Here is a 115343-nt window from a genome sequence, read left to right as displayed (position 1 = left end):
TGCCCGGTGATGTAGCCGGGCTTGAGGCTTCTGCAGAGCCTGTACCTGAGCATGTATACCACGTAACGAAGCCAGTCATCCATCCAGCGAGGGAAGAGCTCTTGAAGCTGGCAGAGTATCTTAATGCCGGGAAGAGAATCACATTATTATGCGGAGCGGGCTGTGCAGAGGCACGTCCTGAGCTTATGGAGCTATGTGGACGACTGCAGGCTCCGATGGTTATTGCCTTACGTGGGAAGGAATATCTCGAATACGATAATCCCTATCTCGTAGGTCTGACGGGACTCATCGGCTATTCGTCTGGTTATCATGCCATGATGGACTGTGACGTATTACTCATGCTGGGGACAGATTTTCCTTACCGCCAGTTCTATCCTGAGGATGCAACGATTGTGCAGGTAGATATTGAGCCCGCTCATCTGGGACGCCGCACGAAGCTAGATTATGGATTATGTGGAGACATCAAGGCGACAATTACAGAGCTGCTGCCATACCTTAGGGCGGAGCATAACGGCAAGCATCTTGCTAAATGCGTAGATCGATACGCGAAGGTGCGCCAAGAGCTGGATAATCTAGCAGTTGGCAAGCCAGGCAAGCAGCCGATTCACCCGCAATTCTTGACCAAAGTGGTCAGTGAGGCAGCCGATGATCGGGCCATCTTCACCTGTGATGTAGGGACACCTACCGTATGGGCAGCTCGTTATCTGGAGATGGGACCAGAGCGGCGATTGCTGGGTTCGTTCAATCATGGTACCATGGCCAATGCCTTACCCCAAGCAATTGGTGCCCAGAAGGCAGCTCCAGATCGGCAGGTGATCTCACTGTCCGGTGATGGCGGCCTGACCATGCTCATGGGCGATTTGTTGACACTGCACCAGCATCGTCTGCCAGTCAAGGTCGTCGTGTATAACAACGGGGCACTCGGCTTTGTCGAGCTGGAGATGAAGGCAGCTGGCCTTCTGGAGTCAGGGACGACGCTGGTTAATCCGAATTTTGCAATGGTGGCGCAGGCCATGGGCATCGAGGGTATCCGCGTTGAAGACCCAGCAGATCTTGAGGATGCTATGAAGCGAGCACTCTTGCACGATGGCCCTGCACTGGTCGACGTCGTAGTCAATCGACAGGAGCTGTCCCTCCCGCCCAAAATCAACCTCAAGCAGGCAGAGGGATTTACACTATGGATGATGAAGGCTGTGCTGAACGGAAGAGGAGACGAACTGGTTGAATTAGCCAAGACAAACCTGATACGCTAGTCTATAATTATCCATGGTTGGGTATTTCAACCGCATAGAAGCAGTCCTAATGCATCCTAGGAGGAGAGAACATGAGTCATACTGGAAAAGTAGCAATCATCACAGGAGCGGGAAGCGGTCTGGGACGTGCTACCGCCTTGAAGCTGGCGGAGAAAGGGGCCTTGATCTCTGTAGTTGACCTGGTGGAGCAAGCCGGTCAGGAGACGGTGCAGCAGATTGAAGCCGCAGGCGGCAAAGCGATCTTCGTCAAGGCGGATGTTAGCAAAGCAGATGAAGTGGAGAATTATGTGAAGACAACGGTAGAGGCCTTTGGCCGAGTGGACATGTTCTTCAACAATGCAGGTATTTCTGGTCCTGGGCTCAAGCTGGCGGATCATAGCATTGAGCAGTTCGACCAGATTATTGATATTAACTTGAGAAGTGTATTGTACGGTCTGAAATATGTCATTACGGAAATGCTCAAGACAGGTGGAGGCTCTATTGTCAATACGGCGTCTACAGCAGGTGTCGTGGGTGTGCAATCCGTTGCTCCCTATGCGGCGACCAAGCATGGCGTCATCGGCGCAACGAGAACAGCAGCTATTGAGTATGGTAAAGACAATATTCGGGTTAATGCAATCGCACCGGGGACGATCGAGACGCCGATGGTAGTCCAATTCGGCAAGGATAACCCGGAAGTGTTCCAGGCTACACTAGACAGCATTCCATCGGGAAGACTTGGCAAGCCTGAAGAGATTGCGAATCTGGTTGCATTTCTGCTGGGGGATGAGGCCCCGTACATTAACGGTTCTGTCTACTCCATTGATGGAGGCGTTACGGCGCAGTAAAGGGAATTCCATGAACTCATTGCTGCTCCGGTAAGGTTGAGAGGGACGGAGCCTGAGCGATGATGACATGAATGTGTATAAGATGGCTTTAGAATGAAGATGGTTCAAGAATGTTGTAAGAGAGGCTGCTCGGTTCGAGTGGCCTCTTTTTCAGATCAGAATTTCGTAGTTGAAAACCTGGATAGAAATAGATCACACCAAATGAACTACACCAAAAGTGAAGGATGAGGACCGTGACAGGACCAACAAAAATTGCTTTTACAGATATTACTCAAGACGCCAATGAGCCCCGAACAGGTGGAGTAAGCCTTTTACCTGAGGAAATCTCGTGGCCAGAAAATCCAGATGGTGAGAAACTGACGTTAGCGATGCATTTGCCAGCCCGTTTTTTGAATGATACGTTTGGCTGCACCTATCCTGAAGCAACGGCTATATCTGTGTTTACAACATATAATAGAAACACCTATTTCCTTGATAATATCGTGTATCATGGTGACCCACTAGAGCTGAATATGATCAAAATGGGATTTACGAAGGTGATTGCGCACTCCATAGGACAACCACGTAATGAATCAGAATTTACAGTCCCTGCGCGAGCGATCTCACTCGGGGATAGGATTGAGGATGAAGCAGAAGCCTCATTCACAGGCTCGAAGCTAGGTGGCAGTCCGGGATATTTGCAGAACGAGGGTCTCCAGGTTGAGCAATTCATGTTTTGTATTCAACTCTATGGAGGCGATTACCCCGAAGGTTATAATGATATATTCTACCTGAGTGATTCTGTAGGATATTTGTTGCTTGCACGCGATCCCCACCTCTCGAACGATGGCGGAGACGCTGGTATATTCTTTGTACAGTGCTCCTGATCGGTCATGAAGTGCTTTCATGTGATGTGTTGGCTGTACAACATTTCTAATTCATAGCTTGGCATCATTGAAGTATTCCAGACGCTTCTGGCACCACCATCGAGTGGGGCTAGAGGCGTTTTTTTGCATTAGGACTCTTTGAAGGAAGGAAGCTGCCGTGGGAGGCAGAGGGGTGAAAACTGTAATTAGCAAGAAAAAGCAGACCCAACGCTGTGTTCGCGAATAAATGAGAGGAAGTTGTACATACTCCATTTATATCCAATGGAAGTTGTGTAGGAAAGCGAGGTAGCCTACTTGAATCCCCCTTCATCTAAAGCCGATTCATCTAGAACGAATGAGCCTATCATGATCAGTCCCCATCTTGAAGAGAATTTGGAGCAGATACGTAAGCTGACTGCAGGCAGCCCTGACTTCATTATCCGTCGTTTTACTGTCGGCATGGACGATCCGTGCCCAGCTGCTCTCGTGTATTTGAGTAGTATGGTAAACCTGGATACGGTGAATCAACTAGTGCTGGGCTCCGTCATGGGGTGGTCTGAACGAGTGCGAGATGCAGATATGGATTCTGCCGAGCAGGTCTTTCAGCAATTGCAGGAACATGCCTTAACGATGGGAAATATCCAGATTCATAGAAAGTGGAGCCAGATGATGGCGGGACTGCTATCAGGCGATACGCTGATATTCTTGCAGGGCTGCAATCGAATCATCAGTTGCAATACTCCCGGCGGGACTGAACGGTCCATCAGCGAGCCCACTACTCAATCGAATATCCGAGGACCCAAGGAAGGATTTGTAGAATCTCTGTTCACGAATGTAGCCTTGCTGCGCAGAAGGATCAAGAACTCGGATTTAACTCTGGAGATGTTCGAGGTGGGTAATTACACGGGTACCAATGTAGCTATGATGTACATGAAAAATATTGCAGAAGAAGAGGTTGTTAATGAGGTGCGAAGCCGGATTCACGGTATTCGTACGGATGCTATATTGGACTCAGGCATGATTGAAGAGTTCATTCAGGATAAGACTTTGACCCCGTTTCCGACGGTGTATAATTCAGAACGTCCTGATACAGCAGCAGGTAATCTAATGGAGGGCCGCATCATATTGCTGATAGATGGCTCGCCATTTGTACTCATTGTGCCCATCGTATTTGCTCAGTTTTTTCAATCAGCCTCCGATTATGCGGAGCGCTACGACAGTGCGACACTGCTGCGAATACTGCGCTATATATGCTTCATTATCCTGATCCTGGGGCCATCCTTGTATATTGCGTTCACGACCTATCATTATGAAATGATTCCAACTCCACTGTTAATCAGCATACTGGCCCAGCGGGAGACGGTTCCTTTCCCGGCTATCGTGGAGGCATTTATTCTGGAGTTCACTATGGAGGTGCTGCGTGAAGCTGGCGTTCGTATGCCCAGAGTTGTCGGCCAGACGGTCTCAGTGGTAGGTGCTCTTGTGCTTGGGCAAGCAGCTATCGAGGCCGGGGTGGTTACGGCCCTTTTGACGATTGTAGTCGCCATCACGGGTATTGCCAGCTTTGCCATCCCTGCTTATAACATGGCTACGGCAGGCAGATTATGCCGTTTTGCTTTTATGGTGCTGGCGTCTTTATTCGGTCTATATGGGGTCACACTTGGACTGATCGTCTTGACGGCTCACTTGTGCTCTTTGCAGTCTTTTGGCGTGCCATACATGGCACCGTTTAGCCCATTTAGCCTGAGGAGCAATAAGGATACGGTACTGCGCTTGCCCGCATGGATGATGAAGACTAGGCCTGTTATGTTCAGCGCGAAAAATAACAAGCGGATGCCAGAGGAGAGTGGAGGCAGTAGTCCGGGAGGGGGGGAATGACAGCTCATGGTGTGGAAGAAATGGAGACGAGGACTATCGCTGTTGATGTGCTTGGTGCTCGTTCCACAGCTGTCAGCTTGCTGGGATTCGACAGAATTGAATGAACGAGCGGTTGTGGCTGCAATCGGTATCGACCGCTCGGAGCAGCAGCGATATGAAGTGTCTTTCCAGATCATCGTGGCAGATGAGATTGCCAGCAGCAAGGCGAGGGGCACGTCCCCGGTCATTCAATACCGTGAGACAGGAAATACCATTATGGAAGCTACACGTAAAGCTGCCCGGAAAGTACCTCGGCGGATCTCCCTATCTCATGTAAGAGCAGTCGTGATCAGTGAGGACTTGGCACGCGAAGGAATTGGCAACCTGTTGGATTTTCTGGAGCGAGATACCGAGACACGTCTAACCATGCGAGTCTTGATTGCGCGAAATGGACAGGCTAAGAATGTGCTGTCTACAATGACAGCCATCGGCCGAATTCCGGCCAATGATATTACAGGCAAGCTGGAGAACTCAGAGCGTGTATATGGAGAAACCTACGTGGTGAATATTGATGATGTCATTCGCAGGATGAATGTGGCTGGAAGCGGGCCGGTCATCGCTGGGGTGGAATTAACCGGCAAGCAGGAGAATGCTCCCAAGAAGGATAATGTCGACAAGATTATCCCTGACGTCACGATCTTCATACATGGTGCCAGTATATTCAGACGCGACAAGCTGGTGAGATGGCTCGATGAGAAGGAGGCAATGGGGTTGTCCATTATACGAAATAAGATCAAGAGCCGGGTATCCTCCCTTACGTGTGGTAAGGAGCCGGATGCCATGATTGTGGAGACTGACTTTGCCCAATCGGACTTGAATGTATCCTTCCAGGGCGGAGAACCCGTCTTTACCTTTGTAATTAAGCAGACGGGGATGCTCTCGGAGGTGAACTGCCCCCTGGATCTAACAGGTACAGACGTGATTGAAGCTATACAGCATGAATGGACCAAGGATACACATGACCTGGTAATGTCCGCAGTGAGGGCGTCTCAGCACTCTCACACGGATGTGATTGGATTGGGGGAAGCTCTGGAGCGCAAGAATCCCAAGTATTGGTCGCGTGTATCTAACGATTGGGACAAGAAGTTCGCCGACAGTACGGTACAAGTTAAGGTCATTTCCGTCATCAAGCATACCCAGACGCGATCGAGCCCTTTCTCCGAGCGGTCGGGATAACACCATGGAGGCCAGACTGTGAAAAAAAATGAGCTGGATGCCCTACAAATGTTCTTGCTGATGCTGCACTTCGAATTTGGCACAGCTCTCGTCGTTAATCCCGCACGGAACGCAGGCAGAGATTCGTGGATCGCGATGTTCATAGGTGCTGTAGCAGGAATGATACTGGTGCTGTGTTACAGCAGCCTTCATCGCAGATTTCCTGATTTGAACCTGACAGGATATAGCAAGCAATTGCTTGGCAAGATCATGGGTACGACGGTCGGGGTCCTATATCTGTTGTTTTTCCTGTATGACAGCACTAGAGATTTGCGGGATGGCATCTCTCTGATCCAGATTCGAACGTTGAACTCTACTCCCCTGTTAATCATAGGACTTTTGCTGATTGGTGTAGCTATGTATGTATTGCATTTGGGAGTACATGTACTAGGCCGTATAGCACTTCTTTACGGTGTTGTATCGATGCTCCTAATGCTTACTATGCTGCTATTGCTCTCATTCTCGGGTGTTATTGATGTACACAATCTGCTACCCATTGCATCGAAAGGATGGTTGCCGATTCTTGGCGCGGGTGGCACTAGTGCGTTGATATTTCCTTATGGTGAGATGGTCAGCTTTGCCACGGTGCTACCAGCGATGTCCAAGAAATACAACTCTGTTAGTGTCTCTTTGACAGCTGTTATTATTGGAGGGGCCATGCTGACTGAGGCGACTGCACTCATGGTTGCCAGCCTGGGCAAGGAATTGTTTGTTCAGGCTACCCATCCTTTTGTGACGATGATTAACCGGATTGAAGTGTCTGTTTTTATTGACAGGGTCGATGTGCTAGGTGTTATGGCTGTAATTATAGGCATTTTCTTCAAAGTTACGGTGTTATTCTATGCAGCTCTGCGCGTGGCTGAGGATATATTCGGCATTCCCTACCGGAAGTTGCTCTTTCCATTCGGCATCATCGTACTCCTGTCATCCCTTCTGATTGCTCCCAGTCTGGAAGAGCACCTCCAAGAGAGCGAGTTTATTCTGGTCAATGTCTATCCGTTATTTGTGGTCGCCATCCCTTTTCTATTGCTGGCAGTGGCGTGGATGAAAGGGAGGGAAGAGGAGACGAAGTCCTGAACGTGGCAATCAAGGCTGACGACCTTTAAGCTTGCGTTGCCTCTTGCTGGATTGGGCTACACCAGGCTTTCTGAGCAGATTGAGATAACCACTTATAGCCCCACGAATGGCCTTTCCTAACCGCTTACTTGATAAGGAGATGATGAAGCATAGCAGTATGAATATCCACATGGATATCTCTATTGGACGAAGAGTGAAAATAATGCTGGCCATAATGCCAAGCGGATGTCGTACTCCATAGAGCAAATCCAGCAGGAGATTGGTGCCCAGAGTTAATATTAGAACTAGCATAAACACCCCAAGCTTCTTCATGTCTAACGCATCCCCCATGAGTCTTTTTGTTATGAACATATTATTTCACCGTTACATCAAATTTATAGGTTGAAAAAGACACCTGTATGACTAAAGCATACAGATGCCATCACTTCTTCCTAGATCATTAGAAATCAAAGTTATCCGGGTCGGGGCCAACACGCAAATCCTGATTCAAGCTGCTGATAATTTGCATATCCTGCGGGGACAGTTCAAAATCGAACACATTAGCATTTTCAGCAATGCGATGTGCCTTGATGGACTTCGGAATGGTTACTACGCCATTCTGCAGATCCCAGCGGATAATGATCTGGGCAACCGACTTCCCATGTCTCGTAGCAATCTCCTGAAGCTCCTTGTGCTCAAGCAATTGCCCTTGCATAAGAGGAGACCAAGCCTCTAACTGAATGCCATGCTTCTGACAGTAGGCTCTAAGCTCAAGCTGTGTAAGGCGAGGATGGTATTCCACCTGATTCACCATGGGCTTGATCTCTGCATCCTTCATTAGCTCCTCCAGATGATGAATCTGAAAGTTACTGACACCAATGGCTTTGACGCGTCCTGTTGTGTACAGCGTCTCCAGAGCTCGCCAGGCCTCTTTGAATTTTCCTTCAACAGGCCAGTGTATGAGGTATAGATCCAGGTATTCCAGACCTAACTTACGCAGACTTTCATCATAGGCCTGCAGCGTGGATTCATAGCCTAGCTCGCTATTCCACACCTTGGAGGTGACAAACAGGTCTTCGCGCTTTATGCCTGCCGCCTCTAGGCCTTCACGAATACCAAGACCGACACCTTCTTCATTAGCATAGATCGCAGCCGTATCCACACTGCGATAGCCTTGGGTGATAGCTTCGCGCACAGCGCTTACCAGCTCGGGGCCTTCTTCGACCTTGAATACCCCAAGTCCAAGCCAGGGCATCTTGACCCCGTTCGCCAATACCGTTGTATCCTGTAAATGAGTTGCCATATCTTTTTCCTCCACTCACAATTCATGTATTTATGCCAATATCCCAAGGACCACATCCGTGTTCCAACCAGCCCTTACTCGTTGACCATTGCCATTATGCTGCAAAGGATTCGTTTTGTGAAGAACGTACTTTTTTGTAATATAGGTACTCCAAAGTGCCATAGGTACTTGAAAGTGCTATAGATACTCGGTAGTGCTATAGATACTGGAACGGGAGACAAGAGCTTTCTGGCGATTACTTTGTACCGCTTCGATAGGCACTGGGACTGACGCCGGTTGCTCTTTTGAAGGTACGCGAGAAATAGGGAAGATCCATACCGAGCTGCTCAGCAGTCTCCGAAATGGACAGATCGGTAAACGAAAGTAGTCTTTTTGCCTTATCCATACGCTTTTGCTGGACATAATGCATAGGCGTGACGCCCATTAATCTTTTGAAATAGGGAATGAAGTAATTCGGATGTAGATGAATGATATCCGCCAGGGCGTCAATCTCAATCTGGCGATCCAGATGCTCTTCAATATACTGAAGCACACTTCCAAGCTTGTGGCGTTCCTCATGATAGAGGAAACGATTAAGCTCTGTAGCATACTCGCACTGCTCCATACAGTAGGCAAGAATATGAAGAAGTGCTGCTTTGAGGCGTAATGGAGCGAGATAACCACCTTGATGAAACTGCTCCTCCATATCCAGAAATTGGCTTCGTGTTGCCTCAGGATCGGCTGCATCGACAAGGATCAAGCCGACATCGGCTGGAAAGAGAGGCCATTCCCCGATCTTGGCGTCAAAATGACAAAAATGGCGTGTATAGGGGTGCAAACGAGAGGTAATGGCTGTCTGAACAGAGCCTGCCGGCATGATCATAAGCTGTCTAGGCCTAGGATAATAGGTCTCACCATTCACTATGACAGACCCTTCGCCATCTGCAATGTAATATAGCCGACAGAATGAAGGGACCTCATCGGTATGATTCCAGCCTGCAAATTGGGACTTTGAATGAACTAATGATATAGATACCTTGAGATTCTCCAGCAGATTCTCGCTAAAGGATAGGGATTCAGACATACTGCATCCTCCTGCTTCGTGTCCGTAATAGTTGTCTTTATTATAATCTAATCAATTGGCATGAACACCTTAGTATTGTACAAATATGCCTTAGTTTCAGGTATTCTACTTCCAATGAAAACGTTATATTCTCTATCCATACCATAACCAAGGAGGTTATCCAAGCGGAATGGAGAAGGTACGTTACGGAATTATTGGCATCGGGAATATGGGGAAGTCCCATGCCATTCAGCTGTTGAATCAGATAGAGGGGGCCGAGTTAGCCGCCGTATGTGATATATCCCCAGAGCGCCTGAAGTGGGCTAAGAAAGAGCTGCCAGCAGGGATACATCACTATGAGCAGCCTGAGGCCATGCTCCAGTCGGGTCTGATTGACGCAGTGATTGTCGCTACACCGCATTATGACCATCCCACCCATGCCATTCAGGCGTTCGAGGCAGGCTTGCATGTGCTGATCGAGAAGCCGGCAGGTGTCTACACCAAGGCGGTCAGACAGATGAATGAGAAGGCGGCGGCTTCGGACCGGGTGTTCGGTATTATGTATAATCAGCGAACCAATCCATTGTACCAGAAGCTGAAGGAGCTGATATCGTCAGGTGAGCTGGGAGAAGTCCGCCGTACCAATTGGATTGTCACGAATTGGTACCGCTCTCAAAGCTACTATGATTCAGGTGGCTGGCGAGCGACCTGGGCTGGAGAGGGTGGAGGCGTCTTATTGAATCAGGACCCGCATCAGCTAGACCTGTGGCAGTGGACGACAGGGTTGATGCCGACGAGAGTCCGAGCATTCTGTTATTTTGGCAAATACCACGATATTGAGGTCGAGGATGATGTGACGGCCTATGTGGAATACGCCAATGGAGCTACCGGGCTGTTCGTCACGACTACTGGAGAGGCACCCGGTACGAACCGATTCGAGGTGAACGGTACACGTGGCAAAATCGTCGTGGAGGATGGGAAGCTTACCTTCTGGCGACTGCGCGTCCCCGAGCCTGAATGGAATGCAAGCTACACTGGTGGATTCGGCTCGCCAGAATGCTGGACCTGCGACATTCCTGTTCCTGACGGGCATGGGGAGCAGCATGTGGGCATTCTACGTAATTTTACAAATGCGATCCTGCACGGCGAACAGCTACTGGCCCCCGGTGAGGAGGGTATTCATGGGCTTACCTTGTCCAATGCGATGTATTTGTCTGCTTGGGAGGATGACTGGGTCGACCTTCCACTGGATGAGGATCGGTTCCTGGAGCTGCTGGAGCGCAAAATTGCTGATTCAAAATATGTAAAGAAGAACGCGGGTGATATTGCGCTGGACGTGACGGGAACCCACTAATACGAACTGAAGGAGGAACACATACCATGACACCGGAAAAATTGGCTGTTCAGCTATATACGCTGCGTAATTACACGCAGACAGAGGAGGGACTCAGGGAGACGCTCTCCAAGGTGGCCAAGATAGGATACCGTTCTGTGCAGGTATCTGGTATTGGTCCCATACCACCTCATATGGTTAAGCAATTGGCCGATGAAGTGGGTCTGTCCATATGCGCTACTCATATTCCGTGGGATCGGCTGGAGAACAACCTGGAAGCGGTTGCTGAGCAGCATAAGCTGTGGAATTGCTCGTACGTAGGTCTTGGGGGAATGCCTCAGGCTTTCCGGGGCTCGGCAGAGGGCTATCGAGCTTTCATTGCAAAAGCAGGGTCCATTGCGAATAAGCTCAAGCATGACTACGGTCTGCAATTTGTGTATCACAATCACCATTTTGAATTTGAGCGCTTCGAGGGGAAGGCTGGCCTGCAAATCATACTTGATGAGACGGACCCCGCCTCGTTCGGTCTGGAATTGGACTTGTACTGGATTCAGGCAGGTGGGGGCGACCCGGTGGAATGGATTCGCAAGGCTGCTGGACGGATGCAGGTCGTGCATTTCAAGGATATGACGATCGTAGCCGAGAAGCAGCTATTTGCGGAGATTGGTGAAGGAAACATGAACTATCCTGCGATTATTAAGGCCTGTAATGAAACAGGCATCGAGTGGGTGGTAGTGGAACAGGACGAGTGTCAGCGCGATCCGTTCGAGAGCATTGAGATCAGCTGGCAGTATCTGCTTGGGGAGTGCGAGGAGGAGATAACAGCATGAATACGAACAATGGCATGATGTATGCCCCAGTCTTTGAAGCCAAGCCCGTCGTACAGCCCGGAGAATTTGTATTTGCAGCCATGGCATTGGACCATGGACATATCTATGGAATGTGTAATGGATTGCTTGAAGCAGGCGGAACATTGAAATGGGTGTACGATCCAGACCCGGTCAAGGTGCAGGAATTCATAGCGCGATATCCGGGTGTACAGGCTGCACAATCCGCTGAAGATATATTGGATGATGCCACCGTCCGACTGGTAGCGGCCGCCGCTGTACCTTGTGAGAGAGGGCCACTGGGCATTCAGGTGATGAATGCAGGTAAGGACTATTTTACCGATAAGACGCCATTCACTGAACTGGAGCAATTGGAGGCAGCCAGACAAGTGGTTCAACGAACTGGACGAAAATACATGGTGTATTATAGCGAACGTTTGCACGTGGAAAGCGCTGTATATGCAGGTCAATTAATTCAAGAGGGAGCCATTGGACGTGTCATTCAGGTAATGGGTACAGGACCCCATCGTCTGAGTGCGCCTAATCGACCGGCATGGTTCTTCGAGAAGAGCAAATATGGAGGCATTCTCTGCGATATTGGTAGCCATCAGATCGAGCAATTTTTGTATTATGCAGGCTGCAAGGATGCTAGCGTGGTTCGTAGTCATGTGGGGAATTATGCAAATGCCAGCTACCCGGAATTGGAGGATTTCGGGGACGCCATGCTGGTTGGCGACAATGGAGCAACAAACTATTTTCGGGTGGACTGGTTCACTCCGAGTGGACTCAGCGTATGGGGCGATGGCAGATGTACAATTCTGGGAACGGAAGGATATATCGAGCTTCGAAAATATGTAGATATTGCCCGCTCCGAGAAAGGTGATCATGTCTACTGGGTGGATCAAAAAGGAGAACATTACTTGGACGTGGGAGGTAAGGTGGGTTATCCCTTCTTCGGAGAGCTGATTCTCGATTGCTTGCATCGAACCGAGCGTGCTATGACACAGCACCATGTCTTCAAGGCAGCGGAGCTATGTCTTCAAGCTCAGGCTCAAGCAGTGAATCTCGTATCCGCTGGAGGTCAGGTAGATCATGGTGAAGTGAGGCGATAGCTATGAAGGAGATTGGAGCGGCCATTGTCGGCTGTGGCAATATCAGCACGGTTCATGCACAGGCGTTATCCGAATTGGAAGGCGTTCAACTCCGAGTGGTAGTCGATACTGATCTGGAGCGAGCTCACTCAATAGGAAGGGAGTATGGATGTGAAGCACTGGGTGATATACATCAGTTGATCGAAAGATCAGACATTCAGGTCGTACATCTATGTACGCCGCATCATCTCCACGTTCCAATGGCGCTAATGATGCTGAAGTCGGGTAAGCATGTGCTCACCGAGAAGCCAATGTCGCATACGCTTGCGGAAGGTAGGCTACTGGTTGAAGCCGCTTCAACCAGTGGATTACAGCTCGGCGTATGCTTCCAGAATCGCTATAATGAATCATCCATCCGCATCAAGGAGATGACAAGCTCCGGTGAGCTCGGAAGACTTGTGGGAATGAAGGCCGTCCTGACCTGGTACAGAGAAGAGGCTTATTATACGCAGAGTCCGTGGCGTGGGCAATGGGCAACGGAAGGTGGCGGTGTCCTGATGAACCAGGCCATTCATACCTTGGATCTGCTGCAATGGTTCGGTGGCAAGATCGCTAGCGTTCATGGAAGTGTGACGACGGACGCACTGGGACATTGCATTGAGGTGGAGGATACGGCGCACGCGAGGATACGCTTTGCCAATGGGGCCACAGCCATATTCTACGCTACGAATGGATATATCGAGAATTCACCACTTGAGCTGGAGATCGTCTTCGAGGAGGGGAGACTGATCCAGCGAAGCCATTCGTTATTCCTTCAGAAGGATGGGCAAGAGATGGTGCTCTGCGAACCGCCCGCATACGATGGATTCACAGGGCGATCCTACTGGGGGATCAGTCATGTTCATTTGATTCAGCACTACTATCAGTGCCTGAAGTCTGGCACGCCCTTCCCGATTGATGCCTTGGAAGGACTGAAGGCTGTACAGTTGATCCATGAGATCTATGAATCTTCGATTCATAGAAGAACCTCGTAACGGCAGCTGAATAGAGAAATTCAACCCAGAGTCCAGCAAGATCATCTCGTACTTCTTTCGAAGTTAATACGAAATTCACAATTAATATCATGCTCTGCTGGGTAACGCTAGTAGGGCTTTTCTATTTTGATGGTGCGCTTTGAATAAAAGTGCATCAAGCCGTACAACTTAAGGAAAATATAGTAAAGAGGGCTTTTATGAAATTCAAAAAGCACAAAAAATTCTTTAAGCCAATGAATAATATTCCCAGAGACCATTACCACGATCCTAGTAACACAAACACTGAAGATATGTCTGACTTTCAGCAAAATAGCATAGTCGATTGGATTCAAAAAAAAATAGGTGGAAGTTCAGACGTCGTTTTCCGTACAGTAACCAGCTCAAGTGAAACGTACACTTCTAAAGTGACAATCATCTATATCGAAGGCCTTGTAGATCAACAATTACTGAGCAAGATGTTAGATGTATTGTCGAATACAGAGACTAGCCTTCGTAACGCACTCGACCCGGTAACCTGGCTGAGTACTCATCTTCCTGTAGGAAGTCTCCAGTCTACAGATACAAACAAGCTACTGAAAGCGATCCTTGATGGCCATGCGGCTATTATTGTTGATGATAAGAGCGCAGCCTTTACTGCGGCGATTGCGGGTGGAGCTCGAAGATCGATTGAAGAACCAACGTCACAAACGGTTCTACGCGGCCCCAAGGAGGGATTTACGGAGGACATCTCCACAAACATGGCTCTTCTGCGTAGAATAATTCGAACTCCGGAGCTGCAATTCGATTCTTTAGCAATTGGAGAATATACACAAACGAAAGTGTCTGTAGCATTTATTAAGGGTATTGCTGATCCGAATGTAGTTAAGGAAGTAAAGAAGCGACTGGAATCCATAAATACAGATAGTATCCTGGAGAGCGGATATATTGAAGAATTTATTCAGGACGGAGTATTTACCCCTTTTCCTACGATTATGAATACCGAACGCCCAGACGCTGTAGCTGGTGGTTTATTGGAGGGGCTAGTAGCGATTATAGTTGACGGTACTCCTTTTGTACTTCTTGCTCCGGTAAGTTTTTTCGGATTTTTTATATCAAGTGAGGACTACTATCAGAGATATGATATTGCTACTTTTTTACGCATCATTCGCTTCACCTCTTTCTTTGTTGCCCTCCTGCTACCTTCTGTTTTTATTGCAGTAACTACCTTCCAGCAGGAGATGTTACCCACACCACTGCTTATTAGTCTTGCTGCTCAGCGGGAGAATACCCCTTTGCCCGCAGTAGTGGAGGCTTTACTAATGGAACTGACTTTTGAAGTCATACGAGAAGCAGGTGTGCGTATGCCAAGGGCTATAGGTCCAGCTATATCTATTGTTGGAGCTTTAGTACTGGGACAATCGGCTGTTCAGGCAGGTCTTGTCTCTGCGGCCATGGTCATCGTGGTCTCGTTTACGGCTATATCCAACTTCGTGCTGCCTGCCATCAATATGGCTGCTGCTGTACGTCTGTTGCGTTTTGCACTCATGTTGCTTGCTGGCTCACTAGGTTTATTTGGCATATTAGCAGGGTTAGTACCGATCTTAGTTCACTTGGCATCCCTTCAAACATTTGGTGTTCCGTATCTCCAACCCGCGGCGCCCTTTAAGAGTAGCAATATGAAGGATTTTGTATTTCGTTTTCCTTGGTGGAGCATGCGAACAAGGCCTGCCATGATCGGTGATATCAATCGCATCAGGCAAGGTCCCAAGCAGAAGCCAAATTCTCTTTTGACAAGTGATGAACGGAATGATCACTCAGACAATTAGGAGGGGAATGGGTGCATAAAATCAGTAAACTTTGTGTTTCAGTTATTCTGATATTCATTCTTCCAGGATGTTGGAATCGAACGGAGCTCAATGAGATTGGAATTACGTCGGCTACTGGATTTGATCGGGAAGGGAATGATTGGTTAGCTACATACCAAGTCATCGTGCCTTCTTCCATCACCTCCAATACAGGAGGCGGTTCAGGCTCTTCCCAACCTGCGGTAAATGTATTCTCTGTAAAAGGCAGTACTATTACGGAAGCTGCCAGCTTAAGTAACCTGGATAATCCCCGGAGGTTATATTTTGCACATAACAACGTAGTTATCGTTGGGAAAGAGGCGATGGAGAAAGGAATTGCTCAACTCATCGACAACTATATGCGCAACACGGAGTCGCGTGAAACAGTGTGGCTGCTTCTGACAGATAAGAAAGCTGACAGTATTTTACGCAAGCTGATCCCACCTGAGAAGATACCGGGTTCAAGCCTTGCGCAGATTCTAATTAAAGAGAAAAGAATTGCGTCTATTTTTCCACCTGTAACTGTATTTGACTATGCCTATAAAATGAATTCTGACGCAAAAGCTATCGGTATACCCATGGTTACAATATCTGGTACAGAGTCCGAAAATGAAAAAAAGCTGGAATCACTGGATATCTACAAAGAAGTTACTCCATCACAAAGAGTTCGAATTTCTGAGCTAGCTATCATTCAAAACGACCGCCTCGTCGGATATATGAATCAGAATGAGAGCAGAGGACTCAGCTGGCTCACAAATAAAGTGAATGGAACGGTCTTAACCTTATCTTCCTCAAAGGAGAAACCTAGACAGGACATCTCTCTTACTGTTCTAAACTCCAAGACTAGACTTCAACTGATAAAAAAAGGATACAGCTACATAATGAATGTTCAAGTCAAAACAAAGGCGAATATAAGCGAATCTGGCTCCAAGTTGAATCTATCCCAGGTGACTGTGGTCAAGCAAATAGAGGCTCAGGCAGCAAAGAAAATTGGAGACGAAATTCGTGCGAGTTGGGAAGTGATGCAGCAGCTTGGGACAGACTTGGGCGGATTTGCTGATATTATCCATCGTGAGCATCCCAAGCACTGGAAAGAAATCGAAAATGATTGGGGGAAAGAGTTCAAGAACATGGATCTGAATGTTCAGGTTAATGTGACAATAAAACGACCGGGAATGTTTCAGAACTCATTTCGAAGTCTAGAGTGAAAAAATTCATCATTGAGGGAGAACGGACTTGAGTAAACTGACCCCACAGCTATCCGATCTGGTAATCACATTTGCTCTATTTGAAGTAGGAAGCACTACTTTGTTTTTATTAGGTGGGAGCGCAAAACAGGATGCTTGGCTGGCTATGTTAATTGGCTCTGTTATCGGATTTATCCTATTAATGATATATCTCTGGATACATCATTTGGATCGAGGCAGAGACCTATATGAGCTTTTACAATATTATATGGGGAAAATCCCTGGAAGGATGTTGGGTTTCCTATTCGCAGTGTATTTCCTGTACGAAGCTTCACGCAATTTGCGGGATATGGGAGAAGTAACGGAGCTTACTTTGTTGAACAGGACTCCCATTGCCTTTATTATGTTCATTGCTATCGTGGTTGTAGGGAATACAGCTAGATATGGACCTGAGGTGCTTATGAGAGCGTGCACCATCCTTTTTCCTGTTTTTGTGTTCGGCTACATTTCATTGTTGTTATTGATCGTAACCACAGGTTTGTTACACATCGAGAATATTCGGCCGGTACTCGAAAACGGCATAAAACCAGTTTGGAAAGCTGCTTTCCCGGAAATAGTCTCCTTTCCCTTTGGACAGGTGGTTCTGTTCTTGACCTTTTTCAAGCTCTCTGATTACAACTCGAGGTTTAATAAGTCTCTGTTAAGCTGGTATTGTGTCGTATGCATTATACTGACTATCTTTAATCAGATTCCTATTTTTGTACTTGGAGTCCCGATTGCTGCTAATGCGACAAACCCATTGCTGGAGACCGTGCAGCTCATCCGACTCACTGGGATTTTGGAGAGAATGGATGCTCTGTTTGCCCTAGTTTTTTTCCTAGGACTTGGTGTCAAAATGGCTGCTTTCTATATCGGTGCTGTCACAGGCTTAAGTCGAATTTCCAATGCTAGATATAAAAGTCTCGTAGTTCCCACAGGTCTAGCTATTTACTTATTATCGTTTCTATCGCCTACGTATGCAGAGTATATATGGTTAGGGTTGAACGTATCCGTTACATGGATAGCACCATTCTTTCAAATCCTGGTACCTCTGTTACTTGTGCTAGTTATGCTACTACGCAAGGGGAAAAGGTCACAATCCTCACAAAAAACAGGAGGAGAGCGATATAACCGCATATAAATATGTTAAAGGTTCGACTGAAAACTACGTCAAGAGAATTGGAGGCATTATGAAATTACGTTCTCTTTCCTACCTATGGAAGCTATTGCTATTCTCTGTGGTATTAGGCACTCTTCCAGTCATCGTACTAGGTGCCTTGTCTTATTACAATTCCTCTTTGACTGTACAGAAAAATGTGAACCGAGGAAATGAGCTGCTGTTGCAGCAGACACAGATGGGAGTCGAGCAGATGCTCAGGACCATTGATAACTCAGCAACACAGTTTTTACAGTCCTCGGTCGTGAGCCATGCCTTTAATAAGGAAATTACGAATCAGGATTTTGAAATGGTTCATGAATTATATAAAGGGATCGCCACGATCCAGACTTACGAGCTGGGTATTAAGGAAATCTACCTGGTCAGTCTTAGTAGGGAGTGGATGGTATCAGGCACTGGGATTAATGAATATAGCTCGCCCGGTTTCATGCCACAGATGGAAAGCTTCGCCCGTGAACAGACAGGCTCCTTCTGGATCAGGGATAAGAACAGTACTTCACATACGAGTGAATCCGTCTTTTTTGTGAAGAAATACCCCTTTAATGCGGCTAACCCCAAAGGCATCATCAGTGTTGCGTTATCTCCTGACGCGATCGCAAGAAGATTGTCTCTTCAGGACAACAAATTAGGAAACGCTTTCATTATGGACCATGAATTTAAACTGCTTCATCAGCGTGATGATGGAAGTGTACCAGGACACAGCCTATCCGGTGAGCCTTCTTTACAGCCTCTCAAGGAAGCAACTGCTAGTACAGGGCAGTACGTGACCAAGCAAAAAGGGGAGACCGTAACTATCACCTATCGCAAATCCTCTTATAATGGCTGGATCTACGTTTCCGTAGCTTCGAACGAGCAGGTCAATGAACAGAATCAAATGATTGGCTGGATGACGCTTCTTGTATGCTTTCTCATTTTGCTCATCACGTTAATTCTGGCGTGGATTGGCTCCAGAAGGATGTACAGTCCTATTCGTGCGATTAACACCGCACTTGCCGATGTAGCGGTGACAGCTGATCCGAAGGAGTCTGTGGGTGAGCTGCAGGCTATTGGAGAACGTGTTCATTTCCTGCTTCGCAATCAATCGCGGATTACTAATGAGCTTCAGGGACAGCAGACGCAATTGAAGGAATTTTTCATGCATAAGCTGTTCTCAGGAGAGATCAGCAATGATGATTTTGTGGAAAAACTGAGCTGGTATGGATGGAAGTGTCCGTGGCCGACCATGAGCCTGCTTGCCATTCAGATTGACACCCTTGAGGATACCCGTTATGAAGAAGGGAATCGAGATTTGCTCATGTTCGCTATCAATAATATGGTGGAAGAGCTCGTCCCCGCTGAGCAGAGGCTTCTCCCTGTAGTTCGTACAGATAGCCAAGTAACCTTGATCGGGACAGATCAACAGGGAGAGATGCTAAAGGCACAGCTATTTAAGATGTCCTCTGCAATTCAGGCCGCAATATCTCAGTATTTGAATATTAGTGTAAGTATCGGTATTAGCCGTCCATTCTACATGTTCTCTGCAGCACAGCAGGCTATGTATGAGTCTACAACCGCTTTGAAATTCAGCGCAGGTCTTGGGGAACAGACGATTTTGTTTATTGAAGATGTACAGCCGCAGAAGGGTGATCTGAGTCTTTTTCCGCGAGATAAAGAGCAGTCCTTATTCGATGCAGTCCGGTCTGGGGATTTATCACTAGCTGAGGTGGAGCTGAAGCATTTCATTGAAGCACTTTTCTTGGCACATGCGCCCTTTCAGGATTATCATTTGTCGCTGCTGCGTCTACTGGTGAGCTTTCTAAAATTTGGCCAAGAGCTATCGCTCCCAATGGAACGAATAGGGGAGGATGAAGCCCTACTAGTCCATGAATTGTTCAGGCTTCGCAATACCCGGGAGATGGAACAATGGTTCTGGTCGTTATTCGTGCAGCCTTACACCCTGGAGCTTGAGAGCAGACGAAGTCATCAATTTAAGCAAATTTCGGAGAGCATTATCGACATGATTCATCGGGAGTTCGATACGGAGCTGACGCTGGAGTATTGCTCCTCCCGGATTCATTATCATCCGCACTACGTGAGCCGTGTCTTCCGTCAGGAGACCGGCGTGAATTTTGGCGAGTATCTCACATCTTACCGCATGGAGATGGCGAAAGTCTGGCTCAAGGAGACCGATATGAAGATCGCTGAGATCGCTGAGCGATTGCAATATAACAATTCTGCCAATTTCATTCGCTCATTTCGCAAAATCATGGGAACGACACCCGGTAAATATCGGGAAGGATTGTAGCTCATAGGGTGGCCTGTAGCGATTACCATACCCCATAGGAGAGAGCAACACGAGCATTGTTCCTATGGGGTGTGGCATCCCGTGCTACGAAGGTCGTATTATTCTTGACTAGGTTATACCTGACTATGACAATTTAACGTGTACTCAGAGGATTACATGGCACAAGATATAGAACACATAGGTTATGACTTTCCTGTCTTGGCATATTCGGCATTGATCTCCTCAATGATTTTGCTTCCACCGCCTTGCAGCCACTTATCTACTGCCTGTTGCCACTCCTGCTCACTAGCTGTACCCATAATGAATTTGACGGTCGCATCCTGAATAATCTTATTCAGCTCATTTCCGAGCTCTATAGCCGTGTTCGAGATGAAAGGGGCTGCCGGATTGGGAGTGGCGAAGGTGGCATTGTCCTTGAATAGCTCCGTACTAAGCTGCTCCAGCTCAGTGCCATAGTTCTCGATCTCATTTTGCAAGATCATGAACTGGCTGCTGTCCGTCATCTCAGCCCGCGCCTTGGCATCCGTGCTCTGTACGTATTGTCCACTCTCCAACGTATATTGCATACCCTCAACGCCATACTTCAGCAGATTCTGAATTTCCTTCTCGGATACCTTGTCGAAATAGGAGAGGATATGCTTAAGCTCTTCCTCCGTTTTGACACTGGTTTTTGGGATCATATACATGCCCAGAAAGCCCGCTCCAGCGCGAGTAGCGTCGCCGTTTGGCCCTGCAATCCGGTTAATTAGATCAATCTTGGCTTCCGGTACGACCTTTTTGATGTTTTCCTCAATATTTTTACCGTCAATCATATTGTCGATCCAAAGACCAGCCTTGCCTTTGTACATGACCGTGCGGCCATCCTGCACTAGTGCGAAGTCCTGGTTAATCAGCTTCTCATCATATAGCCTCTTATAGAACTTCAGGGTGTCCATGTATGCCTCCGTCATGTGAGCAGGAATCATCTGACCATCTTTCAGCTCCCATTCATTCGGACCTCCCATGTACACCAGGATATCCTTAAAGCCAGCAATGTTATTGCCTTGCATGCCAACAGCGAGTCCAACTGTATCCTGGCGTCCGTTTTGATCAGGGTCCTGGTTGGCAAACGCTTTCAGAACTTCGTACAGCTCATCGAGGTTCTTGGGTGGCTCTAGCCCAAGATGATCCAACCAGTCCTGACGTATCATTAATCCGAAGCGTGCCAGGTCCCGCTCCCGGTATAGACCGTATATTTTGCCGTCGATGGAAACATTGTTCAATACGACATCCGACATCTTACTAAGATTCGGGTAGCTGCTCAGATACGGGCCGACTTCCCAGAACATTCCCGAACGGGCGGCATTAATGATGAAGGAGGCCTTAGGCTCCAAGGCAACGAATGCTTTTGGAAGCTCACCAGAGGCTACTGTGGCACTTAGTTTATCCGTATAAGACGAGGAGGGGACCCATGACACGGATAGGTCTGTATTGGTCTTCTCCTCAAGCTGCGCAAGAATGGAGCTGCTCTCAGGCATTTGCTCCGCATTATAGGTAGGCAGCATCATGGATAGCGTCAGTCTTCCTTCAGTGCTGCCTGGGCTGGCTCCTTGCGAGGCTTGATTATTACTCCCGACACAGGCGGTCATGATCAGGCTTAGCGAGACGAGCGCAGCTCCTGTGGCGAACCACGTTGTCCAAGGTTGTCTCTTCATTGATGATCCTCCTCTATTAAGAATCGTTATTTATAGGGTTGTCAGCCTTTTACTGATCCGAGCAGTACGCCTTTGGCAAAATGCTTTTGCAAAAATGGATAGACCAGCAAAATTGGTAAGGTAGACACGACGATGACGGCCATTTTCAGTGACTGCTCAGGTGGTGCAACATAATCTGCTTCCATTGCGGTAGAGTCTCCGATTCCACCAGAAGCCAGAATTACGAACTGTCGCAAAAGCACCTGAATCGGCCATTTCGTATTATCGTTGATATACAGGACAGCGTTAAAATAAGTATTCCAGTGGCCTACAGCATAAAACAATGAGAAGGTAGCAATGGCTGGCATGGATAAAGGGATTACAATTCGGAAAAACACACTCAGATCGTTACACCCATCTATCTTAGCAGATTCCTCCAGGCTTTCCGGTAGTTGCTGGAAAAAGTTGCGGATGATAATCAGGTTAAAGGCACTGATCGCTCCTGGAATGAGCAGGGACCAATACGTATTGATCATTCCCAGTTGCTTGACCACGAGGAAGGTTGGAATCATCCCGCCACTAAATAGCATGGTGAATACAATGAGCATCAGGATGGGGCGGCGAAAATCCATGTCCTTGCGGGCTAGCGGATACGCCATCAGGCAGGTGAGAAAGATGTTGATGAGTGTGCCGAATAGCGTAATGTAGATGGTAACGAACAAGCTTTTGACAAGTGTCGGGGTAGAGAAAATGTATTTGTATGCATCCAGTGTAAATTCTGTAGGGAATAAAATGAATCCACGTGTTAACAGCTCCTTCTGCGTAGCAAAAGAACCGGCAATCACGTAAATGAAAGGAAGCACGGTGAGCAGAGCGAATGCACTCAATAATGTGATGTTTAAGTAGTCAAAAATTCGGCTTCCCTTGCTGGGTCTGATCGACATTTCCCGTACACGCTCCTTCCCTAATAGATTCCTTCTTCACCGAATTTCTTGGCTAAATGGTTGGCTACGACGACCAGCACTAGACCAACGAGTGACTTGAACAAGCCAACAGCCGTACTGAAGCTATATTGCCCCTGGCTAATGCCGACGGAATAGACGTAAGTATCAAATACCTCTCCGACATCACGGTTCATTGCATTAAGCATGAGGAAAATCTGTTCAAAGCCTGTATCCAGGAAATGTCCGAGCCGAAGGATCAACAAGATTATGATGGTGCTGCGGATGGCAGGTAGCGTGATATGCCATAGCTGGCGAAGCCGATTTGCTCCATCCATGCGTGCCGCTTCATATAGCTGCGGATCAACTCCAGCAAGGGCAGCAAGGAAAATAATCGTACCCCAACCTGTCTCTTTCCAAATGACTTCAGCGGTCACGATGGTCCGAAACCAGTCATTGCTCGCGAGAAAGTTGATCTTCTCCCAGCCAAAGTACACCAGAAGATCATTCACAATACCACCTTCAGTGGTCAAGAAAATATAAGCAATTCCGACGACAACGACCCAGGACATGAAATGAGGAATATAGACCAGAGTCTGAATGGTTCGTTTGAACAGGTGGTAGCGAAGCTCGTTCAGCATCAGTGCTATAACAATCGGGAGGGGGAAGAAAAACAAAATGTTGAGCATGGCTAGCACTAATGTGTTGCGAAAAAGAACCACAAAATTCGGATCATGAAAGAAACGTTCAAAATGCTTCAAGCCTACAAATGGGCTCTCCCAGAAGCCAAGGAAGGGCTGATAGTCTTTAAATGCAATGAGAACCCCATACATTGGCCAATATTTAAAAATGAGAAAATACAATAGTCCCGGGAGAAGCATCAAATAAAGCCAGCGATTTCTTATCATTCGTCCTAATCTCGTGGGGGCTCTGGAAACAGGGTACCTGAGTGACTGCATATTCGCATTTCTTGGCATGTCATCACATTCCTTTCGCCTTCAGCTTCAATTGGAATTCAATCCATAGCTGTATCTTAGTGGCGGGGGCGAATTGCCGTCGATAGTCCCTGATTGTGGACGTAGCAGATAATTCGTGATTAAGGCGCCAATCATGCGGAGCAGTCATTAGTTGCATTGGTATTCAATGGTTGCTGTTAAGGGTGAAAATGGAGTAACGGAAGGAAGTAGGGCAGAGATATCAGAAAGTGAGCAACTAAATGAAAAAAGAAGCGTCTCCCTAGCTGGAGATGCTTCTTCCTAATAAGTGTATTCATGTGTCTTGCATAGTCTGGTCCAGGAGGAGCCCAGTAATTAAGATGGAATGGACGCTATAAGTCCTTGCTTGACCTTGTCCGATGCAGGCAGCAGCGGCAAGCGCAGTTGATCTGTGGCAATGATCTGTTGTTGGGTAAGCCACCACTTGATTGGAGCCGGTGCTGGCTCTGAGAATACTTGCTGAATGACTGGCTCCAGTAGTCTGAAGCTGTCCCGTGATCCGTTCACATCGCCAGCTACAAAACGCTGATAGATGTCTACATATTTCTGAAGGTTAATGTGTGCGGAAGCAAGCATGCCTCCAGCAGCTCCTTGGCATAGCATAGCATGGAAGTATGCATCTTCACCGCACAGGATAGGCTTTGTCTCATACTGAGTCAATTGCAGGAGGAGATCAAGGCCACCCGAGCTGTCCTTAAGTCCGATTACGCCTTCCAGATCCAGCACTTTCCGCAGAGTATCGAGTGTCATGCGACTCCCCGTACGAGCTGGAATCTCATAGACCAATACAGGCAAGCCAGCACGGGACACGGTGCGAAAATGTTCTACAATACCTTCTTGTGTTGGTCGATTGTAATAAGGAGTAACTACCATGGCTGCATCTGCACCTAGTTCAGCTGCCATTTCAGTCCGATGAACTGTTGAATACGTATCGTTGGTTCCCGTACCAACGACAATGGGAATCGTCTTGTTCATACTTGCGAGCACTTCCTGCGTGATCTGAACCAGCTGCTTCACTTCGTCCCAGGAGACGGTTGGCGACTCGCCTGTCGTGCCGTTTACGACAAGTCCTTGAATGTCATGGCTTGCCAGATGGGTAACGTACTTTCGATATGATTCGCAATCCAGCTTGTGGTCGAGTGAGAACGGTGTGATCACCGGTATGAAAATCCCATGAATCTGTTGTTCATTCATCATGATTAGTAATCCCTTTCCAATATGGTAAATCTAATGTACCATAGGTAATAACATCAGAGTTATCTATAATAAACGATCATTATAATCAATATTTTCGATGGGGTGGCTACATTGGATTTTATTTATCTGCAGACTTTTCGGGAAGTGGCCATACGGGAGAGCTTTACAAGGGCTGCGGAAGTGCTGGGCTACGCGCAATCCAGCGTCACGACGCAGATCCAGAAGCTGGAGAAGGCCTATCAAGTCAAGCTATTCGAGCGCTACAGCAACAACAAGATCCGTCTAACCTCTGCAGGAGAGGAGCTCTTCAAGCTGGCCGGACAAATGCTGGAGCTCTTCGAGCAATCCAAGGAGAAGATGGCCAAGCAGGGCGGTGGCTCGATGACGATCGGCACGATGGACTCCATTGCTTCGTATTTCTTACCTGCATATATGCAGTCTACTCGCAAGGAGTATCCAGAGCTAAATATACGATTAAATACGGATCGCGAGGAGTTGATCCTGCATCAAGTGAGAGAGGGAGAAGCGGACGTAGGACTTATCCTTGCCGATGATTCCAGTGATCCAGCCCTCCATTGGATTACGATTCGGGAGGAACCGCTTGTACTCATTGTTCATCCTAATCATCCGCTGATTCAGCAGGAACGAATTGAGCTCGCTGATCTGGAGGATACGGAGTGGATCTTGCCAGAGCATACCTGCAATTATAGACAGCTGCTGGAGAGATTGCTTCGCACGAACGGGATTTCTTATCGTGTCGGACTTGAGCTTGGGAATCCGGAGGCGATCAAGCGAAGCATCAAGAACGGTGAGGGCATATCGATTTTGCCACAGATGGCAGCCTTGGAAGAGATTGAGCGCGGGGAGCTAACGGTACTTCCTCTTCACCATCCAGAGCTCAAGCTGGAGATTCAGCTTGTACTTCATCCGAAGAAGTGGGTATCCAATGCTCTGCGCTTTTTTATGGATAGCCTTAGAGTGTAGTGATTTGGTGTGAGTTGTCCCGATTTCATCGAACCTATTCTAGCAAGGAGATCAAGGCATGATCATTGTAAAAACGGATCAGGAAATCGAGTTGATGAGGGAGGCAGGACGTATCGTTGCCGAATGTCATGCCTTTCTTGGAGAGTTGGTTAAGCCTGGAGTTACAACGATTGAGATCGACAGATTAGTGGAGGAGAAAATACGTTCAAGGGGGGCTGCTCCTAGCTTTAAAGGGCATCAGGGCTTCCCCGCCTCCATTTGCACGGCCAAGAATGATGTGATCTGCCATGGGTTCCCCGACTCGGTTCCCCTCAAGGATGGGGATGTCATTACTATTGATATCGGTGCCTTCTACCAAGGCTTTCACGGAGACTCAGGATGGACCTATACGGTAGGAACTGTCTCTCCGGATATTGAGCAGCTCATGAAGGTGTGCCATCAAAGCCTACTACTCGGTATTGAGCAAGCATTCGCAGGCAACCGTATCGGGGATATTGGCTATGCTATTGATAGCTATGTCCAGCGATTTGGTTATGGTAATGTGCGCGATTTCACTGGTCATGCCATCGGAAGGGAGCTATGGGAGGAGCCCACAGTGCCACACTACGGCACCAAAGGCAGTGGAGTCCTCCTTGTGAAAGGGATGGTGCTTGCCATTGAGCCCTTGCTAACCTTGGGTGATTGGCGCTCCTACGTGGAGAGGGATGGTTGGACTACCCGTACCATTGACCGTTCGATTTGTGTCCAATATGAGCATACGGTTGCGATTACTGACCACGGGCCACAGATTTTGACGATGTTATAACTTCGCCTCCATACTTACCTAAAGGTTAGTAGCTAGACTAAAAGTGCGTACTTACGGGACATGATTTGAACGGGTATACTCAGGGTGAACACATGGAAGGAGGAACATATTTTGCATACATCGAAAACACTTGTCATTGTGGCTCACCCTAATCTGGACACCTCAGTTATTAATAAACGATGGATGGAGGAATTGGCCAAGTACCCGGAGCAATATACCATACATGATCTGTATAAGGAGTATCCTGACGGTCATCTGGATGTGGAAGAGGAGCAGCGACGGATTGAGGCTCACGGCAATCTTGTGCTTCAATTTCCGATATACTGGTTCAGCAGTCCCCCACTCCTGAAGAAATGGCAGGATGAGGTGCTCACATATGGCTGGGCCTATGGTTCCGAAGGAAATAAGCTCACAGACCGAAAATTGGCCCTCGCTGTAACAGCTGGTATCGAGAAGGATGACTATCATGCGGATGGCAGGTACGGTTATTCGCTTGAACAGATACTATTGCCTTTTCAAATGACAGCTGATTATTGTAAAGCCGATTATAAATCTTTCTTTGCCTTCTATGGCACGGAGAAGGGCACGACATCCAGCGAAGTTGCAGCAAATGCGGAGGAATATATTCGTTTCCTGAACAATCTCTAAATGATAAGGTGCAATGAATATTTGTATTAAGTAAAAGACTCCAATACCATTACAGGATTGGAGTCTTTTACTTAGCGTGCACTCTTTGAATGAAGGTTGTTCAACGAACGATTCTTTTCTCCCCATTCACACATCATGTCCAAGATCGGAATCAGGGATCGTCCGCGCTCAGAAAGAGAGTACTCCACTTTGGGAGGAATTTGTGGATATTCGGTTCGAATAATCAGCCCGTCGGCTTCCAGCTCCTTCAGCATGACGCTCAAGGTCTTAAATGAGATGATGCCAATATTTCGTTTTAGCTCATTGAACCTCATGACGTTATTTTCAACCAGCCAGTATAGTATTGTCATTTTGTACTTGCCGCCGATCAATGATAAAGTGTACCCAAAACCTGTTTCTTCTGCATGGAGTCCTGAAGGAACACAGCTTTCTGACTGCATAGATAGCACCCCTTTCTATTAAGAATTTTTTAGTGCCTGTCTTTTGGGGATTTTAGGCTTAGTTAGTTCAAAGCTATGCCTTACCATATCGTGTATTTCCTGCTCTGGGAGCTCACCATCTAGGATGACGGTATTCCAGTGCTCTTTGTTCATATGATAGCCGGGCTTCACTTCCTTGAATAGACCACGAAGGAAGTCAGCACGACTAGGCTCGCATTTTAGATTGACACATAGATGCCCTTCACGCTGAAATATAAGAGCAAAGGACTTGTTATTCCCACGATGACGTATGACTACCCAATCCTCACCGAACGGAAAATCTTGATAGGAACCCGGGTAGGACAGACAATATTCTATAATGTTATCTCTTGTCATGATTAGTTACCTCCACAGCACAAAAATTCTTGTCTACTTGCTCATATCATATCAGTTGTGCATAGGATTCTGAAACCCAGAGAATATTGATATAATATAGTAGACAGTTTTGAAAGAGAGGAATTGTGGAAATGAAGCATCAATTTGAACAGCTTACACCACATATTATCATCATGCATGCCGAGCATGAAACAGATCGACCTATTCTGGCTGCAATTACAGGCTCGCGTCGGACACTGCTGCTGGACGCTGGCAATTCTCTTGAGCATGCCAATGCTTTCAAGGCTGAGCTAGAGAGAAGAGGAATTCGAGAACCGGATATCCTGGTATTGACTCATTGGCACTGGGATCATAGCTTTGGGATGCATGCATGGGATATCCCAGCGATTGCCCACACTAGAACCAGTGAGATGCTGACACGGCTGGCCGATCTGACTTGGTCGGAGTCCACGCTGGAGACACTGATAGCTGATGGCACGATTAATGACGAAAGTGCGAGTCACATTCGCCTCGAATATGATGACCCAGCCCAGGTCCGAGTGATAGCTCCAGATATACATTTCTCAGAAAGACTGAAGCTGGAGTTGGGCGACGTAACATGCGAGCTAGTTCATGTGGGTGGGGATCATTCCGAAGATTCCTGTTTTCTCCACGTACTGGAGGATAACGTGCTCTTCCTGGGGGATGCACTTGCTCCAGCAATTTATGGTGGGCCACGGCGTTACCGCTCTACAGAGTTTCTAAGACTCCTTGGGCTGGCTTATGCTTATGATGCAAGCTGGTATGTGGAATCTCATGGCAGACCGATGAGTAATTCAGATTTTCGGGCGGATCTGGCCCCATGGGAGCAGCTTGCTCATACCGTCGATCTTATTGGTGGGGATCGGGACAAGCTCTTACAAGAGCTGACAGCTAGTCTGAGATTACAAGAGCTGCCACCAGATTTGATCGAGAGCGTTGATTATTTTATAGCAGGCTTGAATGAACAAAATTAATGATGATGCATCTGACTGTGAAGAACCGCCAATGTGGCGGTTTTTTGTCGTATAGTGCATTATAGACAATGAAATACATATAGAGTACAGGGGGGATGGCAGTGAAGTTCCATGCTGCGGACCATATCAAAATCGTGCCGGGTTTCTGGTCTGGGTTGCGTCAATTCAATATCACACCGCAGGATATTGCTCTTCAAGCAGGACTCCCGCTTACGGTCATTTCAGAGCCTGTCGTAACGACAGCTCAATATTTTGCAATTTGGCGAGCTTATTCAGACCTTATGGGAGATACGGCCCGTGGTATCATCAGCCTAGCTACGGCCTTCGAAGCAGCACATTATCCTCCAGCTGCCCTGGCGACTTATCATGCCCGTGATTATCGGGATGCACTGAACCGCATGGCACAGTACAAGCCATTCTGTCCTCCAGAGAAGCTGCGGATCACTGAGTCGGGTGAGCTTTGTATCATTGAGCTAGGATGGTTAGATCCCCATCATGCAGGTCCATCTATACTCATAGGTATCACCTTCGCCTATCTTCTAGAGCTTGGCCGCAGAGGGACAGGGCGGGCTATAACCGCCTTATCAGTGGAGCTTTCCCAGCCCATGGGGGACAGGGTGACGCTTGAAGCCTATTTTGGCTGCCGGATTCGGACAGGCACTGTTGGGAATCGGTTGATTCTGAAGCGCGAGCATCTAGATCAGCCGTTTATTACGTATAACGAGGAACTGTTGGCGATTCTGACTCCAGCACTGGACCAATCCCTGGATGAGCAGCAGGACAAGCCTTCTATTAGCGAGCAGGTAAAATGGCTCATCAAGCGCAGTCTCTCCGGGGGGCGAACCGACATTCAAACAGTCTCACGAGAGCTTGGCATGAGTGGGCGGACGCTTCAGCGTCGACTTGCAGACGAGAAAGTCAGCTTCAAGCAGCTGGTGGGGGATGCAAGACATGAGCAAGCCAGAGAGCTTCTTGCAGATCCTGCCCTCGATATTAAAGAAGTGGCTTTCCTCGTTGGCTATGCGGATCAGAATTCCTTCTATCGGGCTTTCCGACTGCGGGAGGGAGAGACGCCCTCGAATTGGCGTGTGAAGCAAGAATTTTGGCGGTAGGTACTAGTTACTATAATACGCTGGAGCTGTAATATGTTCACTACCGGATACAAGTAGGTTCTCACACAACGAAGAAGAATCAGCTTGCCGAGAATGTGAAGCAGAAGGATGATTGAACATGGATATGGGGCTGCGCAACAAGACAGCTTTGGTTACGGGATCGACGAAGGGAATTGGGAAAGCTATCGCTATAGAGTTGGCCAGAGAAGGTGTACATGTATTGGTCAACGGACGTGATAACATAGAAGTAGAGAGAACGATTCAGGAGATTCAATCGGAATTTCCGATGACCTCTCCTCTTAACGCTACAGCAGATCTGGTGGATGAAGAACAGAGAAAGAAGTTATTCGAAAAATATCCTCAAGTTGACATTTTGATTAACAATATGGGGATCTATGAAATTATGCAGTATGAGGACATTAGCGATGACGTATGGAACCAATACTTCCAGACGAATGTGCTTGCTGCCAATGGATTATGCAGACACTATTTGCCGAATATGCTGAGTCAAAACGATGGTCGTATTATCTTTATTGCGAGCGAGGAGGCCGTCATGCCATCAGGCCAAATGCCGCAGTATGCTGTGACGAAATCCATGCTGCTCTCCCTGTCGAAGAGCTTGTCCAAATTAACCAAAGGCACTGAGGTAACCGTTAATACGATTATGCCAGGACCTACACTTTCGGAGAATGTACAGGATATTATCGAGGGGATTTATGCCAAGCAGGACATGAGCTTTGCGGAAAAAGAAAAGCAATTCATGAGCACCCAATTGCCCCAATCTGAAATTCAACGATTTATTCGACCTTCCGAGATCGGGAGGCTCGCCACATTCATCTGCAGTCCATACGCTTCGGCCTTCAAAGGTTCCCCAATCCGTATGGATGGGGGAATGGTGCCTACGATATTCTAAGTTATTTTGTACTAATAATGACAGCAGTCCAGGAGCTCTCCTCCTGCAGACTGCTGTTTTCTTTTGTATCAAGTTGAAGCGAACACAAGCTCACAGAAAGATTTAATCCATGGGCCTCTGAATAATCTACGATGACGGAAAGATAATAAACGCTGATTGCACAAATAACAGGAGGAATCACAAACATGCAAATGCAAAATCACCAGAATATTGAAACAGGAAAAATCCCACCACAGCTTAATCATGGTGGACATGAGATGTTTGATGTTCATGAGGTATTGGCGAGTGCTGTCCATGCATTGGACACTTATACTATGCTGAGCCAGCAGGTCAAGGACCCCGAATTGCAGGACATTCTGCAACGCCAGATGCAATTTATGGCTGAGGAGTACAATACCACTTTGGAATGCTTCAAGACAGGTCTGGACCCATCCCAGCCAACCAAAAGCTATAAAATGAAGCAAGGCAATGATTTTGTGTTCGGGATGAAGCCAGGTCAGCCCAAGAAGCCGATACAATCAGCTGCTGAGGTGTCTGATCAGATCATTTCCTTTAGCATGCTGAACGCCGTCAAAGGCGGAGCAGTAATGAAGACCAATGCGGCTTTGGAATCAACCAATCCGGTAGTTCGTCGTGTCCTTGCAGACTCGTTGCCTAACTGTATTGAGATGGCCTATGAGATCTCACTGTATCAGAATAAGCATGGCTACTATCAGGTTCCACAGCTGCCGCAGCAGGATATGCAGCTCATGCAAAATGGCTTTGCTCCTGCTTCACTGCAGCCTCAGACCCCTGGCAACGTTACTCACTAATCAAGGCTATTCCGACAAAGAGCAAGAGATATGGTAAGATCTACTACCGGCATCTCTTGCTTTCTTTTTTATTCTCATTATAAGGACTTAATTAATCGGTAAAGGAAGGAAATGAATGAGTAAAGCGGCTTCGAGCTCCTCGACCAAAGAAGGAACATTAAAATGGTGGCAATTAAGCCTTCTCGGTGTGGCTGGTACGATTGGAACAGGCTATTTTCTTGGCTCCAGTCTGGCGATTTCCATTGGGGGACCCGCTGTGTTGCTGGCTTATGTTTTTGCTGCCATGGGTACATACATCGTTTTTGATGCGCTGGCCCAAATGACATCAGATCATCCGGAGCAAGGGTCTTTTCGCTCCTATGCGAAGAAGGCATTCGGAGGGTGGGCTGGCTTCGCTAGTGGTTGGATCTATTGGTTCTCCGAGCTGCTCATCATGGGAAGTCAGCTGACAGCCTTGTCCATTTTCTCCCGATTCTGGTTCCCGACGGTTCCCTTATGGATCTTTGCGGCAGGCTTCGGTATCGTTGGACTTTGCATCGTTTTTTTTGGTAATAAAGGCTTTGATCGGGTTGAAAATGTATTGGCCGTCATCAAGATTGCTGCGATCTTCATGTTCTTGGCCCTTGCCATGGCACTGTTAGCAGGGTGGATTGGAGGAGCGAAGTACGATCATAAGGTGCCGCTTGATGCTACCTCGATCTTCCCGACAGGAGCGATCGGATTGTGGTCTGCCTTTCTATTTGCTTTTTATGCATATGGTGGCATTGAGGTGCTCGGTATTATTTCTTATCGATTGCAAAAACCAGAGGAGGCCCCAAAAGCAGGGAAGGTTATGTTGATATCTTTGGCAGCAGTATATGTACTTTCGATTGGTCTGGCATTAACGATGGTCCCTTTGAAAGCATTTAATCCCAAGGAGAGTCCGTTCGTATTGGCCCTTAGTAGTGAACAGTTGGCCTTTATTCCACACGTGTTCAATGGTGTGCTCATCGTTGCCGGATTCTCTACCATGACAGCGTCTCTCTATGCAGTTACGTCCATGATGCTCACACTGGCACAGGAGGGAGATGCGCCCCGCCTGTTCTCCCGAACATGGAAAAAGAAATACCCCTTGTACGCGTTATCTCTCATTGGCTGTGGGTTAATTGGGACCATTGTGATGTCTCTCCTGCTGCCTGGGAAAGTGTATGAGTACATTACGACGGCGGCTGGGATCATGCTGCTCTACAATTGGGCATTTATCCTGCTGTCCTCAGGCAAGCTTCTGAAGAAGAAGAGATTCAGAGCGGCCAAGCGCTGGATTGGATTCTTGCTGATTGCCATGGCCGTATCCGGAACATTATTTCATGCACTTAGCCGTCCTGGGTTCTATATGAGTCTGGTGCTTGTTTCCCTAATCGCGGTAAGTGATTGGGTGGTGCAGCGAGTTCGCAAGAAGGGGGATTCGGCACTAAGCTCTGATTCGACACCAAGCTCTCATACCAAACATGGCTTCAATATGGAAAAAGTAAAAGGTTCAGTATCCGGACTCCGCATAACGGGAATCCGGCTGCACAAAAACAGAGTGAAATGAGCAGACATAGCATTTCCTAATTATATTAAGTTTTTATTAAATTTTTGGTGTTCTACAATTCATTGTTGATAAACAAAAAAAATTAGAGTAATCTTATCAGGCTATCAGGTTGCATCATCTTAGATAATGGGAGATAAAATATGAACGTATGCATCTTTCTAAAAGAAATCGAAGTAGAGTTTACAGCATTTATTAACGACAACAACAATTTAGATGGTAAAAAGCGCTTTATTGTCAATAATTTGCTGGCCTCTTACCTCCACACCCACTTTGAACATACTTTTAGGCATATTACATTTCGGCAGTATGGATGGGTGGCCTCAGATAATCTGGTTATTGATTTTTTATACTCTCAAGCCCATCCTGTGTGGAGAAAAGGATCTCTCGTTTATGATGTTGCTAAGATTAACGAGAATGAATCTGGAGCAGTAATTAACCCTTTATTCGGAATAGATAGGGCGAGAGCAGTAATTGACCCTTTCAATATACATCATTTCTTGGATTATGCTCTACAGGAATATGAGTTTAATACATCACAAGCTTATGAAGCTTGTATCGAGACGGATTGTAGTATGAAGCGCGACACCTATATGGTTCAGGATTTGACTCAGTTGGTGTTCTAGCGAATCGGACGATCCCGAGGTGACTAAACGCCAAAATTCATGCGGTCTCCGATGCATTCGGGAACCCACTTCGCTTCGAACTAACCGGAGGCGAGGCCCGTGATTCACTTCGAGCATGGCCTTTTGATACACATGCAATTGGGAATGTAGCAGGTCTTGGACACATGAGGTTGAAGGCAGGCCTAGGTGAAGAATAGGAACTGGATAGCTTTTCCCCCGAAATATACTCCAAAGCCGACGAGTGAAAGACCAGATACGACAGAAATGAATTTGAGAATACCGAAAGTAAGGTATTTGCGGAACAGACTTGCCGCTGTGGCCATGACGACATCCCATAAAAGAATGCCTAGGACGATCGCGACACTGTTCAATAGCACTTGTTGGACTGAGAATTCATTCATGCTCTTGGCCAATATCGAGCCGTAAATACCAAGCCAGAACATGATGGAGAGGGGGTTGAACAAAGACATCAGAAAGCCCTGCAGGAATGACCAGGAGAGTCCTGACTCAGGGCTTCTCGACTGCGAAGCAGTGAGGGCTCCCGCATTTTTCATACTAGCTATCCCCGTATAGATGAGTACAAAGCATCCAAATAACCACAGAAAAACCTTCACAAACGGAAGCTCAAGCAGGTGGATAATTCCTAAAAAAACCAGCAGCATGTGCAGGATATCTGCGCAAATGGCACCCAATCCAACAAACCATGCAGGAAAAAAGCCACCCCGAATCCCCTTGTCCAATTGTGCAGCATTGATCGGCCCAATGGGTGCAGAAAGGGATAAACCCAAAAAAATATGGCCTATAAATGTGGTAATAATATGACTCCCCTCCTCAAATAGCTATAGACAGCATATTCTTGGCAAGGGCTTTATAGGACAAGGCTAGGAAAAGACCGGATTCTCATTCCTTGGCAATGACAGTATGAATTTGAATAGATTACCTTTGTGCTCCAGTATTAGCGTTCCACCATGCAGCTCAATAATATTTCTAGCTATGGACAGTCCTAATCCTGTCCCTGTCTGGATCCCTTCGCTGCTTCGGGAGTAGTCAACTTTATAGAAACGCTCGAAGAGCTTATGTTCTTGCTCCGGCGTGAGCGGATGCCCATTATTCTCAACTTCGATATGAATATGCTGGTCATCCAATTTCAGTGAGATGCGAACGGTACCGGGCTTGATTGAGTATTTCAGGGCGTTCATCAGCAGATTATCAACAGCGCGGGCTATTTTTTCACTATCAATCCAGACGGTAACTGGCACGTGATCCATGTCCTTCACAAGACGAAGCTCGTTCTCCTGGGCGATGGGTTCAAATTCAAACAGTAATTGCTCCAGCAGCTGCCGGACATCGATTTGCTGAAGCTCCAGGTGAGTATCTATGCTGGTCAGCCGGGTGTATTCAAACAGATCATCCAGCAGTTTCTTTAGGTGTGTTGCTTTGCTGTACGTATTTTGCACGAAGCGGTTATATTCATCCTCATTGTGAAAGGAGTTGGTCCTTAACAGCTCTAAATACCCAATAATGCTCGTAAGCGGGGTGCGCAGGTCATGAGAAATGCCTGTAATCATCTCCATCTTGGAGGTCTCCATTTCACGTTCCTTAATGATCTGCTGCTGCAATCGTTCGGCCATCATATTGATATTCCGCGCGACACTCCCGAGCTCATCCTGACGGTTCATAGATACCCGATAATGCAGGTTGCCCTCGGAGATGACGTGAAGGCCATGCTCTAGCTTGCTCAAATCCTTTACGATACGGCGTGTCAACAATAAAAAGATACAAATGACATTTATGATGAAGATAACTGTCATGAGATAAGGGAAGGTGTTAAAAAGCCATTTACTATTCAGCTCATTAAAAGTCTCTAGTAGAAGGTATATCAACAGATTATTTATCATAGTAGCAATAATGATGCTCAGCACCATCCGAATTAAAATATTGACTTGTATACTTCTTATTCGACGTAATTTCGGTAAGAATTTATTCAATGTTATAGCCAACTCCCCAGACGGTTTTATATAGTATAGGCTGCAATGACTATATATCGTCAACTAAACGAATGGACTTAAGTGGTTCCGCGTCTGCGACAGACATATATCGCCCACCCGTTTGGTCGGACATCTTGATTACTCAGTATGCTGCTTGATAATAGGGTTAATTCATTGGGAACAGCTATTAAATATTAGAGTTAAATGTGCACAATTCCAGAGAAAACATGAAGAAGACTTGATTTTATATACAATCAGGTAGATGATCTACATAGGGAAAAGCTAAGAGGTCTATTCCTTCGGCAAGCTAAGGCAGAGAGGGATCGACCAGAAGATTTTGGCGAGCACGACGATTTATCTTCAGCAAAATAATGAATGCGCTTACTATTTGTGTGCTTGAACAGCCTTACACCAGAGGCATTACAAGGATGGGAGAGATTCATATGAAGAAATTCGAATGTAATGAAGCAGAAGTAATGGAACTGATCGATCGGGTAGTTCGGCGAACGATGAACATGGATTTTACCTGGAATTGGTCCTGCGGAGTGGCTTTTTACGGGATCAGCAAAGCTTGGGAGGTAACTCGGAACCAGGAATACATTGATTTTCTCGTTCATTGGGTGGAGGAGTATCTGGAGCTTGGTATACCGACCCTGATGGTCAACTCCTGTGCAATGGGACATACCTTGCTGACCTTGCATGAAGCTACGGGGGATGAAAAATATCTGGAGCTGGCGCTTATGAAAGCGGAGTATCTGCGCAAGGATGCCATACGCTTTGGTGAAGGTGTATTCCAGCACACGGTCTCATCAGATAACGATTTCCCAGAGCAAGCGTGGGCCGATACTTTATTCATGGCAGCCTATTTTCTGCTCCGACTTGGCTTCAAGCTGGACAATAAGGAATACATTGACGATGCACTGAATCAGTTCTATTGGCATGAGGAATATTTACAGGATACGAAGACGAATCTGTTCTACCACGCGTGGGACAATGTGAGACAGGACCATCTGTCTGGTATCTACTGGGGCAGAGCCAATGCATGGGCGGCATACACTATGGCGCAGGCGTACAAGATGCTGAATCCATTCATGCCGATGTGGATGCAAATTGGTGGTGCACTTGGAGACCAGCTGAGTGCATTGGTGCGACTACAGACACCGGATGGGCTGTGGCGGACCGTATTGAATGACGAGTCTTCCTATGAGGAGACCTCTGCTTCGGCAGGTATTGCAGCTGCGATCGTCATTAACGGACATCCACTGCATCAGAATTATATGAGAGCAGCCTATAAGGGTATTCTTGCCAATATTGATGAGGATGGCTCTGTACGTAATGTATCGGCAGGTACTGCCGTCATGTATTCAGCGGATGACTATAAAGTGATCTCCAAAAAGAGAGTGCAGGGCTGGGGACAAGGCCTGACCCTGGCGTATTTGGTATCCATGATTCAGAATAAGGAGCTTGTAAGCAAGATCTAACTAAGCTCTAGAGGTTAGCACGCATGGTTTGCGATAACTAGCAATGTAAGTAGAACAAAAACAGCTGATCCTTTGATTAGCTGTTCTTTGCTTGATCGCCTACCGGCCACAACCTTAAGAATCAGCACGGTTACAAGGAGGAATAACGATGAGAAAGCCTGATGCTTACCTCGAACACTTGTTCAACACCTTAGACAGCTGGCGTGATGAGCAGACCGAGCCATGGGTTCAACAAAGGGAACGAATTCTGAGCAAGCTTCAGATGCTGCTGGGAGCATTCGAGCTTCCTCAGCGCGGAGATATTGGGTTAGACCCTGTTCTGCTGGAACGGGTCGAACTGCCAGAGGTAGTCCGGGAGCGCGTAGAATTCACTACGCTTCATGGATTGCGAATGCCAGCATATGTCATGCTTCCCCAATCGATCAAGCCAGGTGAGCGCCGACCTGGTGTGCTGCTCTGGCATGGTCATGGATATGGAAGCCGCTCCTTAGTGGGACTAGAGAAGGACGGCAGTCCGAAGCTCGATAGTAGTAGCAGTAAGCCGACAGATAATATCGCACTCGAACTGGTCCGTAGAGGCTTAGTCGTGCTGGTTCCTGAGATTGTAGGCTTCGGGGATCGCATGCTGGAGCGAGATGAGAGACAAGACCCCTCGCTCGGGAACTCTTGCTACAATCTTTCAACCGCTCTATTGATGAGTGGAAAGACAACTGCCGGCTTACGCGCCGCCGAAGCATGGCGAGCAGCTGACTATCTGTCCATCAGGCCTGAGGTATCCGCTCATCAGCTTGGTAACATGGGACATTCCGGTGGGGGAATGGTCGCTTCCTTATCTGCTGCCTTGGATTCACGCATGAAGGCATCCGTGTTAGGCATCTACCCGAACACCTATCGTGGCAGTATATTGGCCATGCGCCATTGTCTATGCAATTACATACCAGGTCTCTTGAACCATGCAGAGATGCCGGAGGTTCTGGGGCTTATCGCTCCGCGGCCGCTTTTTATAGAGGCAGGGATACATGATCCAATATTCCCGGTAGAGACAACGAAGACGGCGATTCATTATTTGCGTGCATTGTACGACAGCCTGAATGCCGACTCACACTTTGACTATGATTTATTTGAAGGAAAGCATGAGTATAACGGCCGGATGTCCTATGATTGGCTGGCGAAGACGCTTCATTCGATATAGGTCGATCCAGGCCTGAAAGCATATAAAAGTGCAAATTCTATTTCAATGAAAGCTATTTCTAATGGTGCCCTTCATGCGAAGAAGGGTGTACAGGAGTCTGGTCTGTCTGATTAGAAGGCTCTACGTCGCCTACGGTGAACCGCTTGGTTGGCATCACGGTGGACCCCTGAGAGGAAGCGGTCACCTGGACGAAGTACGTACCGTCTTGTGGCAGGCTGACTTCTGCACGGAACCTTCCGTCTCCTTCATAGCTGGGGAGGACCTCTTCATGATAATAAGAGCTTTCGCCGGCAGGTTCGTCATTCCAAAAATAAAAATGAACCTGCTCCGCATGCTTTACTTCCTGCCCGTCCTGTGTCAGGGTGGCAGTATAGGCTTGGGATATGCCTGACTGGACAGGAGAGGGGATATGAATGTCAATGCCGAGCACATTCTCTTGCTTGTATTTGGCTGCTGTGTCTGGTCTAACAGAACTGCAAGCCGTTAAGAGCAGCAGCAATGCCAGGGTAATCAAGTAGCTGTGTTGTGTTAACCTCATCTCTAAATACCGCCTTGTACTTATATGAATTAGGAGTTGAATATTTGCCTAAGCTTGGCAGAACGGGTGATGACCAATACATCCAGGAGTGCAACCACGATCAGGGACAAGCCCACCAGCGGGAAAAGCAGCCCGTAGATAATCAGCAGTATTACAATGCCTTTAATGCTTCCATAGCTTTGTGCTCTAGGGGCTCCCATGTGTGTCTTGGGCTTACGTCTCCACCATAGCAGAAAGCCTGTAATTACAATTCCAGCGATGCCGATACATACGATTAGCCCGATCCATTGATTAAGCAACCCGTATTCCAATCCCTTATGTAGGGTAATCCCCCATGCCATCCATTTGCCAAGCACCTCATAATGCTCATAGCGATAATCCGCCAAGACAGCCCCCGTATATTGATCGATATGGACGGTAGCCTCATCTCTTGCTTTGGGCGGGAAGACAGATAACGTGAACACGCCCTCAGCGGATTTTGGGAAAATCACCTCATAGGTTGGATAGATCTGTAGCTGGTTAGCTGTATTCACTACGTTGTTAATGGATAGCTGTGTGTACTCCTGACTTGGGTTGGAGAGAGGAACATCCAGATTCTCTGCAGCCCAGGGCACATCTGCGATGTCTTTGGTTTTTAACGTACTGGAAGGTGCGCTGCCAACCCAGATGGAGGGAGGATAGCCGAGTCCGGAATTCGTCACCAATGTCTGTACCTTTGTTCCCCAGAATCCGGACCAGAGCAATCCTGTAATGATCAGGAATACCATGGCTGCTGAGATCCAGAAGGCAGGGACTACATGCAGATCTCTTAACAGATTGCGTTTTGAGGTGTTGATCCGGGGAACAAAGACACCTTTCCATTTCTTCCAGTCTCGTGGTATCCACAGATACAAGCCTGTAATGACGAGAATCAATGCCCAGCAGGCGGCCAGTTCCACAATTCGGTCACCGACGGTTCCAAGCATTAGCTCCCCATGGAACTCCTCAATACGATCCATTAGTCGATGCCGGTCATTCAGCTCGCCAATGATTGTGGAGCTGTACGGGTCTACAAATATCGTGAGCTTCTCATCTCCAAGCCCTAGCTTCACTTCGGCAGAACGGGTCGCGTCTTCTCCAGGACGGTATCTCAGTACGTTATATTCTGGATATGCTGCCTTCACGGTGTCGATCAACTGAGAAGGCTGCAGCTTGTTGCCCTCATCCTTTACAACATAATAATCCTGATACATCCGTTGCTCTATTTGCGGCTTGAATAGATATACCGAGCCGGTTACCGCCAGAATCAGGATGAAGGGAGCAAAAATAATGCCTGCATATAAATGCCATCTCCAGATCGCCTGGTAAATCGTCCCACTGTGTAGCTTCTTTGAGTCGGAACTGCTGTGTCTGTCCATAAGTCTCTCCTGTCTACTTCATATGTACCAGGGTACATTATAACCGACATGACCTATTTGAACATGACCCCATAGGGCTATAGCTATTCACTCCATGATCGATGCATGGACAAAATCGATCATGGAGTGAATAGCTGACACAACCCTTTAGCTACATATCGTTCATCCTATCGCCATCCCCGTCGTAGAACCTCTTGAGAGACTCGGTTCGAAGCTGCCGGTTGTTCTGATAATCGATTTTGTAGATGCAGGAATAAATTACGTTCAGCACATATTCAAAGGCGATCTGCGAAGAAAAGGTACCGATCTTGGCAAGCTTCATCTCATCATTGGGAACCTGTATGCAGAGGGTGCTAAGACGTGCCAACTCGCTATAACGACTCGCTGTTATAGTGATGAATGGAATGCGCTCAAAGGCTAAATGCTGGGCGACCTTAATATAGCTCGATGACTTTCCATGATAGGTTAGGAAAATGGCACAATCATGCGGCGTAAGATTAACGGTGTGGTGAGCCCATTCCGACAGCTCTGTCGCTATAATCACATATTTATTAATTTTGAACATTTTGTTCTGAAAGCTCTTTGCCCGGATTTGCGAGTCTCCTACGGCGTATATGAAGATTCTCTCGGCCTGATCCAGCAGCTGCGCTGTCTGTGTAAGTAATTCATCGTCCATGAAGGTAACAGTTTTGTCGATGGTCTCCTTCATTAATTCAGCAATCTCCCGCGCCACCTGAACGGAGGATTCAGCAACGCCGAAGGGATAGTTAGGATCTACAGGGGACAGACTTTGGCTATCTTGCTGGAACTCCCGGGCAAGCGTAATCATGAACTCCTTAAAGCCCGATAGTCCAAGCTTATGAGTCAGACGATTAATGGCGGAGTGTGAGGTATAGGTTGCCTTGGCAAGCTCTTGAATGTTGAGCTGAAGAATCTGCTCCTTATGGCTCAGAATATAGGTAGCAATGCTTTGCTCATTGGGAGTGAAGCTATGCATTTCAGATAATTGTGTCAGGATCTTCAACAGTCTCGCCTCACTTCATAGTGTACATTTTGCATACATGCATCAAGCTATAATGAACATTTTGTGCAAAAATCAATGGTTTTCAGTAGGAATAATGATCAAATGTACCGTTATATCCGCAAATACTATACCCAGTGCATTCTTTTACTATAATGATGTTAAAGATACGTCAAGGAGGAAAGAATATGCTGACTATCGGATATATTGGTAACGGGAAGAGCACGAACCGCTATCATCTTCCTTTTTCGATGAATAGGGAGCATTTGAAGGTCAAAACAATCTTTGCCCGCACCCTGGAGAAGCAGGAGTGGGAGCGAGTGCCAGGCGTTCAGTACACAGATGATCTAGCTGCATTCATGCAGGATGAGGAGATTCAACTGGTCGTTGTATGTACACACACAGAGTCCCACTACTCCTATGCGAAAATGGCTCTTGATCACGGAAAGCATGTATTGGTCGAGAAGCCATTCATGCTTACGAAATCAGAGGCTGAGGATATCTTCCAATATGCCAAGGAGAAAAATCTCATTATTCAATGCTATCAGAACCGACGATATGATTCGGATTTTCTTACAACCCAGAAAGTCATAGAATCCGGTAAGCTTGGAGATCTGCTGGAGGTGGAGATGCATTATGATTATTATCGTCCAGAGATACCACACGCTGTGAAGCAGTACTCCAAGTACAATAGCTTTTTGTATGGACACGGTGTTCACACGATTGATCAAGCTATCTCGTACTTTGGACAGCCTGAGACGATTCATTATGATGTGCGTCAGTTGCTCGGTCCGGGTAGAATGAACGATTACTTTGATCTTGATCTGCACTATAGTCCGTTCAAGGTGTCGATCAAATCCAGCTTCTTTCGCTTGAAGTCTCGTCCGAGATTTGTCGCTTACGGCACTAAAGGCGTCTTCGTCAAGCAGACCGAGGATCGTCAGGAAGAGCATTTGAAGCTATTCTATCTACCGAAGGGACATGCGGATTTTGGAGTGGATCTGCCTCAGCACTATGGCATTTTAACATATATGGATGATGAAGGTCATTATCATGAGGAGAAAGTCGTATCCGAGCGTGGGGATTATGCACGTGTCTACGATGATATCTATCAGGCGATTATTCATGGACAGGAGAAGGTCATCCGGGATGAAGAGACGATCCTAGTCATGGATATACTTGAAAAAGGAATGGAAGGGTGCGAATAATATGAAACTGGGCATTGTTGGAGCAGGTATGATCGTGGCGGATCTGTTGAGCTTTATCCGTGAGATTCCTGCCATTACCCTGGCTGCAATCAGTTCAAGACCGAGCCATGAGGAGAAGCTGCTGATGTGGCAGCAGACCTATGGTATTGAAACGATTCATCTAGATTATCAGGAGATGCTGGCGAATGAAAGCGTGGATACAATCTATATTGGCCTCCCGAATCATCTTCATTGTGCATACACCAAAGAAGCTTTGCTAAGTGGAAAGCATGTCATATGTGAGAAGCCCTTTACCTCGAATTCACGTGAATTTATGGAGCTCAAGGAGCTTGCTCAGCAAAAAGGACTATTGCTGCTGGAGGCGATCAGCAATCAGTATCTGAAGAATTATGCAGCGATGAGGGAGCATCTCCCCAAGCTTGGTGACATCAAGATCGTGGAATGCAACTATTCCCAGTATTCCTCGCGTTATGATGCCTTCAAGGCAGGAGAAATCCTGCCGGCATTTAATCCCGAGATGTCTGGTGGAGCCCTAATGGATATTAATCTTTATAATATTCATCTCGTGGTAGGCTTCTTCGGTAGTCCGCTTAAAGTCGAGTATCTTGCGAATATGGAGAGAGGAATAGACACCTCCGGTATTCTTCTGCTGGATTATGGTCATTTCAAATGTGTATGCATTGGCTCCAAAGACAGCTCTGCTCCGAACGCGATGAATATTCAAGGCAATCAAGGCTATATTCGCATGGCCAGCACAGCTAATGTGATAGACAGCTTCGAATACGTCGCCAACAAGCAGACGCCGGTTCGAGTCGATGTGAAGGACCATGCCCACAGAATGTATGACGAATTCGTTGAATTCGAACGCATTATTCGGGAAGCGGATCTCGCCAAGGCTCAAGAGATGCTGGAGCATAGCCAGAAGGTAATGCAGGTCGTCGAGCTCGCCAAGTCATCTGCTAATCTTGTGTTTGGTGCAGATCGCTAAGCATCAAAGATTTGTCCTTGAACAGGTGAGGGTCCACATGAGAAGATATTAGGGACAGTTCACCAATTCATCAACTAAGGATGATTCAAGATGACATTTATGGATTCATGGGAGCAACTCATGGCAGAGCAGGCCCTGGAGCGAGATCGACTTCGAGCGAATCACATCATCATACAGGTCGAGGACAAGAAGAAAAGCAAGACGAAGGTGTACCAGAAGGACAAGAAGGTTGAGTATGCGTTGGTTAAGCGTGATATAGAGGATGAGCAGCTCATTGGAAGGTTCGAGCTCTATTTTGCGGATAACGACACGTTGATTAAGCAGGATCGGATGGGGGCTGTTGTAGCATTCGGTGAGCTGATTGACGAGCATGCGGTTGCGAAGGCCTTATTTCCATATGTAGCGGAGCATTATCCCTATATTCTGGAGGAGTCCCCTTTTGCGATTAGCTATAACCCTGTAGCTGAAGCCTGGATAATTGAAGGAACACTTCCTCCTGGCTATATGGGCGGAGTATTCTACATCGCTCTTGCCAAGCATAATGGTCAGATGCTGATGATGTATGGAACCAGGTAAGCTTACAACAAATATGAGCAAGCTCTGTAGTTAGATAAGAACCTACGGAGCTTGCTTTTTTTGCGTTCATGCTCCAACCCCCGCTATGCCTAGCACCAACCGTTTCGCCAGCGAATGAACCGATCCTACAGACTTCCGTGTGTGAAGCGAATTGGCTCATTCTGTGGTCGATTGCATGATTGCAGCCCGAGCCGTAGACCCCTAACATGTGAGCTGAGGAGCTCGCTCGTCAGTCACACCATCATCTGCCAAAGGGGGTCGAAGATCATTATGGCTGAGCTGTCAGATACATCCGTACCGCACCCCGGAGCCACTGTACACTCATCTGTCAAACCAAGCTATCTGCACAATATGAGAAAGCACTGGATGCTCTATGTCATGATCCTGCCCGGTATTTTGTTCTATATTATTTTCAAGTACATTCCACTGGGAGGAAGCATAATCGCATTTCAGAACTTTCAGATTATGAGGGGGATCTGGAGCAGCCCATGGGTGGGGCTGGATAATTTCAAGTTCATTTTTACGTATCAGGATTTCTATCTGGTTCTTCGCAATACGGCGCTTATTGCCCTATATAAGCTGGTACTCGGATTCCCTGCACCGATCCTGCTGGCGCTGCTGTTCAATGAAGTGAGGAAAATGATGGCCAAGCGAGCGCTGCAGAGCATATTCTATCTACCACATTTCCTCTCCTGGGTCGTCGTAGGGGGAATTGTCTTCGAAGTACTCGCATCAGGCGGATTCGTAAACGCTGTTCGCGGCTGGTTCGGCTTCGAGCCGATATTGTATATGCAGCAGGAGCAGTATTTCCGCACAATTGTCGTCTTATCCTCCATATGGAAAGAAGTAGGGTGGGGTACCATCATCTATCTCGCGGCCATTAGTGGCATTGATCCCACACAGTATGAAGCAGCCGTGATGGACGGGGCGAATCGCTGGAAGCAGACCATCTATATCACTTTGCCTGCATTGTTCCCGACCATCCTGATCCTGTTCCTGCTGAATATCGGTAATTTTCTGGAGCTCGGCTTCGATCAGATCTACAATCTGCTTACACCGATGACCTACTCTGTGGGGGATATTATCGAGACGTATGTATATCGCTCGGGTGTCCTGCAAGGGCAGTATAGCGTAACAACGGCAATTGGGCTATTCCAGTCCGTTATAGGCTTCATTCTGCTCTGGATCTTCAATCGTCTGGCCAAAAAAACCGGAGAGGGGCTGTGGTAATGAAGCAGAGTATTGGCGAAAGATGCTTCCAGATCGTCAACTATATCTTTCTGACGGCCGCAGCCCTGACGATGCTCCTGCCCTTGGTTCATCTACTGGCTGTATCGCTCAGCTCTCCAATTGCGGCTGATTCCAAGGAGGTATTCCTGTGGCCGGTCGACTTTACACTAGCCTCCTGGAAGCATATAGCGCAGAGCAGCAGCCTGTGGCAATCCTTCGGCATCACCGTCTTCATTACGGTTGTGGGTACGTTACTTAGCATGCTATTCTCCGTGCTCACGGCATTTCCACTGTCCCGGCGGGAATTCCTTCCGCGTAAGCAGGTGATGCTGGCTATAGTGATTACCATGATCTTCAATGCACCGATGATTCCGTTCTTCCTGACTGTCAGAGAGCTCGGAATGATGAATTCGATATGGGCCTTGATTATACCCGGAGTGATAGGGACCTTCAACATGGTCATTCTAAGAACCTTCTTCATGAGTCTGCCGAAGGAGCTTGATGATACCGCCCGCATCGACGGCTGTCATGATTTCCGAATTCTGTTCCAGATTTATCTGCCACTCTCCAAGCCAGTACTGGCTACGGTCAGCCTGTTCTATGCTGTAGGGTACTGGAATACCTTCCAGCGGGCCGTACTCTTTCTCCGTGATCCCGGCCTGTGGCCACTACAAATGAAGCTCCGCGGCTATCTGACCAGTCCGGAGGAGCTTGCGCAGGTGAACATGTTCTTGGGTGATTACGACTTCAACACCACAACGTTAAAGGCAGCCACGATTCTTTTTGCAAGCGTTCCCATTATTTTGGTGTATCCTTATTTACAGAAGTATTTTGTGAAGGGCTCGCTGCTCGGCTCGCTGAAGGAATAACACAAGCTCAGAGGAGGATGATTGTATGAGTAGACCACTGATTCGAAGATTGCTGCCGTTCATGCTCAGTATCTCCGTACTGCTGGTAGCTGGCTGCGGAGCGGAGAATTCGGATGCCGGAACACAAGAGGGGGCCGACGGAGCCGGGAATTCCGGCGCTGTCAAAGTGAGAGTATTCAAGAGTCACATGGGCATCGGTAGCCTACCGAAGGCAGATAACCCGCACGTGAAGTATGTAGCAGAACAGACCGGGATTCAATATGAGCTGGTCACCACTCCTCCCGGCTCCGAGCCATCGGAGTACTTGAACCTGATGATTGCATCGGATGATCTGCCCGATATATTGCGCCCGATTGGAGGTGTCGAGCAGACGCTGATTCAGCAGGGCGGAGCGCTGCCTCTGGATGAGCTGCTGCCCGAATACGCCCCGCATGTCTGGGAGAGCATTCCCCAGGAAGCGTGGGACATTGTCCGCTCGGCTTCCCCGGATGGCAAGATCTATTATGTTCCCAAAGTGTTCCTGATCCCGGAGCGTGCACCCCTGATTCGCAAGGATTGGCTGGATAAGGTGGGCATGGAGATGCCGAAGACGTCGGATGAGTATGTCGAGCTACTCAAAGCCTTCCGTGATCAGGACCCGAATGGCAACGGCAAGGCTGATGAATTGCCTACAAGCGGGCGGGAATTCGGGCGATGGATGGACCATCTGTTCGCGATGTACGGTGTGGCTATGTGGGAGGGATATCCCGAGTGGGATATCTATGATGGGAAAATCCAGTATGCAGGAACAACCGACAATATGCGAGAGGCCATCAAGTTCATTCGGATGCTGTATGAAGAGAAGCTACTGGACAACGAGACGTTCCTGAACAAGGGCGAAGTCTGGCAGGCCAAAATCAACAACAATCTTGTAGGCAGCTGGTACCATCTTCCGGCCAATGTGCGCGATCGGTACAATGCTATGCTGACGCAGGCCCCGGATGCGTATATTGCGGCAATGCCGCTGCCCTCTGCGCCAGGCTTTGAAGCATTCGTCACTCAGAAGAGCATGGGTGAGCCTGAATGGATGATCCCGGCTGCCAAGCAGGATAATGCTCCGAACGCCCTGAAGCTGCTGGACTTTTTCTACAATCCCGCAAATGATGAATTCACACGCTTCGGGCTGGAAGGAGAGCAGCATATCGTCAAGGACGGAAAGAAGGTCATCCTTCCACCTGCAGATAACAAATCGCTTGTGCTGGGTATGAGAAACCTGACGACAGCTGAAGAGATGGACAGACGGATTGAGGAGACCTATCCCGAGGACCAGCAGCAAATGGTCAAAGACATGTTCGTCGTCAGCACTGCTGATGCCAGACAGATTGCTGGCGATGGTCTTCCGGCTTCCGTATACGAAGGATACCCGGACATCCAGTCCCATAAGCTGTTCCAAGAGGTGCTAACCAAGATAGTGATCGGGGAACTGCCGCTGGAGGCCTACGATGATTACGTGAGCAAATGGAAAGCGTCAGGAGGGGATGTAGTAACTCAGAGGGTGCAGGAATGGTATGAGAAAGTGAAGTAAGAAGTTATTCATATTAGGCTTACACAGGAGTGGCTAGGACTTGCGCAAAGCTGAGCAAACGGCTGAAATGATGGGCTCATTAGCGAATGGGACCACATAGGGAAGCAAATTAGGCAGTAAGGGTGGGTCGTACTGAACATTCTCGCACTGTATAATGACGGTATAATGCACACAAAGGTGGGAGATAACGGTGACCCTTTCCTTTTTGAAGTGGCTGAAATTCAATTTCACCAATACCCAGACCCGGCTGCTGCTGATTCTGACCATTGCCGTCTTTATGATCATCATTGCAGTGGGCATGTCGACGTATTATTCCTCGAAGGCCGTATTACAGCAGGAGCTCAGTGAGCCTCAGCACCAAATGCTGCGTATCAGCATGAATGATATTGATGAGGTGATTCGGGAAAGTGATCAGATTGCGGTGAAAATTGCACTGAACAGCAATGTGTACGAATTTCTAACGAGTGAAGTACAAGGCTCTTATCGTAATATCACAGAGTTACTGCAGTTTTTGGAAGCTGTAGTGAGTAGCACATCTTATATTAAGAGCGCTTACATTTATGATGTAGAACGGGAGAGCATGGTTGCTTTTCCCCAAGGCTATAGCTCCAGCAGGTCCAATTTTCCGGATTCGGAATGGGTGGGAGTAGCTGCTGAGCTTCAAGACCGACCTATGCTGGTCAAGCAGCGTGAAATTGCCGTTACTTCGGGTGAATCTGTGACACAGGTTACGCTCTATCGGAAAATTATGCTGGCAGGTCAGATGAAGGGCCTGATCGCTGTGAACTTCAAGACGGACCAGCTGTTCGGGCATATGCTGCTCTCTTCCATATCCCATCTGGATAGTCATCGCTTCATTCTGGATACCAATGGCCAGCCGCTATATCATATCGGCAGCTATGATGTCGGGGAGGCGGCGGTAGCCCGGATTCTTGCACAGCTGGAGGGCGAACAGCTCGGCGAATTCAAGCATGAAGGTCGAATTCTGCTGGCCTCACAGACTCTGTCACCCTACACGGGCTGGCGTTATCTATCATTGGTCTCACAGGATAGTCTGCTGGCGAATACCCGGAAGATTCGTGATACCGTGCTCGTGGTATCCTTGCTGGCTCTGGCGGCAGGAGCAGGGGCGATTGCCTTCTATAATGCCTCTGCCTTCAGGCCCGTGCGAAGAATGAGGCAGCTACTTAGCGGCTATGACCAGGAGCGAATCAGTCCAGAGCTGATTGATCTGGAGAAAATAACGAGTCAGCTTCTCACGGATCATGCTCAGCAAGCGATCAATCTTCGGCAGACATTGCCGGAGGCATCGGCCAAATTTCTGACAGATATCTACGCAGGCAATATGGCGGGTAGTCGGGAGATCGGCGAGAAATGGGAGCGCTACTTCGGGGACTGGTGTGATCGTCCCTTGGCGATTGCCATGTTATCCATTGATGACTATCAGACCTGGTGCGAGCAATTCAGGAAATCAGACCACTCGCTGCTGAAGTTCGCCATTGGCAATATTGTGGCCGAGCTGCTGTCAGGCCAGTGGCGTGCGCTATCCGCCGATCTGGGACGGGATCGAATGTTGGTCATGCTACAGCCGATGGTTCACAGCAAGGGTGCGGATGCAGCCACAGCTATTGGAGAAGCTCTCTCGATGATACCACGGCTGCTCAAATTCCAGATCTCTGCTGGTGTCAGCCAATACCACGCAGGCTTCATGCAGCTCCAGCAAGCTATGCAGGAAGCAGAGAGCGCGCTTGGATATCGACTGTACCGCGGATATGCAAGCGCCATTTCTTATGAGCCCGTGACCAGTGTGCAAGGCGCTGAACTGACCACCCAGGAGCATGAGAATATGAGTAAGCTTACGGAGGCCATTCAGGCCGGGAGTGTGGAGGAGGCGCTGAAAGTGCTGGACAGAATGATCAGCCGCATGCGGAGCGAGCAATGGTCTCCTGCTTCAGCACTAATCTGTCTTGAGACCATGGCAACCAAGCTGGAACGAATGGGGATGACCCGTGAAGTGGAAGGCTGTGGCATGGATATTTCCAGGCTTCGGACGATGCATTTGGATGCGGCTTGGGTGCTACTCCGTCACCAAATAGAAGTGATAGCCGAGGGCTTCGCCGGCTTGCTGCTGCGTAAGGACTTTATCGTGTGTCAGCAGATGGTTGCTTTCATGAGTGAGCACTTAGAGGACCCGATCGGTATTCAGGAGATTGCCGAGCATGCTGGCATCAGCACGAGTCTCGCAAGTCAGTTGTTCAGGCAGGAAATGAACGATACAATTCATGGATATTTCACCAAGCTGCGGATGGAGCGTGCAGGTGAGCTCTTGCTGCATACAGATTACCGAATTTCCGAGATCGCTTCCATGGTGGGCTACCAGCATGAGAATAGCTTTATTCGGGTGTATCGTAAATACAAGGACATTACGCCGGGCAAATACAGGGAAATGATGCGCAGTCGCAGTGGTGCACTGCCGGAAGCAGGAGGTCCTGCTTGACTTCGGCTCGGCGTGATTAAGGAGGGAAGCCGATTTATGCAGCACAAATCCATCAATCGCAAAATGGTTGTGACGAGGAATCATCCAATTCTGACTCAGATCGAGCCGCGATCACCTCTGTCTGTCGGTAATGGGGAGTTCGCTTTCAGCGCGGATTTCACGGGTCTTCAGAGCTATCCCGAGGGCTATGAAGCTCCGCTTGGCACACAATCCAACTGGGGCTGGCACTGTACGGGTGGCCATCAGGTATTTGGAGATGAAGACATCGAGTATCAGTCCTATGAGACGTATGGGCGCAAGGTGCCTTATCCTATGAAGCCAGCAGGCAAGGACGATGCTTATCATTGGCTGCGGCAGAATCCGCATCGACTTCAGCTTGGACGGTTATCCTTTCGTCTGCTACGGGATGATGGGCAAGTGGCTCAGATCAACGATGTGACTCCTATTCGCCAGGAGTTGGAGCTATGGACCGGGATTCTGCATAGTGAGTTCACTCTGCAGGGAATCAAGGTGATGGTGGAGACAGCCTGTGATCCGAAGAACGACTGTATCGCTATTCGTGTGCAGTCCGACTTAATCCATCAAGGACGTCTGCAAATGTTCCTCGTGTTCCCATCGCCAGACATGATGCACCGAAGCTGGTCCCGATCTGTGTTCCCAGAATGGGACCAGCATCACAGGCACAGAACTGAGCTGTCGACCAGCAGAGACAATTCTGCAGTGATTGCGCGTACGCTGGATGAGGATAGCTACACCGTGCAATGGATCTGGGATGCTGGTCGTCTGGAACAGACCAATCCTCATGAATTCACCTTGCATCCTGAGGCAGCCAAGGACTCTGAGAGCTGGTGCTGCTCCGTGGCCTTTGCCCCGCGTGAGGCAGAAGCGAAGCCGGCTGAGGCTATACTTCATGCAAGTGCGGCCTACTGGCAAGCCTTCTGGATTAATGGAGCAGCCATCGACTTATCGGGGAGTACGGATTCACGAGCTGCTGAGTTGGAGCGCAGGGTGGTGTTGTCCCAGTTCCTGTGTGCCGTGCACAGTGGCGGTTCTATGCCTCCACAAGAGACGGGCTACATGTACAATAGCTGGTTCGGGAAGATGCACCTGGAGATGCACTGGTGGCATGCAGCACATTTTCCGTTATGGGGTCGTGCCGACTTGCTGCGACGCAGTATGGATTGGTATCTGAGTATTCTTCCTAATGCACGTGAGCTGGCTCACTCCCAAGGATATACAGGAGCACGTTGGCCCAAGATGGTCGCGTATGATGGGCGTCAGACCCCTTCACCAGTAGCCCCTGGACTGATCTGGCAGCAGCCTCATCCCATGGCTTTGGCCGAGATGTGTTACCAGGCTCAGCCAGAACGTTCCATGCTGGAGCAATATAGGGAGCTTGTTTTTGAAGCGGCTGATTTCATGGTATCCTACGCGCATTGGGACCAAGAGCGGGAAGCTTATGTGCTCGGTCCACCGCTAATCCCGGCGCAGGAGAATCATGCCATGGATGAGAGTCTCAATCCGCCATATGAGCTGGAATACTGGAAATATGGGCTGGAGATCGCGGTTCGGTGGGCGGAGCGATTAGGGGAACAGGCGAATCCCGTCTGGTCAAGTGTAGCCTCACAAATGGCGAGACCACCACAAGCGAATGGCGTCTATCTGGCACATGAGCACTGCCCGAATACATTTACGGAGAAAAATCATGACCATCCTTCGATGGTTGGGGCGCTTGGACTGCTGCCGGGGACGTTAATTGATACGCAAATTATGAGAAATACACTACTCAAGGTCAAAGCATGCTGGGACTGGGAATCGGCCTGGGGCTGGGATTTTCCAATGTGTGCGATGACCGCAGCCCGGTTGGGTGAGCCAGAACTTGCATTGGACTTTCTGCTGATGGATGCGACGAAGAATACCTACCTGCCTAATGGTCACAACTACCAGCGTCCAGGTTTGTGGGCGTATTTGCCTGGAAATGGTGGGTTACTAACGGCCATCGCTATGATGGCTGCGGGCTGGGCTGGAACCGAAGGGCGCAGCAATCCAGGGTTCCCACAGGATGGAAGCTGGTCTATCGAGTGGGAGGGACTGAGCCCCTTGCTCTGATCTGCATGGAGCGACGTTGCTGCTGCTCACATGTAACCGTGCTGAATCATTCCAATCTATAAGGGAAGTTATCACATAGGGGAGGTTCCAAAATGACCGAGACTATACCCAAGACACAAGGGCAGAAGGGAAGAATGTCCGTTAAAATTGCCGATACCCTGCTCTCCGAGTGTAAGAACGGGAATCATCCGAAGCTTGCTGGCAAGTGGGGTTATGTAGCCGGGATGACACTGATGGCACTCCAACGTGCTGCTGTATGGAACAGGGAGCCGAGATATGCTGAGTTGGTTCAGCGTCATATGGATGATCTGATTGAGAGTGACGGGACCATCCGCACCTATCGGCTGGAGGATTACAATCTGGATATGATTAATGAGGGTAAAAATCTTTTCGCTGAGTGGCAGCTTACTGGCGAAGAGAAGTACCGCATAGCAATCCAGCATCTCGTTACCCAGCTCAAGGGGCAGCCGCGAACGCGTGAAGGTGGGTTCTGGCACAAAAAAATTTACCCGTTCCAAATGTGGCTGGACGGAGTATATATGTCTTCACCGTTTCTTGCGGAATATGCAAGTGTCTTTGGGCATGAGGATAGCTTCAATGAAGTGGCACGGCAGATTCTGCTCATTGAGCAGAAGACTCGCAATCCAAGGACTGGCTTGCTTCATCACGCCTGGGATGAGAGCAGAGAACAGCGCTGGTGCGATACGCACACTGGGCAATCCTTTCATGTCTGGGGCCGGGCCATGGGCTGGTATGCGATGGCTGTGGTCGATGCACTGGAGCATTTCCCCGTTGATCATCCACAGCGTGGGCAGATCATGGGGATTTTCGAACGGATGTCCTACGCCATCGCTCACGCCCAGGATCAGGACAGTGGGCTGTGGTACCAGGTTATGGACCAGAACGGCAGGGAGGGCAACTATCTGGAGGCATCTGCATCATGTATGCTGACCTATGCACTGGCTAAGGGGCTACGACTGTATTATCTGGCTGAGCTAGATCCCAATGTCGTTGAACGAGCATACGCAGGTATTCTGAGGCACCTCGTTACGGAGGATGACAAAGGAGTGCACCTACATCGTATTTGTCATGGTGCTGGACTTGGAGGCAGGAAGTACCGCGACGGCTCTTATGCCTATTATATTAGCGAAGAGATTGTTAGTGACGCCCAGATGGGTGTGGCTCCGTTCCTGCTGGCTAGCATCGAGATGGAGAAGCTCGGAGCAGAGGGAGCATGAGATTCGAGCACAAGCAGATCCAACGGAGCAAACGGGCTGAACAGGTTGAGCACAGAGGACAGCTTCAAAATGCTGTGCAAACGGAGGCGAACAGGGGAAATCAGGAGCATAGCATCAGACCAGACAAAAATCGGCTACGATTGAGATATCCCGCTTCCTGGTGGAAGGGAATGTGGCGGGAGGCTCTACCTTCTGGCAACGGCATCCTTGGTGCTTCCGTGCAGGGCGGAATACAGGAGGAGACGGTGCTGCTGCAGCACAGCGATCTGTGGCACTGGGGCCGTAAGGAGAAGCTTCCTGACGTAAGCCATACTTTGCCTGAGACCCGCAAGCTGATGGACGAGGGGCGATATCAAGAGGCGAGCTGGCATCTAACCCAAGTCTTGCAGGAGAAGGGCTATGCTTCCAAGCTGGCCTCGCGCTGTCCACTTGCGCTATTAAGCGTATCCATGTCCTGTGAGAATGCCTTTCGTCAATACCGCCGTGAGCTGGATATGGATACGGGCGAGGTTCAGGTTCGCTGGCAGGATGGGAAGCGTTGCTACTCAAGAACGCTGTTTGTCTCAAGGGCAGATGATTGTGTTGTCTATAAGCTGGATCACTGGGCCTTGGAGAAGAAGGATAATGTCCGGACCGTAGAAAAGGAGGAGCAACTGCAAGCTCAAGGTCAACCTGCAGTACAACCTACAGTGCAAGCTGCAGGGCAAGCTGCAGGGCAAGCATGGCTTAAGGGATCTATAGGACTAGGCTTTCCCCCGGGGGATCGTGCAAGGGACGACGAGGAATTTGAGACACTAAAGGCATCTGTGACTGTGCGTGAGGATGGGGATTATCTGCTGTACAGTGCCCGTAACGACAATGGACAGGATTTTGGGGCCGTCTTGCGTCTGATTCGGATTGAAGCGGACGGCATTGAAGCAAGTAACATGGACTATACTACTGAGAATAGCTTAGAGCAGGCCCAGAGTAAGCTGGAACAGATCCGACGAGCTGATGGGCTTGAGCCACACCTTCAGGGACGACTACATTTTCGGACGAGTGGCAAGCTGCTCGTTCTGATTAAAATGTTCGTCACAGGTGAGCGTGAGCGCGAATGGTTGCGACTAAAGCAGGAACTGGGTGCACTCGATACTGATTATGCTACACTGCTGAGTCGGCATACGGAGCTGCATCAGGCACTCTTCCACTCAGCCAAGCTCGAGCTGGATGATGTAGCCGATGATGAACGCTGCAATGAAGAAATGCTGCTTGAAGCATACGAAGGCGAGGCACCTGCGGGCCTTGTCCGCAAGCAATGGGCCTATGGTCGGTACCTGTTCATTAGTGGCGTATCCGAGCATGGGAGCCTGCCCTTCGGACTATATGGCTTGTGGGGTGGAGATTATCGACTGATCTGGGGTCATCACATGGCCAATGAGAACGTGCAAATGATGTATTGGCACACACATGTTGGGGGACTCACTCGGCTGAATCAGTCCTTATTTCGTTATTACAATGGACTGTTGGAGGACTTTCGGGACAATGCCCGCAAGCTCTATGGCTGTAAAGGAATTTATGTACCGGCTGGAACAACGCCGGGGCAGGGTGCTCCGAATCAGATTGTCCCAGTCATCATGAACTGGACAGGGGCAGCTGGCTGGTTGGCCAGACATTACTATGAGCATTTTCAATATACCCGAGATATGGATTTCCTGCTGGAGCAGGCGTTGCCTTTTATGAAGGAGGCTCTGCTGTTCTATGAGGATTTTCTAGTGCTGGATGCGGGAGGGCAATATGTCATTTACCCGTCTGTCTCTCCCGAGAATACCCCCGACAACTTTATGCCCAAGGATGGGAAGCCACTAGCACATCCTATGCCTACGGCGATCAATGCCACAATGGACGTAGCCATAATTAAGGAGCTACTGCAGAATGTCATCGAAGCCTGCCGCATTGTGTGCGTCGATCTGGGTGAGATTCCGAAGTGGGAGGCCATGCTGGAGCGCTTACCACCTTACACGCTGAACGAGGAGGGGGCCGTAAAGGAATGGCTTCATCCGGATTTTGATGATCGACAGCATCATCGCCATTTATCGCATCTGTATCCAGTGTTTCCGGGTCAGGAGATCTGCCGCGAGGAGCAGCCCGAGCTCTTCCAGGCCTTTGAAGCAGCGGTACATCAGCGTCAGCTAGGCGCCCAGAGTGGCTGGTCACTTGCTCATATGTCATCAATCTATGCCCGACTCGGTGACGGAGAGAAGGCACTGGAGTGTCTGGATGTCCTTGCCCGTTCCTGTCTACTGTCTAACGGCTACACCTTGCATAACGATTGGCGTAATATGGGTGTGTGCATGTCTATGCCCGCTGCTCCAGTGCAATTGGATGCTAATCTAGGCTGGGTTAATGCGGTACAGGAAATGCTGCTCTATGCGTCATCGCGATGGATCAAGCTGCTGCCCGCACTTCCAGAACGTTGGTGTCGGGGCACCATAACGGACTGGCGCATACCCGGAGGAAGTCTATCTATCACTTGGGATCGAAGTTCTGGTTGGCTCCAAGGCGAATTGATCGCCATACGCCAGATTACCACCAAGCTCCAACTGCCGGACTGGGGTAGTGCATGCATACTGTACTGTAGAAAGGCTGGCAGTCAGGAGGCTTTTGTATATGATTGCTTGGAGACTGAATGGGGCCATACTCGCACAATAAACCTTGAATCTGGGGATACACTGGTCTTCGAGCCCGATCCATCCTTACAGTAGGCAGATGTCACTAAAGTGATGACCCAGCCTACAGCTTCCTGTACCATGGCTGTCAGCAAATGGTGAAATGAGGTGGAACACTCTAGAATAGAATAAAAGTCTTATATGATTGAACAAAATGAAAGCATCTCCCAGTAAGCACCGGAACAGTGATGGTTTATTCCGATGAGTGTGGGAGATGCTTTTTTGAGCTAACTAGTATGGCAGTTGTGAGAGGATTTTAGCCATTATGAAAGTTATTGAGGTTGATTTTTCACTCCCCACTCGCAGAGGTTCTCTAGTATTGGCAGTAGCGTCATCGCTTTATCTGTGAGACTGTACTCTACCTTAGGTGGAACTTGGGGATATTCCTTACGATTCACCAGTCCATCTGCCTCAAGTTCTTTCAATTGGGCACTAAGTGTTCGGTAAGTGATGGCTCCTATTTGCCGCTTCAGGTCATTGAAGCGAACAGTCTCGTTCTCGGCCAGCAGATACATAATAACCATTTTCCACTTACCGCCAATAATTGATATTGTATAACCAAAAGGTGTATCCTCAATATTCTTAACCTTGCCTATATATTCAGCCATACTCATAGGTACACGTCCTTTCGATCAACCCTCAAAAAAATGATAAGCATTTTTTCCACTAGCCTTTGCTCGATACAAGGCAGTATCTGCATGCTCTAGCAGCACAGGTAAGCTGGTGTAATTGCTGGTGTCATACCCTACAATTCCAATGCTGGCAGATAGCTGAAATTGCTCCGTATACGTATCCCAGGAGGATAGCTGTTCAAGAACGGATTCTGCTAAAGCAGTAATGTCCTGAACGTCTGCCAAATGATTCACATGCAAGATGAATTCATCTCCGCCAAGCCGAACTGCAAAGGCATCCCACTTGGTGATTAGCTTCTCTAGTCTCAGAGCCGTTTCCTTCAGCACCAAATCCCCGATATGGTGACCATGTACGTCATTAATTGCTTTGAATCCATCCAAATCCAGGTAGAAGATTAAGCCCTGAGTAGGTTCATGCTCCTCAAAGTACTTAAAAAGGAATTGGCGGTTGTAGATCCCCGTCAATGCGTCACTGTAGGCAAGCTTCTCCAAATCCAGATAATAAGAGAATAGCTTCGCAATTTTCTGGAACAAGAGAATACTTGCACTGTCAAATACCGTAGCTACCGAGTTCACAGCGCATAACGTCCCGAATATGTCTCCATTCCTCAGCAGAATAGGCACCCCTAAATAAGCGTTAACATTAGCCGCCTGGATGGCAGGCATTAACTCATTCAGGCAAGATTCCTTACTAATATCTTCAAAAAACAAGGGTTTGTCACACGTAAAATCAATTCTGTTGCATAATGTCCCGTGCAGTTCTATTTTCATCCCTTCGTGGATACCAATCTCTAGGTCATTATCCAGAATCTTAAGGATTACCTGCTTCTCTTCTCCAATCGAAGTGATATATAGAAATTTATCTCTAAGAATCTGATTAGCCATGTTCAATATATCCTGGGCTACTTCCTGAAATTGAGTATAAAAAGGGAATTCCTGCATGGGTGTGTTCATAGCTGCTTCTCTCCTTATCGAGTGTTATCAAGCATGGTTTCAGGACTTCATGAGGTGAAATGGATATTAGCAATAGTCTGAAGCCCAACAGCTTAGGTGTACATGATCCTGCCAAACGTGATCGACAGCACAGAAGTCATCCACCTTCGCGTGTGAAAATAATGTTCAATAATGGGTGTATATCAAAATATTACATACTCCGAATGACAGGGAACATCCATTCACGCATCTATTTATTAATTTAATTATTATGGAAAGGGTGTTAGACAGGTGAATAAGCTCATCTCTGGAATGCTTGGATTAGGAGCATTTGCTCTATTATCCTTAACCGGATGCTCCACCACTGGAAATGAAAATGTATCAAAATTGGCGGCACTGCCAAAAGCCGATAGTCATCATTTCTCATATGCGAATCAAAAGGAATGGCAGATCGTATCTGGTAATCTTCAATCTCCCATAGATATTCTCACTCAGAATGTGGTTCCATATCAAGGCGCAGGAATCCAGTGCAATTATGAGAATATAGGTCGTTCCGTCGTCAATAATGGACATAGCATCCAGGTAGAATTGCAGGGCAGCGCTGAAATTGATGATCGAACGTATGAGCTGAAGCAGGTTCATTTTCACGCGCAAAGTGAGCATACGATCAACGGTCAGCATTTTCCTGTAGAAGGACATTTTGTTCACACAGCACAGGACGGCAGTACGGCGGTCATAGGTGTGATGCTCATTGAAGGGAAAATGAACCATAGCTTCCAACAGATTCTCGATGCCGCAAAAGAAACAGCAGAGGGAGCCACCGACCTCACAGTGAAGCAGCTGGATCTGAGCCTGCTATTGCCAAGTAAGTTAAGCTATTATCATTATCTGGGTTCACTGACCACGCCTCCGCTAACCGAGCATGTTGAGTGGTATGTCCTGACCGATCCGGTCGAGATCTCACAGGAGCAAATCCATGAATTCAGTCAATACTACAGTGATAATAATCGCGATACACAAAGCTTGCAGGGACGTAATGTTTTCATATATGAATAGGGATGCACTTGTTCATTCAACGAACTAATACGATTTCAATAACGAACTGATGGTTTTGTAACGCATGGTCCTGATCTGCCTCAGCTCATCCATATTATCCTCAAAGCTCAGTCCAGTTCCAGCCAAGCCTTGACCAAAATCCCTCTTGTACCACAGGGGTGCGTCAGGGTACAAGGCGATAATGTGAAGCTGATTCCATGTTGGGTAATCGTCATGGTGCTGCCAGATTTCCACCGTCTCTAGTGCGTGGAAGCTACTGCACCAATGGCGGTTGCTTATGATATAGTTCATCGCTGGCCCATTCCTGTGCTCCATGATGTGCCGAAATTCATCCAGCTTATCCTCCAGTACATCCACATGCTCCACAACCTGCATGGGCTTGAACCAACGCTTGACGGATGGATGAAAGTTGGGAAAATGACTCCCAGGCGTACTGACAAGCAGCTCTTGCCGAACGAGAATAGCATCTGGAAAGGGCTGAAGATGCTTCAGTTCATTCATCAGGCTAGCAGCTGATTCGCGCCGGTCCAGCTGAATCAGATGCAAGCTATTCCATGAGGGGAAGTCACCGTGTTTTTCTGCTGTGAGCCTATGTGTGTAGATGCTGTAATCCTGCAGCATCTTTTTTTCATTATGAAGTCTATAGAACGGAATAGCTTGTGCTCGTAGATAGTCTGAATAAGCTCTAGTATCTGGCTTGAGAATATGGAAGCTGAGAGCAATATAATAGGCGTTGTTGAGTGCTTTCATATTGAAATCTCCTTGATCATTTAAGTAGCGTCTCCCTCCCATTTTACTCCTTAAGCTCAGAGAACTGAACACAAGAAATATGTTGTGTCAGTAGTTCCATATTTTCGAATTTGACTTTCCAGTCTCACAACTCTATTATCTTATAGTATAAGATTTATTACCTTATAGCATGAGATATTAGTAGAGAAGGTGTTGATTGATCCATGGATTATAGAGCAGCTGCAGTGGAATTATTTGAATGCATCGTCCAATCACGAAAACCACCACTGGAAGAAGGAGGACATTTTTCTCGTGGCGAGATGGGGATTCTGATTGCCCTTAGCCAGCAGGATGGCGTTACTTCAGGCTATCTGAGCGAATTTTTGTCCGTCAGTACAGGCCGTATAGCTACGGCGCTGAAGAGCCTTGAAAAAAAAGAAATGATTGTAAGGCGCACGGATGCCAGTGACAAACGCAAGGTCATTGTGTTCATTACAGATACAGGCAAGCAATTCATGCTTGATAAATACAATGAAGGAGTTGCGTGGACCGAGAATGTCCTTCGGAAGCTGGATGAACAGGATGCCAAGGAATTTATTCGACTCATCAAGCTTATTGTCGCCAAAGGCTAGTTAGACCCGTGCACATTGCAGCATTCAGCTGTACTTCATAAGACATTACAGATTACTAGATCAAAGGAGAGCAACCGAATGCTGAAGATATTCAAACACCTTAAGAAACACGAATGGCTGCTTGTGCTGTGCAGCTTGGTCTTCATCGTTGTACAGGTCTGGCTGGACCTCAAGCTGCCAGATTACATGGCCGAGATTACAACGAAGCTGCAGACCGCGGGGACCCCGATATCCGAGCTACTCATTCCCGGAAGCTATATGCTGTTCTGTGCTGTGGGTAGTATGATTGCCTCGATCATCGTAGGCTATTTCGCGGCCAGAGTAGCGGCAGGATTGGCTATGCGCCTGCGTGCAATGGTCTTCGACAAGACCTTATCCTTCTCCATGGAAGAGATGAACAATTTCTCGACGGCAAGCCTGATTACTCGCTCGACGAACGATATTACCCAGATTCAGACGGTCGTTGCTTTGGGCCTTCAGGTAATCATCAAGGCTCCGATTCTCGCTGTATGGGCCATTGTGAAGATTGCAGATAAAAACTGGCAATGGACCGCTTCTACAGGAGCGGCTGTAGCTGTCCTGATTGTTATGCTGAGTGTCATTGTTATATTTGCGCTCCCAAGCTTTCAGAGAATCCAGCGCCTGACTGATAATCTGAACAGGGTCACCCGCGAGCATCTGACCGGACTGCGGGTGGTACGTGCTTATAATGCAGATCAGTATCAGGAAGACAAGTTCCAGCAGGCCAATGTCGAATTAACGAATACCAATCTCTTTGCCAGCCGATTAATGGCTATGATCAGCCCGGGTATGACCTTTATCATGTCCGGTCTGAGTGTCTCTATATACTGGATCGGTGCTTTTTTGATAAATGCTGCGGCTGTGCCTGATCGTATTACACTGTTCTCCAATATGGTTGTGTTCTCATCCTATGCCATGCAGGTCGTCATGGCTTTTATGATGGTGAGCATGATCTTCATCCTGATGCCTCGCGCGTCCATATCTGCCAAGCGGATCATGGAGGTGCTCGATACAGAGTCCAGCATTGTGAACGGACAGGAGACCTCAGGAGCACCGGATGTTACCGGTCAAGTGGAATTTCGCAATGTTAGCTTCAAATATCCAAATGCGGAGGAGCCTGTCTTGCGTAATATTAGCTTTACGGCAAGACGTGGTGAGACGGTTGCCTTTATCGGTGCAACGGGAAGTGGTAAGACGAGTGTCATCAATCTGATTCCCCGCTTTTATGATGTCTCTGAAGGAGAAGTGCTCGTCGATGGTGTGAACGTCAAGAACTACGATCAGCAGGCGCTACATGATAAGATCGGATATGTTCCGCAAAAAGCCGTACTATTCAGTGGTACCGTGGCATCCAACGTATCGTATGGAGTTAACGGCAAAGCTGGAGACTCCGAGGAGCTCGTGAAAGCAGCTGTTGCTATTGCTCAAGGCACGGAATTCGTGGAGAAAATGGAGGACAGCTACGAGGGCAAAATATCGCAAGGTGGAGCCAATGTGTCTGGCGGACAAAAACAGCGCCTGTCCATTGCACGCGCGATCTATCGCCAGCCGGAAATATATATCTTTGATGATTCCTTCTCGGCACTGGATTACAAGACGGACCGTATTCTGCGCTCCGCACTCAAGAAACAAACGAGCCGGGCGACGACGCTTATTGTGGCACAGCGCATAGGTACGATCAAGGATGCTGATCGCATCATTGTATTGGAGCAGGGAGAGGTTGTAGGGAGCGGCACTCACGAAGAGCTGATGTCAAGCTGCAGCACTTATCAGGAGATTGCGTATTCGCAGCTTTCGAAGGAGGAACTCATACATGGATAAGAACGAACATGCCGTCGACAGCCAGCCTACGAAAATGAAGCAGAATGGCTCCACAGGAAAAGCGCCTGCGATGGGGAACGGAAACGGAGCTAAAGTAAATAATTTCAAAAAAGCCATCGGTCAGCTCATAGCCTACAGCAGAGCCTATGTTCCTATGATTATACTTGCTATGGTCCTGGCTCTAGTCGGCTCAGCCTTTAATGTCATTGGTCCGGATAAGCTTAGCGATGTCACGAACCTCATACAAGAAGGGATAGCTACCCGTGTTGACATCGATGCTGTTCAGCAAATTATGCTTGTCTTGGTTATGTTGTATGGACTTGCTCTGATATTTAACTATGTGCAAGGCTTCATTACCGCTACCATCGCGCAACGGATTAGCAAGAAAATGCGAGAAGAGCTGTCCCAAAAAATCAATCGCATTCCCTTGAAGTATTTCGATGGAACGAGCCATGGTAATGTACTAAGCCGCGTAACGAACGATGTCGATACGATCGGCCAGACGCTGAATAACAGTCTGGGTACGCTGGTCAGCGCGCTCGCAACCTTCGTGGGTGCGCTCGTAATGATGTTGTACACGAACTGGATTATGACTGTGACTGGCATTTTAGCGACATTGCTCGGCTTTGCTCTGATGAGCCTGATTATGAAGCATTCACAGAAATACTTTGTAGCACAGCAGGCAGAGTTGGGTCAGATTAATGGTCACATCGAGGAGACGTATACTGGCCACAATGTAGTCAAGGTATACAATGGAGAGCCAGCTGCGAAGGAAGCTTTTCACGACATTAACAGTCGTTTATATACGAATGCATGGAAGTCCCAATTCATGTCCGGGCTCATGATGCCTGTCATGATGTTCATTGGTAACTTTGGCTATGTCGCTGTCTGTGTCGTGGGAGCTGTGCTGGTTAATCAGCAAGTAATCACGCTAGGGACTATTGTAGCCTTCATGGTATATATTCGTCTTTTCACTCAGCCTTTGTCACAGCTAGCACAAGCAGCTACCAACCTGCAATCAGCTGCTGCTGCGAGTGAACGCGTCTTTGAATTCCTTGGAGAAGAAGAGCTGGCTGATGAGCGTGACAAGACATTGAGACTGGATACCGCCAAAGGAGACGTCGAATTCAAGCATGTGCGTTTTGGCTATAACGCAGACCGAATGATTATCAAGGACTTCTCCATGAAGGCTGAGGCTGGTCAAAAAATTGCCATCGTCGGCCCGACAGGCGCCGGCAAGACGACCCTTGTGAACTTACTCATGCGTTTCTATGAGCTGAATGGTGGGGAGATCTACATTGACGGAACACCAATCAGCCAATTAACACGCGACAATATCCATCAATTATTCTGCATGGTGCTGCAGGATACGTGGCTATTTGAAGGGACTATTCGAGATAACATTATCTTTTCCAAAGTGAACGTCAGCAATGAACAGGTCGAAGCCGCTTCTAGAGCAGTAGGGCTGCATAGCTTCATTAAGACTTTACCACGAGGCTATGATACGGTACTGGATGATAAAGCCACGCTGTCAGCTGGACAGAAGCAGCTGATTACCATCGCCAGAGCCATGATCGAGGATGCACCGATGCTTATTCTGGATGAAGCAACTAGCTCAGTCGATACGCGCACTGAATTGTTGATTCAACAAGCGATGGACCAACTCACTGTAGGCAAGACTTCCTTTGTCATTGCTCACCGGCTGTCTACGATCAAGAATGCCGATGTGATTCTCGTCATGAAGGACGGGGACATCATTGAAATGGGGAACCATGTGGAGCTGCTGGCGAAGGGCGGATTTTATGCCGATCTGTACAATAGCCAATTTGAGCAAGCATCCTGAAGTTATATAAGCTAACCTTTAAATAAAAACATTAGTAGCTCGACGCGTAAACCCCCTAGAACTTTTTCAGTTCACTAGGGGGTTCATATTACCAATCGATTCTCTTACCATCTCTGAAGAATTCTCCATGAGGGCCTTCAGGTCCAATCGTCGCTAGGCACAGAATAGACTCTGCTGCTTGCTCCTACTCCTGTATAAGACATTTCACTCATCGCACCATATTCTGAGGAGACATTAATAATTCTTCCATATCCTTGTTTTTCCATGAGTGGAATAAAGGTACGGATCGTATGGTAAACGCCAAAGAAATTGGTTGCCATAGTTGTCTCGAGAATAGAAATGTCCATAGCGACTAACCTTTCATTCTGATCCAAATACACGCCAGCATTATTAATCAACACATCTAATCTTCCAAAATTCTTATTTATTGTGATCTCTGCTTGCTGGATGCTGTCTTGGTGAACTTTGACCAATTCATATCCAATTCCTCGATTACCACCAGTTACCAGCGCTATTTGTTTATCTTGAGACATGTTCAGCTCCATTTCTTGTTTTTCAGCGTAATGGTATCTAAAGATTCTAAGAGAAACATACCTTATGCTGAGTGTAGTTTTGTAGGACCATACATATAATTTCTGAGTAAAATGGCTACAAAATTTAGTATCAATGATAGAATTCCGACCAATACGACGTATTGTGTACCCATTACTGATATAAATACCCCGCCTAAAGCCGCCCCTAGAGTTGTTCCTAAGTTAGCAGCTGTCAAAAATAGTCCATTAGCGAAATCAGGAGATTCAGGAGCCGCAGAGATAATCCAATACTGAGCAATGTTACCTCCTATTCCTCCCAATATACCCCAAAGGGTTGTGATGATGGCCACAGGTATAGTGAATTGCCCTGTGAAGAATAATAGGATGTAAACTGCTCCTAATGCGAATGGAAAAGTCACTACAGATTTAATTGCATTATTAGTAAGTAATCTTCCTGCGAGCATACTTCCTATGATATTAGCTCCACCGTAGATAAATAATGTTAAGCTAATTGAATTCGGAGACATGTTTGTTACAGTTTTCAGATAATCAGCAAGATAACTATATACCCCAAATATAGCTGAGTTTAATAAAATGACAGCCCCAATAGAAAGCCAAGTAATTGATTTTTTTAAGACCGATAATTGAGCTCCATAAGGTTGTTTTTCCTTAACTGGCATAGAAGGTACAAATAGTAGTGTAGCAATGAATGCTATAGCATTCACAACAGCAAAAAATACCATCGCCATTTGTAAAGACACTGCACTAGCAATATAGCTGGAGACAGGTACACCGATAACCATACCAGCAGACACTCCAATGAATACTTTAGCAACAGCTTTTGGAGCTTCTGCTTTACTTACGGAGGCAGCGGCAACTGTAAATGCCAAAGAACAATAAATAGGATGAAAAAAAGCTGGAATGATCCTAGCAAGTAGTAGGATGGTAAAGTTAGAAGTAAAAATGGATACGACATTCCCTAGAACGAAAACACCTAGTACCAGCAACATTACCTTCTTTCGATTCATCCCAGAGAACAATAACGGTAGGGTTGGGCCGGATACTGCAACGACAAGGGCAAAAAAACTCACCAGCCATCCTGCTTTTGATACACTTACATGAAAATGTTCAGAAATGGAAGGTAATATTCCAATGACACCCATTTCCGTATTTAAGATACCGAATACTCCTATCGTTAATATGAAGACTAGTAATTGATTTCGTTTAGCCACAAAAAACAGTTCCTTTCTTTAACATGTTGCCCCCAAAAAATCTATGGGGGCAACTTATTTTAAATGTTCATCCCATGAAAGGAATACTATTAGGAAGCAGCGCCCTCTACAGCCAATACATTTATTCTTCCTTCAGATTTTCTTTGAAGAAGGACTCAAGCTTGTCAAAAGGGATTAAATCCACCCGGTCGTATAGATCCACATGACCTGCACCTGGGACAATATAAAGCTCTTTTTGCCCACCGGCCAGTCTGTAGGCTTCTTCGCTGAACTCTCTGGAGTGAGCGTTATCACCCGTGATGAACAGCATTGGACTAGAGATTGTCTCTAAGCCTACTAATGGGTAGAAATTCATAAATTTCACGTTACTTGTAAGCGTCGGATGCGTGGTTAGTAATGGTGATTGACCTTCCGTAGTGAAATCTCCTCTTGGCGTGCGATAGAAGTCATAGAACTCACGCTGAATATCAGGAGTGCTTTCATTCAGCTCATGTACAGTGCCACCAGTGTATTTAGTCTCACCACCTGTGAACTCCACATAGCGTTGTTCGGCAGCCTCTTCGAGAATTTGTATTCTTTGTTCAAGCGTAACCGATTTATTAAGCCCGTCGCGGTTAGCAGCACCCATGTCGTACATACTGACTGTAGCAATAGCTTTTAGGCGTGGGTCAATCTTGGCTGCGCTAAGGGCAAAGCTACCACTACCACATATTCCAATTACACCGATCTGGTCTCTATCAACAAATGACCGGGTACCCAAGAAATCTACCGCAGCACTGAAATCCTCTGTATAAATATCTGGCGCAACAGCGTTACGAGGCTCACCTTCACTTTCTCCCCAGAAAGATAAATCCAATGACAAAGTAACGAATCCCCGTTCTGCTATCTTTTGGGCATACAGATTTGAACTTTGCTCCTTTACTGCACCCATAGGATGCCCGACAATAATCGCGGGATGTGTAGTGTTTTGATTCATAACTTTAGGAATGAACAGATTCCCTGTAACCTTCATTTTGTATTGATTTTCAAACGTAACCTTCTGCATGATTACCCTGTCACTTTTGTAAAAGTTGTCTGCTCCATTAGACATATCCGGTGTGGGTGCAGCGCCAGCAGCAATCGTGGATGCAACATGGGTTGTAGATAAAAACAAGCCTAGTGCGACTACTGTAAGTACACGCGTAATATTAGATTTGTTATTCATTTTCAAATTGATCTCCTTTCAAATGTGGAATAATGACAAGGAATTTGAACTGTGATGGATTAAAGTAGCATTCCTTTGTTTTGTATTGTAGCTTGGAATCGGTGTACATCCAATTAGTTATATCTCATATCATCATATGCTTGATAGGCATATCATGAATGTATATACTAAATGCCATAAGGAGGAGTGGAAATGGAAATTAGAGTATTGCGTTATTTTCTTACGGTTGCAAGAGAAGGGAGCATGACTGCTGCCTCTGCTATTTTGCATGTAACTCAGCCAACCTTGTCAAAACAGCTGAAAGAGCTTGAGCTGGAATTGGGAAAAAAACTATTTACTCGGAGTAGCCATCGGATCATTCTTACAGCAGAAGGGATTATACTGCGAAAGAGAGCAGAAGAAATCGTAGAAATGGTCGATAAATTAGAGGCAGAATTTAGCTCCATGGAAGAAACAATAGGAGGTGATGTGTATATAGGTGGTGGCGAAACAGACGCTATCAGACAGATTTCAGGCGTGGTCAAGGATCTACAGTTACATTATCCCAATATCCGGTTTCACCTCTACAGTGGAAACGAAGACGATGTGACAGAACGGCTTGACAAAGGGTTGCTTGACTTTGGTATTTTAATTCAACCAGCTGATTTATCCAAATATAATTATATCGATATCCCGGTCAAGGATGTTTGGGGCGTTGTTATGAGGAAGGACAGTCCTCTTGCCTCCAAAGATACCATTCAAGCAGTGGATTTATTACATGTCCCGGTGATCTGTTCACGACAAGTGATGAAACAGACATTTTCTAAAAATGATTTTGCGGATTGGTTTGGTGAAGATTATGAAAAGTTAAATATTGTGACTACATACAATCTTGCATATAATGCTGCCATTATGGTTGATGAAGGCATAGGTTATGCAATAGTCCTTGATAAAATAGTGAATACCTCTAGTGATAGTAACCTTTGTTTTAGACCACTAGAGCCAAGACTTGAATCTGGTTTAAATATTGTCTGGAAAAGACATCAAGTTTTTTCCGCTGCTGCTGACTTGTTTTTAAAAGAAATTCAAGCGAAATTCTCAAATGTTTTATAGATATATAGGCTTTTCAGCACTCGCACCTACATATTTTAGAAGGAGTGGACTTGAATGCAGACAGATATAGATCTGGTGCTATTTGCTGGACAAAGTAATATGGCAGGGCGGGGCTCTCGTAAGGAGGCTCCAGCAGTGGAGGAGGGAGGCGGTTATGAGTTTCGGGCCATTAGTGATCCTACCGTACTGCATCCCATTGTCGAGCCGTTTGGCGTGAATGAGAACAAGCCGGGTGGAATCAACGAGGAGGGGATGAAGACAGGCTCATTGGTCAGTGCGCTGGTTAAGGCTTATCATGAGCGGACAGGGCGAATCATAGTTGGTGTGTCCGCTTCCAAGGGGGGAACGGAGATCAGCGAGTGGCAAAAGGATGGCATATTATTACCCGACGCCATTGAGCGCTTCAGGACAGCCGAAGCCTGGTTAACCGACAATGGCTACAGCATTGGAAATCGCTGGATGATCTGGTGCCAGGGAGAGACAGATGGGGATCGGCACACAAGCAAGGCGGATTATAAAGCAAGGCTGGCCTCACTGCTCAGTGAGATGCAGGCCATTGGAATCGAGCATACTTTCCTGATCCGAATCGGGAATCACCGTGATGATCACATGCGATATACGAGCATCATTCAAGCACAGACAGAGTTCTGTGAGAAAGCATCAGAGATTACACTAATTGCTACTGCATTCGATCAAATGGCAAGCGAAGGACTCATGCACGATGAGTTTCATTACACTCAGACCGGTTATAACAAATGCGGTACACAGGCAGGGATCAATCTGGCTGACTGGCAAATGAAATGAAGGCAGTCGATCCTGATGATCAACTGCCCCCGAACATCAAGACACAGGCTGCTCCGAAAGCTGCTCAGCAAGGCTCATCTCAGCACACATGAGAATGAAGGCGCCTGCTCCATGCAGATCATTCTCGCTCGTAGGCCGGGCAATATAGTGAGCGTAGTCGCCAATCCCTGTACCGATGCAGATATGACCGATCACGACATGACCCTGGTCATCGAAGTTAAGGGTATTAATCACGCCTTGGTAGCCTTTCCAGGCATACTTCAGGTACTCGGCATCCAGATAGCCCAGACGAACTGCTTTGGCGATAGCATGAACGAACAGGGCTGTACAGGAGCTTTCGAGCCAATTATCCGGTCTGTCTCCCTTGTCGATGACCTGATACCATAGACCTGAATCAGCATCCTGATATCGTGTCAGGCTAATAAGTAGATCCTGCAGAATGGCTGTAAGCTTGGCTTTATCCTTGTGATCCTCAGGCAGATGCTCGAACATTTCAAGCAAGGCAACAGGATACCATCCGATCGCGCGTCCCCAGAACTCCGGAGCGAGACCTGTCACGGGATCAGCCCATTTGGCGGCCTTGGTCTCATCCCAGCCGTGATACAGCAAGCCCGTATTCGGATCTTTGGTATGCTCAGCCATCAGAAGGGCTTGGTAGGTCATGAGATCAAAATATTCACTAGCCCCGAAGGTTTCACCGAATTGGACAGCGATCGGTCCAGCCATATATAGACCATCCAGCCACATTTGATTTGGATAATGCTCCTTGTGCCAGAAGCCTCCAGACGGATTGGTTTTCCACGATTTCAATAGAGGGACAAGCTCGAACAGGGCTTTCTTGTAGCGCTCATCACCGGTCTGCTCATACAGGTTAAACAGCAATACACCCGGCTGTATATCATCCAATTCGGTAGACTTATACAGCTTGATGCTGCCATCTTCCTGCACCTGACTATCTACCCAGCGTTTGATATAGGTGTAGTACTCATCCTTGCCGTTGATCTTCCAGCATTTTTCCATGCCAGATAAAAAAACGCCTTGATGATAATGGAACCGATCTGGCGGAAGTAATTCCGGCTCAAATTTGGCCATGAGTGCCTCACAGGCCTTCTCGGCCCATTGGATCGGGGTAAAGGTTGATTGTACATTTGTGGTCTGGTTGGATTCGGATGTGTTCACCGCATTCATTCCTCCTAATTATGTTCTGCTCCTAACGTAGCACAATAATATGTACAGTTTATGCGATAATAAGCAATTTCTTCTTATATCTTGCAGTAATGAAGCTGTGGAGTACAATAAAAAGGGAGAGGAGGACGCAACATGAACGAGTTATATTATGACAATGCGGAGGGGACCTTCTCCGTATCCTACCGGAAGATGATGAGCCATCATATGCCAGCCAATCATTTTCACAGTACATACGAGATCTTCTTTTTATTATCAGGCAAGCGGGAATTCTTCATTAAGGATCGCACATGGGTCATCCATGAAGGGGATATCGTCATTATCCCTCCGAACACATTGCACCGGACCACCAACGCGGCCATCATGCCCAATCATGAGCGGCTTGTCGTAAACATACATGAACGCCTCATCCGAGTGATGGATGATCCTCAAGCTGTGCTGCAGCCTTTGTTTGAGCGGGAATACATCATTGTGAAAAGTCCTCCACACCTACGCACATCTATGGAAGCGCTGGCATTTGGAGTAGCACAAGAAATCCATGATCAAAACCCCGGCTTTGAGATGTACGCACAGACGCTGGCTCTGCAGCTCCTGATTATGTGCTGCCGTAATAGCAATCAGGTCAGCATGGAGCCAGTCGAATCGTCGAGCCCTATGCTGGAGCGAATGTCCGAAGTCGTCCGCTATATCAACGAGCATTACATGCAGCGAATGTCATTGGATTCACTGTCGGATACCTTTTTTATCAGTCCATATTATCTGAGCCGCTTTTTTAAGGAAGCAACCGGCTTCACGTTCGTGGAATACTTGAATAGCGTTCGGGTAAAGGAAGCCAAGAAGCTGCTGGAGCAGACCACGCTAAAGGTTAATCTGATCGCCAAGAAGGTAGGCTTCGGCAGCGTGACTCATTTCGGAAGAGTATTCAGGCTGGTGACGGGTCATCCTCCGTTATATTTTCGCAAGAGAAGGTAGTGTTCAAGGACTCGTCACTCATAACACTCATAGATGTTTGCCAGCAAAAACATTGTTATACCCATTACGGTCTGTCTATGTGAAAGATCCCAATCTCATTGTAATGGGCAAGCTTATAGTCGATCGTAGCAAGACTGCGATGAAGCAGGTCCATCTGCTTCAAGATATGCTCTCTATGCTGCTCAAGCAGCTCACGCCTTTGCTCACTGGTGGAGGAACCCTGCATGCAGAGCATCATGAATGCTTTGATATCATCCAGGGACATGCCGCTGTCTCTGAGACAACACACTAATTCCAGCCAGGAAATATCGGTCTCCGAATATTTCCGCGTACCGTATTCCGTCTTCTTCAGCATAGGCATTAGACCCATCTTGTCATAATAGCGCAAGGTAGATGGCGGCAATTGAGTACGTTCGGCAACTTCCTTGATGGATAGATCCACAGCAATCTTCCTCCCACAAATTCAATAATTGGACTTGACTTAAACCCAAGTTTAACTATTATTCTAGGTTTGTTCAATAGAGCGCTTCCAATTGTGGATGGCAGATATATCATCAAATGAAGGAGTGAGTGTGTTGAAGTACAGAAGACTGGGCAGAAGCGGGTTAAAAGTAAGCGAAATCGGGCTGGGCAGTTGGCTCACCTATGGATCGGCTACCTCAGAGCAAGCCGCACGGGCCTGTATTGAGAAAGCCTATGAGTTGGGTATCAACCTGTTCGATACGTCCAATTCCTATCCTGGGGCAGAGGAGGTCGTCGGCCACGCCTTAAGAGCGTATCCCAGAAGTCGTTATGTACTGGCTACCAAGGTATTCTTCCCTCAAGGTGAGGGGCCGAATGAGCGGGGCCTATCGCGTAAGCACATTACGGAGCAATGCGAAGCCAGCTTGAAGCGATTAGGGACCGATTATATTGACTTGTATCAGTGCCACCGATTTGACAACGATACGCCTATGGATGAGACACTGCGAGCGCTTGATGACCTGCAGACACAAGGGAAAATATTGTACGCCGGGGTTAGCGAATGGACAGCAGAGCAAATCGCCGAGGCATCAGGCATCAGCACCCGACTGAATATGCGTCCGCTAATCTCCAATCAGCCGATTTACAACATGTTCGAACGATACATTGAGAAGGACAGCATCATTGAGCAATGTGAGAAGGATGGGCTGGGGCTGATTGTATTCTCGCCACTTGCTCAGGGAATTCTTACGGGTAAGTATACACCCGGGGGACAGATTCCTGCAGGCAGCAGGGCCGCGAATAATCAGACAAATGGGGTCATTAACAGCTATTTGCGAGAAGATGTGCTTGAGTGCACCGTTGCGCTTTCACAATTGGCGGCTGAGGTCGGCTGCTCGCTCTCACAATTTGCCTTGGCATGGGTACTGCGCCAGTCTGTTGTAAGCTCAGCCATTATTGGCTCCAGTCGCCCTGAGCAGATTGAAGAGAACATTAAAGCGATCGAGTTGGAACTGACTGCTGATATCCTGGCAAAGACAGAGAACATTTTATCCAGCATCAGCCATTTCGCACCCATGAGATAATATAGACGTTGTCTGAGCTCAACCGATTACCGTTTTGCAGGATGACGTCAGATTACTACAGAGAATCTATCGAGAATCCCGTTTTTGCCTCTAACGAGAGCAGAACGGGATTTTTTATCATGAATTGAATAGAGTCAATATTGTTGTAAGTGCAACAATAATTATGATAATATAACAGAGGGCTATACGGTGTAATGTAACGTTCATTATCCTTGAATTTATGCCGTCCAAGTGATTACCAGTCTGCTAGTAGCTTTACTTCATTGAAATGATTTACAGAGCGACTCGGTTCACATTGATCTAGCCCATTTATCTGGTATAAATCTGATCACAAAACTATAGTATAGAGGAGCTTGAGCTCAAGATGAGTATTGAATTGAAGAAGTGCAGCATAGAGGACGTAGAGCTACTGCGACAAATAAGCATCGAGACCTTCCGTGAGACATTCGAGGAACAGAATTCGCCAGAGCAGATGAGAGCCTATCTGGACAGTGCATTCAGCACCAGGCAACTGGAACAGGAATTGTCCAATCCCTGTTCGGAATTCTTTGTTATCTATACGAATGAAGAGCCTGCTGGTTATCTGAAATTAAACATAGATGATGCTCAATCCAAACAAATGGATGAAGACTCACTTGAGATCGAACGAATCTATTTGAGATCCCAGTATCAGAAGCAGGGGCTTGGGCAGCATTTATTCAACAAGGCTATTGAAGCAGCCACTTCCCACAACAAGTCTAAGATTTGGCTGGGTGTGTGGGAGAAGAATCTGAACGCCATTGAATTCTATAAGCGAATGGGCTTTGTCCAGACCGGAGTCCACAGCTTCTATTTGGGCGAAGAGGAGCAAGTCGATTGGACTATGACCAACAACACCATTGTTCCTAGACCCAGCCTGTAAATTCAAGGATCGAGGCTTTGGCGGACTGAAGCTCGGAATGCGCAGCTTTTTTACGCCAGGCCTTGGGTGATTCGCCTAATAGCTTATAGAAGCAGCGATTGAAGCTGGATATGGATCGGAAGCCTACCTGCTCCGAGATCGAGAGGATAGACCGCTCTGTGCTCTTGAGGAGCTTACAGGCTTCTTCAATGCGTGTACTGTTGACAAAATCAAGAGGGGACGCGCCCATAATTTCAGAAAATTTCCGTCTAAAATGAGTAGTGCTCAAATGGCACAGGCCCGCCAATGTCTCGATACTAATGGGGGTCATATAATAATTCGAAATATACTCCAGCACAGGCGACAGAACCATTGCCCCCTTGGAATGCTGAAAGTCCGGGTCCGAGTCTGCTTCATTCCCCTGCTTATTCCCCTGAGAATATAATCTGATTAGCTCGGTATAGAGAGCCAGCAATAGACCATAGGCTGTCTGCTCATAATGAATACTTTTCTCCTCCAATACCTCCACCGCCGAAGTAACCAAAGTATAGATTAACGGGTAACGATCCTTACTTAAAATCAAGCTGTCGTGCCTTACATTGGGTAGGGCAGGAACAGAAGCAGAGGAGGCGCTGTCAAATACAGACTTGAACAGCTCCTCTGGTGAGAAGAATAGATATGACCAACGGCTGGCCTCATGAGGTGAGCTATAGGTTGTATGGGGCAAGTACCGTGGCATACAGGTTACGTCACCTGCCTTGAAGGACACAGAGGTATCCCCGATATCCATAAATCCACTATCTGAATGACATACCCCGATCTCCAGATGATTGTGAAAGTGAAGGTGCTCGCTTTTGCGATCAGATATTCTCCAGCGTTCACCGCTTAGAAGTAATACCGGAAAATCAATTGGCATGCTGTAGTGACGATATTCAATAACGGTTTTTGTTCTTCCCATTACGATTTCTCCTTACTTGCCAAGTATGCTTTAGATTATATAGCAGAGAGCAGATAGCATTCAAATATATATAGATCATAAATGATTGAAAATGCGCAGTTTTTAGACAAATCTGCTTAGATTCGCTTATTTTAACGAGTTACACTTATACAAGAAAGCGCTTTATAATGATGCTGTGAGGAGAGATCAGGTATGGGACTAAGTATCGAATATGATAAGGGACACATTCTGAAGGTCATTGATCAGGTTGTCGATAAGACATTGTCTATGGATCTGACGTGGGACTGGCCTTGTGGAGTCGCCTATTACGGGGTAGCGAGAGCCTATCAAATCACTGGCAATGAGTCATATCTGGAGCGATTGAAGCAATTCGCGGATGAATATATTGAGAACGGTCTGCCAGATTGGACGGTAAATACCTGTGCGATGGGACATATGCTCCTGACGCTATACGAGGAGACTGGCGAGCAGATCTATTGGGATATCGTAATGCAGAAGATTAATTACATCCAGAACGATGCCTTGCGTTTTGCAGATCGGGTGTTACAGCATACTGTGTCTGCGAACAATGATTTTCCAGAGCAGGCATGGGCGGACACCCTGTTCATGGCAGCGTTTTTCTTGCTACGCGTAGGAAGCAAGCTGGGTGACAAGGACATGATTGAGGATGCGTTAAATCAATATTATTGGCATATCAAATACCTTCAGAACCCCACAACGGGCCTCTGGTACCATGGGTACAATCATGTCAACCGGGACCATATGTCGGGTATGTACTGGGGAAGAGCTAATGCATGGGGAGCGTATACCATGTCCCAGGTCAAGAAGCTGCTGAAGGATTGGTACCTGTATCCGCAATGTATGGATGTGGAATGTGCGCTTCGGGATCAATTGGCGGCGCTCAAGACCCTTCAGACGGAGAATGGCCTCTGGCGGACTGTACTGGACGATGAGGAGGCTTATGAAGAGACCTCGGCTTCCAGTGGTATTGCAGCTGCCATGATCAATAACGGGAATCCGCTGCATGCCAAATACGTGCAGAAGGCACTTCAAGGCATATTGGGACAGATTAGTGAGGATGGACGTGTCCTGGGTGTCTCCGGTGGTACGGCCGTGATGAATAATAGAGAAGGCTACCGCAGTATCTCCAAGGATTGGATTCAGGGCTGGGGTCAAGGACTGGCACTGGCATTTCTGTGCGATATGATTCAGGCGAAAGGGGAGAAGTAGGATGACAGCGACACGCAAAGGTGGCTTTACCCTGCCGGGTGAATCTGGATACGAAGCATTGACGCTCCAGCTTGCTGAGAAATGGGGTGCAGACGTCATTCGTGATAGTGACGGTACGCAGCTATCGGATGAGATTATTAATGCTGGCTACGATATTTATTCCACCATCTGCATCATTCGTGATCATAATGAGTGGGCTGCTCGCAATCGCGATAAGCTCCAGCAGAGCTTTCTGATTACCCAGCCTAAGATTGCCGTACAGAACTATCTGTCCATCTATCTTATGGAGGATTTCTTTGCCGAGCAATTCCAGGTCAACGACACCGATGACGCACTCAAATACTGGCAGGTGTATGACCGTACGACCAATACAGAGGTGGCGGGCGAGCTGTGGCATTATGACAGGGAGAGCGGTAATGTGGTCATATCGGGCATCACACCGTGGCACAAGTATACCGTCAGCTTCCTGGCATACCGTATCTGGGAAGAAATCTCGATGTACAACCATACAACGAACAATTGGCAAAAAGAGCATCTGATGCAGATTGATCCGATGTATGAGCAGACTCAGACCTACCTGCTGGATTGGATGGAGAACTGGTGCCAGTCTCACAAGGAGACCAATGTAGTCCGGTTCACCTCCATGTTCTATAATTTTGTATGGATCTGGGGAAGTGACGAGAGAAACCGACATCTATTCACGGACTGGGGCTCTTATGATTTTACCGTAAGTGTCCGTGCACTTCAGCTCTTCGAGGACAAATATGGCTATAGCATGACAGCTGAGGACTTTGTAAATGGTGGACATTATCGTGTCAGTCACATTCCTGCGGGCCAACGCAAGCTGGATTGGATGGCCTTTATTAATGATTTTGTCATTGATTTTGGTAAGCAACTGATCGATATCGTCCATAAGCATGGCAAGCTCGCATATGTCTTTTATGATGATAGCTGGGTAGGAGTCGAGCCGTATAACGAGCGCTTTGAGGAATTCGGGTTCGACGGACTGATTAAATGCGTATTCTCGGGCTATGAAGCAAGACTGTGCTCTGGGGTGAAAGTAGACACGCACGAAATCCGGCTGCACCCCTATTTGTTCCCAGTGGGCCTGGGTGGAGCACCGACCTTTGCCGAGGGCGGGAACCCGACACTGGATGCCAAGCAATACTGGATCAACATCCGGCGCGCATTGCTGAGAGAGCCGATAGATCGGATTGGACTCGGCGGTTATCTGCATCTGGTTGAACCGTATCCGGATTTCTGCGATTACATTGAGAAGATTGCTGATGAATTCAGAGAAATCAAGCAGCTTCATGAGTACGGCAAGCCTTATCAAATCCAGACGAAAGTTGCCGTTCTCCATAGCTGGGGGAATCTGAGAGCGTGGACGTTGTCCGGCCACTTCCATGAGACTTATATGCACGATCTGATCCATGTTAATGAAGCACTGGCTGGATTACCAGTAGAAGTGCGCTTCATCCACTTTGATGATATCCGTGCAGGTGTCCTTTCGGAGGTCGACGTCATCATTAATGCTGGCTTTGCAGGCTCGGCCTGGAGCGGAGGACAGCACTGGCAAGATTCGCAAATCGTTGAGCTACTGACACAGTGGGTGCATGAGGGCGGTACATTTATCGGCATTCATCAGCCTTCTGCCGTGGAGGGATTCGATAGCTTTTTCCGAATGGCGCATGTACTGGGCGTGGATGAAGACAGAGGTTCACGGGTTAGTCATGGAAAATGGGCTTACGAGACCGTAAATCCTGCAGGCTTGATCCCGGAAGGGGCTTACGTTACTCCAAAAGGCAATGTTCATTTGACCAATGGAGACGCCCAAGTGGTGCTGGAGCAAGACGGACAGATTGCGCTATCAGTTCATAGCTTCGGAAAAGGGAAGGGGATCTACCTGTCTTCCTTCGAGTTCAGCTTCGTTAATACAAGATTGCTGTTCAATCTTATTCGCTACGCAAGTAATGAGGATCAGGACAATCTCTATATTCCCGATAATGTAAATACGGAATGTGCATATTATCCGGATAGCGGAATGCTCGTAGTCATTAATAATAGCGATCAGCCGCAAGAGACCTCCATTCCTACAGAGAATGGAACGGTAAGCTATAGCATTGAGCCGTTCGATACGATTATTAAGGAAATTCGGGGCGTATAACTCGCGCTGATACTCTACTTAGATGTTACTTCAAAGAAATATGCACCTCTAGAATCTTATGATTTAAGTAAATCCTACTACAAAACCAAAGGGCGTCCTAAACAGCCATTTCATGGCTTTTGGGACACCCCCTTTATAATCAACAAAAATGACAGGCTACCCTTCATTATTCCTTTAGAGCTCCAATCAGTACGCCCTGCACAAAGTACTTTTGCAAAAATGGATATAGTACCAGGATTGGAAGTGTAGACACGATGATTGTGGCATATTTAATGGTAACCCCAATATCAAGGCGATCACTTGTTGCTGCTCCAGTCATCATATTATCTGTGCTATTGGAAATAAGAATCTCCCGGAGTACCAGCTGCAGAGGGAATAGTTCCCGATCACGCAAATAAATCAATGCATTGAAGTACGAATTCCAGTGTCCGACAGCGTACCACAGAATCATGACAGCAACGACAGGCATAGAAAGTGGAAGAATGATTCGAATTAAAATGGTCCAGTCATTTGCACCGTCGATGCGTGCGGATTCTTCCAAGCTAACCGGAATACCTTGAAAAGCGGTCCGCATAATAATCAGGTTAAAAGAGTTGATTGCCCCAGGCAAGAGAAGGGCCCATGGCGTATTTAACAACCCGAGATTGTTGATCAGCAGGAAAGAGGGAATAAGCCCCCCATGAAATACCATGGTGATCACGATAATGAGCATGATGGGGTTGCTGAAATAAACGTTGCGGCGGGAGAGAGCATAGGCACCGAGCGTCGTCATGATCAAGTTAATGGCTGTACCTGCTATTACGTATACAAGCGTATTCCGGTAGCCAGTTGTCACCATGGGATTTTCCAGAACTGCTTTGTAGGCTTCCAGACTAAAACCTTGTGGGTAGAACAGCATACCACGAAACCGGGCCATTTCGATCGGATCGCTTAAAGATGCGAACAGAATATAAATAAATGGATACAGCGTAACGAAACAAAGCGTCAACATAAACCCGATATTAAGCCATGAGAATAAGGTTTCTCCCCGAGAACGTTTATACACCATTTCCTCTCCTCCTTTACCACAATCTATGTTCACTTACTCGTTTGCTAATTGTATTGGCGAGTGTTAGCAAAATAAAGCTGACAATCGAATTGAACAAGCCAACGGCTGCGGAATACCCGAAATCCGCTCCTAGAATACCCTTTCTGTATACATAAGTTGAAATAACATCAGCTGTCTCATAGGTCAACGGATTGTACAACAGTATTATTTTTTCGCTTCCTACGGAAAGCATTGCTCCAATGTTGAGGATTAGCAGGATGACAATAGTCGGCATAATGCCTGGAATCGTTACATTCAAAGTCTGCTTCCAGCGTCCAGCACCATCGATACGAGCGGCATCATAGAGAGCAGGATCAATGTTGGACATAGCGGCAAGATAGATGATGGAGCCCCAACCAATTCCTTGCCAGACACCCGATGATATATACATGGAACGAAACCAGCCTGCTTCCTGCAGGAAAGCAATAGGTTCAATTCCGAACATAACCAGAATATTATTGATCAGACCATCGCGCGCAGTGAAGTCAACAATCATTCCGGCTACGACGACGATGGAAATAAAATGCGGAAGGTAACTAATGGTTTGTACGACCCGCTTGAAGATGATGAGACGAAGCTCATTTAGCAGTAACGCCAGGATAATCGGGGCCGGGAAGGCAAACAACAACTCGTAAAAGCTAATCAGCAGGGTGTTTTGCATAAGCCGCCAAAAGTAAGGGCTTTCAAAAAAGTTTTGAAAGTGGGTAAATCCGACCCAGGGACTTTGCCACACACCATCTGCTATGCCATAATCCTTAAAAGCAATAAGCAGACCATACATTGGTGCGTAATGAAAAATCATATAGTACGTAATAACGGGAACAAGCATCAGATAAATATAGCGATTCCTGATTAAGTCCCTTTGTATAGACTTCCATTTGCTCTCCGCAGGTATTCCTGTTGAGGCATTTAATAGATTTTTGTTTAATTTAGGCACGAAATTCCCCTCCCTGATGTCTGGAATGTGGAAAGCTAAGGGCTCAATGAATATATAATCAGGAAGACTTATCTGTTGTTATACCGCTCTAAAGCCGCTTGTTGAATCTGAATCGCTTCTTCGATGCCAAGCCCCTTTAGTGTTTTCACGTAATGATCAAAGTTCTCCAGAGGCTCTATTCCCATAATGAATTTCAGTAACATTTCGTCTTTAAAAGTATTGATGTCATTCATGATCGAAGCATACCGGCTGCTATCTCCTACAGCAACAGTTACAGGTGGCATTTTATGAACTTGAGTAGGGGAGGACCACAGCGTCATGGCTTCTTGTTGCTCTGGCTTGGTTGTATATTGCTTCGTGTGCCGTATATCCTGTACAAAAGGGCCGGAGGTAGCGCCCATAATATGCTTTCTAAAGGCTTGGGAAATAGGTAGACCATCTGGATTTTTCAAAATCACATCCGTATACTTGGGCTCACCATCAACCAAAGTGTACGTTTCTCCTTCTTTTCCAAAGTTCATGAGGAGCTTTCCTTCTTCACTGTACAGGTAATCCAGAAGCTTTACAGTTTCTACTACATTCTCGTTACTTCCGGTGATCGCTGCGAAGATCCCTGTCACGGGATTGTCACTATAGCCGAATAATGGCTTTTCACCTGGATTCAAAGTCGGATAGGGGGTCCCGACAATTTTGAAATCTGGCTGACTTTTAGCCATTAGGTCCATATATTTTCCGATGCCACCGTTCAGAAACAGAACCGTTGAACCGACCTGATTACCGGTGATTTTGGCATCGCTCATTTTGCTATCTGTTATTGCGAAGTCTTTGTCGAGTAGTCCCTCGTTATACCATTGATTCATTGTGGCCAGATATTCCTTGAAGCCTGGTTCAATTGGACCATACTTGACTATATTGTTCTCTTGGTAGAAATCATTAGGTGTGCCGAAGGCACCCGCAAAAGCTAATTCACCTGCTGGAATTAGTATCGGAATCTCATCTGCTTCACCATTGCCATTAGGGTCCTGTTCTTTAAACGCTTTCAAAACAGTGTGCCATTCATCAATTGTTGTGGGTACGGATAAGTCTAATTTATCCAGCCAGTCCTGTCGTATGGCAGGTCCGAGGAACACCTGTTGAGTGACGTCCTCGCGAATGAACGGGAAGCCTATAATATCACCAGCATCCGTAGAGGCCATTTTTCTCCATTCAGGATTTGCATCGAACAGCGCTTTTAAGTTGGGGGCATGTTCCAAATAATCATTTAAGGAGGTAATTTTCTTATCCCTGATGGCTTTCTCAGCACCACCAGGGTAAGCATTCCATGCAAATTCAACCACATCAGGGAGTTGATTCGATGCAACCAGCAGGTTGAACTGTTCTCTAAGCTGCCCTTGAGCTGGATGCTGGAACTCAATTTCTACACCCGTCTTCTCCTGCACTTGCTTCCAGGCAGTCACCTCTCCATAGCTTTTCATAATACCTGCTGCATCTGGAAATAGCTCCACCCAATACGTTAGTTTTGTTAATGGCTGGGTCGTATCTGGTGATGTGGATTCCGCTTCTCTTCCATTACAGGCGCCCAGCGTAGTTGCAGTGAATAGTCCCAGTGCAATTAAGGCAATAGTCGACTTCATTAGCTTTCTTTTCTGCATGAATGAATCGCCCTCCTTGATATTATTTCAGTACGAAGCCCCAGTCGTAGGGATTGCTGATGTCAGTGTAAATCCCCTTAACCACACGATAGGCAAGCTTTGGCTTACGATATTCGTTCAGCAGCCCCTTGTTATTGAAGGACCGTGCGCGATCCCTGAAGTGGGGTTGATGACTTTGCAGCTGGGCTCTGGTATCAGCAAACTGCCAGACGTAAGTGCCACTAATCTTCGAATCGCTTCGAAAGAGTCGTAGAGACCTGCTGAGCAAATCCGCCTGATAATCCTCGCTAAATAAACGTGGTTCCCAGCCGGAGTCACTGAATACGCCAGCTCCACCAAATTCGGTCATGAGCACCGGGGTGTCTTCTGCTCCATACTCCTTACAGCGCTGATGAAAGACATCCAGCATCTCCTCGAATTTGACATGTCCAAAATACCAGCCGTCATAATAATTAATACCAATAACGTCGAATAGGCCGAGGCAAATATCTGTCATAGGGTGCATGGTGGCATAAGATACAAGTCTGGACTGATCCTTGGCCCGAACGAGTTCAGTCATCTGGATGGACAAATCATAGGCTTGCTTCGAGCGCGTATCGATTTCATTATGGACCGACCAGAACAAGATCGAGGGATGGTGCAGATCTCGCTCAATCATCTCATCCATCATGGTAAGGGCCCGTTCCACGAAGAGCGGATCACCCGTGTCTTCTGCCGGGAAAGCCGCGCCCCATATCGGAATCTCACTCCAGAAGATGAAGCCACGTTCATCGAGCAGATCCAGCCAATATTCACTCTGCGGATAATGGGAACCGCGTACAGTATTACATCCCATCTGCTGAATAATATCGAGTTCCTTGGTCATTAATTTGTTAGGGAAAGCAAAGCCCCATTCCGGATGTTCCTCATGACGGTTAACTCCCTGAAGATACAGCTCCTTGCCATTCAACCAAATCTTCTTGTTCCGGGTCTCCACGGTACGGAAGCCTATCCGGTCTGACTTGTCATCTTGACCGACTACAGATCTGACCATATAGAGAGCAGGGTCATCGGGATTCCATCGCTGTAGTCCTGACCAGACTTGTTCTACATTCACGTCCCTAATGCCCATAGCTGGGAGATGAACATTCTCAACGTGGACTAACTCTTCGTTACGATAGAGAGATACGGGTACGTCGAGTGCCGTGTCCGACATGGAGCGGAGTTGGAGTGTGACCTGAACAGTAGCACTGGAATCCCCAGTCATATCATAGGTGATGCGCATGTCCTCAATGGAGATATCCGGCAAGATCTGAATCTCTACGGGGCGGATAATTCCACCGTAATGGAACCAGTCTACAATGTGGTATGGAATCGTATTACGTGTCAGAGTATTGTCTGTACGCACGACAAGCTCGTGAACCCCCGCAGTGACATCAGGTAGCGTAAAGTCAAACGGCGTAAACCCACCATAATGGTATCCTAGATGCACCCCGTCTAAGTACACATCGGCATGCCCAAGCACGGCATGGAACAAGAGACGCAGATGGCTGCTGTCCTCGATGGTAATCCTGGTGCGGTACCATGCCACCCCTTCGTAGTCGAACTTGTCTAGCTCGTTATTCCAGCAAGCTGGTACGGGCATTCGATCGTGATTAGCAGGGAAGTCAGTGTACCAGCCCTCAGATAATCCGATATCGTCCTTGTCAAAAACGAAATCCCATAAACCTTCTAGTAATTGAGATTTCCGAAGTCGATGCTGTTGAAACGTTCGAATCACATCCATCATCTCCTACATTTTGTCTAAGATTTTCCTTTGATTTCGCTCTTTATGTTCGGAGTGTAGCACCGGTGATATGGAAGGAACAATAGCAAAAACAATCTAATTCATTTATCATAAATGATACAAGTGACTCATAAGGGGGAAGAAGCGTGGAATATGCATTGGGAAGTATGGTAGTGCATTTGCATTGGGTTCTCGCCAAACCAGCGCTTCCAGGCTGGGAGGATATTCGACAGACCGTGTCTGGACATACGTTTTATTACATCTATAGCGGTAAGGGAGTATTCCGATGTGAGGAGAAGGATGTAGAAGTAGAGGGTGGGACGCTGGTATACCTTTGGCCCGGATTGCGTCTATACATGAAGTCCTCCGAGATGCACCCGCTACGTATGACGATGCTATTCTTCGATTGTGCCTTGCAAAGGAAAAATGAATACGGATGGGATACTCCAGAGCCTATAGAACGACTGAAGCTACCATTTCTCTTACCCTTACAGAGTGAGCGCACAGGCAAAATGGGGGATCTTTTTCTAGAAGCGGAGCGAGAATGGGTGCCTGGGGATTTTGTGCGCGAGGCGCGGGTGAAATCGGTGTGGTATCGCTTGTTAGAGGAGGTACACGAGGCAGCAGAAGCAGGGGGGAGACAAAGCGATGAAAAAGGCATCATAGCCTCTCTTCGCAGGTTCAAAGAAAAACTGGATACGGGATTTGCAAAGGAGTTTCGCATCACCGAAATGGCGGAGCTAACCGGATTTTCTCCTGTTTATTTACGTAGAGCTTTTGCTGCACAATACGGATGCAGTCCCAAGGAGTATCTGGATAAACTTCGCAACGAGCATGCCATCCGCAGACTCCGTTTTACAGGTGATACCATTTCGGATATTGCCAGGGCTTGTGGCTACTCTGATATCTACCAATTCAGCAGGGCGTTTAAGAAACGTAACGGTATATCTCCTACGGCTTACCGAACAATGCAAGGAGACTAAAGGGAATTTCAGATCAGAAAAATGTTCCAATTGGGGCCTTGCAGCACTGGGCAATATTGTGTGGAGATACTCAAAATTAGATGTACTGCTAGACTATACAGATGTGTTACATTAAGAGTACTATTTTTAAACTATTCGGGACAGTTCCAGCACGACAAATGGATTCCATCATGATATGTACAGATCAGTAGGAGGATCAGACTTGGCACAGACTATCGCTACACGAGCAACGCAATGGATGACATCACATGCCTGGTTCTGGTGCGGAAATAGGTATGAATTTCACGATGAAATTGTGACAGGATGATGGTTATGAACGAGCTATTCATGGATTTTTCAACTATCCTGTTGCCGACTTATTTTTTTCTATATATGGCTATTACCTTGATTCACCGGAACACAAAAAGTCTACTCAACCGGATTGCCGCTTTTCTCATGCTGGCATTTCTTTTTTATTTCATCGGAGAATATGTAAAAACTTCCTTACTTCCGCACTATCAAATGCAGATCGTATTATACGGGAATTCCCCCATGCTGCTGTTTGTGATTTGCTTCCTCGTTCACCTTTGTGTGCTAATGGGAGAACCGATCACATCCTCACTGAAACGGTGGCTGCCCCTCATATATGCAGCACCTTTTACTTTATGGGCGGTATTTCTGGCGACGAAGGACCATCACGTGCTGTATGATGCATCTGTAACGGATGGACGCAGTCCTCTGGACCCGTTGTTTTTGTTGTTAACCCTCATTTTTGTTGCAGGGTACATTCTGCTATCTGTCGTTATCTTGGCGGTTAGCTGCTATCGGACACAAGAGATCCGACTCAAAAAAATTCTCGGCTCGTTGTTGCTTAGCCTGTTCGGCCTCTTTGCCTGGTTTATCGTAGTAACAGCACTTTTGCAATCCAAACTGTTAACATCCCGCAACGCTATGATACTCTATTTCATTGGTTATTTACTCTGGGCTGTTGCGCTTCGCCATTTTATTGGTAAGCATAACATTATGCCAGATTACCGCAAACTATTTCATATTCTATTCAAATCCGCGCCTACGGCTATTTTGCTGCTGGATGGAAAGGGAGCAGTAAGGGAGATGAACCCGCGGGCCAAGCAGTGGTTCGAGGGTATAGCCGAGGAGGAGATTCCAAGACATTTTGATAGCAAAGACGGGCTGAGCCTTGCTGAATTGCTGCGCTCATTTCAACAGGAGAGGGAGGACTCTCCTCAGTGGGAGGTGCGAATACACAATCCGAACCAGAGAGATCTCGATCTGATTATGGGGCTTGATGTGCTTCAGGAAGCCAATGAGGAGCTGTTCGTGATGCACCTGACCGATGTCACCTCCTTGAAGGATACGGAACGCAGATTATTAGAATCAGAGGGAAGATACAAGCATTTTGCTCATCATGATTCCTTGACAGAACTGTATAATCGTGCGGCTATTCAGGAGCAGTTGCAGGCGAAGCTGGCCGAAGGTGGGCCATTTGCAGTGGTACTGGTTGACCTGGATCACTTCAAGCCTATTAACGATACGTATGGCCATCTTGTGGGAGACCTTTATTTAGAGCATATTGCCAGTATGTTCAAAGCACATGCTCAACCAGAGGATCTGATTGGACGATTCGGAGGGGACGAGTTTGTAATCGCCTTCTCGTGCTCTGATGATAGTAATATTCGCCAGATGGTCGATCATCGGCTCTCCCCACTGTATAATAATCAGTTCCTATACGAAGGAACAAGAATTCCAATCTCGTTCTCGGCTGGAGTCAGTGTATACCCCAAGGATGGGCAGGATATTAACACATTGTTGAAGAAGGCCGATGAAGCTATGTACCGTGTAAAACGCTCTGGACAAAATAGAAGCTCATACTTCATGACACATGAATCATCAGTCTAAGCTATACATGAAATGAATTAAAACGTGTACACCCATAATCTTCAGCGATTATAGTCTAAAAGTCCGATTATTCCAGAGATGGCGCACACTTTGAAAATAGCCATAATAGTAAACAAAAAGCGCTCAAGGAATGTCTTACAACACTTGAGCGCTTTTTGCATATCTAATTAGTTCGGAATGAGTTGGTTGATTTGATTCAACAGCTCGTTAATCTGATTGATCGTCTCGGGAATTCCGGTAGCTTCAAAAGCCGCTTTTCCTTCCTCCAGATTGGTAATAGCTTTATCGAGACCTTGCTGTAGCGTATCATTGTAGCCAATAATTGACTGATGCAGTTCTGCTGCATATTCCGGAACCTGCAGATCGGCATATTGGACCGTCTGTTCCTTGAGGGCTACAAGCTTGTCTTTCAATTCCTCTCTAGCCTGCGGATCTGTAGCAGCATCCGTAGCCCATGTCTCCATGCCCTGTGCAAATTCAGTCAAGCTCTGCATATAAGTAGCTGTATCCGCGGCAAAATTGACGCCTGTACCTACCTTTTCCACCAATCCACAGCCAGGTACAACCAATAAGACCAATAACAGCAGACTTAATCCGTATTTCTTCATCATGCTCACTCCCCTAGGAAATATCTTCTGTACAGTTTTACTGTAATTCATACGGTCAAGCTCGCGCTTGGTTGCGTGAAAGTCATGAGTTGTCATAGCTATCCAGTCTATGGAGACAGTAGCTCAAGGTCTTTTACTTAAGGGATTGTTCGATACACAGCCTTCGTTCATCGAAGCTATGATGCCGTGGCATATGTGCGCCATGTCTTCCGGGATGGGCTGTCCGCCAGCCAGAATCCACTGGTTAATGACACTATAGATCGCGCCGCTCCAAAAATAAAATTTGTACAATTCGGCTACGTCTTCTTCCTGAATTGTACGTATAAGAAGATGTTGGACTTGATGGCGGACGGATTCCCCAAAATTCGCTTTCAAAAGAATATGCAGATCATCGTAATGCTCCTGCAGGGTAGTAAATAGGGAGAACCAATAATCGTATGTATTTGTAAGCGGAAATTGTAGCTGCATAGCCAGGATTACTTTACTGGCAATATCATCAATCATGCTTCGCAATATATCTTCTTTGGAGGAATAATTACGATAATAAGCTGTGCGGGAGACACCGGCCTTCTTCACAATATCCGTGATTGTGATGACTTTAATATGTGAATCTTTCATTAACAGGATTAGCGCGGATTCTATGCACATCCTCGTGATTTTATTGGATTCCGCATTTGATAAACGGAGCACTTCCAAACGTTGTAGCTCCGTCCTGGATAGTTGTGACATGACATATCTCCTTTATCTGTTTAGTCCGTGGCCTGAATGATTGACCAGGCAAAATATTCGATGTTACATTTGTAACGTCAATACATAAGTATTGTAGGCTCAAGTACATGAAGTGTCAATCGTTAGATAGCAGAAGGGGAGAGATACAGTTGAAAGCATTAGTGTTAGAAGAACAGGGTAATTTCGAAAGTCTTACTATTGTCCATGATCGGCCGAAGCCAGAACCCAATAATGATGAGATTCGTGTGAAAGTAGTGGCTGCAGGCTTGAATCCATCAGACTATCAGACTGCTTCTTACAGAGGACTTGCAGGCAATGTCAAACGAGTCCTCGGCCTCGATATAGCTGGAATCGTGGATTCCGTTGGTGCCGATGTTACGAATTTTGATGTAGGTGACCGCGTGTACTATCTTCGCAGTATTACGAATGAGCATGGGGGCTTTGCGGAATATGCTGTTACTAAAGCTCATACTGCAAGCAATCTACCAGGCAACATTCCTTTTGGATGGGCTGCCGTAGCTCCAGGTGCAGGCTTTACTGCGTATCAAGCTATTGTCCAAAAACTGCGGCCCCAAGCCGGTAAGTCCATCCTGATTCATGGAGGAGCGGGAGGAGTAGGAGGTTATGCCATACAACTTGCTAAGCTTAATGGTCTGACTGTTTACACAACTTGCCAAGCACGTGACATTCCTTATGTACGAAGTCTGGGAGCAGATCAAGCCATCGATTACTTGAGCCAGGATGTACATGCTGAGATTAGAAATCTAACACAGGATCAAGGTGTTGATTATGTGATGAGCACGATTAATTCAGATACGGCAACAAAAGATATTGATGTACTGCGCTTTGGAGGGGAAATCGTCGTCACGGCTGGCTTTCCTGATTTCAGTCGATTCCGATTCTATGAAAAGGGCTTGTCGCTGCATGAAATTGCACTTGGTGCAGCACATACCGTTAACGATCATGCCATGCAGTCAACACTTGCTAATATTGGAGATGCATTCGCAACATTGCTCTCTGAGCAACAGATACAACCACCAGCCATTACTTCCATTACTATGGAGGACATACCCAAGTATCTGAAAAAAATGCAAAATAGTGAGATCCAGGGTAAGGTCGTTGCGATGATTTAGCACGAATTATTAGTATGTTGCAATAGCCCCCAGCACGATACGGAGGCTGATCGCACAGGTGCATTTGAATGATTTACTTATTAAATCACTATGTATAACTATATGAGGCATGCATCCAGAGTTCTAAGCACTGATGATGATTTTTTGGCGTTGTATTGTCACCATGCATGACGCATGTAGTGAGGGATTTTTACGCTTTTATGAAATCCAATAAAAAATAAATATGCAAAATTATAGAAAAGTTTTATAAATCAGCAAGTATTTGTTTAGACATGTCGAGGAATATGAAATACATTGAATCTATAAATCACGAGGGGGAAGTTACATAATGAAATCTTTGTTTAAGACTTGTTTAATGGTATTTGCATTTTTCTTAATTTCCACACAAATGACATTTGCTGCAGATGTAGATGGAATGCAGGGAATTAGCCCACCAGAAGGAACAACAGTTACTGCTACAAAAACACTTAGTCCATATATAGCAGAAAATATATTGGATAAGGATTTGAAGACAAGGTGGTCTGCAAACTCATTTCAAGAGGGTCTTGAGCTTAATTTCCCACATGCAGTAGAAATAGATTTTGTTCAAATAGCTAATCAGAATAAGTACAACGTTTTCTACAAAATTTCTGGTCTACAGAATGACAATTGGAGTGTGATTAGCCCTAAAATTAGTCCTAATTTTACTATTGATGTTTCAAGAGGTGTTAAGATCTCTGATCCTATTGAAGTTACAAAAGGAAGCTACGATGCAATAAGAATTGAAGTGCTAGAAGGTAAGGATTGGGTAAATATCTCAGAGATCACTATGGGAACCGGCATCTTAACATCTCCTGAAGAACCGGGTACAGAGCAGCCCGGAACCGGAGAACCAACGAATCCGGGTGAACCTACCAATCCTGGAGAACCAGGTACAGAACAGCCAGGAACTGAAGAACCAGGCACGGAGCAACCCGGAACCGAACAGCCAGGAACTGAGCAACCATCCGGCAACCGTGCTATCATGGTAGTCACGATGACGACAGGGCTGGAGAAGGAATTTGATTTGAGCATGAATGAAGTCAATAACTTCATTTCCTGGTACGAAGCAAAGCAGGCCGGATCAGGCAAAGCTTCCTATGCCATCGATAAGCATGATAATAACAAAGGACCGTTCAGCAGCCGTAAGGATTACATTCTGTATGATCGTGTGCTGACCTTTGAGGTAAGTGAGTACTAATTCAAGTCATTCTAAGGCTTCATCGGCTAATGCTGATGGAGCCCTTTTCATATCGCATTACTGTTCACGGGGCTTGTGATTTCATACAATCAACGTGTGCTGGTCTAGTCACATTCAAGTTAATTAACAATTTTCTTGATTGTGTCGATAATTCAACACATCGCCAGGTTTTATTCATTGAATACATACCTTGAAGGCTTATAATAATGAACAAGAGTTGTTTAAACGACTCAAGTGAATATAGAGGTGACCACAATGGAGATCACGGAAGCAGCCAAGAGATATCACGAAAAAATGTTTCCATGGTATGAATCCAAGCTCATGGAGACAGATCCTGAATTTATAGCATTCTTCGATAATTTTGCATTTGATGAAGTCGTTAATCAGGATGACCTGGATGATCGTACCCGTATGATGGCTATTCTATCCGTATTACTTGGATGTCAGGGCATTGACGAGTTCAGAGCCATGCTGCCTGCAGCACTCAACTGTGGCGTAACTCCGATAGAGGTCAAGGAGATCGTATACCAATCAGTAGCCTACCTAGGCATCGGCAGAGTATTTCCTTTTCTACACACGGTAAATGAGGTGTTGACTCAAAGGGGGATTTCGCTGCCATTAGCAGGCCAATCCACGACTACCCGTGAGAACCGCTTGGAAGCAGGGATTCAAGCCCAAGTCGATATTTTCGGCGAACATATGCGTGAGTTCTGGAGATCCGGCCCGGCCGAGACCAAGCACATTAATCATTGGCTCGCAGCCAATTGCTTCGGAGATTACTACACCAGGAATGGACTGGATTATAAAGAAAGGGAGATGATCACCTTCTGCTATCTGATGGCACAATGTGGATGTGAGCCCCAGTTGATTAGCCATGCTGCCGCCAATATGAGGAATGGCAATGATAAGTCTTTTCTGATCAAGATTGTGTCACAATGCTTGCCTTTCATTGGATATCCGAGAAGTCTAAATGCGATCCGATGTGTGAATGAGGCAGTAGCACAAGCAGAATAAACAGATAAGCAGGACTAGTAGCTACGCTAACTATCAACCACCTTCCCGTGTCTGCTTATATCATTAATAGTGTAGATATTAATATCTGAGGAGGAATGAACATGGCACGACATGAAGAAGTGAAGAATGGTGTTATTTTTCCGATCGGCGAGAAGAACGATGCGTTTGCGCAATTTTTCGTAGGTCAAAGCTATCTCAAAGGATTAGTGGCTGATCCCAAAGTGAATGTCGGTGTTGGCAATGTAACCTTCGAACCGGGATGTCGGAATAACTGGCACATACATCGCGGTGGATTTCAGATTCTGCTGGTCACTGGTGGTGAAGGCTGGTATCAGGAGGAAGGACAGCCTGCTCAGCGTCTCATTGCCGGTGATGTCATCGTTACTCATGATGGTGTCAAGCATTGGCATGGTGCGGCCAAGGATAGCTGGTTCGAGCACATTGCAATTACCGCAGGTACGCCAGAATGGCTGGAGCCTGTATCAGACGATGCCTATGAGCATGCCACAACATAGACTGGTATAAGAATGCGATAGCAGCACAATAACAAAGTCAGCGGGAGCCTTGGACTAGAAAATAGAGTTTCAAGCTTCCGCTGTTTTACTAATTAGACTAATATCTACGAGTGGGAGAGATCCTCAATTGCCTGAATAGCTAGCTTCAACGCTGTAAGTCTTCTTTCTAAAAGAGTTCTTTGTGGACTACGAGCCTTAGATTTAGCATAGCTACTTTCAACAGATGAGGTTAATCCAGTAAGAACTCTGTGAGCTTCTACTAAATCTTTATCGGTGTAATGATGAGGTTTTTGATTCCAGACGTGTTCTAGACTAGCCAAGCCGATCTGAACAGCATGGAGTCGTTTCTGTACTAGGGTTGTATTTGCGCCGCTTTGTGTCATCTGAGACAAGGCATTCTCTAGCTTGTTGATTGTCGATTGCAGCGATTTTGTTGATTCCAATTTATCCGCATTAGTGATATCCTCCATGGATGTACCGTCCTTTCTTAGTTTCTGCTAACAACCTGTAAAGGCATTCACTGCTTATGACGGCGATATTCCTTAGGGGTGGTCTGATGCTGCTTCTTGAAGGACTGGATGTAATGATTCACATGATTGAAGCCAACTCGCTCGGCGATCTCGGTAATTGTGTATTCAGTCGTATTTAAGAGCTCGCAGCTTCTTTTAATCCGGTACTTAATCAGGTAGGCATATGGAGTCATGTGAATGCTTTTTTTGAAGCTGCGCGTGCACTCCGAAATACTCAAATGCGCGACATCAGCAATTTCCTTCAACGTTATAGGATGTGTGTAGTTCTTATGAATGAAGGTTAGCATGAGCTGCAGCCTTTCCTGTTGTAATCGGTTGTGTCTGGAGGACTCCTCAGTATCCAAGGTTATATTGGATATTAGAATTAGCCAGAGCTGCACAGTTTTTATAGAAACTTCATATTGCCATCCCCAGACTGCCTTCGTCTCAAATCCCTTCTTCATATCCCAAAGAATCTGCAGAAATTCGCTTTGCCAATTCGCATCACCTCGGATGTCCAGACACAACAGGGAGGAGTTCGTTACGGGAAGTACATAGCTTTTCTCCATCGCACTATCCGAATAGAAAGCGAGCAGCTTCTCGGGAAAATTAAAGCTTACATACTGGCCGTCAGAAGTAAGCTGAGTAACGATGTGAAGGATACTTTTATTAATGAAAATTGCTTGTCCTGCTTCTAGATCATAATTAACTCCGTTGATTTGAATCGTTAATTTTCCTCTGGTCACTAATGTAATCTGCAATTCCTCGTGCCAGTGCAGGTCGTTGAATCCTCTACCTGGAGGGATCGATTCATGCAACGTATGCGTGTACATAATGTATGGGAACGTCTCATCAGGATACTGAATGGTTTCGTGTAATGGCTTTTTCAAAGTACCGCTCCTTAGTTGACGATATTTCAATATTAATTAGAGATATAATTGCACAATCCAGGCGATGATGGTGATATTATTATATCCAGCTTCGGCTTATCTGTGCACAGGTAATTGTCAATCTTTTGGAGGAAGTATGTCAAAAATCATGAAATCTAGCTTTTCGTCTCATCCGTATATGTTATTGTTTATCAGTATTCTATCTGTCTCGATCTCTTCTATTATGATAAAATTTTCAGATACGCCTACTTCTGTGGCTGGGATGTATAGATTGTTCATATCTGTCATCATTATGCTCGCTTTTGTGCCTTGGAGGTCGCTTCGCTCCTTGGAGATGAACAAGAGGGACTGGGGCCTGGTTGCTCTGGCTGGGCTATTTTTGGGGCTACACTTTTTATTCTGGATGGAATCCCTGGTTCACACCTCGGTTGCCAGCTCCATGGTCATTTTAGCGTTGCAGCCATTGTTTGTTATGATTGGTTCATACTTTCTGTTCAAGGAGCAAGTGAGCCGGCTGACGATTCTTTGCCTGATTGTTGCTCTTCTTGGCTCCATCGTGATCGCATGGGGGGACATCGGGGTGTCAGCAGAAGCATTATGGGGAGACGCCTTATCGTTAATAGGTACACTGTTCGTCTCTATGTATCTGCTAGTTGGGCAGAAAGTAAGTCACAAGATCCACGCCAATATATACAGCATTATTGTATTCTTAATTGGCGGCACCGTCATGCTCATCTACAACCTGATTCATGATTACTCACTCATTGCATACAGTGCGCCAGATTGGACTTATTTCTTACTGCTTGCTGTGATTCCAACGATTTTCGGACAGTACCTTTTCAATCTATTGCTACACTCTATCGGGGCGACTACAGTCTCGGTAGGCATTATTGGTGAACCTGTTCTCGCCATTATTCTGGCCTTTTTGTTATTAGGGGAGCATATTTCCTGGTTGCAGCTGGCAGGTGGCTTGATGACCTTATTTGGGATGGGCTTGTATTTCTGGTCCAAATCGCTCAATTATAAGCTACAGAACAACCACTGAGGTTGTGCAATATAATCCAGCTGAATAGGAGAAGGAACAATGGCCACAATAGATGATTTCCTAAAGCTTGATCTTCGTGTCGGGACGATTACGCAAGCAGAATTTTTTGCAGAAGCCAAAATACCTGCGATCAAGCTGCAAATTGATTTTGGAGCGGAGATAGGGGTTAAGGCATCCAGCGCGCAAATTACCCAACGCTATAAGGCTGAGGAGCTGATTGGAAAGCAGGTGGTATGCGTGGTTAACTTCCCGCCCCGACGCATAGCAGGCTTCAAATCTGAGGTATTGGTGCTAGGCGGAGTACCGGAAAAAGGGGATGTTGTGCTGCTGCAACCAGATATGCCTTTAGCGAATGGCACAATCATTGGCTAGCGTACTTAGATATGTAGATACAAGTACATTGTTACTAGTACAGTCATACAAGTAATGAAGATCCGAGGGAGCAGTTGCCAAATGCAGCTGCTCTTTTTCTCGTTACTCAGCAGGAGGCCTATTAGCACGCTTTAGCATGCATTAGGAGATTAGAGCAATAGCCCCATAGAGTGATTTCATCAGTTTTCACCAACTTGTCAGAAAGAAATGGTCCTTTCTTGAACATTTAGGTACGAAGTTGTGTCATGAATTGAATTACTGAAAATTGCAGATAAAATAATTTTAAATATTTCATTTTGTCTTGCTGCTAGTACCTTTGCCGATTACATACTCAAATGTATCTGGTCGAGGTGCTAGCTTTACTTGTGAAAAAAATATCTTTCCAAGACAGACAAGTATTCTATGAAAATTAAAGAGAGTTAAAGGAGGTAGTACATATGGCTGTGGATACAGTGTTATGGAGTCAGCTGAGTACAGGGATGACTCTGGCGTTTCATGCTATTTTTGCCACACTTGGTGTCGGGATTCCGCTGATGATCTCCATCGCAGAATTCATTGGCATTCGTAAGAAGGACCACCATTATACGCTGATGGCCAAAAGATGGTCACGCGGATTTGTCATTTCGGTGGCTGTGGGCGTTGTGACAGGAACAGCGATCTCGCTACAGCTCGCACTAATTTGGCCCAATTTTATGAAGCTGGCGGGGAATGTCATTGCACTTCCGTTATTTTTAGAGGTGTTCGCGTTCTTCTTTGAAGCGATCTTCCTTGGAATCTATCTGTATACGTGGGACCGATTCAAAAATCCCTATATTCATTGGCTGCTAACGATTCCGATCGTCATAGGAGCGGGCATGTCTGCTGTTTTTATCACGACAGTGAACGGCTTCATGAACCAGCCCGCAGGCTTTGCGATGGAAGCTGGACAATTTACGGCAGTAGATCCGATCCAAGCGATGCTGAATACAGCAACGTTCTCTAAGGTGTTCCACGTACTCAGCTCGGCCTATTTAACAGGAGCTGCTTTACTAGCTGGCATTGCGGCCTTTACGATGCTGCGAAAGGGAGGATCTCCCTACCATAAGAAAGCCTTGAACCTCATGATGGCCGTGGTTCTGCTGTTCGGTATGCTGAACACTTTGGCTGGGGACCTGTCCGCCAAGTTTTTAGCAGAGCACCAGCCAGAGAAGCTTGCAGCAGCCGAGTGGCATTTTGAGACGGAGAGTGGGGCAGATTTGATTTTACTAGGCTGGCTGAATGCAGAGCGTGAAATATTAGGGGCCATCCACCTGCCGAAGGTACTGAGCTTTCTAGCCTTTGGAGACTTTAATGCCGAGGTGACGGGTCTGGAGGAATTCCCGGTAGAGGAATGGCCGCCGCTGCTCGTACATTATCTGTTTGATCTTATGGCTGGAATCGGGTTCGCGTTATTGGCTATTTCGCTCCTGTACTTCCTATTTGTGATCTGGAAAAAGCGCAATGCATTGAACAAATGGCTGCTTCGCTTGATTGCGCTGGGAGCACCGCTCGCATTTCTAGGTGTGGAGCTGGGCTGGTTCTATGCAGAACTGGGACGTCAGCCATGGATAATTCGCGGATATATGCGTGTGGATGAAGCAGCTACTTCATCACCGAGTGTGAGCGTGCTGTTCTTCCTCTTCCTGCTTCTGTATATTCTGCTGGGTGCAATGTGTGTTGTTGTACTTCGGCGTTTGTTCAGAAATAACCCGGCCGAAGCGGAGATCGAAAAATGGGCGTTAACGAAGCACAAGGAATCTGAGGGGAAGGGTGAATCCATATGATGAGCTACGAATTAATAGGTATCACGGTACTATGGCTATTCTTGTACGGCTATCTAATTGTAGCTTCCATTGATTTTGGAGCAGGCTTCTTCGCCTTTTATGCTCGATTAACGAGGCAGGATCATCTGATCAATCGCCTCATCTCCCGTTATCTATCCCCTGTATGGGAGATTACCAATGTATTTTTTGTCTTCTTCTATATTGGCATCGTCGGCTTCTTTCCTGATACAGCCTATTATTATGGCTCTGCGCTGCTGGTGCCGGGCAGTATTGCGGTTATTTTGCTTGCCATCCGGGGTTCGTTTTACGCCTTTGAGAACTACGGCTCGAAGAAGAATATGGTCTATCTGTTTTTATACGGGGCATCGGGCCTGCTGATCCCGGCTTCGCTGTCCGTAGCGCTAACACTGTCGGAAGGGGGCTTTATCGTCAAGCAAGGCGAGGCGGTAGCTCTGGATTATTGGGCTCTGCTTACCAGTCCACTATCATGGAGCATCGTTGGCTTGGCAATCGTCTCGGTGCTCTTTATCAGCGCATCATTCCTGGCCTTTTACGCTTCCCGTGCTGAGGATCGTGCTGCTCTGCAGTTGATCCGGACCTATGCACTCTTTTGGAGTACACCAACGATTGTAGTAGCTCTAACGGCTTTTATTTATATCGGTCAGCACAATGAGCGCCATTTCCAGAACATGATGGATCTGTGGTGGCTGCTCGCACTTTCAGTCGCTTTCTTCATGATCGCTATGTGGCTCTTGTACAATGGACGCCGCTATGGATTAGCTTTTATATGTGTCATGCTGCAATTTTTCTGTGCCTTTTTTGCATACGGGATTGGGCAATATCCTTACATTCTCGATCCGTACATTACCATTCAGAGCGGTGCAACCTCACCTGCAATGGGTATTGCACTTGTTATTGTGTTTATTGGCGGGCTATGCCTCCTCATTCCATCTCTCATTCTGGTATTCAGACTATTCTTGTTTGATGCGGATTATGTGAAAGGAAGGAAATAAGCGGACTTATTCGTAGCCACAGCTATAGGGTCGCTTCATTACAAATATCTGTGAAAAGGAGGAGGGCTTGGGTGAACAGGAAAGCCGGTCTCTTGTCCCAGGAGCTATCGAAGCAAAGGAATCGTCTCATTGTTCTTGCGATCATTTCCCTCACGCTTGGCATAGCGATTATTGCTCAATCGGCGTTACTTGCCGAAGCAGTCCAGAAGATTTTTGTGGAAGGTGCTTCATTATCCTCCGTTATGATCTTACTTGCTATATTACTGGCTGTTATGACGTTGCGTGTGCTGTTGTCACACGGCAACGGCAAAGTAGGGATATATATGGCTGGTCATGCGAAGACAAATATGCGGGCAAAGGTGCTGCAGCGTCTCACGCATGCTTCCATGACTTCAACGCTTCGTGGTCAGACAGGGGGAAGGGTCAGCCTTGCACTTGATGCAGTGGATGAGGGGGATAGTTATTTCAGCCAGTACATGCCGCGTATGCTGGAGGCTGCCATCATTCCGATTCTGATTTTGGTGGTTGTCTTTACGCAGCATGCGAACTCCGGGTTCATTATGCTGTTTACGGCTCCTTTTATACCGCTGTTCATGATTCTGGTGGGGTTGAAGACGAGAAGTAAATCAGAGGAAAAGTTCGCGCAGCTGGCCGAATTCTCCGGCACATTCCTGGATTCCCTTCAAGGGCTGGTAACGTTGAAATTATACGGTTGCGCTCATCGTCAGACGGCGGAGATTGAGCGCAGTAGCCTGAATTATCGTGACGCGACAATGGGTATCTTGCGAATCGCATTTACGAACACGTTCATGCTCGAATCCATTGTCATGCTAAGTATAGGTATTGTCGCTCTGGAGCTTGCCATACAGCTGCTCGTGTTCAAAGCGCTTAACTTCCACACAGCCTTCTTCATCCTGCTGCTGGTTCCCGAATTTTACAGCCTGCTGAAGAATACAGGAACTGCTTTTCACAGTGGGCGGACCAGCATGGGGGCGATTCGTAAAGTAGAGGAGCTGCTAGTGGAGACAAGCGGTGAGCATACGGCTGTAGAGGCAGTAGGCCCTCAGGAGGAAACAGGCTGCAGGGCAGAGGGGATCAACTACGCAGAGCATCCGACACAGGCTAATAAGCAGATTAGAAAGTTAGATGAAACGCAGCTGTCCACGGCACCCTCCATCGAATTGGACCATGTTCAATTTGACTATGGTACGGGTTCATTCCAGCTTGTAACAGGCTCCGTGTCGTTGGCTCCAGGAGAGCATACTGCTATTGTTGGAAAAAGTGGCTCAGGCAAAACGACTTTGCTTCATCTCATTGCAGGATTGCTGAGGCCGACAGCAGGGGGGATTCGGGTCAATGGAAGTCCCTTGCAGCAATACGACGAGTCAGATTGGTATAAGGGTATAAGCTACATCACCCAGCATCCGTACATTTTCGCCGGCACGCTGGCTGATAATATTGCGATCGGTGCTGGTCCGAACGTGTCCAGGGACGAGATCGAGGCGGCGGCTATAGCGGCTGGACTTGCTTCTGTTGTTGACAATTTGCAGCAAGGATACGATACCCATGTCGGTGAAGGGGGCAGAGGGCTGTCAGGTGGTGAGAAGCAACGGCTGGCCTTGGCCCGGGCTTTTTTGAAGCGGCCTAGTATCATCTTGTTTGATGAACCTACAGTAGGACTAGACTTGTACACGGAACGTATCTTGCAGCAGTCTATGGCTACATTGTCTCAATCAGCGACGACCATTACAGTTGCGCATCGACTATACACCATTCAACATGCGGATCAGATTCTGTTCATGGATAATGGCATGATCGTGGATTCCGGTCGTCATGAGGAGCTTTTGGAGCGACTGTCTCCATATGCCGAGCTGGTGAGTGCACAACAAGGAGGGGATGGACATGAATGATCTAGCTATGTTAGCCAAAGCAATGGTTCAGGAGCGCAAGGATATCCTTTTGTCCATCCTGGGTGGATTTGTAGCAGGTATCGCAGGTGTGGCGCTGTTCTCGGCAAGCGGTTATTTAATTTCCCAGACGGTGTTCGCACCGCCGCTCTATACGTTGATTGTACTGACATCGGTAATCAAATTGCTCGGCTTGCTTCGGGCTGCGACCCGTTACGGTGAACGCCTCTATTCCCACCGTGCGACCTTTTCCATACTTAGCCGCTTGCGTACATCTTTTTTTGCGAGGCTGATTCCACTAACTCCCCGTCTATTGAATACACAACGGAGCGGAGATCTGCTTGCTCGAATTGTGGGGGATGTGGAAAGCTTGCAGCATTATTTTCTGCGTGTGGCATACCCGCCCATCATTGTAATCATGGTCTTTTTGTCCACTGTCCTCTTTACATCAGCATTTTCGTTCTGGATTGCCGGATTGTTCGTACTTGGTATGCTGGCTACTGCCGTGGTCGTTCCAGGCATTGTCTTGCTGGGGCAGAGAAGCATACAGCAGCGTGTTCGCCAGCAACGTGCCGCATTATCCACTGAGGTGACCGAGATGCTATATGGATTCCGTGATCTGAAGGTATACGGTCAGCTTACAGAGCGTGAGCATAAGCTCCAGCATGCAGCCGCTACACTAGGTACGAAGCAGGAACGAGCAGCGGGTCATTTGCTGGTGGGACAGTCCATGCACGCTTTGGTTACGTTTCTTGTCTCATGGGGAGTGCTCGCACTTGGCGCTTATCTCATTCAGGAGGGAGAGCTGGCTGGCGTATTTCTTGCCATGCTTGTCATGACTTCTCTCACGGTATTTGAAGAAGCAGCCGCAATGGCTACCTTGCCTGTCTACAAGCAGGATAGCGAGCATGCAGCCAGAAGACTGACAGACACGGTTCAGACCGCACAATTGCAGATATCCCAGCCAAGCGGTACCCTTTCTGCTCATCAAGCAGTCTCTATCGAACTATCACGTGTTACATTCCAGCATGAGGGAGAGTGGCGACCAGCACTAAGAGATGTATCCTTTCGTATCACACCAGGCTCGAAGACAGCGATCGTTGGGCCAAGTGGGTCAGGAAAATCCACCATTATGGAGCTTCTGCTCAAGCTTCACATGCCCACAGACGGCGAGATTCAGTTGAATAACACAGCATTGCAGGATTTGGATGAGGCGAGCCTATGGCAGGGGTCTAATGTTGTTCTGCAGAAGAGCCATTTTTTCCGGGGAACGATTCGGGATAACCTATTGCTGGATGATGGAGAGCATACGGATGAAGAATTAATGGATACGCTAAATAAAGTTCAATTGCCGAATACATCGCTAACGGATCTAGTGTATGAGAAAGGAGAGAATCTATCGGATGGTGAGATGCAGCGACTGGCTTTGGCACGTGCACTGCTGCGCAAAGGAAGGCTATGGCTTCTGGACGAGCCTACGTCCTCGCTAGATTATGTAACCGAGGCACGAGTGTTGAAGCATCTGTATGAGAAGGCTGCGGATGACACGATAATTCTGATCTGTCACCGACTGATTGGACTGGAGGACATGGATCAGATTATTGTGCTGGACCAGGGAAGGGTAATAGAATCCGGTTCGTATGCAGAGCTGATGCACAGACAAGGATATTTCTATGAAATGAAGCAAATTGAGAGGGATATCATTGGTGAAGCTGGAGGGAGAGATTGAACATTTCACCGAGAAACCTCATCCAGTCACAATGGGTGGCAAATTCAATGTGAGGCATGTACCTACAAGGCTACTAATCCTCAAGGCTCAAGGCTCAAAAAGAACCTGAATCGTTACGATTCAGGTTCTTTGATATTGCATATAAACGAGCATAATGTTATGATCAATCCACGTATATTAAATGTCACATGGTCAAAGTTAACGCATCTTATATTTTTAATTTACCATGCCGCTGGATGGTTGTCAAATGTTTTTTTCTCACATTAAGGGTTAGGAGAGATTTGAATGGATGCTATGGTTCTTGGATTCAAGGAAATGGACACAGCACAGCTATCGCTCGTCGGGGGAAAAGGGCTGCACTTGGGTGAATTGTCAAAAATCCAAGGAATACAAGTGCCAGAAGGCTTTTGCGTTACAACGCTGGGCTATACATTGGCGATCGAGCGCAACCCAACACTTCAGGCATTACTGGAGCAATTGGCGCTGCTAACGGTTGCGGATCAAGAGCGCATTAGCGACATCAGCCGGAAGATCCGTCATACCATCATAGAAGCAGAAATTCCTTCTGATGTCGTAAAGGCTGTTGCCCACCAGCTCTCCCAGCTTGGAGATCAACACGCTTATGCAGTGCGATCTAGCGCGACGGCTGAGGATTTGCCGCATGCTTCTTTTGCTGGCCAACATGACACGTATTTGAATGTTATCGGAAAAGAGGCTATTTTGGAGCATATCAGCAAATGCTGGGCTTCTCTATTTACGGATCGTGCTGTGATCTACCGTATGCAAAATGGATTTGACCATGGCCAAGTGTATTTATCCGTGGTTGTGCAGAGAATGGTTCTCCCGCAGGCTTCAGGTATTATGTTCACAGCAGATCCGATGACCTCGAACCGCAAGCTGCTATCCATTGATGCGAGCTTCGGGCTTGGGGAAGCCTTGGTCTCTGGATTCGTATCTGCCGACGGCTATAAGGTACAGGATGAGAGGATCGTCGATAAGCGGATCGCGAGGAAGAAGCTCGCCATCTATGCACGGCCAGAAGGCGGGACAGAGACCCGTGAGCTCGATCCTGTACAGCAGCAGGCCCAGACACTTACGGAGGAAGAGATTGTGCAGCTAGCACGCATAGGCAGACAGATCGAAGCTTATTTTGGCAGCCCGCAGGATATCGAATGGTGCCTAGCAGATAACAGCTTTTACATTGTGCAGAGCCGGCCAATCACTACGTTATATCCGATCCCTGAAGTGGATGATCAAGATAAGCACGTATACGTGTCGGTTGGACATCAGCAAATGATGACCGATGCCATGACACCATTGGGATTGTCTTTCTATCTGTTAATTACTCCTGCACCTATGCGCACAGCGGGTGGGCGGTTATTTGTTGACATTGCGTCTAGACTGAATACGTCGGCCGGTCGAGAGGCTCTATTAAGTGCTCTTGGTTCCGATCCGCTTATAAAAGGGGCACTTACGACCCTCATAGAGCGAGATTTTATACCTTTGGTACCCGATGATCCTACTGTACTGACGAATCAAGTAGCTGATTCAAACCAATCCATACCTAGCGAAAAACATACAGAGGTGCATGCACCCTTTGAGAACAATCCATCAATCGTTACGGAGCTGATTCAGCGTAGTCAAGCATCAATTGAAGAGCTACAGCAACGCATTCAGGGGAAATCGGGAGTGGACGTATGTGATTTCATTCTGGAGGATATCCAGCAATTAAAGAAGATCTTGTTTGACCCTCAAAGTACAGCAGTATTCATGGCAGCCATCCATGCTACATCATGGATCAATGAGAAGATGAACGAGTGGTTAGGTGAAAAAAATGCTGCAGATCTGCTCTCGCAATCTGTACCCAACAACATTACTTCGGAAATGGGTCTGGCACTATTGGATGTCGCGGATGTGATTCGCCCTTATCCAGAAGTGATTGAATTTTTGCAGCATACAAAAGAAGATAATTTTCTGGATGAGCTGATTAAGCTTGACGGGGGAAGGGAAAGCCAGAGCGCGATCTATGATTATCTCAGCAAATATGGAATGCGATGTGCCGGTGAAATCGATATTACGAGAACTCGCTGGAGTGAGAAGCCACTTACACTTGTTCCCTTGATTTTGAGCAACATCAAGAATTTCGAGCCTAATGCTGGCAAGCGAAGGTTTGAGCAAGGACGTCAGGAAGCTTTGGAAAAAGAACAAGAGCTACTCGAGCGATTGCTGCAATTACCGGGTGGTGAACAGAAAGCCAAAGAAACCAAACGGATGATCAACCTCATTCGGAATTTTATTGGCTACCGGGAATATCCCAAATACGGCATCGTAAGTCGCTACTTCGTGTATAAGCAGGCCTTACTGAAGGAGGCTGAACGACTCGTTCAAGCTGATGTGATCCATGAAGCAGCAGATATCTATTATCTTAGCTTTGATGAGCTTCATGAAGTCGTGCGCACCCATGAACTCGACTATCAGCTCATCAATCAGCGTAAAGGCGACTATGCATTATACGAAAAGCTGACCCCGCCTCGTGTGCTCACATCCGATGGCGAGATCGTTGTAGGGGAGTATGAGCGAGCGCATCTCCCGGCCAATGCCATAGCAGGACTAGCCGTCTCCTCCGGAGTGATCGAAGGTCGCGCACGCGTGATCCTGCACATGGAGGATGCTGAGCTGGAGGATGGTGATATATTAGTTACCTCCTTTACGGACCCGGGGTGGACGCCCCTATTTGTATCCATAAAAGGTCTGGTCACCGAGGTGGGTGGGCTGATGACCCATGGTGCGGTGATTGCACGAGAATATGGTCTTCCAGCCGTCGTGGGCGTGGAGAATGCTACCAAGCTAATCAAGGACGGCCAGCAAATTCGCGTGCATGGAACAGAGGGGTATATCGAGATTATGTAGCTCTATTCTTAATAATTTGCAGAAAATATGCAGGCTCCAATCTTCTCTCCTCTTCTGAAATCAGCCGCAATTTATATAAAAACCCTTATTTAAAAAGCTGACGAGAACAACGATATAAAAACAGAAATCGCGATGATTAACACATGAACAGGAGGGATGCAGTGGAGAAAAATAGGCTGCGCGGATAAAAATTTTGAAGAGTAATATGAGGAGAGAATGATGCCAAAAGTATCACGTTTATGGATAATCTGCTTCAGCTTTGTGGCACTTTTTATGATTGTCCCTGTTATGGCTTCGGCCGCTTCAAGCACATATTACGTTTCACCAGCAGGGAGCGACAGCAATCCTGGAACCTACAGTGAGCCCTTCAAGAGCATAATGCAAGCACAGTCAGCGGCTTCCTCAGGCGATCGGGTATATATTCGAGGTGGCGTATATGATGATTTTGACATTGCAAGAACCGATTCCAACTATAATTACGTACATGACATGACGAAGAGCGGAATTACTTATGAAGCATATCCTGGGGAACGGCCTGTCTTGGATTTCAAGTATGTTCCGACTAATTTGCGTGTGGCAGCGTTCCATGTCGGAGACCGGGTCACTGGCATTACCTTTAAAGGCTTCGATGTTATCGGCATCAAGGTAGGTGATCAGGCACAGTCGGAAGCTTTTCGGATTCGTGGACAGGCCGACTTCGAGAATATGGCTGCTCATGATAATGAAGCCATTGGTTTTTATTATACCGGGAATGGTACAGGAACGGTTCTGAACTCCGATGCCTACAACAATATAGGGCCGACACAAGTATCGGCTGGGAATACAGATGGCTTTGGGGCACATGGTGGGGATGTTACGTTTATTAATGCCCGTGCATGGAATAACAGTGACGATGGCTTTGACAGTATCAGCTCGAAGGGCACCGTCATTTATGACCATTGCTGGTCCTTTGACCACCGCGGTAATCAGAATGGAATAGGAGATAAAAATGGCTTTAAGGTGGGTGGCTATGCCTACAGAACGGACGGACTACCAGATCCGTTGCCTGTGCATACCGTTAGATACTCTTTAGCTGTAAATAATGGCGCTAACGGTTTTTACGCCAATCACCAGCCGGGGCAATCAGCTACCTGGACTAATAATACAGCCTATAATAATTCCCGAGCCAACTTTGATATGCTGGAACGAGTAAGTCCAACGGACACGACCAATATTCCTGGCTATCGAGAGGTGCTGCACCATAACCTAGCTTTCATGGGACGGGCAATTATGAATGACAACAACGCACCAGAGAATGTAACTAACAATTCCTGGACCATAGATGGTGGTCTCAACATCACTGCAGAAGATTTTATAAGCCTGGATACTGCACAATTATCTGCACCTAGAAAAGCGGATGGCAGCTTACCAGATGTTACGTTCATGATGCCCACGGCTTCAAGTGAACTTAGCCAATATCATTTGGGTTACCTAGCCGATCAATAGGCCCATGAAAGCAGTTCATTAAATAGATGTATGAACAAGTTCATTGCTCAGAACATACCGCTGATCCTCTTGAGAAGATCAGCGGTTTTTTTTATCTTCTACGCACTATATACCCATCACCAAGGCTGACTTGTTGGCCCAATGGTGAACTCATTAATATTCGTGTCCTCTGGCTGATCAATTGCGAACGCAACAACATTGGCCACTCGATCCGATGAGATACCATATCGTTCGTACAGTGCAGTCATGCCTGCTGACACTTCCTTATTTGAGATTGTATCCAGCAATTCCGTATGGATCGCAGCAGGATAGATGGTTGCTGTACGGATGTTGGTGCCTTCCTGGGCAGACTCCATACGCAAGACTTCCATCAAATCACGAACAGCCCACTTGGTTGCGCCATACACCGCACCACCAGGATAGGCCTTGAGACCAGCTACGGATGAAGTAGTGATGATGTGTCCAGACTTTTGCGATGTAAATGTAGGTAGTACGGCAGCAATGCCATTCAGCACACCTTTAATATTGACGTCAATCATGCTATTCCAATCGTCTGTTTTCAAGTCAGAGAGGGGAGAGTTCGGCATCAGCCCAGCGTTCAGGAAGATGACATCAACACCGCCAAAAGTGTCCTTAGCCAGCTGAACCAGCTGCTGATTATCCTCTGGATTCACAACATCGGTGACGCGATACACCGCTTGTCCACCGTTTGACTGGATTTCTTTCACTAATTGCACCAAGCGATCCTCGCGTCTTGCACCAAGTACAAGCTTTGCACCTTTCTCAGCCAGCAGCTTTGCAGTTGCTTCTCCGATTCCAGAACTAGCGCCCGTGATAATGACTACTTTATTCTCAATGGCCATATGTTTTTTCATCCTTTCAGTTGATATTTAAGAATTAAGCTACTATTGATGTTTTATAGACATCTGTCTATAATTTATAATCTATGTAGTAACAACGCAAGACATAGCACTCGCTAATTCCAGCCATTCTGATGTATAAACAACATATTCACTTAAATTGTCGACCATTTCAAAGAAAGCATGGGGTGTAACATGGTAAAAGTAGACAGAAGAATTATTAGAACGCAAGAAGCAATCAAAAAAGCATTTCTCGAATTGATGTCAGAAAAGAGCTTTGATCACATCACCATTCAGGATATTTCCGACAGGGCTAATGTTAATCGTGCAACCGTGTATCTTCATTACCTCGATAAATTTGATCTGCTTGATAAGATCATAGAGGAACACATCCATAACATGGCTAATCTGTGTGAATTGGAAGCTGAATTGGACTGGATTGAGTCAACCGTACACTGCATGGAGTACCTTGCGAATAATTACTTATTCTTCTCGACGATGCTTGCAAGCGGTGGAGCGCAGTATTTTCGAAGTCGGTTTGTTCAATATAATATCGAAGAATTCAGAAAAGACGTGGATGTCACCAAAGGTAAAAACCTCGGACAAAGCGAGGAAGTCGTTGTTGAATTTGTTGCGAATGCTTACGTAGGTGTCGTGGAATGGTGGCTCAAGAATGGAATGCCTCATTCACCTCAGGAAATGGCAGAGAAGGTAGGAAGCCTGCTAGAAAGGAATCTCTAGCCATGAAGGGAGTACTGATTGAAATGAGTAAAGAGGGCCGCACCAAATAATGGGTGTGCCCTTTGTCCCGAAGAATTCACTCATGCTGACTGCATATCCTAGCAGGCTTTTTTCGATAAGCTCTTGGTGATTGGCCAAGTACACTTGTGAACTGGCGAGTAAAATAATTGCTGTCATTAAACCCACTCTTAAAGGCTATGTCTGAGGTCGGGAGAGAAGTGGTCTCCAGTAATCTACGTGCATGCTCCAAGCGCAGCTGCTGGAGATAGGCGAAGGGTGTTGTGTGATAGTACGACTGAAAAAGTCGATTTAAGTGTCTCACGGATACATTCGATTGGGCAGCAATTTCCTCACGGGATAAAGGCATCGTATAATGATCCTCCATATAGGAGATTGCCTTTGCCAAATGTAGGAGGCTGCCACGGGTTCCTTGTTGCTCCTGATCCTCATATAGCCTTGACAATTGGATAGCAAGCTCCATGAACCGTGAACGTAAAATGGATTTATAGCCATCCAGTTGCTGGTCGTATTCCTCAATCATAAAATCAAGAGTCGAGGATATGTAATCGAAGCTTGAGATTGGCAAGCTCATTTTACTCAAGGAATGGTCTATATTGCGATAATACGGCTCTATAACGAAAAGGGCCTGGTACCCCCTTATGGTTCTTAATTCAGGACCTGCCAGCTCCAGTAGATCAGGCTTATACATGATGTTACAGATTCGAAATTCATATGGATTTTTGTATCCGTGGGAGGTAGCTCCGTTAATCACAAAAATGTCGCCCTTCTTGATGAACATTTCTTCCGTATTGACGATGTGCGTGGCATGGCCATGTAAAACAATAACGAGCTCGGAAAAATCAACATGCTGGTGAACAAACATGTCTTCCTCATGCTCCCCGTACTGGATATAGAAGTTGAAATCCTCGTCTGCTGTGAACCAATTCAGATGAATATCTCTCATGGGAATATCCTTTCACAATGAAGTTGGTGATGAAAGGCTGTCCTTATCATGCTATTTTATGACTCTACAATCAAGGCTGAAGGAGCAAATGATTAACTATAATGGGATTGATATCATAACAACGTGTGAAGGAGAACTTGTCTATGAATTATCGTAATCCCGTCATCCGTGGTTTTCATCCTGATCCCAGCATTTGCAGAGTTGGCCATGACTACTATCTCGTGACCAGTTCGTTTGAGTACTTCCCAGGCGTCCCGTTATTTCATAGCACTGATCTGGTGAACTGGCAGCAGATTGGTCATGTACTAACGCGAACGGAACAATTGAATCTTAGTAACGCCGGCAGTTCAGGCGGCATCTATGCGCCAACCATTCGTTACCATAATGGGACGTTCTACATGACTACCACCAATGTGTCGGACTGTGGTAACTTCTATGTACACACTGAGAACCCTTTTGGGAAGTGGTCAGACCCTATTCTCGTAGACCAGCCAGGCATTGATCCGGATCTGTTTTTTGACGAGGATGGACAGGTTTACTTTACTACCTCTCATGATGCTATGGGTCAGGGCGCATACCAAAGCCGAATCGACATAAGAACAGGAGAACGGCTATCAGACATAACACGCATATGGAAGGGTACGGGCGGTCAATATCCTGAGGCCCCACATCTCTATCGCATTGGACATTGGTACTATTTGATGATCTCAGAAGGCGGAACAGAGTACGGTCATATGGTAACAATCGCTAGAAGCAAGAGACCAGATGGTCCGTTTGAAAGCTGTCCCTACAACCCGATTCTATCGCATCGGAGCCTTCTCAAGCCCATTCACGCCACAGGTCATGCCGATCTGGTTCAGACTCCCGAGGGTAGCTGGTGGGCCGTATTTCTGGGAATAAGGCCGAATGGTTATCCTCCGCGCCATCATCTTGGTCGTGAGACCTTCCTCGCACCTGTCCGTTGGACGGATGATGGTTGGCCACTGATCGGTAACAACGGAACGATAGATGACATCATGTCTACTGAGGATCTCACGCTGGTAGCACCAATTACTGCTCCCGTGAGGGATGACTTCAATAACGAGAGCCTTGCTGCTAACTGGACATTCCTCCGTTCACCGCAGTCTGAGAATTGGTCACTCAGCGCGAAGAGAGGCTGTCTTACCTTATATGGTTCTCCAGTTACATTGAATGAAGCGGACTCACCAGCATTCGTAGGTAGAAGACAGCAGGATTTTCATTGCCGAGCCTCGACGCACTTATCCTTTAAGCCACAGCAGGACGGTGAGGAGGCGGGCATTAGCGTGTATATGAACGAACGTTTTCATTATGACATGGCCCTAGTTCGATTGGCTGGCGACAGCAAACTGATCTTTCGTAGACGACTGGGTACCTTGTGGAAGGTGGAAAGTGAGATTCCGTGGTCATCTGATCACATCCTTCTAGTCATTCAAGCAGATAAAACACACTATCAATTTGGATTTTCCGAGAGCGAAGAGAAGGAACCGTTCTGGTTCGGAAAAGGCGAATGCGGGTTACTTGCCACGGAAGTAGCAGGTGGCTTCACAGGAGTCTTCATAGCTATGTATGCAACTGGTAATGGAGCACGATCTATTACACCAGCTCATTTTGATTGGTTCGACTATGAGTCCTTCGACGATGCCTCCGCACCTTGAATGCGATTACAATGGAAGTAGCAGTGCCTGAGCTCCGATGAACCGTTGTAGGCACTATGTCTTTGCTAGAAGAGAATGAGTCATGTACTGTCTCGGTGACATTCCAGTGAAGCTCTTGAATACTCTTCCAAAATAAGTCAGGTTGGAGAATCCGACCTGGCTGGCCACATCCTGCACGGAGTAGCGCTGAAGCTGGAGGAGTCGGCAGGCTTCGTAGACTCGCAGCATGTGAATATACTTAATCAGCGTTGTACCCGTTGTCTTCTTGAACAGTGAACAGAAGTAATTGGGCGTAACACAGCACATCCGAGCAGCTTGCTCTATTGTAATGGGTTCGTGGAAATGATTGCTTAGATGCGCGAGCAACGGATGGATTCCGGTATCCAAGCGGATGTGCTGGTTGCGCTTTCGTTGCTTGGTCTGTTGAAATGCCAAGCCGAGTAGACTTAGTAGCTCACCTTTGAACCGCAATTCGTAGCCTGGACTCTGTTCATGATGTAGCATAATCAGACGCTCAAGTGATTCACGAACCATGTCGGACATGGGCAAGTCCCTATCATAGAACAATGGCAGTGAGACCTCTCCACCTAGTAGCGGTTGGATATATTGCACCTCCGTATAATCTTGTACCCCTTTCAGCAGAACCTCATTATACACAATGGCATATAGTTCACTTCCGTGTTCCATCGGATGAGCGGAATGCATTTGTCTACGGTTGACCCAGGCAGCTTCTCCTGCATGCAATTGTCTAGAGTCGGAACCAATCTGTACCTGAAAGCTCCCCTTCGTAATATAAATCCATTCCAAATGATCATGCCAATGAGGCGGTATCAGATAACGGTCGGGAAAATGAATATGAAACACATTAACCGGAAAGGTGAATTCCGGTATTTCCGTGTGTTCTTGTCTCCAGGAATATAGATTCTCGTCATGCATATCCATGAACATGCTCATCTCCATTACAAACGTAATATCGTATGAATAATACGTAGTTTTCGTAGATTCTGTTCTGGCTTTGTCCGCTATAATGGGGCTGTAATCCAATTATATGCTGAGATGGAGGTCTACTGCTATGTTTCGCTCGGAAAATGGAAGACTGATACGAGAATATGATCATGAGCGGGTATGGATCGAGGCATGGGGGGAGAATGCTGTTCGTGTTCGTGCCTCTTACAACGACATTCAGAATGATGAGTGGGCGCTGCTGCCAGCTACTTCAACCCACGCGCAGGTGATGATTGAAGAGGACAGGGCAACGATAGTGAACGGTAAAATCAAAGCTGAGATTAGCAAGCAAGGACAAATCTCCTTTTATAACCAGGATGGAAAGCTGCTACTTCATGAAACGGAAGATACCTATCAATTGAAATACGGTGGCCGAGAGCTCAAGCCTTACCCGGGTAGCAGTGATTATTCCGTCAAGCTACGATTGGAGTCCGATCCATCCGAGAAGCTGTTCGGGATGGGACAATATCAGCATTCCTTTCTTAATTTGAAGGGCTGCTCACTGGAATTGACTCACCGCAACAGTCAGATCAGCGTGCCCTTTGTGCTATCAAGCGCTGGCTACGGTTTTCTGTGGCACAACCCAGCCATTGGACAAGTCCATTTTAGTCTGAACGTCACGGAGTGGAGCGCCCCCTCCACCAAGCAGCTCGATTACTGGATCACAGCGGGTGATTCTCCTGCAGAGATTGAAGAAAGCTATGCTACCGTTACAGGAAAGGTACCGATGATGCCGGACTATGGTCTTGGCTTCTGGCAGTGCAAGCTTCGCTACCGTACCCAGGAGGAGCTACTTACAGTAGCAAGAGAATATAAGCGTAGACAATTGCCGATTGATGTGATTGTTATTGACTTCTTTCACTGGACCAATCAAGGGGACTGGAGGTTTGATCCAATCTATTGGCCAGACCCTGAAGGGATGGTCAAGGAGCTGAGAGAGCTAGGCATCGAGCTGATGATCTCAGTATGGCCTACGGTGCAGACGGAGAGCGAGAACTATCGGGAGATGCTGGAAAAGGGATACCTGCTACGCTCCGATCGCGGCGTGCGCACCCAGTTTCAATTTCTCGGTCAAAATGCTATTTTTGACGCCACGAATCCTGAAGCGCGTAGGTTCCTATGGAGGATAATTAAGAAGAATTATTACGACAAAGGCATTCGAGTGTTCTGGCTAGATGAGGCGGAGCCGGAGCTAAGCGTCTATGATCATGATATTTACCGCTATCATCTGGGCTCCAGTAAGCAGATCGGCAATATATATCCAGTAAAGTATAGCCAAACGTTCTACGAAGGAATGGAGGCGGAAGGTCAAGCCAATATTGTCAATCTGGTGCGCTGTGCCTGGGCGGGAAGTCAACGCTACGGTGCACTTGTCTGGTCCGGGGATATACACTCCAGCTTCAAGGTGTTGGAGATCCAAGTGAAGGCGGGCTTGAACATGGCAATTGCCGGGATTCCTTGGTGGACAACGGACATCGGCGGTTTTCATGGGGGAGATCCGGAGAACCCGTCGTTCCGGGAATGTATGGTGCGCTGGTTTCAGTATGGTGCGTTGTGTCCTGTCTTTCGTCTTCATGGTGACCGACAGCCATTTATTCCACCCACTGGTACAGCAGGGGGCGGCATCTGTGGTAGTGGCTCGGATAATGAGGTATGGAGCTATGGGGATGAGGCATATGAGATTTTCCGGGAGTTCATGTATTTGCGAGAGCGCCTGAAGCCTTATATTGCTGGATTGATGCGGGAGGCCCACGAGAAGGGCACTCCACCCATGCGCCCGCTGTTCTATGATTTTGATAACGATCCGGCGGCTTGGGAGGTGGAGGATCAGTATACGTTCGGTCCGGATTTACTGGTTGCTCCTGTATTGCGCGAGGGTCGGCGAAGCCGCCAAGTCTATCTGCCTGCAGGAATCTCGTGGAAGAATGCCTATAGCGGTGACACGCTGGAAGGGGGCTGTACCATCGAGGTAGCAGCGCCACTGGAGCATATTCCATTGTTCTTGAGGAACGGAGCCGAGCTTCCTATCGTAGTCGATAAATAATGGTTGTGGGTAATAACATAGCATTGAAACATTAGCACGTACTGAACCGTTAATGTAGTGTGCTGTGTTATATCCATAGTCACAGGAGAAGATACGAAAGGAGCGATCAGATTGAATAACAAGCATTCCTTGGGAATACTCATGCTGATGTTCGTCATGATCTTCATGCTAACCGCCTGTACGGGAAGTGCGGTTCCTACCGACACTGAGGATACTACAGATACTGCGGATACTACCGACACTTCAGGATCTGGAGCACCGAATACTGAAGGTACTGAACCTCCTTCATCCGAGCAGGAGGTTCAAGAAGCAGCAACTCGTCCAGCTACCCAAAGCTTTGAACTGATGACAACGGAGGGAAATCAAGCTCTGGAGGCGGTACTGCAAGAGGAGGAAGGGTTCTCCTTGTATGTCTTCGAGAAATTCACATTTGATTCAGCTGCGGGCCGCTTATCCTTGAGCAGTAATCCGGATTATTATGTAGACATTGAACTGCTGCCTGCAGATTATGATGTTGCTCAGCTTGAAGCCGCAGGAAGGGATGAGCTAAGCCAGGCTGGTGAGGTGTCCGATTATAGTGGCGAGTTGGTGGAGCACCCCCTAGGCTACGCAGAGCTGTATCTGCAAGCTTCTGGTGAGAAGGGGATAAGCGATTACATGGTATGGACATCAGAGGGAGGGGATGCTTTCCTGTTCCGCCTTCATAATCCGAAGGGAGAGGAGGCCTCCGATTTTGCCGGGCCTGTGCTGATCTCTCTCTCAACCGTACAGGGAGATATGTAGCCAAGAAGCAGGTTATGTTGATAATCATACAAAATCAAGATAATATGGGGGCAGGTGAATTAGCATTTGGTGAGTTGAAGCAAAGCAGGAGGGGTCATGGAATTAAGAGTGCTTCGATATTTTTTGACAGTAGCGCGCGTGGAGAACATTACCCATGCAGCAACGATCTTGCATGTGACACAGCCTACGTTAAGCAGACAGTTGGCTGATCTGGAAAAAGACTTAGGAACTCAATTGTTTATACGCGGCAAAAGCAAAATTACACTAACGGAGTCAGGGTTGCTTTTGCGTCAGCGGGCAGAGGAGATTCTTACCCTTGCAGATAAAACAGAGAAAGAGTTCAAGGATCAGAACAACCTGGTTGGAGGAACCATTTCGATTGGGAGTGTTGAGTCATTAACATCCAATGTGATTCTACAATCGCTAAAAGACTTCAATGCAGAATATCCTCAGGTTAGCTATCACATTTATAGCGGGACTGGTGATGACATCAAGGAAAGGATCGATAAGGGCTTACTTGACGTTGGAATCTTGCTGGAACCGATTCATATCGAAAAATATGATTTTATCAGGCTACCGCAAAAAGAGCGATGGGGCATTCTTACAAGAACTTCGTCGCCACTTGCAAGTAAAGACTATGTGACTGCAAAAGATCTGACAGGAGTACCCTTGCTCATTTCCAGTCGAGTAGTTGTACAAAATGAGATTGCCAGTTGGTTCGCCGACGAGTATTCACAGCTTCACTTTGTAGCTACCTATAACCTAATATCCAATGTGGTCAACCTAGTGGAGCAGGGATTAGGAACCGCAATCTGTATTGAGGGGGCTGTGGCGATGAAGCATTCTGACAGTCTTTGCTTTATCCCATTTTATCCAGATCTTCAATTTCCAACGGTGATTGTCTGGAAGAAGCATAAAATATTCAGTCCATCTGCAGTGCGTTTTTTGCAACATATTAAACATGCCTTTCAGGCATGATAAATCATTAAATATAGGTATTGGCTATAGCTATTTATCTGATGATATTTTAAAGGTGCAGTGAATGTTACCTTTTTATATCACTCACAGATAAGTAGCTTTTTTATTTTGGGAGGAGTTAATTAAGGAGGTGGAAATGCTTATAAGCAGAATTTTATAAGCGCTTCCGTATACGTTCATAGTAGTAATAGAGACACTTAGAGGGGGCACCTTGGTATGAGCAAAAAGTATGAGAACTTAGCTAAAGATATTGTAGAGCGTGTTGGTGGTCATGAAAATGTATCTACACTAACCCACTGTATGACTCGACTTAGATTTGCATTGAACGATGTTAATAAAGCGAAGCGTGAGTCGATTAAGTCTTTAGATGGTGTCATTGATGCCATAGAAAGTGGCGGACAGTTTCAGGTCGTTATTGGAACACATGTTGAAGACGTTTACAACGAGGTCGTCAAGCATTTGGAACCTAAGGGGGCTTCAAATAGCGAAGCAGGTAATGGGAGAAAAGCAAGTATTGTAGGCAAATTTATTGATTTCGTATCTGGAACCTTTAGTCCAATTGTTCCTGCCATTGCTGGTGCCGGGATGATTAAAGCACTTTTAGCTCTGTTGATTTTGCTTAAATGGATCTCACGAGACTCACAGACCTTTTATGTCATTAATTTTATGTCAGACGCCATA

The 115343-nt window shown here is 47.0% G+C and carries 100 protein-coding genes (2 of these 100 cut by a window edge); 66 read left to right on the top strand and 34 right to left on the bottom strand.

The window, feature by feature from the left end; all coding sequences use genetic code 11:
- The 6 genes from poxB to D328_RS0108550 all read left to right on the top strand — a co-directional run.
- Positions 1 to 1253, top strand: partial view of a ubiquinone-dependent pyruvate dehydrogenase gene (gene poxB / locus D328_RS0108575; RefSeq protein ID WP_018884578.1) — the 3' portion only. It extends 475 nt beyond the left edge of the window; 1253 of the gene's 1728 nt are visible here — the last part of the coding sequence; its start codon lies off the left edge, out of view; its stop codon occupies positions 1251 to 1253.
- Between the two features lie 71 nt (positions 1254 to 1324).
- On the top strand, positions 1325 to 2080 hold the full coding sequence (locus tag D328_RS0108570) for an SDR family NAD(P)-dependent oxidoreductase (RefSeq protein WP_018884577.1): 756 nt from the start codon (positions 1325 to 1327) through the stop codon (positions 2078 to 2080).
- 233 nt (positions 2081 to 2313) lie between these two features.
- Positions 2314 to 2946: a hypothetical protein gene (locus D328_RS0108565; RefSeq protein WP_018884576.1), complete on the top strand. Its 633-nt coding sequence runs from the start codon at positions 2314 to 2316 to the stop codon at positions 2944 to 2946.
- A gap of 345 nt (positions 2947 to 3291) precedes the next feature.
- On the top strand, positions 3292 to 4803 hold the full coding sequence (locus tag D328_RS28635) for a spore germination protein (protein ID WP_018884575.1): 1512 nt from the start codon (positions 3292 to 3294) through the stop codon (positions 4801 to 4803).
- 6 nt (positions 4804 to 4809) lie between these two features.
- A complete protein-coding gene (locus D328_RS0108555; protein ID WP_233426168.1) occupies positions 4810 to 6018 on the top strand; it encodes a Ger(x)C family spore germination protein in 1209 nt (402 codons plus the stop codon).
- Positions 6019 to 6036: 18 nt separating this feature from the next.
- On the top strand, positions 6037 to 7134 hold the full coding sequence (locus tag D328_RS0108550) for a GerAB/ArcD/ProY family transporter (protein ID WP_018884572.1): 1098 nt from the start codon (positions 6037 to 6039) through the stop codon (positions 7132 to 7134).
- A gap of 9 nt (positions 7135 to 7143) precedes the next feature.
- Here the strand turns inward: D328_RS0108550 and D328_RS0108545 are convergent, their stop codons facing one another.
- The 3 genes from D328_RS0108545 to D328_RS0108535 form a co-directional block, all read right to left on the bottom strand.
- A complete protein-coding gene (locus D328_RS0108545) occupies positions 7144 to 7446 on the bottom strand; it encodes a hypothetical protein (protein WP_018884571.1) in 303 nt (100 codons plus the stop codon).
- 127 nt (positions 7447 to 7573) lie between these two features.
- Positions 7574 to 8416 (bottom strand): aldo/keto reductase, encoded by an 843-nt coding sequence (locus D328_RS0108540; RefSeq protein WP_018884570.1) that lies wholly within the window; start codon positions 8414 to 8416, stop codon positions 7574 to 7576.
- Between the two features lie 235 nt (positions 8417 to 8651).
- The gene (locus D328_RS0108535; RefSeq protein WP_018884569.1) at positions 8652 to 9479 is read right to left on the bottom strand and encodes a helix-turn-helix transcriptional regulator; all 828 of its coding nucleotides are present in this window, start codon (positions 9477 to 9479) and stop codon (positions 8652 to 8654) included.
- A 169-nt stretch (positions 9480 to 9648) separates the two neighbouring features.
- On the opposite strand from D328_RS0108535, the gene D328_RS0108530 reads away from it, so the two are divergent.
- The 8 genes from D328_RS0108530 to D328_RS0108495 all read left to right on the top strand — a co-directional run bounded on the left by D328_RS0108530 (position 9649) and on the right by D328_RS0108495 (position 20253).
- A complete protein-coding gene (locus D328_RS0108530) occupies positions 9649 to 10812 on the top strand; it encodes a Gfo/Idh/MocA family protein (protein ID WP_018884568.1) in 1164 nt (387 codons plus the stop codon).
- A gap of 26 nt (positions 10813 to 10838) precedes the next feature.
- On the top strand, positions 10839 to 11621 hold the full coding sequence (locus D328_RS0108525; RefSeq protein ID WP_018884567.1) for a sugar phosphate isomerase/epimerase family protein: 783 nt from the start codon (positions 10839 to 10841) through the stop codon (positions 11619 to 11621).
- Positions 11618 to 12730: a Gfo/Idh/MocA family protein gene (locus tag D328_RS0108520; protein ID WP_018884566.1), complete on the top strand. Its 1113-nt coding sequence runs from the start codon at positions 11618 to 11620 to the stop codon at positions 12728 to 12730. Before D328_RS0108525 ends, D328_RS0108520 begins: the two co-directional genes overlap by 4 nt.
- A 2-nt stretch (positions 12731 to 12732) precedes the next feature.
- Positions 12733 to 13743, top strand: coding sequence for a Gfo/Idh/MocA family protein (locus D328_RS0108515; protein WP_018884565.1), 1011 nt, complete (start codon positions 12733 to 12735; stop codon positions 13741 to 13743).
- A 197-nt stretch (positions 13744 to 13940) separates the two neighbouring features.
- Positions 13941 to 15548, top strand: coding sequence for a spore germination protein (locus D328_RS0108510; RefSeq protein ID WP_018884564.1), 1608 nt, complete (start codon positions 13941 to 13943; stop codon positions 15546 to 15548).
- 11 nt (positions 15549 to 15559) lie between these two features.
- Positions 15560 to 16774: a Ger(x)C family spore germination protein gene (locus D328_RS0108505; RefSeq protein ID WP_018884563.1), complete on the top strand. Its 1215-nt coding sequence runs from the start codon at positions 15560 to 15562 to the stop codon at positions 16772 to 16774.
- Between the two features lie 28 nt (positions 16775 to 16802).
- On the top strand, positions 16803 to 17933 hold the full coding sequence (locus D328_RS0108500) for a GerAB/ArcD/ProY family transporter (RefSeq protein ID WP_018884562.1): 1131 nt from the start codon (positions 16803 to 16805) through the stop codon (positions 17931 to 17933).
- A 49-nt stretch (positions 17934 to 17982) separates the two neighbouring features.
- Positions 17983 to 20253 carry a helix-turn-helix domain-containing protein gene (locus D328_RS0108495; RefSeq protein ID WP_018884561.1) on the top strand — a complete coding sequence of 757 codons (2271 nt, stop codon included), beginning with the start codon at positions 17983 to 17985 and terminating at the stop codon, positions 20251 to 20253.
- A 182-nt stretch (positions 20254 to 20435) separates the two neighbouring features.
- Here D328_RS0108495 and D328_RS0108490 read toward each other — a convergent pair whose 3' ends face one another.
- The 4 genes from D328_RS0108490 to dapA all read right to left on the bottom strand — a co-directional run bounded on the left by D328_RS0108490 (position 20436) and on the right by dapA (position 25059).
- Positions 20436 to 21947 (bottom strand): extracellular solute-binding protein, encoded by a 1512-nt coding sequence (locus D328_RS0108490; protein ID WP_018884560.1) that lies wholly within the window; start codon positions 21945 to 21947, stop codon positions 20436 to 20438.
- 41 nt (positions 21948 to 21988) lie between these two features.
- Positions 21989 to 22870, bottom strand: a complete 882-nt coding sequence (locus tag D328_RS0108485; protein ID WP_018884559.1) for a carbohydrate ABC transporter permease — start codon at positions 22868 to 22870, stop codon at positions 21989 to 21991.
- Between the two features lie 20 nt (positions 22871 to 22890).
- The gene (locus D328_RS0108480) at positions 22891 to 23775 is read right to left on the bottom strand and encodes an ABC transporter permease (protein ID WP_018884558.1); all 885 of its coding nucleotides are present in this window, start codon (positions 23773 to 23775) and stop codon (positions 22891 to 22893) included.
- Between the two features lie 402 nt (positions 23776 to 24177).
- Positions 24178 to 25059 carry a 4-hydroxy-tetrahydrodipicolinate synthase gene (gene dapA, locus D328_RS0108475; RefSeq protein WP_018884557.1) on the bottom strand — a complete coding sequence of 294 codons (882 nt, stop codon included), beginning with the start codon at positions 25057 to 25059 and terminating at the stop codon, positions 24178 to 24180.
- 111 nt (positions 25060 to 25170) lie between these two features.
- Here dapA and D328_RS0108470 point away from each other — a divergent pair, with 111 nt between their 5' ends.
- The 3 genes from D328_RS0108470 to D328_RS0108460 all read left to right on the top strand — a co-directional run bounded on the left by D328_RS0108470 (position 25171) and on the right by D328_RS0108460 (position 27496).
- Complete coding sequence (locus D328_RS0108470; RefSeq protein ID WP_018884556.1) at positions 25171 to 26043, top strand: LysR family transcriptional regulator; 873 nt, start codon at positions 25171 to 25173, stop codon at positions 26041 to 26043.
- A 58-nt stretch (positions 26044 to 26101) separates the two neighbouring features.
- Positions 26102 to 26848, top strand: coding sequence for a type I methionyl aminopeptidase (map, locus tag D328_RS0108465; RefSeq protein WP_018884555.1), 747 nt, complete (start codon positions 26102 to 26104; stop codon positions 26846 to 26848).
- A 111-nt stretch (positions 26849 to 26959) separates the two neighbouring features.
- Positions 26960 to 27496, top strand: coding sequence for an NAD(P)H-dependent oxidoreductase (locus D328_RS0108460; RefSeq protein ID WP_018884554.1), 537 nt, complete (start codon positions 26960 to 26962; stop codon positions 27494 to 27496).
- Between the two features lie 71 nt (positions 27497 to 27567).
- Here the strand turns inward: D328_RS0108460 and D328_RS0108455 are convergent, their stop codons facing one another.
- Together D328_RS0108455 and D328_RS0108450 are read right to left on the bottom strand one after the other, a co-directional pair.
- Positions 27568 to 27936: a winged helix-turn-helix transcriptional regulator gene (locus D328_RS0108455; RefSeq protein WP_018884553.1), complete on the bottom strand. Its 369-nt coding sequence runs from the start codon at positions 27934 to 27936 to the stop codon at positions 27568 to 27570.
- A gap of 18 nt (positions 27937 to 27954) precedes the next feature.
- Positions 27955 to 28311, bottom strand: coding sequence for an MmcQ/YjbR family DNA-binding protein (locus D328_RS0108450; RefSeq protein ID WP_018884552.1), 357 nt, complete (start codon positions 28309 to 28311; stop codon positions 27955 to 27957).
- Between the two features lie 131 nt (positions 28312 to 28442).
- Between D328_RS0108450 and D328_RS0108445 the strand changes: the two genes are divergently transcribed.
- The 6 genes from D328_RS0108445 (at position 28443) to D328_RS0108420 (ending at position 34339) form a co-directional block, all read left to right on the top strand.
- A complete protein-coding gene (locus tag D328_RS0108445) occupies positions 28443 to 29306 on the top strand; it encodes an MBL fold metallo-hydrolase (protein ID WP_018884551.1) in 864 nt (287 codons plus the stop codon).
- A 101-nt stretch (positions 29307 to 29407) separates the two neighbouring features.
- On the top strand, positions 29408 to 30418 hold the full coding sequence (locus D328_RS0108440; protein WP_018884550.1) for a helix-turn-helix transcriptional regulator: 1011 nt from the start codon (positions 29408 to 29410) through the stop codon (positions 30416 to 30418).
- Between the two features lie 118 nt (positions 30419 to 30536).
- The gene (locus tag D328_RS0108435; RefSeq protein ID WP_018884549.1) at positions 30537 to 31331 is read left to right on the top strand and encodes an SDR family NAD(P)-dependent oxidoreductase; all 795 of its coding nucleotides are present in this window, start codon (positions 30537 to 30539) and stop codon (positions 31329 to 31331) included.
- 185 nt (positions 31332 to 31516) lie between these two features.
- Positions 31517 to 32143, top strand: coding sequence for a spore coat protein (locus D328_RS0108430; protein ID WP_018884548.1), 627 nt, complete (start codon positions 31517 to 31519; stop codon positions 32141 to 32143).
- A 115-nt stretch (positions 32144 to 32258) separates the two neighbouring features.
- Positions 32259 to 33716 (top strand): amino acid permease, encoded by a 1458-nt coding sequence (locus tag D328_RS0108425; RefSeq protein ID WP_018884547.1) that lies wholly within the window; start codon positions 32259 to 32261, stop codon positions 33714 to 33716.
- A 140-nt stretch (positions 33717 to 33856) separates the two neighbouring features.
- A complete protein-coding gene (locus D328_RS0108420) occupies positions 33857 to 34339 on the top strand; it encodes a hypothetical protein (protein ID WP_018884546.1) in 483 nt (160 codons plus the stop codon).
- 182 nt (positions 34340 to 34521) lie between these two features.
- Here D328_RS0108420 and D328_RS0108415 read toward each other — a convergent pair whose 3' ends face one another.
- Positions 34522 to 35127, bottom strand: coding sequence for a LysE family transporter (locus D328_RS0108415; protein ID WP_018884545.1), 606 nt, complete (start codon positions 35125 to 35127; stop codon positions 34522 to 34524).
- Positions 35128 to 35220: 93 nt separating this feature from the next.
- Positions 35221 to 36327, bottom strand: a complete 1107-nt coding sequence (locus D328_RS0108410; RefSeq protein ID WP_026281072.1) for a sensor histidine kinase — start codon at positions 36325 to 36327, stop codon at positions 35221 to 35223.
- A gap of 443 nt (positions 36328 to 36770) precedes the next feature.
- Here D328_RS0108410 and D328_RS0108405 point away from each other — a divergent pair, with 443 nt between their 5' ends.
- Both D328_RS0108405 and D328_RS0108400 read left to right on the top strand, forming a co-directional pair.
- Entirely contained in the window at positions 36771 to 37808 is a 1038-nt protein-coding gene (locus tag D328_RS0108405) for a glycoside hydrolase family 88 protein (protein WP_018884543.1), read from the top strand.
- Between the two features lie 148 nt (positions 37809 to 37956).
- Positions 37957 to 39000: a dienelactone hydrolase family protein gene (locus tag D328_RS0108400; RefSeq protein ID WP_018884542.1), complete on the top strand. Its 1044-nt coding sequence runs from the start codon at positions 37957 to 37959 to the stop codon at positions 38998 to 39000.
- A gap of 58 nt (positions 39001 to 39058) precedes the next feature.
- On the opposite strand, the gene D328_RS30205 is transcribed toward D328_RS0108400, so the two are convergent.
- The 3 genes from D328_RS30205 to D328_RS0108385 all read right to left on the bottom strand — a co-directional run bounded on the left by D328_RS30205 (position 39059) and on the right by D328_RS0108385 (position 41959).
- On the bottom strand, positions 39059 to 39538 hold the full coding sequence (locus D328_RS30205; protein ID WP_018884541.1) for a FixH family protein: 480 nt from the start codon (positions 39536 to 39538) through the stop codon (positions 39059 to 39061).
- Positions 39539 to 39567: 29 nt separating this feature from the next.
- Entirely contained in the window at positions 39568 to 40935 is a 1368-nt protein-coding gene (locus D328_RS0108390; RefSeq protein WP_018884540.1) for a PepSY-associated TM helix domain-containing protein, read from the bottom strand.
- A gap of 151 nt (positions 40936 to 41086) precedes the next feature.
- Positions 41087 to 41959, bottom strand: a complete 873-nt coding sequence (locus D328_RS0108385) for a MurR/RpiR family transcriptional regulator (RefSeq protein WP_018884539.1) — start codon at positions 41957 to 41959, stop codon at positions 41087 to 41089.
- A gap of 185 nt (positions 41960 to 42144) precedes the next feature.
- Between D328_RS0108385 and D328_RS0108380 the strand changes: the two genes are divergently transcribed.
- The 10 genes from D328_RS0108380 (at position 42145) to D328_RS28620 (ending at position 56976) form a co-directional block, all read left to right on the top strand.
- Positions 42145 to 43164: a Gfo/Idh/MocA family oxidoreductase gene (locus D328_RS0108380; protein WP_018884538.1), complete on the top strand. Its 1020-nt coding sequence runs from the start codon at positions 42145 to 42147 to the stop codon at positions 43162 to 43164.
- Between the two features lies 1 nt (position 43165).
- Positions 43166 to 44152, top strand: coding sequence for a Gfo/Idh/MocA family protein (locus tag D328_RS0108375; protein ID WP_018884537.1), 987 nt, complete (start codon positions 43166 to 43168; stop codon positions 44150 to 44152).
- Positions 44153 to 44242: 90 nt separating this feature from the next.
- A complete protein-coding gene (locus D328_RS0108370) occupies positions 44243 to 44728 on the top strand; it encodes an NTF2 fold immunity protein (protein WP_018884536.1) in 486 nt (161 codons plus the stop codon).
- A 270-nt stretch (positions 44729 to 44998) separates the two neighbouring features.
- A complete protein-coding gene (locus D328_RS0108365; protein ID WP_018884535.1) occupies positions 44999 to 45958 on the top strand; it encodes an ABC transporter permease in 960 nt (319 codons plus the stop codon).
- Positions 45958 to 46827 (top strand): carbohydrate ABC transporter permease, encoded by an 870-nt coding sequence (locus D328_RS0108360; RefSeq protein WP_018884534.1) that lies wholly within the window; start codon positions 45958 to 45960, stop codon positions 46825 to 46827. Before D328_RS0108365 ends, D328_RS0108360 begins: the two co-directional genes overlap by 1 nt.
- A gap of 25 nt (positions 46828 to 46852) precedes the next feature.
- Positions 46853 to 48391, top strand: coding sequence for an extracellular solute-binding protein (locus tag D328_RS0108355; protein ID WP_018884533.1), 1539 nt, complete (start codon positions 46853 to 46855; stop codon positions 48389 to 48391).
- Positions 48392 to 48581: 190 nt separating this feature from the next.
- Complete coding sequence (locus D328_RS0108350) at positions 48582 to 50888, top strand: AraC family transcriptional regulator (RefSeq protein ID WP_018884532.1); 2307 nt, start codon at positions 48582 to 48584, stop codon at positions 50886 to 50888.
- Between the two features lie 36 nt (positions 50889 to 50924).
- Positions 50925 to 52997, top strand: a complete 2073-nt coding sequence (locus tag D328_RS0108345; RefSeq protein WP_018884531.1) for a hypothetical protein — start codon at positions 50925 to 50927, stop codon at positions 52995 to 52997.
- Positions 52998 to 53089: 92 nt separating this feature from the next.
- A complete protein-coding gene (locus D328_RS0108340; protein WP_018884530.1) occupies positions 53090 to 54235 on the top strand; it encodes a glycoside hydrolase family 88/105 protein in 1146 nt (381 codons plus the stop codon).
- Positions 54232 to 56976 (top strand): glycosyl hydrolase family 95 catalytic domain-containing protein, encoded by a 2745-nt coding sequence (locus tag D328_RS28620; protein WP_018884529.1) that lies wholly within the window; start codon positions 54232 to 54234, stop codon positions 56974 to 56976. Before D328_RS0108340 ends, D328_RS28620 begins: the two co-directional genes overlap by 4 nt.
- 236 nt (positions 56977 to 57212) lie before the next feature.
- On the opposite strand, the gene D328_RS0108330 is transcribed toward D328_RS28620, so the two are convergent.
- Positions 57213 to 57554, bottom strand: coding sequence for a winged helix-turn-helix transcriptional regulator (locus D328_RS0108330; RefSeq protein ID WP_018884528.1), 342 nt, complete (start codon positions 57552 to 57554; stop codon positions 57213 to 57215).
- Between the two features lie 18 nt (positions 57555 to 57572).
- Positions 57573 to 58526, bottom strand: coding sequence for a sensor domain-containing diguanylate cyclase (locus tag D328_RS0108325; protein WP_018884527.1), 954 nt, complete (start codon positions 58524 to 58526; stop codon positions 57573 to 57575).
- A gap of 270 nt (positions 58527 to 58796) precedes the next feature.
- On the opposite strand from D328_RS0108325, the gene D328_RS0108320 reads away from it, so the two are divergent.
- Positions 58797 to 59561, top strand: a complete 765-nt coding sequence (locus tag D328_RS0108320) for a carbonic anhydrase family protein (protein WP_018884526.1) — start codon at positions 58797 to 58799, stop codon at positions 59559 to 59561.
- Positions 59562 to 59585: 24 nt separating this feature from the next.
- Here the strand turns inward: D328_RS0108320 and D328_RS0108315 are convergent, their stop codons facing one another.
- Complete coding sequence (locus D328_RS0108315) at positions 59586 to 60311, bottom strand: hypothetical protein (RefSeq protein WP_018884525.1); 726 nt, start codon at positions 60309 to 60311, stop codon at positions 59586 to 59588.
- A gap of 203 nt (positions 60312 to 60514) precedes the next feature.
- On the opposite strand from D328_RS0108315, the gene D328_RS0108310 reads away from it, so the two are divergent.
- The 3 genes from D328_RS0108310 to D328_RS0108300 all read left to right on the top strand — a co-directional run bounded on the left by D328_RS0108310 (position 60515) and on the right by D328_RS0108300 (position 64607).
- Positions 60515 to 60922, top strand: coding sequence for a MarR family winged helix-turn-helix transcriptional regulator (locus D328_RS0108310; protein WP_018884524.1), 408 nt, complete (start codon positions 60515 to 60517; stop codon positions 60920 to 60922).
- A gap of 78 nt (positions 60923 to 61000) precedes the next feature.
- Positions 61001 to 62764, top strand: a complete 1764-nt coding sequence (locus tag D328_RS0108305) for an ABC transporter ATP-binding protein (protein ID WP_018884523.1) — start codon at positions 61001 to 61003, stop codon at positions 62762 to 62764.
- The gene (locus D328_RS0108300; RefSeq protein ID WP_018884522.1) at positions 62757 to 64607 is read left to right on the top strand and encodes an ABC transporter ATP-binding protein; all 1851 of its coding nucleotides are present in this window, start codon (positions 62757 to 62759) and stop codon (positions 64605 to 64607) included. The genes D328_RS0108305 and D328_RS0108300 overlap by 8 nt, the downstream gene beginning before the upstream one ends.
- A 137-nt stretch (positions 64608 to 64744) precedes the next feature.
- On the opposite strand, the gene D328_RS30010 is transcribed toward D328_RS0108300, so the two are convergent.
- The 3 genes from D328_RS30010 to D328_RS0108285 form a co-directional block, all read right to left on the bottom strand.
- Complete coding sequence (locus D328_RS30010; RefSeq protein ID WP_324608927.1) at positions 64745 to 65140, bottom strand: SDR family NAD(P)-dependent oxidoreductase; 396 nt, start codon at positions 65138 to 65140, stop codon at positions 64745 to 64747.
- 62 nt (positions 65141 to 65202) lie between these two features.
- Entirely contained in the window at positions 65203 to 66372 is a 1170-nt protein-coding gene (locus D328_RS0108290) for an MFS transporter (protein WP_018884520.1), read from the bottom strand.
- A 121-nt stretch (positions 66373 to 66493) separates the two neighbouring features.
- Positions 66494 to 67576 (bottom strand): alpha/beta hydrolase, encoded by a 1083-nt coding sequence (locus tag D328_RS0108285; protein ID WP_018884519.1) that lies wholly within the window; start codon positions 67574 to 67576, stop codon positions 66494 to 66496.
- Between the two features lie 192 nt (positions 67577 to 67768).
- Here D328_RS0108285 and D328_RS0108280 point away from each other — a divergent pair, with 192 nt between their 5' ends.
- Together D328_RS0108280 and D328_RS28610 are read left to right on the top strand one after the other, a co-directional pair.
- Complete coding sequence (locus D328_RS0108280) at positions 67769 to 68668, top strand: LysR family transcriptional regulator (protein ID WP_018884518.1); 900 nt, start codon at positions 67769 to 67771, stop codon at positions 68666 to 68668.
- Between the two features lie 54 nt (positions 68669 to 68722).
- The gene (locus D328_RS28610; RefSeq protein ID WP_018884517.1) at positions 68723 to 69472 is read left to right on the top strand and encodes a sialate O-acetylesterase; all 750 of its coding nucleotides are present in this window, start codon (positions 68723 to 68725) and stop codon (positions 69470 to 69472) included.
- A 36-nt stretch (positions 69473 to 69508) separates the two neighbouring features.
- Here the strand turns inward: D328_RS28610 and D328_RS0108270 are convergent, their stop codons facing one another.
- Positions 69509 to 70660: a glycoside hydrolase family 88/105 protein gene (locus D328_RS0108270; RefSeq protein WP_018884516.1), complete on the bottom strand. Its 1152-nt coding sequence runs from the start codon at positions 70658 to 70660 to the stop codon at positions 69509 to 69511.
- Between the two features lie 132 nt (positions 70661 to 70792).
- Here D328_RS0108270 and D328_RS0108265 point away from each other — a divergent pair, with 132 nt between their 5' ends.
- Entirely contained in the window at positions 70793 to 71629 is an 837-nt protein-coding gene (locus D328_RS0108265) for an AraC family transcriptional regulator (protein WP_018884515.1), read from the top strand.
- A 64-nt stretch (positions 71630 to 71693) separates the two neighbouring features.
- Here D328_RS0108265 and D328_RS0108260 read toward each other — a convergent pair whose 3' ends face one another.
- Positions 71694 to 72071 carry a MerR family transcriptional regulator gene (locus D328_RS0108260; protein WP_018884514.1) on the bottom strand — a complete coding sequence of 126 codons (378 nt, stop codon included), beginning with the start codon at positions 72069 to 72071 and terminating at the stop codon, positions 71694 to 71696.
- A gap of 133 nt (positions 72072 to 72204) precedes the next feature.
- On the opposite strand from D328_RS0108260, the gene D328_RS0108255 reads away from it, so the two are divergent.
- Positions 72205 to 73176 carry an aldo/keto reductase family protein gene (locus D328_RS0108255; protein ID WP_018884513.1) on the top strand — a complete coding sequence of 324 codons (972 nt, stop codon included), beginning with the start codon at positions 72205 to 72207 and terminating at the stop codon, positions 73174 to 73176.
- Between the two features lie 364 nt (positions 73177 to 73540).
- Positions 73541 to 74077: a GNAT family N-acetyltransferase gene (locus D328_RS0108250; protein WP_018884512.1), complete on the top strand. Its 537-nt coding sequence runs from the start codon at positions 73541 to 73543 to the stop codon at positions 74075 to 74077.
- On the opposite strand, the gene D328_RS0108245 is transcribed toward D328_RS0108250, so the two are convergent.
- Complete coding sequence (locus tag D328_RS0108245; RefSeq protein WP_018884511.1) at positions 74061 to 75014, bottom strand: AraC family transcriptional regulator; 954 nt, start codon at positions 75012 to 75014, stop codon at positions 74061 to 74063. The genes D328_RS0108250 and D328_RS0108245 overlap by 17 nt on opposite strands.
- 192 nt (positions 75015 to 75206) lie before the next feature.
- Between D328_RS0108245 and D328_RS0108240 the strand changes: the two genes are divergently transcribed.
- Complete coding sequence (locus tag D328_RS0108240) at positions 75207 to 76244, top strand: glycoside hydrolase family 88/105 protein (protein ID WP_018884510.1); 1038 nt, start codon at positions 75207 to 75209, stop codon at positions 76242 to 76244.
- Between the two features lies 1 nt (position 76245).
- On the top strand, positions 76246 to 78411 hold the full coding sequence (gene gnpA / locus D328_RS0108235; protein ID WP_018884509.1) for a 1,3-beta-galactosyl-N-acetylhexosamine phosphorylase: 2166 nt from the start codon (positions 76246 to 76248) through the stop codon (positions 78409 to 78411).
- A gap of 166 nt (positions 78412 to 78577) precedes the next feature.
- Here the strand turns inward: gnpA and D328_RS0108230 are convergent, their stop codons facing one another.
- From D328_RS0108230 to D328_RS0108215, 4 genes are all read right to left on the bottom strand, one after another.
- Positions 78578 to 79459, bottom strand: coding sequence for a carbohydrate ABC transporter permease (locus D328_RS0108230; protein ID WP_018884508.1), 882 nt, complete (start codon positions 79457 to 79459; stop codon positions 78578 to 78580).
- A gap of 13 nt (positions 79460 to 79472) precedes the next feature.
- Positions 79473 to 80435, bottom strand: a complete 963-nt coding sequence (locus tag D328_RS0108225) for an ABC transporter permease (RefSeq protein WP_018884507.1) — start codon at positions 80433 to 80435, stop codon at positions 79473 to 79475.
- 68 nt (positions 80436 to 80503) lie between these two features.
- Complete coding sequence (locus D328_RS0108220) at positions 80504 to 82087, bottom strand: extracellular solute-binding protein (protein ID WP_018884506.1); 1584 nt, start codon at positions 82085 to 82087, stop codon at positions 80504 to 80506.
- A 22-nt stretch (positions 82088 to 82109) separates the two neighbouring features.
- Entirely contained in the window at positions 82110 to 83852 is a 1743-nt protein-coding gene (locus D328_RS0108215; protein WP_233426177.1) for a glycoside hydrolase family 2 protein, read from the bottom strand.
- Positions 83853 to 83998: 146 nt separating this feature from the next.
- Between D328_RS0108215 and D328_RS30640 the strand changes: the two genes are divergently transcribed.
- Both D328_RS30640 and D328_RS0108205 read left to right on the top strand, forming a co-directional pair.
- Positions 83999 to 84835 (top strand): AraC family transcriptional regulator, encoded by an 837-nt coding sequence (locus tag D328_RS30640; RefSeq protein ID WP_018884504.1) that lies wholly within the window; start codon positions 83999 to 84001, stop codon positions 84833 to 84835.
- A 312-nt stretch (positions 84836 to 85147) separates the two neighbouring features.
- Positions 85148 to 86731, top strand: coding sequence for a GGDEF domain-containing protein (locus D328_RS0108205; protein WP_018884503.1), 1584 nt, complete (start codon positions 85148 to 85150; stop codon positions 86729 to 86731).
- Between the two features lie 167 nt (positions 86732 to 86898).
- Here D328_RS0108205 and D328_RS0108200 read toward each other — a convergent pair whose 3' ends face one another.
- Complete coding sequence (locus tag D328_RS0108200) at positions 86899 to 87342, bottom strand: DUF6376 family protein (RefSeq protein WP_018884502.1); 444 nt, start codon at positions 87340 to 87342, stop codon at positions 86899 to 86901.
- A 120-nt stretch (positions 87343 to 87462) separates the two neighbouring features.
- On the bottom strand, positions 87463 to 88068 hold the full coding sequence (locus D328_RS0108195) for a TetR/AcrR family transcriptional regulator (protein WP_018884501.1): 606 nt from the start codon (positions 88066 to 88068) through the stop codon (positions 87463 to 87465).
- Positions 88069 to 88217: 149 nt separating this feature from the next.
- On the opposite strand from D328_RS0108195, the gene D328_RS0108190 reads away from it, so the two are divergent.
- The 4 genes from D328_RS0108190 to D328_RS0108175 all read left to right on the top strand — a co-directional run bounded on the left by D328_RS0108190 (position 88218) and on the right by D328_RS0108175 (position 91949).
- Positions 88218 to 89201, top strand: a complete 984-nt coding sequence (locus D328_RS0108190) for a zinc-binding dehydrogenase (RefSeq protein ID WP_018884500.1) — start codon at positions 88218 to 88220, stop codon at positions 89199 to 89201.
- Between the two features lie 328 nt (positions 89202 to 89529).
- Positions 89530 to 90420, top strand: coding sequence for a discoidin domain-containing protein (locus tag D328_RS31500; protein WP_018884499.1), 891 nt, complete (start codon positions 89530 to 89532; stop codon positions 90418 to 90420).
- A gap of 255 nt (positions 90421 to 90675) precedes the next feature.
- On the top strand, positions 90676 to 91434 hold the full coding sequence (locus D328_RS0108180; RefSeq protein WP_018884498.1) for a carboxymuconolactone decarboxylase family protein: 759 nt from the start codon (positions 90676 to 90678) through the stop codon (positions 91432 to 91434).
- 101 nt (positions 91435 to 91535) lie between these two features.
- Positions 91536 to 91949: a cupin domain-containing protein gene (locus D328_RS0108175; protein ID WP_018884497.1), complete on the top strand. Its 414-nt coding sequence runs from the start codon at positions 91536 to 91538 to the stop codon at positions 91947 to 91949.
- Between the two features lie 104 nt (positions 91950 to 92053).
- On the opposite strand, the gene D328_RS0108170 is transcribed toward D328_RS0108175, so the two are convergent.
- Both D328_RS0108170 and D328_RS0108165 read right to left on the bottom strand, forming a co-directional pair.
- Positions 92054 to 92419 (bottom strand): hypothetical protein, encoded by a 366-nt coding sequence (locus tag D328_RS0108170; protein WP_018884496.1) that lies wholly within the window; start codon positions 92417 to 92419, stop codon positions 92054 to 92056.
- 47 nt (positions 92420 to 92466) lie between these two features.
- Positions 92467 to 93348, bottom strand: a complete 882-nt coding sequence (locus D328_RS0108165) for an AraC family transcriptional regulator (protein ID WP_018884495.1) — start codon at positions 93346 to 93348, stop codon at positions 92467 to 92469.
- A 136-nt stretch (positions 93349 to 93484) separates the two neighbouring features.
- On the opposite strand from D328_RS0108165, the gene D328_RS0108160 reads away from it, so the two are divergent.
- From D328_RS0108160 to D328_RS0108125, 8 genes are all read left to right on the top strand, one after another.
- Positions 93485 to 94393 (top strand): DMT family transporter, encoded by a 909-nt coding sequence (locus D328_RS0108160; protein ID WP_033412481.1) that lies wholly within the window; start codon positions 93485 to 93487, stop codon positions 94391 to 94393.
- Positions 94394 to 94432: 39 nt separating this feature from the next.
- Positions 94433 to 94765 (top strand): chaperone CsaA, encoded by a 333-nt coding sequence (gene csaA, locus D328_RS0108155; protein ID WP_018884492.1) that lies wholly within the window; start codon positions 94433 to 94435, stop codon positions 94763 to 94765.
- A gap of 437 nt (positions 94766 to 95202) precedes the next feature.
- Positions 95203 to 96567: a cytochrome ubiquinol oxidase subunit I gene (locus D328_RS0108150; protein ID WP_018884491.1), complete on the top strand. Its 1365-nt coding sequence runs from the start codon at positions 95203 to 95205 to the stop codon at positions 96565 to 96567.
- Positions 96564 to 97580 (top strand): cytochrome d ubiquinol oxidase subunit II, encoded by a 1017-nt coding sequence (locus D328_RS0108145; RefSeq protein ID WP_018884490.1) that lies wholly within the window; start codon positions 96564 to 96566, stop codon positions 97578 to 97580. Before D328_RS0108150 ends, D328_RS0108145 begins: the two co-directional genes overlap by 4 nt.
- Before the next feature lie 71 nt (positions 97581 to 97651).
- Positions 97652 to 99490, top strand: coding sequence for a thiol reductant ABC exporter subunit CydD (cydD, locus tag D328_RS0108140; protein ID WP_018884489.1), 1839 nt, complete (start codon positions 97652 to 97654; stop codon positions 99488 to 99490).
- The gene (gene cydC / locus D328_RS0108135) at positions 99483 to 101216 is read left to right on the top strand and encodes a thiol reductant ABC exporter subunit CydC (RefSeq protein WP_018884488.1); all 1734 of its coding nucleotides are present in this window, start codon (positions 99483 to 99485) and stop codon (positions 101214 to 101216) included. The genes cydD and cydC overlap by 8 nt, the downstream gene beginning before the upstream one ends.
- A 285-nt stretch (positions 101217 to 101501) precedes the next feature.
- Positions 101502 to 104126, top strand: a complete 2625-nt coding sequence (gene ppsA, locus D328_RS0108130) for a phosphoenolpyruvate synthase (RefSeq protein WP_018884487.1) — start codon at positions 101502 to 101504, stop codon at positions 104124 to 104126.
- A gap of 219 nt (positions 104127 to 104345) precedes the next feature.
- Positions 104346 to 105611 (top strand): right-handed parallel beta-helix repeat-containing protein, encoded by a 1266-nt coding sequence (locus D328_RS0108125; protein WP_018884486.1) that lies wholly within the window; start codon positions 104346 to 104348, stop codon positions 105609 to 105611.
- A gap of 116 nt (positions 105612 to 105727) precedes the next feature.
- Here the strand turns inward: D328_RS0108125 and D328_RS0108120 are convergent, their stop codons facing one another.
- Entirely contained in the window at positions 105728 to 106474 is a 747-nt protein-coding gene (locus D328_RS0108120) for an SDR family oxidoreductase (protein WP_018884485.1), read from the bottom strand.
- A 192-nt stretch (positions 106475 to 106666) separates the two neighbouring features.
- On the opposite strand from D328_RS0108120, the gene D328_RS0108115 reads away from it, so the two are divergent.
- Entirely contained in the window at positions 106667 to 107212 is a 546-nt protein-coding gene (locus D328_RS0108115) for a TetR-like C-terminal domain-containing protein (RefSeq protein ID WP_018884484.1), read from the top strand.
- Positions 107213 to 107288: 76 nt separating this feature from the next.
- Here the strand turns inward: D328_RS0108115 and D328_RS0108110 are convergent, their stop codons facing one another.
- Positions 107289 to 108176 (bottom strand): helix-turn-helix domain-containing protein, encoded by an 888-nt coding sequence (locus D328_RS0108110; protein ID WP_018884483.1) that lies wholly within the window; start codon positions 108174 to 108176, stop codon positions 107289 to 107291.
- Between the two features lie 143 nt (positions 108177 to 108319).
- On the opposite strand from D328_RS0108110, the gene D328_RS0108105 reads away from it, so the two are divergent.
- Positions 108320 to 109852, top strand: a complete 1533-nt coding sequence (locus tag D328_RS0108105) for a glycoside hydrolase family 43 protein (protein WP_018884482.1) — start codon at positions 108320 to 108322, stop codon at positions 109850 to 109852.
- A gap of 54 nt (positions 109853 to 109906) precedes the next feature.
- Here D328_RS0108105 and D328_RS0108100 read toward each other — a convergent pair whose 3' ends face one another.
- A complete protein-coding gene (locus D328_RS0108100; RefSeq protein ID WP_169445790.1) occupies positions 109907 to 110794 on the bottom strand; it encodes a helix-turn-helix transcriptional regulator in 888 nt (295 codons plus the stop codon).
- A 130-nt stretch (positions 110795 to 110924) separates the two neighbouring features.
- Here D328_RS0108100 and D328_RS0108095 point away from each other — a divergent pair, with 130 nt between their 5' ends.
- The 4 genes from D328_RS0108095 to D328_RS0108080 all read left to right on the top strand — a co-directional run.
- Positions 110925 to 112901 (top strand): glycoside hydrolase family 31 protein, encoded by a 1977-nt coding sequence (locus tag D328_RS0108095; protein ID WP_018884480.1) that lies wholly within the window; start codon positions 110925 to 110927, stop codon positions 112899 to 112901.
- Between the two features lie 111 nt (positions 112902 to 113012).
- Positions 113013 to 113684, top strand: coding sequence for a hypothetical protein (locus tag D328_RS0108090; RefSeq protein WP_018884479.1), 672 nt, complete (start codon positions 113013 to 113015; stop codon positions 113682 to 113684).
- A 96-nt stretch (positions 113685 to 113780) separates the two neighbouring features.
- The gene (locus tag D328_RS0108085; protein ID WP_018884478.1) at positions 113781 to 114662 is read left to right on the top strand and encodes a LysR family transcriptional regulator; all 882 of its coding nucleotides are present in this window, start codon (positions 113781 to 113783) and stop codon (positions 114660 to 114662) included.
- A 216-nt stretch (positions 114663 to 114878) separates the two neighbouring features.
- A protein-coding gene (locus D328_RS0108080; RefSeq protein WP_018884477.1) for a beta-glucoside-specific PTS transporter subunit IIABC crosses the window boundary here: on the top strand, positions 114879 to 115343 show its 5' end (the start). It continues 1413 nt past the right edge of the window; 465 of the gene's 1878 nt are visible here — the first part of the coding sequence; the start codon lies at positions 114879 to 114881; the stop codon falls past the right edge of the window.

Origin of the sequence: Paenibacillus massiliensis 2301065 = DSM 16942 (assembly GCF_000377505.1) — a bacterium.
GTDB classification, from domain to species: Bacteria; Bacillota; Bacilli; order Paenibacillales; family Paenibacillaceae; genus Paenibacillus; species Paenibacillus massiliensis.
The sequence above is the reverse complement of the archived record's forward strand: the minus strand, read 5'-3'. Positions and strand labels throughout refer to the sequence as shown.

Excerpts from the sequence above, each read along its gene's own strand:
- D328_RS0108570 (WP_018884577.1), top strand. The coding sequence starts at position 1,325 with ATGAGTCATACTGGAAAAGTAGCAATCATCACAGGAGCGGGAAGCGGT.
- D328_RS28635 (WP_018884575.1), top strand. The coding sequence starts at position 3,292 with ATGATCAGTCCCCATCTTGAAGAGAATTTGGAGCAGATACGTAAGCTG.
- D328_RS0108555 (WP_233426168.1), top strand. The coding sequence starts at position 4,810 with ATGGTGTGGAAGAAATGGAGACGAGGACTATCGCTGTTGATGTGCTTG.
- D328_RS0108545 (WP_018884571.1), bottom strand. The coding sequence starts at position 7,446 with ATGAAGAAGCTTGGGGTGTTTATGCTAGTTCTAATATTAACTCTGGGC.
- D328_RS0108540 (WP_018884570.1), bottom strand. The coding sequence starts at position 8,416 with ATGGCAACTCATTTACAGGATACAACGGTATTGGCGAACGGGGTCAAG.
- D328_RS0108535 (WP_018884569.1), bottom strand. The coding sequence starts at position 9,479 with ATGTCTGAATCCCTATCCTTTAGCGAGAATCTGCTGGAGAATCTCAAG.
- D328_RS0108530 (WP_018884568.1), top strand. The coding sequence starts at position 9,649 with ATGGAGAAGGTACGTTACGGAATTATTGGCATCGGGAATATGGGGAAG.
- D328_RS0108525 (WP_018884567.1), top strand. The coding sequence starts at position 10,839 with ATGACACCGGAAAAATTGGCTGTTCAGCTATATACGCTGCGTAATTAC.
- D328_RS0108520 (WP_018884566.1), top strand. The coding sequence starts at position 11,618 with ATGAATACGAACAATGGCATGATGTATGCCCCAGTCTTTGAAGCCAAG.
- D328_RS0108515 (WP_018884565.1), top strand. The coding sequence starts at position 12,733 with ATGAAGGAGATTGGAGCGGCCATTGTCGGCTGTGGCAATATCAGCACG.
- D328_RS0108510 (WP_018884564.1), top strand. The coding sequence starts at position 13,941 with ATGAAATTCAAAAAGCACAAAAAATTCTTTAAGCCAATGAATAATATT.
- D328_RS0108495 (WP_018884561.1), top strand. The coding sequence starts at position 17,983 with ATGAAATTACGTTCTCTTTCCTACCTATGGAAGCTATTGCTATTCTCT.
- D328_RS0108490 (WP_018884560.1), bottom strand. The coding sequence starts at position 21,947 with ATGAAGAGACAACCTTGGACAACGTGGTTCGCCACAGGAGCTGCGCTC.
- D328_RS0108485 (WP_018884559.1), bottom strand. The coding sequence starts at position 22,870 with ATGTCGATCAGACCCAGCAAGGGAAGCCGAATTTTTGACTACTTAAAC.
- D328_RS0108480 (WP_018884558.1), bottom strand. The coding sequence starts at position 23,775 with ATGATAAGAAATCGCTGGCTTTATTTGATGCTTCTCCCGGGACTATTG.
- dapA (WP_018884557.1), bottom strand. The coding sequence starts at position 25,059 with ATGATGAATGAACAACAGATTCATGGGATTTTCATACCGGTGATCACA.
- map (WP_018884555.1), top strand. The coding sequence starts at position 26,102 with ATGATCATTGTAAAAACGGATCAGGAAATCGAGTTGATGAGGGAGGCA.
- D328_RS0108455 (WP_018884553.1), bottom strand. The coding sequence starts at position 27,936 with ATGCAGTCAGAAAGCTGTGTTCCTTCAGGACTCCATGCAGAAGAAACA.
- D328_RS0108450 (WP_018884552.1), bottom strand. The coding sequence starts at position 28,311 with ATGACAAGAGATAACATTATAGAATATTGTCTGTCCTACCCGGGTTCC.
- D328_RS0108445 (WP_018884551.1), top strand. The coding sequence starts at position 28,443 with ATGAAGCATCAATTTGAACAGCTTACACCACATATTATCATCATGCAT.
- D328_RS0108435 (WP_018884549.1), top strand. The coding sequence starts at position 30,537 with ATGGATATGGGGCTGCGCAACAAGACAGCTTTGGTTACGGGATCGACG.
- D328_RS0108430 (WP_018884548.1), top strand. The coding sequence starts at position 31,517 with ATGCAAATGCAAAATCACCAGAATATTGAAACAGGAAAAATCCCACCA.
- D328_RS0108425 (WP_018884547.1), top strand. The coding sequence starts at position 32,259 with ATGAGTAAAGCGGCTTCGAGCTCCTCGACCAAAGAAGGAACATTAAAA.
- D328_RS0108420 (WP_018884546.1), top strand. The coding sequence starts at position 33,857 with ATGAACGTATGCATCTTTCTAAAAGAAATCGAAGTAGAGTTTACAGCA.
- D328_RS0108405 (WP_018884543.1), top strand. The coding sequence starts at position 36,771 with ATGAAGAAATTCGAATGTAATGAAGCAGAAGTAATGGAACTGATCGAT.
- D328_RS0108400 (WP_018884542.1), top strand. The coding sequence starts at position 37,957 with ATGAGAAAGCCTGATGCTTACCTCGAACACTTGTTCAACACCTTAGAC.
- D328_RS30205 (WP_018884541.1), bottom strand. The coding sequence starts at position 39,538 with ATGAGGTTAACACAACACAGCTACTTGATTACCCTGGCATTGCTGCTG.
- D328_RS0108390 (WP_018884540.1), bottom strand. The coding sequence starts at position 40,935 with ATGGACAGACACAGCAGTTCCGACTCAAAGAAGCTACACAGTGGGACG.
- D328_RS0108380 (WP_018884538.1), top strand. The coding sequence starts at position 42,145 with ATGCTGACTATCGGATATATTGGTAACGGGAAGAGCACGAACCGCTAT.
- D328_RS0108375 (WP_018884537.1), top strand. The coding sequence starts at position 43,166 with ATGAAACTGGGCATTGTTGGAGCAGGTATGATCGTGGCGGATCTGTTG.
- D328_RS0108370 (WP_018884536.1), top strand. The coding sequence starts at position 44,243 with ATGACATTTATGGATTCATGGGAGCAACTCATGGCAGAGCAGGCCCTG.
- D328_RS0108365 (WP_018884535.1), top strand. The coding sequence starts at position 44,999 with ATGGCTGAGCTGTCAGATACATCCGTACCGCACCCCGGAGCCACTGTA.
- D328_RS0108360 (WP_018884534.1), top strand. The coding sequence starts at position 45,958 with ATGAAGCAGAGTATTGGCGAAAGATGCTTCCAGATCGTCAACTATATC.
- D328_RS0108355 (WP_018884533.1), top strand. The coding sequence starts at position 46,853 with ATGAGTAGACCACTGATTCGAAGATTGCTGCCGTTCATGCTCAGTATC.
- D328_RS0108345 (WP_018884531.1), top strand. The coding sequence starts at position 50,925 with ATGCAGCACAAATCCATCAATCGCAAAATGGTTGTGACGAGGAATCAT.
- D328_RS0108340 (WP_018884530.1), top strand. The coding sequence starts at position 53,090 with ATGACCGAGACTATACCCAAGACACAAGGGCAGAAGGGAAGAATGTCC.
- D328_RS28620 (WP_018884529.1), top strand. The coding sequence starts at position 54,232 with ATGAGATTCGAGCACAAGCAGATCCAACGGAGCAAACGGGCTGAACAG.
- D328_RS0108330 (WP_018884528.1), bottom strand. The coding sequence starts at position 57,554 with ATGAGTATGGCTGAATATATAGGCAAGGTTAAGAATATTGAGGATACA.
- D328_RS0108325 (WP_018884527.1), bottom strand. The coding sequence starts at position 58,526 with ATGAACACACCCATGCAGGAATTCCCTTTTTATACTCAATTTCAGGAA.
- D328_RS0108315 (WP_018884525.1), bottom strand. The coding sequence starts at position 60,311 with ATGAAAGCACTCAACAACGCCTATTATATTGCTCTCAGCTTCCATATT.
- D328_RS0108310 (WP_018884524.1), top strand. The coding sequence starts at position 60,515 with ATGGATTATAGAGCAGCTGCAGTGGAATTATTTGAATGCATCGTCCAA.
- D328_RS0108305 (WP_018884523.1), top strand. The coding sequence starts at position 61,001 with ATGCTGAAGATATTCAAACACCTTAAGAAACACGAATGGCTGCTTGTG.
- D328_RS0108300 (WP_018884522.1), top strand. The coding sequence starts at position 62,757 with ATGGATAAGAACGAACATGCCGTCGACAGCCAGCCTACGAAAATGAAG.
- D328_RS30010 (WP_324608927.1), bottom strand. The coding sequence starts at position 65,140 with ATGTCTCAAGATAAACAAATAGCGCTGGTAACTGGTGGTAATCGAGGA.
- D328_RS0108285 (WP_018884519.1), bottom strand. The coding sequence starts at position 67,576 with ATGAATAACAAATCTAATATTACGCGTGTACTTACAGTAGTCGCACTA.
- D328_RS0108280 (WP_018884518.1), top strand. The coding sequence starts at position 67,769 with ATGGAAATTAGAGTATTGCGTTATTTTCTTACGGTTGCAAGAGAAGGG.
- D328_RS28610 (WP_018884517.1), top strand. The coding sequence starts at position 68,723 with ATGCAGACAGATATAGATCTGGTGCTATTTGCTGGACAAAGTAATATG.
- D328_RS0108270 (WP_018884516.1), bottom strand. The coding sequence starts at position 70,660 with ATGAATGCGGTGAACACATCCGAATCCAACCAGACCACAAATGTACAA.
- D328_RS0108265 (WP_018884515.1), top strand. The coding sequence starts at position 70,793 with ATGAACGAGTTATATTATGACAATGCGGAGGGGACCTTCTCCGTATCC.
- D328_RS0108250 (WP_018884512.1), top strand. The coding sequence starts at position 73,541 with ATGAGTATTGAATTGAAGAAGTGCAGCATAGAGGACGTAGAGCTACTG.
- D328_RS0108245 (WP_018884511.1), bottom strand. The coding sequence starts at position 75,014 with ATGGGAAGAACAAAAACCGTTATTGAATATCGTCACTACAGCATGCCA.
- D328_RS0108240 (WP_018884510.1), top strand. The coding sequence starts at position 75,207 with ATGGGACTAAGTATCGAATATGATAAGGGACACATTCTGAAGGTCATT.
- gnpA (WP_018884509.1), top strand. The coding sequence starts at position 76,246 with ATGACAGCGACACGCAAAGGTGGCTTTACCCTGCCGGGTGAATCTGGA.
- D328_RS0108230 (WP_018884508.1), bottom strand. The coding sequence starts at position 79,459 with ATGGTGTATAAACGTTCTCGGGGAGAAACCTTATTCTCATGGCTTAAT.
- D328_RS0108220 (WP_018884506.1), bottom strand. The coding sequence starts at position 82,087 with ATGCAGAAAAGAAAGCTAATGAAGTCGACTATTGCCTTAATTGCACTG.
- D328_RS0108215 (WP_233426177.1), bottom strand. The coding sequence starts at position 83,852 with ATGGATGTGATTCGAACGTTTCAACAGCATCGACTTCGGAAATCTCAA.
- D328_RS0108205 (WP_018884503.1), top strand. The coding sequence starts at position 85,148 with ATGAACGAGCTATTCATGGATTTTTCAACTATCCTGTTGCCGACTTAT.
- D328_RS0108200 (WP_018884502.1), bottom strand. The coding sequence starts at position 87,342 with ATGATGAAGAAATACGGATTAAGTCTGCTGTTATTGGTCTTATTGGTT.
- D328_RS0108195 (WP_018884501.1), bottom strand. The coding sequence starts at position 88,068 with ATGTCACAACTATCCAGGACGGAGCTACAACGTTTGGAAGTGCTCCGT.
- D328_RS31500 (WP_018884499.1), top strand. The coding sequence starts at position 89,530 with ATGAAATCTTTGTTTAAGACTTGTTTAATGGTATTTGCATTTTTCTTA.
- D328_RS0108180 (WP_018884498.1), top strand. The coding sequence starts at position 90,676 with ATGGAGATCACGGAAGCAGCCAAGAGATATCACGAAAAAATGTTTCCA.
- D328_RS0108175 (WP_018884497.1), top strand. The coding sequence starts at position 91,536 with ATGGCACGACATGAAGAAGTGAAGAATGGTGTTATTTTTCCGATCGGC.
- D328_RS0108170 (WP_018884496.1), bottom strand. The coding sequence starts at position 92,419 with ATGGAGGATATCACTAATGCGGATAAATTGGAATCAACAAAATCGCTG.
- D328_RS0108160 (WP_033412481.1), top strand. The coding sequence starts at position 93,485 with ATGTCAAAAATCATGAAATCTAGCTTTTCGTCTCATCCGTATATGTTA.
- csaA (WP_018884492.1), top strand. The coding sequence starts at position 94,433 with ATGGCCACAATAGATGATTTCCTAAAGCTTGATCTTCGTGTCGGGACG.
- D328_RS0108150 (WP_018884491.1), top strand. The coding sequence starts at position 95,203 with ATGGCTGTGGATACAGTGTTATGGAGTCAGCTGAGTACAGGGATGACT.
- D328_RS0108145 (WP_018884490.1), top strand. The coding sequence starts at position 96,564 with ATGATGAGCTACGAATTAATAGGTATCACGGTACTATGGCTATTCTTG.
- cydC (WP_018884488.1), top strand. The coding sequence starts at position 99,483 with ATGAATGATCTAGCTATGTTAGCCAAAGCAATGGTTCAGGAGCGCAAG.
- ppsA (WP_018884487.1), top strand. The coding sequence starts at position 101,502 with ATGGATGCTATGGTTCTTGGATTCAAGGAAATGGACACAGCACAGCTA.
- D328_RS0108125 (WP_018884486.1), top strand. The coding sequence starts at position 104,346 with ATGCCAAAAGTATCACGTTTATGGATAATCTGCTTCAGCTTTGTGGCA.
- D328_RS0108120 (WP_018884485.1), bottom strand. The coding sequence starts at position 106,474 with ATGGCCATTGAGAATAAAGTAGTCATTATCACGGGCGCTAGTTCTGGA.
- D328_RS0108115 (WP_018884484.1), top strand. The coding sequence starts at position 106,667 with ATGGTAAAAGTAGACAGAAGAATTATTAGAACGCAAGAAGCAATCAAA.
- D328_RS0108110 (WP_018884483.1), bottom strand. The coding sequence starts at position 108,176 with ATGAGAGATATTCATCTGAATTGGTTCACAGCAGACGAGGATTTCAAC.
- D328_RS0108105 (WP_018884482.1), top strand. The coding sequence starts at position 108,320 with ATGAATTATCGTAATCCCGTCATCCGTGGTTTTCATCCTGATCCCAGC.
- D328_RS0108100 (WP_169445790.1), bottom strand. The coding sequence starts at position 110,794 with ATGGATATGCATGACGAGAATCTATATTCCTGGAGACAAGAACACACG.
- D328_RS0108095 (WP_018884480.1), top strand. The coding sequence starts at position 110,925 with ATGTTTCGCTCGGAAAATGGAAGACTGATACGAGAATATGATCATGAG.
- D328_RS0108085 (WP_018884478.1), top strand. The coding sequence starts at position 113,781 with ATGGAATTAAGAGTGCTTCGATATTTTTTGACAGTAGCGCGCGTGGAG.